General features: G+C 70.4%; 92 protein-coding genes and 2 pseudogenes (1 of these 94 running past the window's edge). 35 read left to right on the top strand and 59 right to left on the bottom strand.

The annotated features are described in order from the left end of the window. Both G401_RS0133305 and G401_RS0133300 read right to left on the bottom strand, forming a co-directional pair. Window positions 1-1,424, bottom strand: the 5' portion of a protein-coding gene (locus tag G401_RS0133305; protein ID WP_027345891.1) for a sugar transferase. The gene continues 67 nt to the left of window position 1, outside the view; 1,424 of the gene's 1,491 nt are visible here — the first part of the coding sequence; its start codon is at window positions 1,422-1,424; the stop codon falls past the left edge of the window. A 353-nt stretch (window positions 1,425-1,777) separates the two neighbouring features. After that, window positions 1,778-3,433 carry a carbohydrate binding domain-containing protein gene (locus G401_RS0133300; protein ID WP_027345890.1) on the bottom strand — a complete coding sequence of 552 codons (1,656 nt, stop codon included), beginning with the start codon at window positions 3,431-3,433 and terminating at the stop codon, window positions 1,778-1,780. A gap of 165 nt (window positions 3,434-3,598) precedes the next feature. On the opposite strand from G401_RS0133300, the gene G401_RS50180 reads away from it, so the two are divergent. The 3 genes from G401_RS50180 (at window position 3,599) to rocD (ending at window position 6,809) form a co-directional block, all read left to right on the top strand. After that, complete coding sequence (locus G401_RS50180) at window positions 3,599-4,645, top strand: AI-2E family transporter (RefSeq protein WP_051367502.1); 1,047 nt, start codon at window positions 3,599-3,601, stop codon at window positions 4,643-4,645. 113 nt (window positions 4,646-4,758) lie between these two features. Next, entirely contained in the window at window positions 4,759-5,571 is an 813-nt protein-coding gene (ddaH, locus tag G401_RS0133290) for a dimethylargininase (RefSeq protein ID WP_034593895.1), read from the top strand. Continuing rightward, the gene (gene rocD / locus G401_RS0133285) at window positions 5,568-6,809 is read left to right on the top strand and encodes an ornithine--oxo-acid transaminase (protein ID WP_027345888.1); all 1,242 of its coding nucleotides are present in this window, start codon (window positions 5,568-5,570) and stop codon (window positions 6,807-6,809) included. The genes ddaH and rocD overlap by 4 nt, the downstream gene beginning before the upstream one ends. 146 nt (window positions 6,810-6,955) lie before the next feature. On the opposite strand, the gene G401_RS0133280 is transcribed toward rocD, so the two are convergent. From G401_RS0133280 to G401_RS0133265, 4 genes are all read right to left on the bottom strand, one after another. Next, window positions 6,956-7,996: an FHA domain-containing protein gene (locus tag G401_RS0133280; RefSeq protein ID WP_027345887.1), complete on the bottom strand. Its 1,041-nt coding sequence runs from the start codon at window positions 7,994-7,996 to the stop codon at window positions 6,956-6,958. A gap of 43 nt (window positions 7,997-8,039) precedes the next feature. Continuing rightward, window positions 8,040-8,414, bottom strand: a complete 375-nt coding sequence (locus tag G401_RS0133275) for an SHOCT domain-containing protein (protein WP_034593893.1) — start codon at window positions 8,412-8,414, stop codon at window positions 8,040-8,042. Window positions 8,415-8,456: 42 nt separating this feature from the next. After that, the gene (locus tag G401_RS0133270) at window positions 8,457-11,846 is read right to left on the bottom strand and encodes an SCO7613 C-terminal domain-containing membrane protein (RefSeq protein WP_027345885.1); all 3,390 of its coding nucleotides are present in this window, start codon (window positions 11,844-11,846) and stop codon (window positions 8,457-8,459) included. Window positions 11,847-12,098: 252 nt separating this feature from the next. Next, window positions 12,099-12,557, bottom strand: coding sequence for a rhodanese-like domain-containing protein (locus G401_RS0133265; protein WP_027345884.1), 459 nt, complete (start codon window positions 12,555-12,557; stop codon window positions 12,099-12,101). 70 nt (window positions 12,558-12,627) lie between these two features. On the opposite strand from G401_RS0133265, the gene ftrA reads away from it, so the two are divergent. Then, window positions 12,628-13,587 (top strand): transcriptional regulator FtrA, encoded by a 960-nt coding sequence (gene ftrA, locus G401_RS0133260; RefSeq protein WP_027345883.1) that lies wholly within the window; start codon window positions 12,628-12,630, stop codon window positions 13,585-13,587. Window positions 13,588-13,623: 36 nt separating this feature from the next. On the opposite strand, the gene G401_RS0133255 is transcribed toward ftrA, so the two are convergent. The 3 genes from G401_RS0133255 to G401_RS0133245 are packed head-to-tail and all read right to left on the bottom strand — an operon-like array spanning window position 13,624 to window position 15,717. Next, a complete protein-coding gene (locus tag G401_RS0133255; RefSeq protein WP_027345882.1) occupies window positions 13,624-14,847 on the bottom strand; it encodes an RAD23 family protein in 1,224 nt (407 codons plus the stop codon). A gap of 7 nt (window positions 14,848-14,854) precedes the next feature. Further along, window positions 14,855-15,256 carry an SHOCT domain-containing protein gene (locus tag G401_RS0133250; protein ID WP_211240916.1) on the bottom strand — a complete coding sequence of 134 codons (402 nt, stop codon included), beginning with the start codon at window positions 15,254-15,256 and terminating at the stop codon, window positions 14,855-14,857. Between the two features lie 41 nt (window positions 15,257-15,297). Continuing rightward, entirely contained in the window at window positions 15,298-15,717 is a 420-nt protein-coding gene (locus G401_RS0133245) for a DUF6325 family protein (protein WP_027345880.1), read from the bottom strand. Window positions 15,718-15,832: 115 nt separating this feature from the next. Here G401_RS0133245 and G401_RS0133240 point away from each other — a divergent pair, with 115 nt between their 5' ends. Next, window positions 15,833-16,432 (top strand): HdeD family acid-resistance protein, encoded by a 600-nt coding sequence (locus G401_RS0133240; protein WP_027345879.1) that lies wholly within the window; start codon window positions 15,833-15,835, stop codon window positions 16,430-16,432. 8 nt (window positions 16,433-16,440) lie between these two features. Here G401_RS0133240 and G401_RS0133235 read toward each other — a convergent pair whose 3' ends face one another. Then, window positions 16,441-17,259 carry a patatin-like phospholipase family protein gene (locus G401_RS0133235; RefSeq protein ID WP_027345878.1) on the bottom strand — a complete coding sequence of 273 codons (819 nt, stop codon included), beginning with the start codon at window positions 17,257-17,259 and terminating at the stop codon, window positions 16,441-16,443. A 112-nt stretch (window positions 17,260-17,371) separates the two neighbouring features. On the opposite strand from G401_RS0133235, the gene G401_RS0133230 reads away from it, so the two are divergent. Together G401_RS0133230 and modA are read left to right on the top strand one after the other, a co-directional pair. Further along, the gene (locus tag G401_RS0133230; protein ID WP_027345877.1) at window positions 17,372-17,761 is read left to right on the top strand and encodes a TOBE domain-containing protein; all 390 of its coding nucleotides are present in this window, start codon (window positions 17,372-17,374) and stop codon (window positions 17,759-17,761) included. After that, window positions 17,758-18,498, top strand: a complete 741-nt coding sequence (gene modA / locus G401_RS0133225) for a molybdate ABC transporter substrate-binding protein (protein WP_051367498.1) — start codon at window positions 17,758-17,760, stop codon at window positions 18,496-18,498. Before G401_RS0133230 ends, modA begins: the two co-directional genes overlap by 4 nt. A gap of 1 nt (window position 18,499) precedes the next feature. Here modA and G401_RS50175 read toward each other — a convergent pair whose 3' ends face one another. The 8 genes from G401_RS50175 to G401_RS0133185 form a co-directional block, all read right to left on the bottom strand. Continuing rightward, window positions 18,500-19,648 (bottom strand): ABC transporter ATP-binding protein, encoded by a 1,149-nt coding sequence (locus G401_RS50175; RefSeq protein ID WP_051367497.1) that lies wholly within the window; start codon window positions 19,646-19,648, stop codon window positions 18,500-18,502. Window positions 19,649-19,859: 211 nt separating this feature from the next. Next, window positions 19,860-22,520, bottom strand: coding sequence for a chitinase C-terminal domain-containing protein (locus G401_RS50170; protein ID WP_034593892.1), 2,661 nt, complete (start codon window positions 22,518-22,520; stop codon window positions 19,860-19,862). Between the two features lie 303 nt (window positions 22,521-22,823). Continuing rightward, complete coding sequence (locus G401_RS50165) at window positions 22,824-24,236, bottom strand: S1C family serine protease (protein ID WP_051367496.1); 1,413 nt, start codon at window positions 24,234-24,236, stop codon at window positions 22,824-22,826. A 74-nt stretch (window positions 24,237-24,310) separates the two neighbouring features. Then, window positions 24,311-25,873: a sensor histidine kinase gene (locus G401_RS50160; RefSeq protein WP_051367495.1), complete on the bottom strand. Its 1,563-nt coding sequence runs from the start codon at window positions 25,871-25,873 to the stop codon at window positions 24,311-24,313. Between the two features lie 7 nt (window positions 25,874-25,880). After that, on the bottom strand, window positions 25,881-26,579 hold the full coding sequence (locus G401_RS0133200) for a response regulator transcription factor (protein ID WP_027345875.1): 699 nt from the start codon (window positions 26,577-26,579) through the stop codon (window positions 25,881-25,883). Between the two features lie 86 nt (window positions 26,580-26,665). After that, the gene (locus G401_RS0133195) at window positions 26,666-27,217 is read right to left on the bottom strand and encodes a PadR family transcriptional regulator (RefSeq protein ID WP_027345874.1); all 552 of its coding nucleotides are present in this window, start codon (window positions 27,215-27,217) and stop codon (window positions 26,666-26,668) included. After that, window positions 27,214-27,975 (bottom strand): lysophospholipid acyltransferase family protein, encoded by a 762-nt coding sequence (locus G401_RS50155; protein WP_064741910.1) that lies wholly within the window; start codon window positions 27,973-27,975, stop codon window positions 27,214-27,216. Before G401_RS50155 ends, G401_RS0133195 begins: the two co-directional genes overlap by 4 nt. Before the next feature lie 59 nt (window positions 27,976-28,034). Beyond that, window positions 28,035-28,781, bottom strand: coding sequence for a GNAT family N-acetyltransferase (locus G401_RS0133185; protein WP_027345873.1), 747 nt, complete (start codon window positions 28,779-28,781; stop codon window positions 28,035-28,037). Window positions 28,782-28,959: 178 nt separating this feature from the next. On the opposite strand from G401_RS0133185, the gene G401_RS0133180 reads away from it, so the two are divergent. The 4 genes from G401_RS0133180 to G401_RS0133165 all read left to right on the top strand — a co-directional run bounded on the left by G401_RS0133180 (window position 28,960) and on the right by G401_RS0133165 (window position 34,278). Then, window positions 28,960-29,538 (top strand): Uma2 family endonuclease, encoded by a 579-nt coding sequence (locus tag G401_RS0133180; RefSeq protein WP_027345872.1) that lies wholly within the window; start codon window positions 28,960-28,962, stop codon window positions 29,536-29,538. Between the two features lie 25 nt (window positions 29,539-29,563). Further along, window positions 29,564-30,208 carry a hypothetical protein gene (locus G401_RS0133175; protein WP_027345871.1) on the top strand — a complete coding sequence of 215 codons (645 nt, stop codon included), beginning with the start codon at window positions 29,564-29,566 and terminating at the stop codon, window positions 30,206-30,208. 143 nt (window positions 30,209-30,351) lie between these two features. Continuing rightward, the gene (locus G401_RS0133170) at window positions 30,352-34,023 is read left to right on the top strand and encodes a multifunctional oxoglutarate decarboxylase/oxoglutarate dehydrogenase thiamine pyrophosphate-binding subunit/dihydrolipoyllysine-residue succinyltransferase subunit (RefSeq protein WP_027345870.1); all 3,672 of its coding nucleotides are present in this window, start codon (window positions 30,352-30,354) and stop codon (window positions 34,021-34,023) included. A 69-nt stretch (window positions 34,024-34,092) separates the two neighbouring features. Continuing rightward, on the top strand, window positions 34,093-34,278 hold the full coding sequence (locus tag G401_RS0133165) for a DUF6104 family protein (RefSeq protein ID WP_027345869.1): 186 nt from the start codon (window positions 34,093-34,095) through the stop codon (window positions 34,276-34,278). A gap of 272 nt (window positions 34,279-34,550) precedes the next feature. Here the strand turns inward: G401_RS0133165 and G401_RS0133160 are convergent, their stop codons facing one another. Together G401_RS0133160 and G401_RS0133155 are read right to left on the bottom strand one after the other, a co-directional pair. Then, window positions 34,551-34,802 carry a WhiB family transcriptional regulator gene (locus G401_RS0133160; protein ID WP_027345868.1) on the bottom strand — a complete coding sequence of 84 codons (252 nt, stop codon included), beginning with the start codon at window positions 34,800-34,802 and terminating at the stop codon, window positions 34,551-34,553. Between the two features lie 395 nt (window positions 34,803-35,197). Beyond that, window positions 35,198-36,112 (bottom strand): diacylglycerol/lipid kinase family protein, encoded by a 915-nt coding sequence (locus G401_RS0133155; protein ID WP_027345867.1) that lies wholly within the window; start codon window positions 36,110-36,112, stop codon window positions 35,198-35,200. Window positions 36,113-36,302: 190 nt separating this feature from the next. Here G401_RS0133155 and G401_RS53675 point away from each other — a divergent pair, with 190 nt between their 5' ends. Then, window positions 36,303-36,692, top strand: coding sequence for a hypothetical protein (locus G401_RS53675; RefSeq protein ID WP_027345866.1), 390 nt, complete (start codon window positions 36,303-36,305; stop codon window positions 36,690-36,692). 8 nt (window positions 36,693-36,700) lie between these two features. Here G401_RS53675 and G401_RS0133145 read toward each other — a convergent pair whose 3' ends face one another. Both G401_RS0133145 and sodN read right to left on the bottom strand, forming a co-directional pair. Beyond that, on the bottom strand, window positions 36,701-37,111 hold the full coding sequence (locus G401_RS0133145; RefSeq protein ID WP_027345865.1) for an ATP-binding protein: 411 nt from the start codon (window positions 37,109-37,111) through the stop codon (window positions 36,701-36,703). An 80-nt stretch (window positions 37,112-37,191) separates the two neighbouring features. Then, on the bottom strand, window positions 37,192-37,602 hold the full coding sequence (sodN, locus tag G401_RS0133140) for a superoxide dismutase, Ni (protein ID WP_407636962.1): 411 nt from the start codon (window positions 37,600-37,602) through the stop codon (window positions 37,192-37,194). An 84-nt stretch (window positions 37,603-37,686) separates the two neighbouring features. On the opposite strand from sodN, the gene G401_RS0133135 reads away from it, so the two are divergent. The 3 genes from G401_RS0133135 to G401_RS0133125 all read left to right on the top strand — a co-directional run bounded on the left by G401_RS0133135 (window position 37,687) and on the right by G401_RS0133125 (window position 40,270). Further along, window positions 37,687-38,019, top strand: coding sequence for a S26 family signal peptidase (locus tag G401_RS0133135; protein ID WP_027345863.1), 333 nt, complete (start codon window positions 37,687-37,689; stop codon window positions 38,017-38,019). Between the two features lie 125 nt (window positions 38,020-38,144). After that, on the top strand, window positions 38,145-39,254 hold the full coding sequence (locus G401_RS0133130) for an NAD(P)-dependent malic enzyme (RefSeq protein WP_051367508.1): 1,110 nt from the start codon (window positions 38,145-38,147) through the stop codon (window positions 39,252-39,254). Window positions 39,255-39,316: 62 nt separating this feature from the next. Next, entirely contained in the window at window positions 39,317-40,270 is a 954-nt protein-coding gene (locus G401_RS0133125; protein WP_027345861.1) for a zinc-binding dehydrogenase, read from the top strand. A gap of 77 nt (window positions 40,271-40,347) precedes the next feature. Here the strand turns inward: G401_RS0133125 and G401_RS50145 are convergent, their stop codons facing one another. Genes G401_RS50145 through G401_RS0133105 form a run of 4 tightly spaced genes read right to left on the bottom strand, consistent with a single transcriptional unit; the run spans window position 40,348 to window position 43,679 of the window. Next, window positions 40,348-41,073: a sirohydrochlorin chelatase gene (locus G401_RS50145; protein ID WP_051367494.1), complete on the bottom strand. Its 726-nt coding sequence runs from the start codon at window positions 41,071-41,073 to the stop codon at window positions 40,348-40,350. Next, complete coding sequence (locus tag G401_RS50140) at window positions 41,070-41,774, bottom strand: phosphoadenylyl-sulfate reductase (protein ID WP_034593890.1); 705 nt, start codon at window positions 41,772-41,774, stop codon at window positions 41,070-41,072. The genes G401_RS50145 and G401_RS50140 overlap by 4 nt, the downstream gene beginning before the upstream one ends. Further along, window positions 41,771-41,959 carry a hypothetical protein gene (locus G401_RS58015; protein ID WP_034593889.1) on the bottom strand — a complete coding sequence of 63 codons (189 nt, stop codon included), beginning with the start codon at window positions 41,957-41,959 and terminating at the stop codon, window positions 41,771-41,773. The genes G401_RS50140 and G401_RS58015 overlap by 4 nt, the downstream gene beginning before the upstream one ends. Next, the gene (locus tag G401_RS0133105; protein WP_034593888.1) at window positions 41,946-43,679 is read right to left on the bottom strand and encodes a nitrite/sulfite reductase; all 1,734 of its coding nucleotides are present in this window, start codon (window positions 43,677-43,679) and stop codon (window positions 41,946-41,948) included. The genes G401_RS58015 and G401_RS0133105 overlap by 14 nt, the downstream gene beginning before the upstream one ends. Window positions 43,680-44,076: 397 nt before the next feature. Here G401_RS0133105 and G401_RS50135 point away from each other — a divergent pair, with 397 nt between their 5' ends. Further along, window positions 44,077-45,741 (top strand): hypothetical protein, encoded by a 1,665-nt coding sequence (locus G401_RS50135; RefSeq protein WP_051367493.1) that lies wholly within the window; start codon window positions 44,077-44,079, stop codon window positions 45,739-45,741. A gap of 182 nt (window positions 45,742-45,923) precedes the next feature. On the opposite strand, the gene G401_RS0133095 is transcribed toward G401_RS50135, so the two are convergent. Next, window positions 45,924-48,104 carry a hypothetical protein gene (locus G401_RS0133095; protein WP_157546671.1) on the bottom strand — a complete coding sequence of 727 codons (2,181 nt, stop codon included), beginning with the start codon at window positions 48,102-48,104 and terminating at the stop codon, window positions 45,924-45,926. 203 nt (window positions 48,105-48,307) lie between these two features. Here G401_RS0133095 and G401_RS0133090 point away from each other — a divergent pair, with 203 nt between their 5' ends. Next, complete coding sequence (locus G401_RS0133090) at window positions 48,308-49,861, top strand: glycosyltransferase family 39 protein (protein WP_027345857.1); 1,554 nt, start codon at window positions 48,308-48,310, stop codon at window positions 49,859-49,861. Window positions 49,862-49,867: 6 nt separating this feature from the next. On the opposite strand, the gene G401_RS0133085 is transcribed toward G401_RS0133090, so the two are convergent. The 3 genes from G401_RS0133085 to G401_RS50130 form a co-directional block, all read right to left on the bottom strand. Then, window positions 49,868-51,409, bottom strand: coding sequence for a sensor histidine kinase (locus G401_RS0133085; protein ID WP_027345856.1), 1,542 nt, complete (start codon window positions 51,407-51,409; stop codon window positions 49,868-49,870). 48 nt (window positions 51,410-51,457) lie between these two features. Further along, the gene (locus tag G401_RS0133080) at window positions 51,458-52,489 is read right to left on the bottom strand and encodes an SIS domain-containing protein (protein WP_027345855.1); all 1,032 of its coding nucleotides are present in this window, start codon (window positions 52,487-52,489) and stop codon (window positions 51,458-51,460) included. A gap of 219 nt (window positions 52,490-52,708) precedes the next feature. After that, entirely contained in the window at window positions 52,709-54,325 is a 1,617-nt protein-coding gene (locus tag G401_RS50130) for an MDR family MFS transporter (RefSeq protein WP_051367492.1), read from the bottom strand. 145 nt (window positions 54,326-54,470) lie between these two features. On the opposite strand from G401_RS50130, the gene G401_RS0133070 reads away from it, so the two are divergent. After that, the gene (locus G401_RS0133070) at window positions 54,471-55,031 is read left to right on the top strand and encodes a TetR/AcrR family transcriptional regulator (protein WP_027345854.1); all 561 of its coding nucleotides are present in this window, start codon (window positions 54,471-54,473) and stop codon (window positions 55,029-55,031) included. Window positions 55,032-55,038: 7 nt separating this feature from the next. On the opposite strand, the gene G401_RS0133065 is transcribed toward G401_RS0133070, so the two are convergent. Next, a complete protein-coding gene (locus G401_RS0133065; RefSeq protein WP_027345853.1) occupies window positions 55,039-55,254 on the bottom strand; it encodes a biotin/lipoyl-binding carrier protein in 216 nt (71 codons plus the stop codon). A 213-nt stretch (window positions 55,255-55,467) separates the two neighbouring features. On the opposite strand from G401_RS0133065, the gene G401_RS58720 reads away from it, so the two are divergent. Then, on the top strand, window positions 55,468-55,542 hold the full coding sequence (locus tag G401_RS58720) for a 50S ribosomal protein bL37 (protein ID WP_407636963.1): 75 nt from the start codon (window positions 55,468-55,470) through the stop codon (window positions 55,540-55,542). A gap of 192 nt (window positions 55,543-55,734) precedes the next feature. Here the strand turns inward: G401_RS58720 and rsrA are convergent, their stop codons facing one another. From rsrA to G401_RS0133045, 4 genes and pseudogenes are all read right to left on the bottom strand, one after another. After that, window positions 55,735-55,983, bottom strand: a complete 249-nt coding sequence (rsrA, locus tag G401_RS0133060; RefSeq protein WP_027345852.1) for a mycothiol system anti-sigma-R factor — start codon at window positions 55,981-55,983, stop codon at window positions 55,735-55,737. Beyond that, entirely contained in the window at window positions 55,980-56,771 is a 792-nt protein-coding gene (locus G401_RS0133055) for a sigma-70 family RNA polymerase sigma factor (protein ID WP_245601916.1), read from the bottom strand. The genes rsrA and G401_RS0133055 overlap by 4 nt, the downstream gene beginning before the upstream one ends. Window positions 56,772-57,214: 443 nt before the next feature. Then, window positions 57,215-57,547: pseudogene (locus G401_RS50125) on the bottom strand (WhiB family transcriptional regulator); the annotation flags it as partial. A 246-nt stretch (window positions 57,548-57,793) separates the two neighbouring features. Next, a complete protein-coding gene (locus tag G401_RS0133045; RefSeq protein ID WP_027345850.1) occupies window positions 57,794-58,456 on the bottom strand; it encodes an SOS response-associated peptidase in 663 nt (220 codons plus the stop codon). Window positions 58,457-58,586: 130 nt separating this feature from the next. On the opposite strand from G401_RS0133045, the gene aroA reads away from it, so the two are divergent. Together aroA and rsgA are read left to right on the top strand one after the other, a co-directional pair. Next, the gene (aroA, locus tag G401_RS0133040; protein WP_027345849.1) at window positions 58,587-59,873 is read left to right on the top strand and encodes a 3-phosphoshikimate 1-carboxyvinyltransferase; all 1,287 of its coding nucleotides are present in this window, start codon (window positions 58,587-58,589) and stop codon (window positions 59,871-59,873) included. Continuing rightward, window positions 59,843-60,937, top strand: a complete 1,095-nt coding sequence (rsgA, locus tag G401_RS0133035; RefSeq protein ID WP_027345848.1) for a ribosome small subunit-dependent GTPase A — start codon at window positions 59,843-59,845, stop codon at window positions 60,935-60,937. Before aroA ends, rsgA begins: the two co-directional genes overlap by 31 nt. Here the strand turns inward: rsgA and G401_RS0133030 are convergent. Further along, complete coding sequence (locus G401_RS0133030; RefSeq protein ID WP_027345847.1) at window positions 60,904-61,194, bottom strand: DUF2087 domain-containing protein; 291 nt, start codon at window positions 61,192-61,194, stop codon at window positions 60,904-60,906. The genes rsgA and G401_RS0133030 overlap by 34 nt on opposite strands. Before the next feature lie 88 nt (window positions 61,195-61,282). Here G401_RS0133030 and hisN point away from each other — a divergent pair, with 88 nt between their 5' ends. Both hisN and G401_RS50120 read left to right on the top strand, forming a co-directional pair. After that, entirely contained in the window at window positions 61,283-62,086 is an 804-nt protein-coding gene (gene hisN, locus G401_RS0133025) for a histidinol-phosphatase (RefSeq protein WP_027345846.1), read from the top strand. A gap of 118 nt (window positions 62,087-62,204) precedes the next feature. Then, window positions 62,205-63,002 (top strand): annotated as a pseudogene (locus G401_RS50120) (hypothetical protein); the annotation flags it as partial. 365 nt (window positions 63,003-63,367) lie between these two features. Here G401_RS50120 and G401_RS50115 read toward each other — a convergent pair. The 8 genes from G401_RS50115 to G401_RS0132980 form a co-directional block, all read right to left on the bottom strand. Next, window positions 63,368-64,951 (bottom strand): beta-galactosidase, encoded by a 1,584-nt coding sequence (locus G401_RS50115; protein ID WP_051367491.1) that lies wholly within the window; start codon window positions 64,949-64,951, stop codon window positions 63,368-63,370. Continuing rightward, window positions 64,929-65,903 carry an acetylxylan esterase gene (locus G401_RS0133010; protein WP_027345845.1) on the bottom strand — a complete coding sequence of 325 codons (975 nt, stop codon included), beginning with the start codon at window positions 65,901-65,903 and terminating at the stop codon, window positions 64,929-64,931. The genes G401_RS50115 and G401_RS0133010 overlap by 23 nt, the downstream gene beginning before the upstream one ends. Beyond that, entirely contained in the window at window positions 65,903-67,285 is a 1,383-nt protein-coding gene (gene xylB, locus G401_RS0133005; RefSeq protein WP_027345844.1) for a xylulokinase, read from the bottom strand. Before xylB ends, G401_RS0133010 begins: the two co-directional genes overlap by 1 nt. Beyond that, entirely contained in the window at window positions 67,282-68,457 is a 1,176-nt protein-coding gene (gene xylA, locus G401_RS0133000; protein ID WP_034593887.1) for a xylose isomerase, read from the bottom strand. The genes xylB and xylA overlap by 4 nt, the downstream gene beginning before the upstream one ends. Before the next feature lie 5 nt (window positions 68,458-68,462). After that, on the bottom strand, window positions 68,463-70,775 hold the full coding sequence (locus tag G401_RS0132995) for a TIM-barrel domain-containing protein (RefSeq protein WP_027345842.1): 2,313 nt from the start codon (window positions 70,773-70,775) through the stop codon (window positions 68,463-68,465). Window positions 70,776-70,839: 64 nt separating this feature from the next. Next, a complete protein-coding gene (locus G401_RS0132990) occupies window positions 70,840-71,787 on the bottom strand; it encodes a carbohydrate ABC transporter permease (protein ID WP_051367490.1) in 948 nt (315 codons plus the stop codon). Continuing rightward, window positions 71,784-72,746, bottom strand: coding sequence for an ABC transporter permease (locus G401_RS0132985; protein ID WP_027345840.1), 963 nt, complete (start codon window positions 72,744-72,746; stop codon window positions 71,784-71,786). The genes G401_RS0132990 and G401_RS0132985 overlap by 4 nt, the downstream gene beginning before the upstream one ends. Beyond that, complete coding sequence (locus G401_RS0132980; protein ID WP_027345839.1) at window positions 72,743-74,419, bottom strand: extracellular solute-binding protein; 1,677 nt, start codon at window positions 74,417-74,419, stop codon at window positions 72,743-72,745. The genes G401_RS0132985 and G401_RS0132980 overlap by 4 nt, the downstream gene beginning before the upstream one ends. Window positions 74,420-74,655: 236 nt before the next feature. Here G401_RS0132980 and G401_RS0132975 point away from each other — a divergent pair, with 236 nt between their 5' ends. The 6 genes from G401_RS0132975 (at window position 74,656) to G401_RS0132950 (ending at window position 85,054) form a co-directional block, all read left to right on the top strand. Next, window positions 74,656-75,864, top strand: a complete 1,209-nt coding sequence (locus G401_RS0132975) for an ROK family transcriptional regulator (protein WP_027345838.1) — start codon at window positions 74,656-74,658, stop codon at window positions 75,862-75,864. 250 nt (window positions 75,865-76,114) lie between these two features. Continuing rightward, window positions 76,115-78,883, top strand: coding sequence for a glycoside hydrolase family 3 protein (locus tag G401_RS0132970; RefSeq protein WP_034593903.1), 2,769 nt, complete (start codon window positions 76,115-76,117; stop codon window positions 78,881-78,883). After that, window positions 78,880-79,887 carry a LacI family DNA-binding transcriptional regulator gene (locus tag G401_RS0132965; RefSeq protein WP_245601915.1) on the top strand — a complete coding sequence of 336 codons (1,008 nt, stop codon included), beginning with the start codon at window positions 78,880-78,882 and terminating at the stop codon, window positions 79,885-79,887. The genes G401_RS0132970 and G401_RS0132965 overlap by 4 nt, the downstream gene beginning before the upstream one ends. A gap of 377 nt (window positions 79,888-80,264) precedes the next feature. Continuing rightward, the gene (locus G401_RS0132960) at window positions 80,265-83,201 is read left to right on the top strand and encodes a glycoside hydrolase family 48 protein (protein WP_034593886.1); all 2,937 of its coding nucleotides are present in this window, start codon (window positions 80,265-80,267) and stop codon (window positions 83,199-83,201) included. Window positions 83,202-83,279: 78 nt separating this feature from the next. Continuing rightward, window positions 83,280-84,167, top strand: coding sequence for a DUF559 domain-containing protein (locus G401_RS0132955; RefSeq protein ID WP_034593885.1), 888 nt, complete (start codon window positions 83,280-83,282; stop codon window positions 84,165-84,167). Window positions 84,168-84,262: 95 nt separating this feature from the next. Beyond that, entirely contained in the window at window positions 84,263-85,054 is a 792-nt protein-coding gene (locus tag G401_RS0132950) for a Cof-type HAD-IIB family hydrolase (protein WP_084557898.1), read from the top strand. Here the strand turns inward: G401_RS0132950 and G401_RS50110 are convergent. Then, the gene (locus G401_RS50110; protein ID WP_051367489.1) at window positions 85,005-86,018 is read right to left on the bottom strand and encodes a LacI family DNA-binding transcriptional regulator; all 1,014 of its coding nucleotides are present in this window, start codon (window positions 86,016-86,018) and stop codon (window positions 85,005-85,007) included. The genes G401_RS0132950 and G401_RS50110 overlap by 50 nt on opposite strands. 227 nt (window positions 86,019-86,245) lie before the next feature. Between G401_RS50110 and G401_RS0132940 the strand changes: the two genes are divergently transcribed. Next, complete coding sequence (locus tag G401_RS0132940; RefSeq protein WP_027345832.1) at window positions 86,246-87,190, top strand: ROK family protein; 945 nt, start codon at window positions 86,246-86,248, stop codon at window positions 87,188-87,190. Between the two features lie 80 nt (window positions 87,191-87,270). On the opposite strand, the gene G401_RS0132935 is transcribed toward G401_RS0132940, so the two are convergent. Both G401_RS0132935 and G401_RS0132930 read right to left on the bottom strand, forming a co-directional pair. Further along, complete coding sequence (locus tag G401_RS0132935) at window positions 87,271-90,417, bottom strand: GH92 family glycosyl hydrolase (protein ID WP_027345831.1); 3,147 nt, start codon at window positions 90,415-90,417, stop codon at window positions 87,271-87,273. 145 nt (window positions 90,418-90,562) lie between these two features. Continuing rightward, a complete protein-coding gene (locus G401_RS0132930; protein ID WP_027345830.1) occupies window positions 90,563-91,072 on the bottom strand; it encodes an O-acetyl-ADP-ribose deacetylase in 510 nt (169 codons plus the stop codon). Window positions 91,073-91,150: 78 nt separating this feature from the next. Between G401_RS0132930 and G401_RS0132925 the strand changes: the two genes are divergently transcribed. Then, window positions 91,151-92,434 (top strand): type II toxin-antitoxin system HipA family toxin, encoded by a 1,284-nt coding sequence (locus G401_RS0132925; protein ID WP_051367505.1) that lies wholly within the window; start codon window positions 91,151-91,153, stop codon window positions 92,432-92,434. An 18-nt stretch (window positions 92,435-92,452) separates the two neighbouring features. On the opposite strand, the gene G401_RS0132920 is transcribed toward G401_RS0132925, so the two are convergent. Continuing rightward, window positions 92,453-93,040, bottom strand: coding sequence for a TMEM165/GDT1 family protein (locus G401_RS0132920; RefSeq protein WP_027345828.1), 588 nt, complete (start codon window positions 93,038-93,040; stop codon window positions 92,453-92,455). A gap of 378 nt (window positions 93,041-93,418) precedes the next feature. Between G401_RS0132920 and G401_RS56350 the strand changes: the two genes are divergently transcribed. After that, window positions 93,419-93,589 (top strand): hypothetical protein, encoded by a 171-nt coding sequence (locus G401_RS56350; RefSeq protein ID WP_157546670.1) that lies wholly within the window; start codon window positions 93,419-93,421, stop codon window positions 93,587-93,589. Between the two features lie 56 nt (window positions 93,590-93,645). Further along, the gene (locus tag G401_RS0132910; RefSeq protein ID WP_027345827.1) at window positions 93,646-94,614 is read left to right on the top strand and encodes a helix-turn-helix transcriptional regulator; all 969 of its coding nucleotides are present in this window, start codon (window positions 93,646-93,648) and stop codon (window positions 94,612-94,614) included. Window positions 94,615-94,623: 9 nt separating this feature from the next. Here G401_RS0132910 and G401_RS0132905 read toward each other — a convergent pair whose 3' ends face one another. The 4 genes from G401_RS0132905 to G401_RS0132890 form a co-directional block, all read right to left on the bottom strand. Then, window positions 94,624-95,901 (bottom strand): DUF1501 domain-containing protein, encoded by a 1,278-nt coding sequence (locus tag G401_RS0132905; RefSeq protein ID WP_027345826.1) that lies wholly within the window; start codon window positions 95,899-95,901, stop codon window positions 94,624-94,626. A 13-nt stretch (window positions 95,902-95,914) separates the two neighbouring features. Beyond that, on the bottom strand, window positions 95,915-97,216 hold the full coding sequence (locus tag G401_RS0132900) for a DUF1800 domain-containing protein (RefSeq protein WP_027345825.1): 1,302 nt from the start codon (window positions 97,214-97,216) through the stop codon (window positions 95,915-95,917). Between the two features lie 92 nt (window positions 97,217-97,308). Then, window positions 97,309-98,526, bottom strand: a complete 1,218-nt coding sequence (locus tag G401_RS0132895; protein WP_027345824.1) for a DUF1501 domain-containing protein — start codon at window positions 98,524-98,526, stop codon at window positions 97,309-97,311. Between the two features lie 10 nt (window positions 98,527-98,536). Further along, window positions 98,537-99,838: a DUF1800 domain-containing protein gene (locus tag G401_RS0132890; protein ID WP_027345823.1), complete on the bottom strand. Its 1,302-nt coding sequence runs from the start codon at window positions 99,836-99,838 to the stop codon at window positions 98,537-98,539. Between the two features lie 79 nt (window positions 99,839-99,917). On the opposite strand from G401_RS0132890, the gene G401_RS0132885 reads away from it, so the two are divergent. Next, window positions 99,918-100,685: a pentapeptide repeat-containing protein gene (locus G401_RS0132885; RefSeq protein ID WP_051367488.1), complete on the top strand. Its 768-nt coding sequence runs from the start codon at window positions 99,918-99,920 to the stop codon at window positions 100,683-100,685. An 876-nt stretch (window positions 100,686-101,561) separates the two neighbouring features. Here G401_RS0132885 and G401_RS0132880 read toward each other — a convergent pair. Further along, window positions 101,562-103,364, bottom strand: coding sequence for a discoidin domain-containing protein (locus G401_RS0132880; protein ID WP_051367487.1), 1,803 nt, complete (start codon window positions 103,362-103,364; stop codon window positions 101,562-101,564). A 457-nt stretch (window positions 103,365-103,821) separates the two neighbouring features. Further along, entirely contained in the window at window positions 103,822-104,256 is a 435-nt protein-coding gene (locus G401_RS0132875) for a hypothetical protein (RefSeq protein ID WP_157546669.1), read from the bottom strand. 290 nt (window positions 104,257-104,546) lie between these two features. On the opposite strand from G401_RS0132875, the gene G401_RS50105 reads away from it, so the two are divergent. Further along, window positions 104,547-106,877 carry a M4 family metallopeptidase gene (locus G401_RS50105; RefSeq protein WP_211240915.1) on the top strand — a complete coding sequence of 777 codons (2,331 nt, stop codon included), beginning with the start codon at window positions 104,547-104,549 and terminating at the stop codon, window positions 106,875-106,877. Window positions 106,878-106,973: 96 nt separating this feature from the next. On the opposite strand, the gene G401_RS0132865 is transcribed toward G401_RS50105, so the two are convergent. From G401_RS0132865 to G401_RS50100, 5 genes are all read right to left on the bottom strand, one after another. Then, complete coding sequence (locus tag G401_RS0132865; protein ID WP_027345819.1) at window positions 106,974-108,203, bottom strand: transcriptional regulator; 1,230 nt, start codon at window positions 108,201-108,203, stop codon at window positions 106,974-106,976. A gap of 113 nt (window positions 108,204-108,316) precedes the next feature. Then, complete coding sequence (locus G401_RS0132860) at window positions 108,317-109,600, bottom strand: helix-turn-helix domain-containing protein (RefSeq protein ID WP_027345818.1); 1,284 nt, start codon at window positions 109,598-109,600, stop codon at window positions 108,317-108,319. Between the two features lie 9 nt (window positions 109,601-109,609). After that, entirely contained in the window at window positions 109,610-109,972 is a 363-nt protein-coding gene (locus tag G401_RS56345) for a DUF6300 family protein (protein WP_027345817.1), read from the bottom strand. Window positions 109,973-110,167: 195 nt separating this feature from the next. Beyond that, a complete protein-coding gene (locus G401_RS0132850; protein WP_027345816.1) occupies window positions 110,168-111,058 on the bottom strand; it encodes an alpha/beta hydrolase fold domain-containing protein in 891 nt (296 codons plus the stop codon). 8 nt (window positions 111,059-111,066) lie between these two features. Next, window positions 111,067-114,027: a hypothetical protein gene (locus G401_RS50100; RefSeq protein WP_245601914.1), complete on the bottom strand. Its 2,961-nt coding sequence runs from the start codon at window positions 114,025-114,027 to the stop codon at window positions 111,067-111,069. Window positions 114,028-115,343 lie beyond the last annotated feature (1,316 nt).

Here is a 115,343-nt window from a genome sequence, read left to right as displayed (position 1 = left end):
AGCGACCAGTTCTCGACGTAGTACAGGTCGAGCCGGATGCCGTCCTCCCAGGACAGGTCGGAGCGGCCGCTGACCTGCCAGAGTCCCGTGATGCCGGGGCGGACGAGCAGGCGGCGGGCGACGTCGCCGTCGTAACGGGCGACCTCGCTCGGCAGCGGGGGGCGGGGGCCGACGAGGGCCATCTCGCCGCGCAGGACGTTGATGAACTGCGGCAGTTCGTCCAGTGAGTACTTGCGCAGGATGCGGCCCATGCGGGTGACCCGGGGGTCCTTGCGCATCTTGAACAGCAGGCCGCTGCTCTCGTTCTGCGAGGCGAGCTGGGCGACCATCCGGTCGGCGCCGACCACCATGGTGCGGAACTTGAGTACGCCGAACTCGTGCCCGTGCTGGCCGACCCGCTTCTGCTTGAAGAACACCGGTCCCCGGCTGTCGAGCTTGATGAGCAGCGCGATGAGCAGGAACAGCGGCAGCGTGAAGGTGACGGCGAAGAAGGCGACGATGCGTTCGAGCACGTTCTTGACGATCTTGGCGCCGCCCTTGAAGTCGGGCTGCTCGACGTGGATCAGCGGCAGGCCGGCGACCGGGCGGGTGTGGATGCGCGGGCCCGCCACGTCGGTGAGGGCGGGGGCGACGACGAGGTCGATGCCGCTGCCTTCCAGCTGCCAGCCGAGGCGGCGCAGGCGGGACGCGGTCAGCTCGGCGGCGCCGGTGACGGCGATGGTGTCGGCCCACACGCTGGTGGCCGACTCGACGATGGTGCGGAAGGAGCCGACCACGGGCACGTCGCCGAGCTGCTGCGGCGGCAGGCCGACCGAGCGCGGCACCACGAGGGCCTCGGGGATGCAGGCGCCGACCACGCGGTAGCCCGCGTAGGGCTCGCGCTTGAGCTGGCGGACGAGCTCGAGGACGTGGGCGGCGTCGCCCACCACGAGCAGCCGGTGCGACCAGCCCCGGCCCTGGATGCGGGCGCGGTGCAGGGTCTTGCGGGCGATCCACCGGGCGATGACGAGGCCGGCCGTGCCGCACACGAAGGTGATGGCGAGGAAGCCGCGCGAGACGCCGACGTTGACGATGTAGCCGAGGATGGCGACCGCACCGGCCAGGCGCAGACTCGCGCCGGCCACCCGGCGGTACTCGTCGGTGCCGTAGCCGAGCACGCGCTCGTCGTAGCCGCGGGAGACGCGCAGGATCACCAGCCACACGGCGGCCAGCCCGACCGCGATGTACGCGTACGGGATCGTGACCCCGGGCGGGCTCGCCCACGAGAAGCGGGCCAGGTAGCCGACGAAGATCGAGAGGCAGATGACGAAAGCGTCACACCCCACGATCAATCGCACGTAGTTGCGCCGGCGCTTGGCCATCCGACGGCCGACGCTGTCCGACGCCGACGACAGATCCGGATGAGCAGTAACAGCCGTGGTCATCCCGCCCCCTCGACGGACCCTTCAGCCTGTGAGGGAACCATCCTCGCGTCCTCCCGGCCCTATCCCGATCCCAGAGACAAGAAACTGTCAGTTGCCGACGGACGCCCGATAACACGCTGACCGATTGGCTTGCCCGCAAACACGATCAGCCATCCGCCCTGCGAGCGAAGGTGCCCACAGCCCCCGCACGCCGACGGCCGGCGCGCTCGTCGCCTGAACGCGTACCGGCCGTCGTGCTCGCGTCACGTTTCTTTCACGTGTTCACGGGGGGACGGGTACGGAAGCGAGATCAAGCGTCGGCATTGTATGCCGAAGATCGCTCGCTTACCGAACCCGTCACCCGGTCGGATCACTCAGCCGTGGAAGCCCGCGGTGATCGAGGTGAACTGGAATTCGCTCTGCGTACCGCTGGCGCGGTCGCGGTTGACCGACCAGAAGGCCAACCGGGCGATGTGGTTGTTGTTCGCCCAGTCCCGGATCTGTGTCCAGATGGCCGGGGTGGTGTTCTCCGACTGGTCGGACAGCCCGTTCATGCCGGAGATGCCGACGTGGGCGTACGCGGTCGCGTCGGACCAGCCGAACGCCGTCTTGAGCGCGTTCTTCAGGCCGTTCGCGGCGTTGACCGTGTTGCCGTACATGTCCGCGCCGCCGCCGAAGTCGAACGGCATGATCGTGTACACGTCCACGTTGGCGCCCAGCGCGGCCGACTGGTTGATGAGACGCGTACCCCAGTAGGTCGGGCCGGTGGTCGACGTGCCGAAGGTCAGGATCGTCTTGATGCCCGGGTTGTTCGCCTTGACGATCTTGAGAGCGCCCAGGACGCGGTCCTGCACGGCCTCCGACTCGAACTCGTCGGTGTTCTCGATGTCGATGTCGATGTACTTCAGGCTGTACGCGTTGATCACCTGCTGGTACGCCGCCGCCAGTGCGCTCGCGCTGGAGCAGTTCGGGCCGAGCTTGTTGCCGCTCCACCCGCCGAAGGAGATCTCGACGTCGCCGCCCGCCGAGCGGATCGAGTTGATGGTGCTCTGGTCGACGCCGCCGGTGAGCGGGCGGGTGCTGTCCCACATCGGGGTGCAGCCGCCGCCGGAGAGCATGAAGGCCATCGTGAACTGCTTGATGCCGGTCGCGCTCATCACCGACGTGGCCGACGGCGGGCTGCCCCAGCCCTCGTAGAGGTAGGGAGCCGCCATCGCGGTGCCGGTGGTGCAGCCCGTCGTGCTGCCCGTGGCCGAGCCGGACTTGGCCGACTCACCGCTGCCGTTGTACGCCGCGACGGTGTACGTGTGGCTCGTGCAGGCGCCGAGCCCGGAGATCGTCGCCGAGGTGCCGGTGACGGTCGCCCGCACGGTGGTGCCCTCGTAGACGCGGTAACCGGTCACGGTCCCGGTCGACGCGTTCCACGCGACCGAGATGGCGGAGCCGGTGCTGCCGGTCACGTGGAAGTTGCCCGGGGTGCCCGGGGTGCCGGCCGGCGGGGGCGAGCTGGACGCGCTCGGGGACGGCGTCGTCCCGCCGGGGCCGTCGAGGGAGAAGTCGTCGGCGTTGTACGTGCCCTGGCCGTACCAGCCGTGGACGTAGACCTGCAGGGACGTCTGCCCGGCCGCCGTCGTGTAGCTCACGGACAGCTGCGTGTACGCGCTCGCGGCGGACGGGTTCCAGGTCGAGCCGCCGCCGGTGACGCCGATGTAGACGTAACCGCCGCCGCCGCGTACCCAGCCGCTGAACGTGTACGCCGTATTGGGCTGAACGGCGACCGTCTGCGTGCACTGGGCGTAGTCGGAGGCGGACGCGGCGCCCTGCAACGCCTTGCTCCCGCTGTGGACCGGGCTGCTGACGACGGAGCCGAGCGAGCACGACCACGGGCTCAGGGCTCCGGACTCCAGTCCGGGGTTGGACAGGATGTTGGCGGCGTTGGCGGTGCCGGAGGCGAGGAACATGGCCGCGCCTGCGACAGCGAAGGCCCCGGCCGCCGCCAGGATCCGTCGGTACATGGTGCGTCGGTGCATGGAGACTCTCCTTGGGGGAAGGGATCGTCTGCTTCATGGGAGTCGGCCCGCAGAGGGCGGGCAGATATCGAAGATGTGACGCGCGCAGATGAACCATATAGGAATAGGTCTTAACAGTAAAGATGCCTAACAGAATCTGGCTGTGATCACGTTCGTTAGATCGGCATGCAGCAGCCGCCCGCCGGGATCGCGACCGACCGCCCCTTCCGATTCGGCCTCTGGGTGGGCATCGCCCTGCTGCTCGTGGCGGTCTCGGCGGCCCTGATCGAGTCCGCGGCGACGGTGCTGACGGTGGTCGCCACGGCCGCGTTCTTCGCCATCGGGCTCAACCCCGTCGTCAAATGGCTCATGCGCCGCGGCGTCCGCCGGGGCCTCGCGGTCACCCTGCTCTTCTTCGCCCTGGCACTGATCGCGTGCGGCTTCCTGGCCCTGCTGATCCCGCTCATCGTCCGGCAGCTCGCCGCGCTCATCGACGCCGTGCCCGGCTGGGTGCAGTCGTTCCTCGCCGACCCCCGGGTCCAGGACCTGACCGACGACCGGAACATCGTCCAGCAGGCCGAGAAACTCGTGACCCCGGGGAACATCAGCCTCGTGCTGGGCGGCCTGCTCGGCGGCGCGGCGAGCGCGGCGGCCGGCGTCTTCAACGTGGTCACGGCGTTCCTGCTGATGTTCTTCTTCCTGGGCGCGTTCGACCGGCTGCGCGACGGGGCGTACCGGCTGGTGCCCGCCTCGCGCCGGGAACGGGTGACCGACCTGGGCGACCAGATCCTGGACAAGGTCGGCGGCTACCTCGTCGGCTCGCTCGGCATCGCCACCATCGCCGGCACGACCTGCCTGATCTACCTGCTGGTCGTGCACGTCCCCTACGCGTTGCTGCTCGCCGTCGTCGTCGCGTTCTTCGACCTCATCCCGCAGGTCGGTGCGACCCTCGCGGCCGTCATCGTCTCGCTGGTCGCCCTCGGCACGCGCGGGCTGGCCATCGCCATCGCGACCGCGATCTTCTTCATCGTCTACCAGCAGATCGAGAACTGGCTGATCTATCCCCGTGTGATGCGGCAGGCCGTTCAGATCTCGAACCTCGCCGCGATCGTGTCGGTGCTGATCGGCTTCGCGATGTTCGGCGTCCTCGGCGTCTTCATCGCCGTCCCTGGATACGCCGCCCTTCAGCTGATCATCCGCCAGGTGCTGCACCCGCGCCAGGACTCGATATGAGGGAAGCTCGCTTAACGGATCGCCGCCGTAGGCCGCGATCACGCAACGAATGTGCGCCGAAAGCAAGCTTCGCGCCTGGTTGTCGCAGGTCAGCAACGCATAGCGTGGGGATCATGCCGAAGCGCCGCTACCTCATGTGCCGACCCACGCACTTTGCCGTGACCTACCGGATCAACCCCTGGATGGATCCCACGGCGCCGTACGACACCGCCCTCGCCGTCGCTCAATGGACCGAGCTCAAGCGGGTGTACGCGGAGCTGGGCCACACGATCGAGGAGATCGACCCGATCCCGGGACTGCCCGACATGGTGTTCGCCGCCAACGGCGCGACCGTGATCGACGGCAAGGCGCTGGCCGTCCAGTTCCGCGACGCCGAGCGCGCCGACGAAGGCCCCGCGTACGCGGACTGGCTGCGCCACACCGGTTTCGACGTCACCGAGGCGAAGGCGGTCAACGAGGGCGAGGGCGACATCCTGCTCGCCGGCGACGTGATCCTGGCCGGCACCGGCTTCCGGACCTCGCACGCGTCCCACGCCGAGGTGCAGGAGCTGTTCGGCCGCCCGGTGATCACGCTGCAGCTGGTCGACCCGCGCTTCTACCACCTCGACACCGCCCTGGCGGTGCTGGCTCATGGGGACGATGGGAAGCCTGTGAATGTCGCGTACCTGCCGGAGGCGTTCTCGCCGGGAAGCCAGGCCGTCCTGCGCCGGCTGTTCCCCGACGCGGTGATCGCGACCGTCGAGGACGCCGAGGTGCTCGGCCTCAACGCGGTCGGCGACGGCGAGACCGTCGTGCTGCCCGTGCAGGCGGTGGCCCTCGCCGAGGCGCTGCGGGAAGCTGGATACAAGACCGTCGGCGTCGACGTCAGCGAGCTGCGGCTCGCGGGCGGCGGCCCGAAGTGCTGCACGTTGGAGTTGCGCTCATGACCGAAGACCTCCTCCGCCCGGCCGGTGAACCGGCCGCGGACGCGAAGACCCCGGCCGCCGTCGCCGCCGCGGAACGCTGGACCGCCCACAACTACCACCCGCTGCCGGTGGTGATCGCCGACGCGCAGGGCGCGTGGGTGACCGACGTCGACGGCAACCGGTACCTGGACTGCCTGGCCGGTTACTCCGCGCTCAACTTCGGCCACCGGCACCCGGCCCTGATCGGCGCCGCCCACGCCCAGCTCGACCGGGTCACGCTGACCAGCCGCGCGTTCATCCACGACCAGTTCGCGGACTTCTGCCGGTCGCTGACCGAGCTCACCGGCAAGGACCTCATCCTGCCGATGAACACGGGCGCCGAGGCGGTCGAGACGGCGATCAAGGTCAGCCGCAAGTGGGGCTACCTCGCCAAGGGCGTACGCCCGGGGCACGCCAAGATCATTGCGATGGCCGGGAACTTCCACGGGCGTACGACGACGATCGTGTCGTTCTCCGACGACCCGGACGCGCGCGACGACTTCGGTCCCTACACGCCCGGCTTCCAGCTCGTGCCCTACGGCGACCTGGCCGCGCTCGAAGCGGCGATCGACGAGGACACCGTCGCTGTGCTGTTCGAGCCGATCCAGGGCGAGGCGGGCGTACTCGTTCCGCCGGACGGATTCCTGCGCGGCGTACGCGAGATCTGCACCCGCCACAACGTGCTCATGCTGGCCGACGAGATCCAGAGCGGGCTCGGGCGTACCGGCGAGACGTTCGCCTGCGACCACGAGCGCGTCGTGCCGGACATGTACATCATGGGCAAGGCGCTCGGCGGCGGGATCGTGCCGGTCAGCGCGGTCGCCGCGAACCGGGACGTGCTCGGCGTCCTCAAGCCGGGCGAGCACGGCTCGACCTTCGGCGGCAACCCGCTCGCCTGCGCGGTCGGCAGCGCGGTCGTCGACCTGCTGAAGACCGGCGAGTTCCAGGAGCGCAGCCGGGAACTGGGCGAGCAGTTGCACACCGGGCTCGCGAAGCTGATCGGCAACGGCGTCACCGGCGTACGCGGCCGCGGGCTGTGGGCCGGCGTGGACATCGACCCGGCGCTGATGACCGGCCGCCAGGCGTCGGAACGGCTGATGGCGCACGGGGTCCTGGCCAAGGACACGCACGGCTCGACGATCCGGCTCGCGCCGCCGCTGACCATCACGGCCGACGAGGTGGACTGGGCACTCGACCAGTTCCACGCCGTCATCGCCTGAGCCCCTACCCCACCGGCCACGGCCGAAAAGACCCCGACGATCTTGCGCGAATGTCCCAAATTTTGGGCGAAATGCCCGAATAGCCCGGACATTCGCGCAAGATCGTCGAAAAGGGGAGTGGCGCGAAAAGGGGAGTGGCGCGGGGGTCAGGAGTTCGGGGGGCGGAAGCTGACGGTGGGGGCGTCGACCAGGACCGACTGCGGCGCCACGCCCGCCGGTCCGAACGTGCCCGGCCGGCCGACCTCCACGCCCGGGTAGAGCTCCAGGTACTCCCCCGGTCCCAGGACCCGCGGCTGCTGCGGCGCGATCTTGTCGCCGCCCGGGTGCACCCAGGCGCCGTTCATGCTGACGTCCTTCATGCTCAGCCCGGCCCGGTCGAGCGAGACCGTCAGGTGGGTCCGGCTGATCGCCTTGACCGCGCCCTCGTCGAGCCACGGCCCGAGCACGATGGCCCGGGCGTCGCTGCCCTCCCACTGGCCGTCTGGCGCGCGGCCGACCAGGACCGGGGCCGCCGAGGTGACCAGGAAGCGCTGCTTGATGATGCCGCCGACGCGGACGGCGAGGACGTCCGAGATGGGGGCGGGCCCGGTATCGGCCAGCGGCGCGCCGTGCCGGGGGCACAGCGGGTTGCCGCGCAGGGCCGGCAGCGGCTGGCCGACCGCGACCCGCATGTCCGCGAAGAGCGCGCACTCGGGATCGGGGCAGCGCCAGCGGACCGACATGAGGCGCCGGCCGAGGTCCGACGGGCCGCCCGGAACCGGGCCGCGCACGGTGATGGCCGCTCCGCCGGGAGCGGGCGCCGTCGACCAGCCCGGCAGGAACCGGGAGATGATCGGCAGGCCGGCCACCTCGGACACCTCGCGTACGCGCATCTGGGCGCCCTGCACGACCTCCACGTGCCCGTCGTCGGCCCACCGCCGCACGACCATGCGTTCACTGGAGGGCACGTCGAGATCGGAGAGCATCTGCTTGTCGACGATGCAGTAGACGCTGACGTTCTCCTCGCCGAGGTGGCGGGCGATGGCATCGATGACCAGCCCGAGGCGGACGACCGTGGCGGGCCGGCCGCCGTCGAGGTCCACGTAGCGCACGATCTCGGCGAGGTCGAGCACGCCCCGCGCGAGCGACGGCTCGGTGGTGAGCCGGCGCTCGATGGCGTCCAGCACGTGGCTTACCTCAAACCGCATGGTGCGACCCTACTGGCCCGTCCCGTACGCGGCCAGTGGCACCCTAAACGGCTCCCGGCTGTTCGGCGAGGACCCGGGCCTTCTCGGTCGCGAACTCGTCGTCGGTGAGTTTCCCGCGGTCGTGCAGATCGGACAAAACGGCCAACTGCTGGGCGTGGTCGGCCGGCGAGTACTTCTGCACGAAGTCCCGGCTCGCCTGATCGATCGCCTGCCGCTCGGCCGGGGTCGCGCCCGGCCGGCGGAAGATGAGGTAGATCAGGGTCCCGAAGAACGGCGCCAGGATCACGACGATCACCCAGAGCGCCTTGAGCCAGCCGCTCATGTCGTCCCGCCGGAAGATGTCGACCAGGGCGAATCCCCAGATCATCAACAGCGGGATGAAGATGATGAGCAGCCAGAACACATCCCAGAAGTCCATGAATACAATCTTGGACCGCGTTCCGGCGGGTAGGTGCCGGTTTCACCGATAACGACCGATCCGTGCGCGCAGCGTACGCAGATCGCGCAGGCGCCGCTCGTAGGTGATCGCGATGGCCAGCAGGATCGCCCCGCCGGCGCCCAGCGGCAGCCAGACCGGCCGGCCGAGGTTCGCCCACGCGACCACCAACTCGTGCAGCGCGAGCAGGATCAGCGCTCCCCCGCCGAGGACGACGGGCGCCTGGCGGCGGCGTACCGAGCCGGCGATCACGAGCGCGAGGCCGGCCAGGGCCACGCCGAGGCGCCGCAGCGGCTCCCCCTCCCCCACGACCGCGAGCGTCAGGGTCGGCAGCAGCCCCGCGAGCAGTCCGGGCGCGTAACCGGCCCAGCTGGAGAGGGTCTCGTCGCGCCGCATCGCCCACCAGCCCAGACCCAGCCCCGCCAGCGCCACCGGCAGTGAATAGGCCTCGACCGTCACGATGTGCCGTTCCGCCAGCAGCGACCACCACGCCGCCAGCTCCAGTCCCACGGCCACCGCGGCCCGTGGCAGCCGCCACCGGGGCAGGGCAAGCGCCGTGAGTCCCACCGCCACGCCCCACACCAGCAGGACCTGGCTCACCACACCCATCGGGTACGCCCAGACGAGCGCTCCGGCAGCGGCGGCGTGGCCGAGGGGTTCCAGGCTGACCGCCTCGACCCACAGCAGCCGCCGCGGGCCGAGGACGCCGACGGCCAACAGGACCAGCGCCGTCGCGACCAGGGTCAGCAGCCGCTCGTGTCCGGTCCACCGTGCGGCCGCCGCGGCCGCCTGCCCGGTGGCGAGCCAGCCGAGGCCCGCGAGCGGCCAGGCGGCCCAGCGCGTACCGGAGTGGCCGGCGGCCACGGCGAGCACCACGAACGCGGCGGTCAGCAGGCCCAGCCCGGCGACCGTCCACCAAGGAGTGATCATCAGGCGGGGCAGTCCGGCCGCCGCCAGCAGTACGCCGTACCCCGCCGCCACCAGGTGCAACGGCTGCGGGCGTGCCCGGAGCAGGGCGGCCACCATGATCGTCAGGCCCGCCACGGCCAGCTCCCCGGCCACGACCTGCCCGGCGACTTCGGCGGCCGCCAGCGCGAACGTGACCGGCAGCGGCGCGAGCGCGACGGCGAAGCCGAGCGCGGTACGCCGATCACCCCGGTACGCGTACACGTGGATGGTGATCGCGAGGGTGAGGACCGCGAAGGCCGCGGCGTCGGCGAACGTGGCCGGGCCGCCGAAGAACGCGGTGACCGGCGGGCGGGCGAGGACCAGGGCGACCGCGAGCGCGCACCAGGTGGCGAGGCGGCGCTCGCGTTGCCGGTCGACCGCGAGCGCGAGCAGCCCGCCGGCGACGTAGAAGGACTTCACCCACGGGTCCGCGGGCAGGACGAGGACGCCGGCGAAGACCATGACGAGGGCGGTGGCCCAGGCGGTGACGGCACCGCGGCGCAGGAACATCGCGAGGGCCGGCAGCAGCGCGGCGGTCAGGGCGGCGGTGTGCAGGACGGCGGAGGGGCCGGCGCCCAGGGCTTTCGCGGTGGCGGCAGCGGTGAGGACGAGCAGCGGCGCGGTCACCGCGACGGCGACAGCGGCTTGCGGCTCGGTACGGGTGAGGGCTGCGACGATGACGGCGAGGGCGACGAGCGCGGCGAACGACCAAGCCGAGACGGCGGGCGAGATCATCGCGGTGAGCATGGCGTGCGCGAACAGCGCGGTGCCGACGACAGCGGCGGCGAGAAGCTCCGGCGCAGGGGCCGCGATCGTCAGGGCGGGGGCTGTGGCCCTCGGGGCGGGAGCCGCAACCGCCGCGGCGGGCGCTGTGATCGTCGGATCGGGGGCCGTGATCGTCGGGGCCGGGGCAGGCGGCGCGAGGGCCGCGGCTGGATCAGACCCCGTGAGAGTCGCGGGGATGGTCAGCCGGCCCCGAGTCCACAGCACCAGGTACCCGAGGACGATCGCGAGTCCCGCGACGTCCGCGGCGGGCGGCAGCGCGGCCGATCCCGGCGCCAGCGCGGCGGCAGTCGGCGCGAGCAGGCCGACCCCCAGGATCCCGACGCCGATCGCGACCGCGGGGGCGCGCCGGGCGGACAGCGCGACGGCGGCGGCCGTCGCGAGGATGACGGTGACGAACAGGTCCGCGTGCGCGGGTCCGCCGGCCGGCGTACCCGACCACCAGGGGGTGGCGGCCGTGGCGGTGGTGAGGCCGCGGACGATCGCGCCGGCCGCGGCGGTCAGTCCGATCACGACGGTCCAGGCGATCGCGCCGGCACTGGCCGGCAGGCGGTTCAGCAGAGCGAACCCCAGCGCGAGGACGCACACCAGAGCGGCCGTCCACACCAGGGTGTGGCCGGGAGCGAGGATGTCCGCCAGGCGCGCGCCGCAGCCGACGAACACCGCGGTGAACCAGGCGACACCGATCTGCGCCCGGTGCGCGACAAGGCTTCCGGCCACCGCCAGCGCGCCGGCCACCAGCAGCACGGCCGCGGCCCGGCCGGCCGGCGCGACGGTGTCGGCCTGCACCAGCCGGACGACGGCGTACACGTGTGCCACGAAGAGGAAGAAGCCGAACCCGATCCAGCCGAGCACGACGAGGACGCGATCGCGTACCGCCGCGGCGAGGGCCAGGTTCAGCGCGGCCACCCCGGCGAACACGAGGCCGCCGTGATCGTTCACCGCGCCGGAGAGCAGCATCGGCAGCACCGGCTGCACCGCCGCCCACCCGAAGTACGCCGGCGCGCGCAGTCCCGTCGCGCGGGCGTACAGGCCGGCGAGGGCCGCGGCGATCCCGAAGACGGCACCCGCGTACGCCCAGGCGCCCATCCGTTCCGCCACGCCCAACAGGTCGACGTGCCAGGCCGCGTACCCGTCGAGAAGCACCAGGACGAGCCCCAGGGCGGCGAACGTCTCCGCGGTGCCCCGCAGGCCGCGGCGCTGGGCGAGGACGGGCGCGGCGAGCGCGAGACCGGTGACGACCGCGAGGATCGTGGCCCGGCCGGGCATGCCGAAGGTGCCCCAGGCGAAGACGGTGAAGACGGCGGCCGAGACCGCGACGAGCAGCCCGCCCAGCACGAAGAGGATGTTCTTGACGGTCTGCGTACGCGCCTCGGGACGTGCGGGCGGCGGACCGGCGACGACCAGGCGGGGCATCGGCACGACCGGGGGGACGGGGGCCGGATGCGCCGACTCCCACACCCGCAGGGCGAGATCCCGGCGGCGGTCCCGGGTCGTCCGCAGCTCCGCCGCCTTCCCCTCGTACGCCTCCCGCGCGGCGTCGACCTCGTGGGCGAGCCGGGCGATGGCGGTGTCGAGCACGATGACCTCGGCGGCGAGCGGATCGGGGGCCCGGCCGCACGCGGGGCAGCCGGTCTCCAGATTGGCCTCGGCGAGGCAGACGGGGCACGGATAGGTGGCCATGCAAGCATGGTCGGCCCGGGGCGGCCTGGCGCGCCTGAGCGCAATCGCTCAAATACCCGGGTACGAACGACTCAACGTGCCCCCGCGCTGGACCCCCTCACCCCCTCACCCTCACCCCCTCACCTCCGCCCCAAGATCCCGTTTGGATCAGGTTTTCCCACGTAATCATGGGCCATGATTCGGGTGATTTCCCTGATCCAAACGGGATCTTGAGGCCGGGGCTCGGCGCGGGGCGGGGCGGGAGGCGGCGGGTCAGCAGGCGCAGGCGACGCCGCTCGCGGGTGCGGTCAGCGGGTCCACCTCGTGCGTGGTCAGACCCAGGACACCCACCGTCGGGAAGCCCTCCCGGACCCAGTACTCGTAGCCGCCGATCATCTCCTTGACGGCGTACCCGAGGCGGGCGAACGCGAGCGCGGCGCGGGTCGAGCCGTTGCAGCCCGGCCCCCAGCAGTAGGTCACGACGACGCTGTCGCGCGGGATCTCGGCGGGTGCCCGGTCGGCGATCTCGCCGGTGGGCAGGTGGATCGCGCCCGGCAGGTGCCCCTGCTCCCAGCCGTCGATCGAGCGGGTGTCCACCACGACCACACCCGGGACACCGGCGTCCAGGTCGGCGTGGACGTCCGACACGTCCGTCTCGAAGGCGAGCTTGCCGGCGAAGTGGGCAGCGGCGGCGGCGGGGCTGGCGGGCGGCGTGGAAAGCACTGCTGACATGCCCTCAGCCTGCCGCGCGCGCGGCCGGGCCGACAGTGGCGGGAAAGCCGCCGTTCGCTAAGATCCCGCCATGCGCCGGCACCGCGTCGCCGTCCTCGCCTTCGAGGGCATGACCCCCTTCGAGCTCAGCTGCGTGGTCGAGGTCTTCGGCCTGCCCCGCCCCGAGATCGACCGCCCGTGGTACGAGCTGTCCGTCTGCGGCCTGGCCGCGGGCCCCTTCCGCGTCGTGGGCGGGTTCAGCATGATCGCCGATCATGGTCTCGACACGCTGGCGGCCGCCGACACCGTGATCATTCCGGGCACCCCCGGCGGTGTACGCGCGAGCGTGCCGGACGAGCTGGTCACCGCCCTGCGATCGGCGTACGCGCGGGGGGCCCGGATCGTGTCCATCTGCTCGGGCGCGTTCGTGCTGGCCGCCGCCGGGCTGCTGGACGGCGGGCGGGCCACCACCCACTGGCGGTACGCGCGCGCCCTCGCCGAACGCCATCCCGCGGTCGAGGTGACCCCGGACGTCCTCTACGTGGACGAAGGCCGGGTGCTGACGAGCGCCGGGAGCGCGGCCGGCCTGGATCTCCTGCTGCACCTGGTACGCCTCGACCACGGTGCCGCGGTCGCCAACACCGTCGCCCGGCGGCTGGTGCTCCCGCCCCACCGCGACGGCGGCCAGGCCCAGTTCATCGAGGTCAACGTTCGCGACGTGGCCGACGACGACGGCGTGGCCCGGGCGATGGCGTGGGCGCTGGACAACCTGGCCGAGCCGATGACGGTCGCCCGGCTCGCCGAGCGGGCCCGCATGTCGCAGCGCAGCTTCCTGCGGCACTTCGCCCGGCAGACCGGCACGACGCCGATCCGGTGGCTCATCGACCGGCGCGTCCAGGCCAGCCTGCCGCTGCTGGAGGGCGGTGACGCGCCGGTGGAGCAGGTCGCCGCGGCGGTCGGGTTCGACAGCCCGGTCACCTTCCGGCACCATTTCGGGCGGTCGATGCGCACGTCGCCGTCGGCGTACCGGCGGGCGTTCGCGGCCCGCTAGGCGATCGGGCCGCGGGCCCTGGGCATTCGCGGCCTGCTAGGTGATCAGGCCGCGGACCCAGCGGGCGCCGCGTCCCGGCCCGAACAGGTAGGCGATGACCGCCCCGAGCAGGGACACGATCACGACCGCCCAGGCGAGCTGGATCATCGGGCGCAGCACCGTGTTCCACACGTCGAGCGCCACGTCCACGTTGAGTCCCTTGGCTTCGGCGCGGTTCGCGTACACCTGCCGGAGGGCCGCGTACGCGATCAGGAACAGCAGCATGCCCCCGGCGGTCGCGAGCAGCGCGACGACCGCGCCGCGACGGTGGTCGGGTGCGCACCACACGGCCAGTGCGAGCAGGACGAGCGCGAGCACCGGCAGAACCCAGGCGAGTTTCTGCAACAGGTCGACGGCGCGCTGGACCTTCGGCAGGTTGTCGATGTGCGCGACCGTGTAGGGGATCGAGACGTCCGGGATCCGGCTGAGGAACGTCCAGCCCTTGGCGACCAGGGCGTCGCGGACGGCGCCGACGATGGCACCGAGGTCGATGACGACATCACCCTCCTGAGTGGACGTATACTTTCCGTTCTCGCCGGTGAGCAGCTTCGTGATCTGCGTATGCGCGGACCGGTTGGCCTGTTCCCAGACGGTGGCGAACTGCGGCGAGGACACGACGTTGCCGACGATCCGCGTGACCTGCTGGTCCACCCAGTTCGTCAGGGCCGGCGCGGCCAGCCCGGCGACCGTCTGCGCGCCCGGCACGTCGAGCCCGCCGACGAGCTGCTCGGTCAGGCCGGGGATGTCGGCCTTCGCCATGATCGCGTCGCTCACCCGGGTCGTGACGGCGTGCTGGATGTCCGGGTTCTTGGCGAGCGGCGTCACCGTGGCCACGTAGCGGTCGGTGTTGAGCAACTCGGCCCGGGCGTACCGGGCGACGACCGAGGCCATCATCAGCAGTGCGGCGATGACGATCAGGACGACGGCGCCGGTCCAGCGCAGACCGCGCGCCTTCTTCCTGGGCGCGGGCGGCGCGGGTTCGACGGCGGTCATGCCCTGACCGGGCTCGCGCGACACGGGTTCGGTGACCGCAGCGGCTTGATCATGCTCGGGCGGCTCGGCGGTCGCGGCTTGATCGGGCTCGGCGGTCGCGGCTTGATGGGGCTCGGGCGGCTCGGCGGTGTCGCCGGCCGCCGCCCCGCCGTCGGATCGGGAAAGATCCGCGGTGCCGCCGGTCTGCGCTTCGCGGTCGGGTTCGTCCGGTGCGGACGGCTCGGTCATCGCGGCCTCAGCCCGGCAGGCCGAGCAGCTTCGCCTTGGCCGCGGCGAACTCCGCGTCGCTGAGCACGCCCTGCTGCTTCAGCTGGGCCAGCTGGTTGAGCTGGGCCATCATGTCCGGCGCGACTGCACCGGGCGCGGCCGTCGGCACGGCGGGCGCCGGCGCGACCGGCTGCTGCGCGGCCAGCTGCGCCTGCATCTGGTCGATCTGCGCCTGCTGCGCGGCGTTGTCGGCGGCCGCCTGCTGCGCGGCCTGCTGGGCGGCTTCCTCCTGCGCGGCCTGCTGTTGCCTGCGTCCCGAGCGATTGCTGATGGCATTCGCCGTGACCGTCGCGGTTCCGGCGACGACAGCCGTACGCGCCATCGTTCCGATGAGGCCCGGCCGGCCGCGGACGACCACCGGACGGCGCATGAACACCATGATCGGAAGCTCCTTCCAGAAGCGGGTACGCGTCAGCGGGTCGCGAGGACCGCGTCGACGACCGGGCCGGGGATGCGCTCGACGAGGACGACCTCGCCGCCGGCCCGGCTGAGCGCCTCGCGCATACCGCGCAGCCAGGCGTGTTCGAAGATCAGGATCGCGGCCGTGTGCCCGGGCTCCAGGTCGGCCGCCACGTCGTCGACGTCCTCGTCGCCGATCATGCCGTCGATCGACTGCACGAGCTGGTTGAGGTGGTTGCTGCTCATGCTCTCGGGCAGCTGGCCCAGCTCGAAGGTGAGGATGTCGTCGTCGTGGGTCCTCCGTACGAACAGCGCGTCGACGAGGTTGATGATCCCGCCGTCGACCAGCCGCTTCATCTCCGGTGCGAGCTGATCCGTGGGCACCTCGCCGGGGAAGTCGATCACTACGAACTCGACGGCACCGTGCTTCATCGTTTCGCCCTCCTCGGCGTGACCGTTCCCAGGCGCCCCGCGGGCTCCCTGGGGTAATTCAGGGTAATCACGCCATCTGTAGGATTAGGAGGCTTTTGAGAGATACGTTCGCATCATGAGTGAACGACAGCTCGCCCGGTCGGTGCTGAGCACCTGGAAGACCATGGCCCTGGTCGGCGGCATCGTCGCCCTGATCATCGGCCTGGTCCTGGTCTTCTGGCCCGGCAAGACGCTGCTCGTCCTGGGCGCGCTGGTCGGCATCTGGCTGGTCGTGCTCGGCATCATCCGGATCGCGGACGCCGTCATCGGCCGCCAGGCGACCGGGACGAGCCGCGGCTTCAGCGCCCTCGCCGGGGCGATCTACCTCATCGCGGGCATCATCGTGCTGGCCAACCTGCACGCCTCGCTCAAGTTCGTGGCGGTCGTCCTCGGCCTCTTCTGGATCTTCGGCGGCCTGTCCGAGATCATCGCCGGCTTCACCCGCGTACGCGGGGCGGGCGGCAAGGCCCTCGCGGTACTCATGGGTCTCGTGGACATCGCGCTGGGCATCGTGATCCTGGTGTGGCCCGGTCCGACCCTGATCGTGCTCGTCTGGATCGCCGCCCTCTGGCTGATCGTCATCGGGCTGCTGCAGCTGTGGTTCGCGTACCAGGCGGGCAAGGCGGCCAAGGAGGCGGACAACCCGGCCTACCACGTGGTTGACGAACAGTTCTGATGTCGAGCTCAGATGGCGGCGAGGTAGTCCCGGCTGGCCGCGTACGCGGCGCTGACCCGGCGGCGCAGCCCCGCCACATCCCGGTACGCCCACGGGTTGTCGTCCCGGTCGACGCCTTCGCCGGTCGGCAGCACGTGCACGGCGACTCCGTCCGGCACGGCGGCCAGGTCGCGGGCGAGCCGGTCCCGGCGGCCGATCTCCATGGCGGTCTGGGCGACCTCCCAGGGCCGCTGCGGCGGGCTGAGCGGCTTGTCGAGCCGGCCGACGTGCAGCACGTAGATCTCGGCGGCGCCCAACTCGACCGCCCGGGCGATCGGGAGCGAGTTGATGATCGCCCCGTCGACGTGATGCTCTCCGTCGATGTCGACCGGGGGCAGCAGGCCGGGTACCGCCGCGGCCGCCATGACCGCCGGAACCAGTTCCCCGCTGTCGAACCACGCCTCGCCGGCCCGCTCGATGCTGGCCGTGCACAGATGCAGAGGTACGCGTAGATCGGCGAACTTCTCCGGCAGCGCCCGTTCGAGCAGCCGGCGCAGGGGCAGCGGCGAATGCAGGTGCGTACGCGTCGCGAACCGGCGCAACTGCCGCGGGATGGATTCGCCGTAGACCTCGCCCATCTCGGGGGCGGCCCAGAGGCGTACCAGGTCGTCGGTGACGCGGGACTGCGGATCGGCGGCCACCATCGCGCCGTTGATCGCGCCGATCGAGGTGGCCACGAGGACGTCCGGCCGGATGTGCGCCCGGAAGAGCGCCCGGATCATGCCGACTTCGACCGCGCCCAGCACTCCACCGCCGCCCAGTACGAATGCCACATCGCCCATGCTGATCACCGTACACGGACGTGACCAGCACTTTTACCCGGTGATCCGGGCGTTGTACGCCGGCCGGAAGCACGTGCGGGCCGGGATTCGGCAGCCGCACGAGATAGAGTGCCCGGCGATGACCGTCTTTCGCATCGGTGAGGCCGCCGACCTGCTCGGCGTGAGCCCCGACACGGTACGCCGCTGGGTGGACGGCGGCCGCCTGCCCGCGGACCGGGCCGACCACGGCCACCGCGTGATCGAGGGGCGCGCGCTGGCCGCGTTCGCGCGTACGCTCGCCGCCGACCCTGATGAACGGTCCAGCCGCTCCTCGGCCCGCAACCGGCTGCGCGGCATCGTGACCTCGATCGCCAAGGACGGAGTGATGGCACAGGTGGACATCCAGGCCGGCCCGTTCCGGATCGTCTCGCTGATGAGCCGGGAGGCCGTCGACGAGCTCAACCTCGAGGTCGGCTCGCTGGCCGTCGCCGTCGTGAAGTCCACGACCGTCGTGGTGGAGCGCCCGTGAAGCGCCGGGTGGTGGCGACGCTGCTCGCCGTCGCGGCCGTGGCGCTCGGTGCCTGCGGCGCGCCCGGTCCCGAGCGCGACAACGACGGCAAGATCAACGTCTACGCCGCGCCGTCGCTCGACGGCGTCATCCACCGGCTGGCCGGCCGGTTCGAGAAGACCCACCCCGGCACGCACGTCGTCGTCACGACGGCGATGCCCGAGGATCTCACCGAGCAGATCAACGCCGGCGCGCCCGCGGACGTCCTCGCGGCCACCTCCCCCGCCACGATGTCCGCGGTCCAGGGCCTCCAACCGCGCCTGTTCGGGCACAACAAGCTCGTCATCGCGGTCACCCCGGACAATCCCCTCAAAATCAATGATCTTGCTGACCTGCGTACGCGGAAAGTGGCGCTCTGCTCGGTTCCCAGCCCCTGCGGGACGGCCGCCGCCGACCTGCTCACGAAGGCCGGCGTGACCCTGGCCCACCCGATGATGCAGGCGAGCACCACGGCGGCGATCCAGCTGCTGGCCGTCGGGGACGTCGACGCCGCCATCGTCTACAAGACGGACGCGATCGCCGCGATCGGGCAGACCGACTCCGTCGAGTTCCCGGAGGCGGCCGCGACCTCGAACGACGTCCTGGTCAGCACCGTTCCGAAGGCGCCCAATCCGGCCGGGGCGAAGTCGTTCCTGGAGTTCCTGTCCTCGGCGGAGTCGCAGGCGATCTTCACCGACGCCGGATTCTCGGCACCCTGAGCTAGGACCGCGGCGCGTTCTCGGGGCGCAGCCGGCACCCGGCCCGGTCGAACAGGAAGACCCGGTCCAGGTCGACCTCGACGGCGAACGCCGCCCCGACGGACGGCCGCTGCCCCGCCGGTACGCGTACCACCAGCTCGCCGAACGGCTCCTCGTAGTCCTCGCGGGAGATCCGCTGGCGCGGGATGGCCCGGGTGGCGTCCGTGGTCGAGAACGCGGCTGGCACCCCGACGAGGTCGGTCGAGACGTGCACGAGCAGTTCGGAGCCGAGGTCCTCGACGAAGGCGACGCGACCGCGCAGCACCGGCCCCGGCGCGTCGACCGGCACGGCCCGCAACGCGTCCGTACGCAGCGCGACCGTCACCCGGTCGGTGTGCTGGGCGGGCAGCGTGGCGATCCCGCCGAGCGCCTGGGAGCCGAGGTCCAGCACGGCCCCGGACCGTCCGAAGTAGACCGCGCCCTGCACGAGGGTCGTCCGCGCGGCGCCCACGAAGCCCGCCACGAACACGTCGTCCGGATCGGTACGCACCTGCGCGGGCGTGCCGATCTGGCGTACGACGCCGCTTTCCATGACGACGATGCGGTCGGCCAGCGTGAGCGCCTCGACCTGGTCGTGGGTCACGTAGAGGGTGGTGACCCGCAGCCGCTTGGCGAGCCGGGCGATCTCGGCGCGCAGCGCCTGCCGCAGGTGGGCGTCCACTTGCGACAGTGGCTCGTCGAGCAGGAAGGCGCGCGGGTGGCGGACGATCGCGCGGGCGACCGCGACGCGCTGCGCCTGGCCGCCGGAGAGCTGATGCGGCCGGCGGTCGAGCAGGTCGGCGACGCCGAGGTAGCCCGCCACCTGCTCCACCCGCTTGAGGTCCTCGGTGAGGCTGCCGCTGCCGGTGTGCCCGACGCGCAGCGGCATCGCGATGTTCTCCCGGGCGGTGAGGTGCGGGTAGAGCGCGAAGTCCTGGAACACCATGGCGATGCCGCGCTCCCGCGCGGTCAGCTCGTCCGCGTCGTCGCCGTTGATGAGCACGTGGCCGGAGGTGGGCTCCTCCAGCCCGGCGATCATGCGCAGGATGGTCGACTTGCCGCACCCCGAGGGGCCGAGCAGCACGACGAACTCACCGGACGCGACCGACATCGACACCGCATCCACCACCACGCGGCGTCCATAGGCCTTGGTCAACGCCCGGGTCTCTATCACATCCCACACTCGCGGCTCGGAGATCGGTCCTGACCAACATCGTGAACCTCATGGGGCTCCGGCGGCAAGTGCGGATGAAGTACGGCGAAAGTTCCATCACCGATCAGCACCGGTGAAGTGGGGCGCCCGCCCGGCCCTGGTTGGGCGGACACCCCACGTCTTCACCCGATCAGCTGATCAGTTGCCACAGCGCCGGGACGTTCGGCGGTTCCCAGCCCACCAGGGAGGTGTGCGGCTGGAGGCACTTGTACGTGTGCCCGCCATAGGTGACGAGGTCACCCGCCGCGTACGCGTGCCCCGCCACCCAGGCCGGGTAGGACCCGGTCGTGGACGGCGACGGCGATGCGGACCTGGAGGGGCTGACCGACGGGGAAGCCGACGGCGACACCGACGGGGACGGCGAGGCCGACCGCGACGGGGACGCCGAGGGGGAGGCCGACGGGGACGCGGAGGTCGTCGGGCCGCACGGCCCGTTGTCCGTCCACGGCTTGCCGTCGCCGGTGTTCAGGTCGGGCTGGTTGCCCTGCGTCCACCACTTGGCGGTGTACTGGTGGCCGTTGTAGGACACCACCGCACCGCCGTTGTACGCCGTCGCCGCCACCCAGGCCGCCGCCGTGCAGCCCGGCACGGAGACCGAGGGCGACGGGGACGGCGAGGTGGACGCGGAGGTGGACACCGACACCGAGGGCGACACGGTCACGGTGGCACTGGGGGAAGCCACCGTCCCGCCGCGCGGGTTGTCGACGCTGAGCGCGTACGTGGTGGTGCCGACGGTCAGCTTGTAGTTGGACGGGGACGCGATCGGCAGGACGTAGTTGAGCACGACCTCCGCCGAGGCGCCGGGCGCGATCGACAGGTAGCTCGGGATCGTGACCGTGGCGTGGTGGAAGTCGCCCTTCAGGCCGCCGATGTTGCTGCCGGTGTGCCCGGCCGTGACGCTCATCGTCCAGCCGCTCTGCTGCGTCATGTTGCTCGGCGCCGAGGTGCCGTAGTCGAACTCCAGCTTCGAGCCGCCGGTGATCGTCACCGCCGAGTTGTTGGTGAGGGTCAGGTGCGGGTTGATCGGGTAGTTCGCGTCGCCGAGCGCGAAGCCGGTCAGCGTCACCCCGACGTTCAGCACCGTGCTGGGCATCGTGCTGTTCGCCCGGCTCGCCCCGTACGCGGGCGCGACCTTGAACTTGTCGTACGCGAGATTCGTGAGCGTGTTGCCCATGACGTACTCGCCCTTGGCGGAGTCGAACTGGTAGTCGCCGGCGAGCTCCCAGATCATGATGCCGCCGATGCCTTTGTTCACGATGTAGTCGGCCTTGGTCCCGATCGACTGCTCGTCCTCGGTGGACAGGAACACCTTCTTGGTGCTGTTCCAGAGCCACGGCGCCACGAGGGCGGACGAGTAGTTGCGGGTGTAGGTCCCGGTCAGCGTGTCGTCCGGGTCGGTCGCCGGCGTCAGCCCGTACGCGGCCAGGTAGTCCGGAGTGATCCCGTTCTCCAGGTTCTTCGCGTGCCACATCGGGTTCGAGCCGGCCGGCTCCTCCTTGCCGCTGGTGTCCGTGTCGTGCCACAGATTGTCGATGCCGACCGCGCCGTCGCCGCAGGGGCTCTGCGTACCGGCGGGACAGTTGGCGGTCTTGGCCGCCTTGCCCCACAGGCCGTTGGTGCCGCCGGTGACGTTGCGGAAGCCGCGCGTGTAGTACGGCACGCCGATGTTGATCCGGCCGGACTGCACCGCGCCCCGGAAGTAGTGGTACGCCCAGTCCGTGTTGAGGTACCCGATGTTCTGGTACGCGCCGTACACCCCCGCTGCCGCGAGTTCGGCGTCGTCGCCGTTGTCGTAGAGCGACGCGTTCGGGCCGACGTACTGGTTCCAGGCGCCGTGCAGGTCGTACGACATGATGTTGATGTAGTCCAGGTACTGCGTGGCCTGGAACGCCTCCTCGCCGCGCAGCAGCCAGCCCGAGGCCGGGGCCGCGACGGTGAGCATGTAGTACTTGCCGTCCGCCGCCGCCGCGGTGTCCAGCTTCTCCCGCAGCGTCTTCATCAGCGTGTTGTACGACTTGTTCAGGCCGGCCCGGCGGGCGTTGGCCTGGGTGAAGTCCAGCGGGTTGCCGGCGTCGTTGTTGGACGTCGGGTACTCGTAGTCGATGTCCACGCCGTTGAACCCGTACTGGCGCAGGAACGTGACGACCGAATCGGCGAAGGCGTTGATACCGGCCGTGTTGACCGACCCGTCGGCGTTGGTCGTCATGCGGTAGAAGCCGCCGGAGTCGATCCGGTTGCCGCTGTCGTCGAAGAACCCGCCCGTCTCGGCCCAGCCGCCGACGCTGATCAGCGTCTTGACGTTCGGGTTGGCCTTCTTGTACTTGTTCAGCAGGTTGAAGTGGCCCGTGTACGAGTACGACGGGTCCATCTCGGCACCGGCCACGCCCGGCCAGGTCATGTTGACGGCGGCGTTGTTGGCGGCGGTCGGCGTACCGACGGAGATCTTGTTCGAGCCGTCGACGTGGGCGAAGGCGTAGTTGATGTGGGTGACCTTGGTCCACGGGATCTGGTTGACCAGGTACGCCGGCGCGCCGTCCTTGCCCGTCCGCCAGCCGGTGAAGTAGCCGATGATCCGGCGGGAGTGGTCGGCGCCCATCATCTCGCGCCCGTTGGCGTCGTACGCCGCGCAGTAAGGAACCGCCACCCCGGCCGTGGTCGCGAGACCGTCGGGGCGGCAGACGGAGTTGTCGGTGGCCGAGTGCGCGGTGCCGGAGACCGCGAGCGCGAGGCCCGTCGCGGTCAGCCCGGTCACCAGCGCGGTGACAAGCGGGAGTAGGGGTTTGCGTCGCATGGACACGCTCCTGCTGGGGTTAATTATTAGCAAACTTTGCTAATAGTTAACAGCCTGTGGCCTCCGTCACGCAAGAGGTGCTCATCGAAGTCTCGGACCCCTGCTCGGCGCGTACGCCGTCCATCCAACCTGGACGGTGGGCGACAAGAAGGAGGGCGGCGGATGACGGAGAGCCAACCCCCTCGGCCCCTCCGCCACCCGCCGCCCACATGGGGAGGAGGTGTGAAGCTTTTGTGCGACTTGCTGCGGCTTGCGCCAACTTGCTGCGGCTTGCGCCAAGCCCCCTCGTGGAGGGCTTCGGTATTAGGACGCCGAACCCAGCTCCACGGTTGCCGTGCTCGCCTGTCCGTTCCGCTTGTACTCGACGGTCACCTTGTCGCCGGCGTTGTGCGACTGCACCGCGCTGACGAGGTCGTCGGCGCCGTTGATCGTCGCGTCGCCGAACTTGGTGATGACGTCGCCCTGCTGGAGGCCGGCCTTCTCGGCGGCTCCCCCGGCCACGATCTTCGCGAGCGTGGCGCCGCCGGAGCTGTTGTCGGCCGCCTGCACGCCCAGGTACGGGTGCTGGACCTTCTCGCCCTTGATGAGCTGCTGGGCGACGGAGGCCACCCGGTCGCTCGGGATCGCGAAGCCGATGCCGATGTTGCCCTCGCTGCCGCCGTTCGTGGCGATCGAGGAGTTGATGCCGATGACCTCGCTGTTGGTGTTGACCAGCGCGCCGCCGGAGTTGCCCGGGTTGATCGGGGCGTCGGTCTGCAGCAGGCCGGACATCGAGGAGTTGCTCTCGACCTGGATGGTGCGGTCCTCGGCGCTGATGATGCCGGCGGTGACCGAGCCCTGCAGGCCCAGCGGGCTGCCGATGGCCAGGACGGTGTCGCCGATGCGGACGTCCGCGCTCTTGCCGAACTTCGCCGCGGTGAGGCCGGTCTTGTCGGTCTTGATGACGGCGAGGTCGTACTTCGCGTCGGTGCCGACGATCGTGGCCGACGACTTCGAGCCGTCGGAGAAGACCACCGTCACCGTGTTGCCCTGGGCGGTCGCCACCACGTGGTTGTTGGTGACGATGTAGCCGTCCGCGCTGTAGACGACGCCGGAGCCCTCGCCCTGCTCGGTGGTGATCGACACGACGCTCGGGCTCACCTTGTCGGCGATGTTCGCGAGCGAGGAGCGGTCGACCGCCGGGGCGGCGTTCACGGTCTTCGTGATCGTCTGGGTCGGGTTCTTGTCCACGATCGCGGCGCCCACGACGCCACCCGCCACGGCGGAGCAGAGCGCGATGATGCCGGCCGCGGCGACGCCGGCCACGATCCGCATCAAGGAACGCCGACGCTCCGGGTTCCGCTGAGCGTACGGCGAGTTCGGCGGCAGGTCCGAGCCCGGCGGAGTCCACATCGGAGCCCCGGTGGCCGGTGCCTGCGGCATGGTCGTCGTCGCGCCGGCCGCCCCGCTCGTCGGATACGTCGGGTAGCTCGGGTAGCCGCCGGACGGCGGGCCCGCGGGAGCCGCGTACGCGGGCTGCGGCACGGCCGCTCCGGACGGAGTCGCGGCACCGGGAGCGTACGCGGCCGGTCCTGCCGTCGGCGCGGTCGCCGGTGTGGTGCCCGGCGGGGTGCCCGGGCGACGCCACGCCTCTTCCGCAGAGGGCGCGGCGTACGGGTTTTCGATCTTCGGCCGGTCCTCGGCCGATTCGTTGTTGCTGCTCTGCGGCTCGCTCATGTCAATGACTCTTCCGGATATTTCTTGCGCGTGACTTGGGCCTGGCTGAAGTTCAGCTGTGAATCGCAAACTCACTATTGCGCGTCTTGCGGGGTTTCGGCGTACTCGTCGGTCTCGTCGTGTTCGTCGGCTTCCTCGGCGGTCCCGTCCAGCGGCAGGCGTACGCGGAAGGTCGCGCCCACGCCCGGCTCGGACTCGACCTCCACGGTGCCGTTGTGCGCAGCGACCAGGGCGGCCACGATGGCGAGCCCGAGACCGGTGCTGACCGTCCCGTCGGAGCGTCGCGTACGCGCAGGATCGGCCCGGTAGAACCGCTCGAACACCCGGTCCTGCTGTTCGGGGCTGAGCCCCGGACCCCGGTCGAGCACCTCGATCACGGCGTCGGCGCCGTCCTCGCGTACGTCCTTGGCCAACCGCACGGTGACCGGCGTACCCGCGGGAGTGTGGGTCAAAGCATTGCTGACGAGATTGCCGATGACCTGACGCAGTCTCGCGTCGTCCCCGCTGACCACCAGCGAGCCCGCCCCGGGCGCGGTCACCAGGGAGATGTCCCGGTCGGCGGCCACCACCCGGGCCGCCTCGACGGCCTCGCTCGCCAGGACGCGCAGTTCCACCGGGGCCAGTTTCAGCGGCCGCTCCCGGTCGAGCCGGGCCAGCAGCAGCAGGTCCTCGACGAGCAGGCCCATCCGCGAGGCCTCGCTCTCGATCCGGCGTACGACGTCGGCGGTCTGCTCGGGTGTCGTCACCGCGCCCTGCCGGTACAGCTCCGCGAAGCCCCGGATGGTCGTCAGCGGCGTACGCAGTTCGTGCGACGCGTCCGCGATGAAGCGCCGCATCCGCTCCTCGGAGCTGCGGGCGGCCGCCTCGGACGCGGCCTGGGCGGTGAACGCCGACTCGATCTGGGCGAGCATGGTGTTCAGCGAGCGGGCCAGCGAACCGACTTCCGTCACCGGCCGCGGATTCTCCGGTTCCGGATCCGGTACGCGCTGCGAGAGGTCGCCGTCCGCGATGGAACTGGCCGTCCGCTCGATCGCGGAGAGCGGCCGCATGCTGCGCCGGATGAGCTCGGCGCCGATGGCGGCGGCGAACAGCAGCACGGAGATGCCGCCGAACAGGTTGATCGTGATGAGCTTCTGGACCGCCTCGTCGACGCCGCTCTGCGAGGTGGCGACGAGGGCCGTCAGCCCCTGCGGCAGCTTGACCGCGACGACCCGCCAGCGCGAACGGTCCCCGTTGGAGTCCACGGTGAACGGTTCGCCGAGGTTCTTGGTCGCCTCCGCCGGGCTCGGCAGGTTCGGCAGCTGCGCCTCGGTCAGGTGGAAGTCGCTCGACATCTTCTGCCAGCTGTTGCCCGTGTCCGGGTCCTCCACGACGCAGAGGTAGCTGTACGGGAGGTTCAGCCCGCTCTGGGTCTGCCCGTGCTTCGCCGCGTAGTCCGCCTGCGCGTACACGCTGGCGCTCTGCTCGGCGAGGGCGGCGTCCGTGTCCGCCAGCAGGATCTTGCGCAGGAACGCCACGCTCGCCACGCCGGTCAGGCTCATCGCCGCGACGAGCAGGACGAGCACCGTCGCCATGAGCTTGACGCGCAGCGGTTTGTTCCGGATGGGGTGGCGCAGGCTGGAGGGGAGGCTCTTCATCGCGCTTTCACGCCGCCGGCCTACGCAGCACGTAGCCGACGCCCCGCAACGTCTGGATCAGCCGCGGCTGCACAGTGTCGATCTTGCGCCGCAGGTAGGAGATGTAGGACTCGACGATGTTGTCGTCGCCCCGGAAGTCGTAGTTCCAGACGTGGTCGAGGATCTGCGCCTTCGACAGCACCCGGTTCGGGTTGAGCATCAGGTAGCGCAGCAGCTTGAACTCGGTCGGCGAGAGCTGCACGAGGCTGCCGGCGCGGTAGACCTCGTGGGTCTCCTCGTCGAGGGTCAGGTCGGCGAAGGCCAGCTTCGGCGACGCCTGCTCGCCCGCCGTCCGGCGCAGCACCGCCCGGATACGCGCGGTGAGCTCCTCCAGGCTGAACGGCTTCGTGACGTAGTCGTCCCCGCCCAGCGTCAGGCCGCGTACCTTGTCCTCGGTCGCATCGCGGGCGGTCAGGAACACCACCGGCGTACGCACGCCCTCGGCCCGCATCTGCCGGATGACCTCGAAGCCGTCGAGGTCGGGCAGCATGACGTCCAGCACGACCAGGTCCGGCCGGGCCTCCTTGAACTTCGCCACGCCGGCACTGCCGCTCGTCGCGGTCCGCACCTCGAACCCGGCGAACCGCAGGCTCGCGCTGAGCAGTTCGACGATGTTGGGGTCGTCCTCGACGACGAGGAGCTTGGCTTCGACCTGGGCGGAGTTCATGACCTCATCTAACCCACGCCGGCTGCGGGGCGCCTGCGCTTTGGCTGAAAGAATTCTGAAGGTTCTCCCAGCCTACCCCGCATCGATCAACGCAGCAGGTCACGAACGGTGCGCAGGGTCGCGTCCAGGGTCGCCGCGACCGCTTTCACCTGTCCGGCGGACACATCCGCACGCACCATCGCGGTACGCGCCTGCGCCGCGAACTCGTCCAGCCGGCCGAGCATCTCCCGCACCTCGGCCCGGGCCGGACGGCCGGCGGCCGGGGCGCCCGAGCCTACCCGCCCGGCCGGCTCCCCCGGGTGGCCCGCGGTTCGGTCAAGATCGGCTCGGTCGAGATCGGCGAGCGAAGCGGCGATGTCCCGGTCGACCGCGGCCAGCTCGTCGGCGCGGGCGGCCACCTCGGCGCGCCCGGCGCCGGTCAGCGCGTACGCCGTCCGGTTGCCCTCGACGACCCGGCTGACCAGCCCCTCCGCCTCCAGCTTCGCCAGCCGCGGGTAGACCGAACCGGCGCTCGGCGCGTACAGCCCCTGGAAGCGGTCCTGCAGGCGGCGCATCAGCTCGTAGCCGTGCTTCGGCCCCTCCTCCAGCAGTTTCAGCAGGTAGAGACGCAGCCGGCCGTGACTGAAGATCGAGGTCACGCCGCCAACGGTACCGGAATACGCGATATATCGCGAGTAGGGATCACGGATACCCGCCCGCGATGCGTACGCGCGGTGCCGAACGCCGCGCCGGCGGCCCGGGCCAGCGCCCGCCGATCCGCCCCGACCTCGGGGAACAGCCGGCCCGCCACCGTCACCGTCAGTTCGACACCACGGGAGCGGGCGATCCTGGCGATCGAGCTGACCAGCGTGTCCACGCCGACGAAGGCCGCGACCGAACTCGGCTCCCCGGCCGTCGTGAACGCCAGCGTCACCGGGGTCACCGCGACCCCCGCGTCCAGCGCGGCCTGGAAGAACGCCGGGCGTACCGGCGTCGGGCAGAAACCGCAGCTCGTCGTCGCCTCCGGGAACACCGCGACCGTGTCACCGGCCCGCAGCGCCGCCGTCGCCTGTGCGACCGAGCCCGGCAGCGCCCTCGGCGCCGACCGGTCGATGAAGATCGCCCGCCGCCTGCGGGCCAGCGACCCGATCAGCGGCCAACGGCCGACCTCCGTCTTCGCGACCAGCCGGACCCTGCCGTCCAACGCCATCAGGACCACGATGTCGGCCCACGAGATGTGGTTCGCGACGAGCAGGCCGGGCCGCAGCTTTCCGCGTACCCGGAGCTTGACGCCGAGAACCGCCAGCAGCGCGCGGGACACGGCCTGGACCAGCGCGGCGCGCTTGGGAATGATCACGAACAGCAGCAGTACGCCGAACGCGCCCGCCAGCCGGGCGGCGAACCGCACGGCGCCCACCCGCGGAGTCTCCACGGGCAGGCACCGGGGGTCGCACCCGGAGTCCGGATGCCACAGGTTCACGCCGCACCACCGGTCTGCCCGTCGCCGAAGAAGTGCGCGAGGTAGCGGGGGTGGATCCGGTCGAGGTTGAGCAGGACGTAGAAGTCCGCGCAGTCGAAGTCGGGGTCGAAGGCGGGCTCGCCGCAGACCCACGCGCCCAGCCGCAGGTAACCCTTGAGCAGGGACGGGACATTGGGCCGGCCGGTCGGCGGCTCGTCGGGGAACACGACGGGGTTGTGCGGCCTGACCCGCAGCTCCGGCGGGGAGAGGTGCTTCTGCGTCAGCGCCCGCACCCCGGCCGCGTCGGCGATCGGGACGGACGCGCAGCCGCCGAGCCACTTGTACTCGTGGGCGGTGAGGTACTTGGCGATGCCGGCCCACATCAGGTTGATGACGGCACCGGTCCGGTGGTCCGGGTGTACGCACGAGCGCCCCGCCTCGACCAGCCGGTCGCGCAGGACCATGAGGCTGCCCATGTCGAACTCGGTCTCGCTGTAGCGGCGGCCGAGCCACACGGCCCGCTGCGGCGGCAGCAGCCGGTAGGTGCCGACCACCTCGCCCGAGCGGTCGTGGCGGACGACAAGGTGGTCGCAGTAGGCGTCGAACTCATCGACATCCATCCCTGCGACGGGGGTGTGCAGCGTGGCACCGACTTCCTCGGCGAAGACGCGGTGGCGCAGTCGCTGAGCAGCCTCGACCGTAGCCGCGTCACTGGCGATGAGCGCCGAGTAGCCCGTCGGCGCAGCGGTCAGCAGAATCGTCATGCGCATTGTGTAAGTTCGCTGGACAGCGTCGGCGTGTCGAGGTGACTCCGCATGCATGACCATCACATGAACGCTGGGCGCGCACCCGATCACGCACCGACACTCACCCCGCTGAGCAGGCACGCCGGCGCATTCTTCGGCAGAACCGCGCGGACCGGAAGCCGCGTAGACTCCCCCCATGACCGAGCAGGTGGAACTCGCGGGCCGGGTGTCGGCGGGCCGGCTGACCGCCGCCGACATGCACGGCATCCTGCTCGATGTTCCGTTCGAGATCAGTGACGGGAAGCTGGAGATCATGACGCCCCCCAGCATCTGGCACCAGGCGACCGCGCGCCGGATCGAGAACCTGCTGGAAAAGCGCTACCCCGCCGCGGTCTCCGACGTCACCACCGCGATCGGCGACCATGGCCGCCGGCCCGACGTCGTGGCCCTGCACCTGCCCTTGGAGCAGATCATCCGTGAGCGGATCAGCGCGGCCACCCCGGACATGATCGAGGTCGTGGTCGAGGTGATCTCCCATGACCGCGCGGACAAGGCCAACGACGCCGTCTCCGTCCGCCGCGACCGCGAGATCAAATTCCACGAGTACGCGGCCGCGGGAATCCCGGAGTACTGGATCGTGGACGAGGTCGCCGACGATGCGATGGACGCCTCCGTCGAGGTCTACCACCTGCGCGGCGGAACCTACGTCCCGGCTGTCGTCGTGCGCCTGTCGGACGTGCTGAGCGGGGTCGTGGAGATTCCCGGCCGTCCTTGACCGCATCGTGTGACAGGCTTCGGGGATGTTGGTCGCCGGCCGTTACAACGGTCCTCCCACCTCCGGCAACGGCGGGTACACCGCCGGCCTGCTCGCCACGACCGTCGGGCCGGGTACGCGTACCGTGACGTTGCGGCAGCCGCCGCCGCTGGATGTCGAGATGACGGTCGACGGGCTGGGCGTGCTGCGGTGGGGCGAGGAGATCGTCGCCGTGGCCGAGGACGCCGTGATCCGGCCGGAGGCGCCGGCGTGGGGCGACCCGAGCACCGCCGAGGCGTACGCGGGCTTCACCGATCATCCGTTCCCGACCTGTTATGTCTGCGGGCCGCGGCGGCCGGACGGCCTGCGGATCTTCCCGGGGCGGCTGGCGGACGGGCGTACCGCGGCGGAGTGGCGAGTTCCCGACAGCGTCGACGATGTCACGATCTGGGCCGCGCTCGACTGCCCCGGCGGCTGGGCCGTCATCGGTGCCGGCCGGCCCTATGTTCTCGGCCGGATCACCGTCGCGGTGGACGCCCTGCCCGAGCCCGGTGAAGACTGCGTCATCGTCGGCGAATGCACCGGTACGCAGGGCCGCAAGGGCTTCGTCCGCAGCGCCCTGTACGCGGCCGACCGGCGTGTGCTGGCCGCCTCGGAAGCGGTCTGGATCAGCGTTCAGACAAGCGTGTAGACAGTGTGTGGACGGTGTGTGGACAGTGTCGTGTGAACCACGACACCCGTTGACCTCGACGTGAACGCTCCCTAGGGCAGCGCGTAGCCTTGTAGCCGACTTTCTGACTGACCTGACTTCGCGTGGAAGAGGCGAGAGCGACCGTGTCGACGCAGCACACCTCGCAGGAAAACCCGCTGGCTGATTTCGGCCCCAATGAGTGGATCGTCGAGGAGATGTACCAGCGGTACCTCACCGATCCGGCGAGCGTCGATCCGGCGTGGCACGACTTCTTCGCGGACTACAAGCCGGCCCCCAAGGCGACCGCGGCCCCGGTCGCGAAGCCGGCCGCCGAGAAGCCCGCCGCGGCAGCGAAGGCCCAGCCCGCCGCCGCCCCGGTAGCGCCGAAGGCGTCCGCCCCCGCTACGCAGCCGAAGGCTGCGCCCGCGGCCCCGAAGGCGCCGGCCGGCGTATCCGTGGAAAAGCTCGAAGACCGGGTTCTGCCGCTTCGCGGCGTCGCGAGCAAGATCGTGCAGAACATGGACGCCTCGCTGTCGGTGCCGACGGCGACGAGCGTGCGCGCGGTGCCCGCGAAGCTGCTGGCCGACAACCGGATCGTCATCAACAACCACCTCGCGCGCGGTCGCGGCGGGAAGGTCTCCTTCACCCACCTCATCGGGTACGCGCTGATCAAGGCGCTCGCGGTGCACCCGGAGATGAACAACTCGTTCCGGGAGACGGACGGCAAGCCGACCATGGTCGAGCCGGCCCGGGTGAACCTCGGCATCGCGATCGACCTGCAGAAGCCGGACGGCTCGCGGACCCTGGTCGTGCCGAGCATCAAGGGCTGCGAGCGGATGGACTTCCGCCAGTTCTGGCAGGCCTACGAGGACGTGGTACGCCGGGCCCGGCGCAACGAGCTGACCATGGAGGACTACGCGGGGACGACGATCTCGCTGACCAACCCGGGCGGCATCGGCACGGTGCACTCGCAGCCGCGGCTGATGACCGGGCAGGGCACGATCATCGGCGTCGGCGCGATGGAGTACCCGGCGCCGTTCTCGGGCATGAGCGACTCGCAGCTCGCGGACATGGCCGTCAGCAAGATCATTACGCTGACGAGCACCTACGACCACCGGATCATCCAGGGCGCGCAGTCCGGCGAGTTCCTCAAGGTCGTGCACGAGCTGCTGCTGGGCGACGCCTTCTACGACGAGATCTTCACCTCGCTGCGCATCCCGTACGAGCCGGTCCGCTGGGTCCGCGACATCGCGCACACCAGCGAGGGCCAGATCGACAAGGAGGCCCGGGTCATCGAGCTGATCCGGGAGTACCGGGTGCGCGGCCACCTGATGGCCGACACCAACCCGCTCGGCTTCGAGATGCGCAAGCACCCCGACCTCGACATCCGCCAGCACGGCCTGACCCTGTGGGACCTCGACCGGACCTTCCCGGTCGGCGGGTTCGCCGGCAAGGACGTCATGAAGCTGCGCGACATCCTCGGCGTGCTGCGCGACTCCTACTGCCGGCGTACGGGCGTGGAGTACATGCACATGTTCTCGCCGGAGGAGCGCAACTGGATCGCCTCCCGCGTCGAGCGCAAGTACACCAAGCCGACCAGCGAGGAGCAGGGCCACATCCTCGGCCGGCTCAACGCCGCCGAGGCCTTCGAGACCTTCCTCGCCACGAAGTACGTCGGCCAGAAGCGGTTCTCGCTGGAGGGCGGCGAGTCGCTGATCCCGCTGCTCGACGAGATCCTGCAGAACGCCGCCGAGTCCACCATGGACGAGGTCGTCATCGGCATGGCCCACCGCGGCCGGCTCAACGTGCTCGCCAACATCGTCGGCAAGCCGTACGAGAAGATCTTCAACGAGTTCGAGGGGTTCATCGACCCGAAGACCACCCAGGGCTCCGGCGACGTCAAGTACCACCTGGGCATGACGGGCAAGTTCAACACCCCCGACGGTACGCACGGCGTGACGGTCTCGGTGACGGCGAACCCGTCGCACCTGGAGACGGTCGACCCGGTGCTGGAGGGCATCGTGCGGGCCAAGCAGGACCGCCTCGACCTCGGCCACGAGGGCTTCACGGTGCTGCCGGTCCTGGTGCACGGCGACGCCGCGTTCGCGGGCCAGGGCGTGGTCGCCGAGACGCTGAACCTGTCGCAGCTGCGCGGGTACCGCACCGGCGGCACGGTCCACGTGGTCGTCAACAACCAGGTCGGTTTCACCACCGCGCCGGAGTACAGCCGCTCGTCGCTCTACTCGACCGACGTCGCCCGCATGATCCAGGCTCCGATCTTCCACGTGAACGGCGACGACCCCGAGGCCGTGGTCCGGGTCGCGCGGCTCGCGTTCGAGTACCGGCAGGAGTTCAACAAGGACGTCGTCATCGACCTCGTCTGCTACCGCCGCCGGGGCCACAACGAGGGCGACGACCCCTCGATGACCAACCCGCTGATGTACCAGATCATCGACGGCAAGCGGTCGGTCCGCAAGCTGTACACCGAGGAGCTCATCGGCCGCGGCGACATCACGGTCGACGAGGCCGAGCTGGCCCTGCGGGACTTCCAGAACCAGCTGGAGACGGTGTTCAAGGCGACCCGCGACTCGCAGACGACCAGCTCGGCCCGCCCCGTCCGGGTACGCGAGCCCGAGCCCGAGCCGATCGTCGCGACCGCGATCACGGCCGACCTGGTCGCCCGGATCGGGGAGGCGCACACGCAGCTGCCCGAGGGGCTGACCCCGCACAAGCGCGTACAGCAGCTGCTCGACCGGCGGGCCAAGATGGCCGTCGAGGGCGACATCGACTGGGCGTTCGGCGAGATCCTGGCGTTCGGTTCGCTGGTCAGCCAGGGCACGACCGTACGCCTCGCCGGCCAGGACTCGCGCCGGGGCACGTTCGTGCAGCGGCACGCGGCCGTCGTCGACTCGCACGGCGGCGAGGACTACGTCCCGGTCGCGTCGATGGCCGTCGAGGGCGCCAAGTTCCACGTCTACGACTCGCTCCTCTCCGAGTACGCGGCCATGGGCTTCGAGTACGGCTACTCGGTCGAGACCCCGGACGCGCTCGTGCTGTGGGAGGCGCAGTTCGGCGACTTCGCCAACGGCGCGCAGTCCGTGGTGGACGAGTTCATCTCCTCGGGTGAGGCCAAGTGGGGCCAGCGCTCGTCGGTGACGCTCCTGCTGCCGCACGGCCACGAGGGCCAGGGCCCCGACCACACGTCGGGCCGCCCCGAGCGGTGGCTGCAGATGTGCGCCGAGGAGAACCTGCGCATCGCGATCCCGTCGACCCCGGCGAGCCACTTCCACCTGCTGCGCCGCCAGGCCCTGTCGCCGAAGCGCAAGCCGCTGGTGGTCTTCACGCCGAAGTCGCTGCTGCGGCACAAGCTGTGCATCTCGCAGGTCTCGGACTTCACGACCGGCACGTTCCAGCCGGTGCTCGGCGAGACGGCGGCACTGGACCCGAAGTCGGTCAAGCGGATCCTGTTCTGCTCCGGCAAGGTCTACTACGACCTCGTCCAGGCCCGGGCCGAGCGGGGCATCACCGACACCGCGATCATCCGGCTGGAGCAGCTCTACCCGCTGCCCGTCGACGAGGTCCGGGCACAGCTGGCCGCGTACCCGAACGTCGAGGACTTCGCCTGGGTCCAGGAGGAGCCGGCGAACCAGGGCGGCTGGTCGTTCGTGGCGCTGAACCTGCTGGAGCACCTGGAAGGCGTACGCCTGCGGCGGATCTCCCGGCCGGCCGCGGCCGCCCCGGCGGTGGGCTCGACCAAGCTGCACGACGTGGAACAGGCCGCGCTGCTGGAAGCCGCGCTGCCGAAGCTGTCCTGACGAAAGTTTCTCGTACCCTGCCCCGGTTCCCTTGTGGAGCCGGGGCAGCGGTCTCAAGTGGAGGGTGCGATGTACTTCACCGACCGCGGCATCGAAGAATTGGCCGAACGGCGGGGCGCCGAGCAATTCAGCGTCGAGTGGCTGGCCGAACGGCTACGCGATTTCGTCGATGAGAACCCCGAATTCGAGACGGCGGTCGAGCGGCTCGCGACCTACCTGGCCCGCTACGACGCGGACGACGACGAAGTGGCCTAAGAGTCGATTGCCGCGTCTCGCCCGCAGGGCGAACGGCCAGTTCGAAACCCGTCCCACGGCAGCCCACCCCCGCACTCGGCCGCGACGTCCGGCAGTGCAAGATCAACACTTACGAAGTAAGTGTTGATCTCTGTGCTGACGGACGTTGCATAAGGGCCGATGTGCCCTCGTCTCGCCCGCAGGGCGAACGGGCAGTACAGCAAAACGCCCCGAAGCTTCGGCGCTTCGGGGCGTTGATGCTTTTGTTTTCGGCGTGCTGGCTCTGGGTGGAGTCAGAGGGTGGCGCGAATCCGCAGGCCACCGCGGCGCTTGACGGCGCGCCGCTCCTCCTCGCTCATCCCGCCCCAGACCCCGGCGTCCTGACCGGTCTCCAGCGCCCACTGAAGGCACTGGTCGGTCACGGTACACCGCCGGCACACCGCTTTCGCCTGTTCGACTTGGAGCACCGCCGGGCCAGACGTCCCGATCGGGAAGAACAGCTCAGGGTCCTCATCGCGGCAGATCGCACGGTGGCGCCAGTCCATGGCGGCAACACTCCTGTTCGGAAAAGTGGGTTGGTTTTCCCTGTATTGCGTCGCGCGGGTCCGGCAGGTGAGATGTGCCCGATGGTTACGGTCAGTCACCGAATCCGACAGCGCGTGAGTGCGCAACACGTGCTCACTCGTACGCTTGTGAATGCTTTCACAAACTTCCACGATGTCAAGAGGGGTGAGCGGAAAAAAACCGGTCGGGTGAGCAAGCTCACGACCTGTTTGTCCGGATCACCAGGAGTAACCCTGACCCCCGACAACGAAAGCCGTTAGTGAATGTAGTACGCTCCGCGGCCCTTTACTAGTATTTCGGACCTGTGTCATATGTGCGCATCAGCACTTTCGAACACCAGGCCAGGCGTCCCTGAACAGGCACTTCAAAGCATCGATCAGCACACTACTCGTAACGCGTGAGGCACCGCAGCGAAACGCACTTTCTCCCTTTCGCCCAGGTAGTCCCCGTCTACTTGAAACGCCTGGGGCGTGGGAGAAGTGACGGTGAACTCGGCGAGGTCGTGATGACGGAGTACCTGACGGCCGTCCGGCTCGCCGTCCGCGGACAGCAATTGGGCGATCGTCCGCATCGTCGACGGCAGGGCGAGACCGCGCAAAGCCATCACGTCCAGACCCAGATCGAACGAGGCGTCCGGATTGGGATGCACCGGCTTTCCGCCGATGAACGTCCACGGCGCGGTGTTCTGCACGATCACCGAGGAGATGCCCAGATCCGGCTCGGCGCCGGGGCGCTCCAGGGCCAGCTTCGCGGGATGCCGCTCGAGGACGTACTCCCCCAGCGTCGAACGCAGGTACAGCGCGGGCGTCGACCGGCGGCCGCGCTTACGGGCCTGCTCCACCCGGCGTACGACGGCCGCGTCCAGACCCAGCCCGGCGCAGAAGGTGAAGTAGCGATCATCGGCCAGACCCAGTCCGATCGTCCGGCTACGGCCGTCTCGGAGCGCCTGCAGCAGTACGCCCGTCGCCTCCGACCACTCGCGGGGGAGGCCGAGCGCGCGTACGAAGACGTTGGTGGAGCCGCCCGGGACGACCGCGAGCGCCGAGCGCTTCTCGACCGGCACCCGCATCAGGCCGTTGACGACCTCGTTCACGGTGCCGTCGCCGCCCAGGGCCACGACCAGCTCGACACCCGAGGTCGCCGCCTCATGCGCCAGATACCCGGCGTGCCCCCGCCGCCGGGTGTACCCCATGTCCAGCTCCACCTCACTGCGCAGCGCGCCGGCGATGACGTCCCGGCTGCGCGCGGAGGTGGTGGTCGCCTTCGGGTTGACGATGAGGAGGGCCCGCATGGGGCGCAATCTACCCTGGCTGACTGCACTCCTGGCGGCTCGGGCAAGCCCTCCCCGGCTGACCGCACTCCCACCGGCTCGGGGAACCCCTCCCCGGCTGACCGCACTCCTGGCGGCTCGGGCAAGCCCTCCCCGGCTGACCGCACTCCTGGCGGCTCGGGCAAGCCCTCCCCGGCTTACTCTTGTCAGCATGAGTGCACCGGCGGAGACCCCCACCACCCTGCGGACGGCCGTCTGGCTGCTGGCGTTCCAGGCCGTCGCGGTCACCGGGATCACGATCTACCTTCTCGTACGCGACTTCGGCGCGGAGGGGTTCGAGGCCCGGCTGGCCTGGGCGGTGACGGCGTTCGCGGTGCTCGGCGCGGCCCTGCTCGGGCTGCTGGCCCGCAGTGTGGCGCGGCGGCGACGGTGGGCGCGGGACGTGGCGGTGGCGCTGGAGCTGACGATCCTCGCCCCGGCCTACTTCATGGTGGGCGACCAGGCGATCCTGCTGGCCGTCGTCGTGGGCGGCACGGCCTTGGCGATCATCGCGCTGCTGGTGATGCCGGCCACCAACCGGGCGATCGGCGTCCGCGCCTGAGTCAGGGCCTAGTTCTTGCCCCGGAGGCTGACCATCCGGATCGTGGCGAGACCGCCGGCGATCTCACCGGTCGCCTCGGCGGTCTGGGAGGCGAGGACGTGCCAGGCCCAGCTCGTCTGGCTCGGCAGCACGGCGCCGTCCTTGACCGGGGCGCTGATCGCGATCCGCAGCTGCTCGACGCTGATCTCGAACCGGCAGCTCAACGACGCGTCGGCGGGCGTCAGCACGAGCAACATCGCGCACGCCTCGTCGACCGCGGAGCGCAGATCCTCGATGCGATCGGTCGTGTACTGCAACCGTGCCGCGAGGCCCGCGGTCGCGGTGCGCAGCACGTTCAGGTAGCCGCCGTCGGCAGGTACCACGAGAGAGACGATGTCGTCCTCGACGCTCGCCTCATCCGGTCGCTCGCTCGTTCCCAAGGAGCCTCCCCCCGGGGAGCGACTCTATCGGAAGGTGGGTGGCCGGGGGTACTCCACACGACCACCCACCTCACAACCGGTCAGGCCTGCTTGGTCTCCCAGAAGATCTTCGCGATCTCGTCGATCTTCTGCAGCAGCTGGTCCGCCACGGCGGGGTCGGCCGAGCCCTTGGCACCGGAGGCGCCGGCCAGCTTGGTCGCCTCGTTGAAGAGCTGGTGCAACTGCGGGTACTTCTCGAAATGAGGGGCCTTGAAGTAGTCGGTCCACAGCACCCAGAGGTGGTGCTTGACCAGCTCGGACCGCTGCTCCTTGATGAGCAGGGCGCGGGTGCGGAACTCGGGGTCCGTGTTGGCCTGGTACTTCTCGGCGACGGCCTTGATGGACTCGGCCTCGATCCGGGCCTGCGCCGGGTCGTAGACACCACACGGCAGGTCGCAGTGGGCACTCACGACGGTCCTCGGCGTAAACAAGCGCATCAGGATCTCCTCCATGCTTGACCAGCTGTCATGCATTTTGAACAGCTGCGATGATGCACTTTCGACCCTACTACCGGTGCCGGGGCGCGCGAACAGGCGGTGGCGAAGTTGCTCGGACTCTGGGCGGTGCTCGTACGCGGGCCTTCCATGGCTCCCACACTGCGATCCGGTGACGCCCTGCTGGCCCGCCGCGGGGCACGCGTACGCCCGGGGGACGTGGTGATCGCGGACTTCCCGCACCGGCCCGACATCGGTCTCGTCGTCAAGCGGGCCGTCCGTGCGGAATCCGGCGGCTGGTGGATCGAAGGCGACAACGAGTTCGTCACCGACGACTCCCGCAGCTTCGGCGTCGCCCGGGTGCATGCCCGCGTCCTCGGCCGGTACTGGCCGCGGCCACGCCTGCTGGCAGGCCGGTCACCTGCGGCTGTGTAGACTTTCCAGTCTCGGGCGATCCCCGGACACAGCCCCATAAAAGCTCATGAGCGGCAGTGCGGCCGCAATCTTGGGAGTGCAACGTGGAAGACGACGCGGTCTTCGCCCGTCACCGGTCCGGCAAGATGTCCATCAGCCCTACCGTTCCCCTCGCCACGCGCGAGGATCTCTCACTCGCGTACACGCCGGGAGTGGCCCGGGTGTGCGAGGCCATCGCCGCCGATCCCAGCCTTACCCGCGACTACACCTGGGTCGGGCACACGGTCGCGGTGGTGACCGACGGCTCGGCGGTGCTGGGCCTGGGCAACATCGGCCCCCGCGCGGCGATGCCCGTGATGGAGGGCAAGGCGATCCTGTTCAAGCAGTTCGGCGGGGTGGACGCGGTCCCGGTCTGCCTCGACACGCAGGACGTGGAAGAGATCATCTCCGTCGTGAAGGCGCTCGCGCCCTCGTTCGGCGGCATCAACCTGGAAGACATCTCGGCACCCCGATGCTTCGAGATCGAGCGCCGGCTGGACGAGGCGCTGCCGATCCCGGTCTTCCACGACGACCAGCACGGCACCGCGATCGTGGTGCTGGCGGCGTTGCGCAACGCGGCCCGCCTGCTCGGCCGGAACCTCGGCGACCTGCGCGTGGTCGTCTCGGGCGCCGGTGCGGCGGGCATCGCCGTGACGCGCATGCTGATCGCCGGCGGGGTCGACCCCGCGCTGGTGATCGTGTGCGACTCGAAGGGCACCCTCTACGCCGAGCGCCCCGACCTGGCGCCCGGCTCGGAGAAAGCCCGGCTGGCCGCCGTGACCAACCAGTCGCGCGTCGCCAATGGGATCGAGGCCGCCCTCGCCGGGGCGGACGTGCTCGTCGGCGTCTCCGGCGGCCAGATCGCCGAGGCCGCCATCGCCGGCATGGCACCGGGCGGGATCGTGTTCGCCCTGGCCAACCCGACGCCGGAGGTGCACCCGACGGTGGCCGAGCGGTACGCCGCGGTGGTCGCCACCGGCCGTAGCGACTTCCCCAACCAGATCAACAACGTGCTCGCGTTCCCGGGGATCTTCCGGGGCGCGCTCGACGCCGGCGCGCCGCGCATCACCGAGGCGATGAAGCTCGCCGCCGCGGATGCCATCGCCGGCCGGGTCGCCGACGACCTCCGGCCCGACCAGATCGTCCCGAGCGCGCTCGACGCCGGGGTCGCCCCGGCCGTCGCCGCCGCCGTTATGGCCGCCGCACGACACGGCTGAACCGTTTCGGTAGGAATGATCACACCCTAAGGGTGGGGCGGCACGCGTACCGAGTCGGTAGGTTGCCTGGTATGCGTGCCGTCTTCGCCCAATCCATCGACCCTGACGATCCGCTCACCGGTCTTGTGCTGGGCGAACGCCCCGAGCCGCAGGCGCCGGCGGGCTGGGAGACGGTACGGGTGTCCGCCTCCAGCCTCAACCACCACGACATCTGGTCGCTGCGCGGGGTGGGCCTGCCGGCCAACCGGCTGCCGATGATCCTCGGCTGCGACGCGGTCGCCCAGCGCGCCGACGGCACCCGCGTCCTCGTCCACGCGGTCATCCCCGACGAGGGCGACCCGCGCGGGTTCAGCCTCCTGTCGGAGAAGCACCCCGGCACCTTCGCCGAGTACGTGGCCGTACCGAGCGCCAACCTGGTCGCCCTGCCGGCCTCGCTGTCCACGATGGACGCGGTCACGCTGCCGACCGCGTGGCTCACCGCGTACCGGATGCTGACGACGAAGGGCCGGATCGCCGAGGGCAACTCCGTGCTCGTGCAGGGCGCCGGCGGCGGTGTCGCGACGGCGGCCGTCATCCTGGCCCACGCCATGGGCAAGCGGGTCTACGCGACCAGCCGGGATCCCATCAAGCGCGAGCGCATCCAGGGCCTGGGAGCTTCTTCGTTCGAGCCGGGCGCCCGCCTGCCGGAGCGCGTCGACGTCGTCATCGAGACCGTCGGCGCGGCCACCTTCGACCACTCGCTGAAGTGCGCCGCCCCGGGCGCTCGCATCGTGGTCTCCGGCGGGACCTCGGGTCAGGTCGCGGAAGTGTTGCTACCGCGGGTCTTCATGATGGAGCTGTCCATCCTCGGGTCCAGCATGGGGACGGTCGAGGAGCTCAAGGCGCTGGTCAAGCTGGTCGCGGAGAAGAACGTCCGGCCGGTGGTGGACGAGGTCTTCGACTTCGCGGACGCGCGTCGCGCCTTCGAAAAGCTCCACAGTGGAGAGGTCTTCGGCAAGCTCATCCTCAAACACTGAGCCCCCCGACGCCTCGACATCTCGACATCTCGACGCCCCGACATCTCGACAATCTTGCGCGAATGCCTCAAATTTCGTCAGGAATGCCTGGAATGCCGGTACATTCGCGCAAGATCGTCGCTATCGGGGGTGGTGGCGGTGTCGTAGCGCTTGAGGATCAGCCTCGCCAGGTCCCAGGAGGCGCCCAGCGGTTCGGCGGCGGCGATGGCGCCTGCCTCCAGGGCGCTGCTCATCACCGTGTCGTAGAGCTGCCCGCAGGCGAGGAAGTAGGCGGCGACCGCGATCCGTCGGGCGCCAAGGCTTTTCAGCTGTCCGACCGCCTCCGCGCCGGTAGGGGTGGCGCCTGCCGCGTAGGCGACCCGCACCGGAACCCCGGCCTGCGCGCCGAGCGCGGCCGCGGTCTCCTCGACGACCACGCGGGCTTCGGCCATGCGGGTACCCGCCGCGGCGACGACCAGGCCGTCGTACTCGCCGACGGCGGCGTGGAGACGCTTGGCCAGGCCTGCCAGCAGATCCGGTGACGGCTCGCCCAGCGGTTCGGTGAGGGTGACGTCGAAGCCGGCCACCTGGGCGGGGAGGTCGATACGGCCGTGGTACGCCTTCGTGAGCAGCAGTGGCACCACCACGGCCGGCTCGCCCAGCGCACGCAGGACCGTGGCGGGACCGGGTTCGGCCAGCTCCAGGAAGGACACCCGGACGTCGAGCCCGGGCCGGGCGGCGGCGACCACCCTGGCCAGGGCCCTCGTCGTGGCGGCCGCGCGGGGGTCCCGGGACCCGTGCGCGACCAGGAGCAGCGGCGTCATGAAACCGTGTGCAGCCCGCACTCGGTCTTGTCGAACATCGCCCAGCGGCCCGAACGCGCGTCCTCCCCCGCTCCGGTACGCCGGGTGCACGGCCAGCAGCCGACCGAGCCGTAGCCGTTGTTCAGCAGCTGGTTGACAGGCACGTCGTACTTCTCGATGTACGCGTCCACCTCGGACTGGGTCCACGCCGCGATCGGGTTGACCTTGACCTTGTTGCGGGCGTACTCGAAGTGCACGACGGGCGTACGCGCACGGGTCGGGGACTCGTCGCGACGCAGGCCGGCCGCCCAGGCGTCGTACTCGCCGAGCACCTTCTCCAGCGGCTGCACCTTGCGCAGCGAGCAGCAGAGGTCGGGGTCGCGCGCGTACAGCCGGGGACCGTATTCGGCGTCCTGCTCGGCCAGGCTGATCTCGGGCCGGACGGAGCGGATGGTGACCGGGATCGTCCGCGCCACGGTGTCGCGTACGCGGAGGGTCTCGGCGAAGTGCAGGCCGGTGTCCAGGAAGACGACGTCCACGCCGGGGGCGACCCGGGACGCGAGGTGGGCCACGACGGCGTCGGCCATCGAGCTCGTCACGCAGAACCGCGCGCCGAACGTCTCCACGGCCCAGCCGATGATCTCCTCGGCCGGCTTGCCTTCGAGGGCCTTGCCGGCGCGTACGGACAGCTCTACCAGTTCGTCAACGGTTCGGGTGGTCACTGCGTGCCTCCGAGGGGTCCGGCGCTGCTTTCGGTGTGGGGGTTCAGCAACCCCAGGAACTTGAGCGAGAAGACGCGGGTGCAGGAGCGGCATTCCCACGTGCCGTGCTGGTCGGAATGGGGACGCAGATCCTCATCCCCGCAGTAGGGGCAGTAGCTCGGGAAGGCGCGGTCACCGGAGGACATCTTCATCAGCCCTCTGGACCCACTCGGCGAACGACTCGTCGGCGTCCTTGCGGCCGTCGGCGTACGCCCGGGTCAACCGCTCCACATAGGAGGGAAGCTCGGCGGCGGTGGTCTTGAGCCCGCGCAGCTTGCGGCCGAAGCCGGGCTGCTGGCCCCGGGCCATGGTCAGCCCGCCGCCGAGATGCACCTGGAAACCTTCGACCTGGTTGCCCTCGGCGTCGGTCACCAGCTGGCCCTTGAGGCCGATGTCGCCCACCTGCGTACGCGCGCACGCGTTGGGGCAGCCGTTGATGTTCACGCTCAGCGGCAGGTCCAGCCCGGTCGACTCGACGTGCGAGATGACCTGCGCGGCCAGCCCTTTCGTCTCGACGATGGCCAGCTTGCAGTACTCGATGCCGGTGCAGGCCAGCGTCGAGCGGCGGATCTGGGACGGGTTGGCCTTCAGCCCGATCCGGTCCAGTTCGGACACCAGCCCGTCCACCCGGCCGCCCTCGACGTCCAGGACGAGCAGCTTCTGGTGGGCCGTCAGGCGTACGCGAGCGGAACCGTGGGCCTCGACCACGTCGGCGAGGGCGTCGAGCGTGGTGCCGGAGACGCGGCCGACGACGGGCGCGGCGCCGACGTAGAACTTCCCGTCGTTCTGCGGGTGTACGCCCATGTGGTCGATCGGCTGGGCGGGCAGTTCGGGAGCGGGACCGTCGATCAGCTTGCGGCCGAGGTACTCGTCCTCCAGCACCTGGCGGAACTTGGCCGCGCCCCAGTCGGCGACCAGGAACTTCAGCCGGGCCCGCGAGCGCAGCCGGCGGTAGCCGTAGTCGCGGAAGACCTCGACGACGCCCTTCCAGACCTCGGGGATCTCGGCGAGCGGGATCCACGCGCCGAGGCGCTGGGCCAGCATCGGATTGGTCGACAGGCCCCCGCCGACCCACAGGTCGAAGCCGGGGCCGTGCTCGGGGTGCACGACCCCGAGCAGCGAGATGTCGTTGGCCTCGTACGGGACGTCGGCCAGCCAGGAGACGACCGACTTGAACTTGCGCGGCAGGTTGGACAGGCTCTTGTCGCCGATGAACCGCTCGACGATCTCCTCGATGACGGGCGTGGCGTCGAGGACCTCGTCGGCGCTGACCCCGGCGACCGGGCTGCCCATCACGACGCGCGGGCAGTCGCCGCACGCCTCGGTGGTCGACAGGCCGACGCCTTCAAGCCGGCGCCAGATCTCCGGCATGTCCTCGATGCGGATCCAGTGGTACTGGATGTTCTGCCGGTCGGTGATGTCGGCCGTGTCCCGGGCGAACTCGCGGGAGATGCCGGCCACGACCCGCAGCTGCGCCAGCGACAACTGGCCGCCGTCGATGCGTACGCGCAGCATGAAGTACTTGTCGTCCAGCTCCTCCGGCTCCAGGATGGCCGTGCGGCCGCCCTCGATGCCGGGCTTGCGCTGCGTGTACAGCCCCCACCAGCGGAACCGGCCGCGCAGGTCGGCGGGGTCGATGCTGTCGAAGCCGCGCAGCGCGTAGATGCTCTCGATGCGCTGCCGGACGTTGAGCGGGTTGTCGTCCTTCTTGGAGCGCTCGTTCGGGTTGAGCGGCTCGCGGTGGCCCATCCCCCACTGGCCCTCACCGCGCTTGCGGACGACACGGGCCGGGCGGGCCGGGGCCGCATCGCCGTCCGCGCGCGCCGCGGGGGCCGGGGAAGCGAGGGTGTTCTCGGTGACCGCCATGGCTGGCGTCCTCCTGATGCAAGGTTTGCGCGCTTCACGCCGGCGTCGCGTCCTCGCGATCAAGCATCATTGCTCCCGGCGCTCACGCGCCCGGGTGGGGAAAACTCCGAAACGGAGCCCAGCGGGCGACGCTCAGCCGAGTCGACACATCGCGCTGCGGACACGTCCGTAATCGACGTGTCGGCGCGCGGTCAGCGGCACGCTACCCAGGAACAGCTCGACGCCCTGTCGGGCGAAGCTGCGTCGCCGAGCGCCGCCCTCACGGGCGGTGTCGAGCGGGGCGGCCGGTATCATGCTGTTCACAATGCCATGTCAGTAGGTCCCGGGCCAATATGTCGTGGTGTCCATCTCAGTACGCGGAACTCCGCAGTCAAGATCAGTAGGCGGAAGAATCAGCATGCCTCCCCTCCGGCGCTGGATCGGTGACGCCGCGGCCGTGGTCGCGTACGTCGCCGGCGCGGTTCTCGTCTTCGGACGCCTCCTCGTCGACCCGTCGGGACGCGTTCTCGGCAACGCCGACGACCAGATCCTCTTCGAGTGGATGTTCGCGCACAGCGCCCGCGTCGGAACGAATCCGTTCCTGAGCTCGCTGCTGGGCGTACCGACGGTGGCGAACCTGGCCGGCAACACGTCGGCGGTCGCCATCGGGCTCCCGCTCGCCTGGCTGACCAAGCTCGCCGGGCCGGGCGCCACCTTCGCCGCCTTCGCCGTGCTCGCCCTCGCCGGCACCGCGATCGGCTGGTACGTGCTGCTGCGCACCAAGGCGGGCCTCGGCCGCGTCCCGGCGTTCGTGGGCGGCCTGTTCTGCGGGTTCGCGCCCGGCCTGGTCTCCCAGGCCGACGGACATCCGCACATCGCCGCGCAGTTCCTCGTGCCCGTGATGATCTGGCTCGTCCTCTGGCCCGAAGGCCCCGTCTGGCGCAGCATCCTGCTCGGCGCCGTGGTGGGCGTGCAGATCCTCATCGGCGAAGAGGTCCTCTTCCTGCTCGCGCTGGCCCTCGCCGCGTACATCGCCGTCTATGCGATCCAGCGGCCGCGCGAGGTCCGCGCCCGCGTCCTGCCCACGCTCAAACGTGTGGGCCTGGCCGTCCCGGTCGCCCTCGTCGTCGCCGGCTACCCGCTCTACCTGCAATATTTCAGCGAGTACGCGTACAGCGGCATTCCGAACGGCATCTACTCGGCCGACCTGGCGTCGTACTTCGCGTACTCGACGGGATCGCTGGCCGGCGGCAAGCTGATGTACGCGCCGAACGCGAGCGAGCAGACGGCGTTCTTCGGCGTACCCCTGGTGATCGTGCTGGTGGTCGCGGCGGTGGCGCTGTGGCGGCGCGTCTGGGTACGCACCGCGGCGATCATGGGGCTGCTCTTCGCGCTGGCCTCCCTGGGTGAGCACATCAAGTACAGGGGCAGGACGACCGGCATTCCGGGGCCGTGGCGCATCGTCGGCGAGCTGCCGATCTTCCGGGACGTGATCCCGGCGCGGCTGGCCCTGATCGTCGTGCCGGTGGCGGGCATCCTGCTCGCGGTGAGCTGGGCCGCGGCGGCCGAGCGGGCGAAGGCGGGCCACCGCTTCGCCTGGTACGCCTGGCCCGTGGTGGTCTCGCTGGCCCTGCTGCCGGCGCTGCCCGGCATCGCGAAGGTGACCTCGACCGGCCGGGTGCCGGAGTTCATCGCGAGCGGCGAGTGGCGCGACTGCGCGCCGGAGGGCACGACCCTCGTCGGGTACGCGCCGGTGACGACCTGGAAGCTGCACATGGTCCAGATGCGCTGGCAGGTCGCCGCCGACCTCGGGTACGCCTCCCCCAACGGCTACTACATCGCCCGCGACGAGACCGGCGAGGGGCGCTGGGGCCAGCCGAACCGGCCGCTCGACCTGGCCGTGATGGACGGCAGGCCGATCACCCGCGAGCAGGCCGCGGCGGATCTCGCGTACTGGCAGGCGAAGTGCGTGGTGGTCGACCAGACGGGGAAGAACGCGGAGGTGCTCCGCGACCGGGCGACGGCCGCGCTCGGCGCCCAGCCCCAGCAGGCCGGCGGCGTCTGGTACTGGAAACTCCCCTAACCCTGCCGACCCCACCCCGCCCTCCCGTTCCCGCTCCCCGCCTTGCGACGATCTTGCGCGAATGTCCGGGCTATTCGGACATAAGCCGCGAATTTCGGGGCATTCGCGCAAGATCGTCGGGGCCGGCGGCCGGCCGGCGGGGGCGGCGGGGGTCAGCCGGGGAGCGGCGGGTCAGCGGTGGGTCAGCGGAGTTCGTAGACCTTGATGCGGGAGTTGGTGTAGCGCAGGTCGGCGTACTTGCCGAGGTCGACCGAGTACGCCGTCCCGCCCTGGTCGTCGACGACGATCCAGCGCACCCCGTAGTCGTGGCGCAGGGCGGCCAGCTTCTCCGGTGTCGGCGCCGCGATCGCGTCGTCGTTGCGCGTCAGCAGGGCCTGGTCCCAGAACGGGATCCGGTTGTCCCCGCCGATCCGCGGGGCGAACGTCCACCCCTCGACGAGCACCCGCCGCTCCGCGTACGCCGAGAGCCAGAACGAACGCGGATCGCACTTGCCGTTCGGGAGCGTGCCGACGCAGTGGACGTTGGTCGCGAGCACGTCGTCCGGGCCGCTGTGGTCGCGGACGTAGCGGGCGGCCAGCACCCGTGACCGGGGCAGGTCGATGTTGTAGTAGGCGCCGCCGTTGGGCGTGCGTTCCGATTTGGCCATGTCCATGACGAGGCCGGGCGCCCCGGCGACCAGGACCGCGGTGAGCAGCACGACGCCGCCGCGCCCGCGAAGGGCCGGGACCCGCCGGCGCAGCAGCAGCCAGGCGGCCGCCACCACGACGCCGACGGCCAGGAGGGCGCCGGCCCACTCCAGGATCGGCAGCACGGGCCGGTAACGCGGCAGGTGCGGGACGAACGGCTTCGCGTACGCGAGCTGGATCAGCACCGTGGCCAGGGCGAACACGGCCGCGCCGAGGCCGAGCAGCAGCCTGCCCCGCCGGCCGAGCTTGGCCCGGTCGAGCACCTGCACGAAGCCCCAGCCCGACAGGATCACGCCGAAGGTGAAGCCGGACCGGGCGAAGTACTGCTCGCCGCCGCTGAGCTGGTGGATCGTCAGGTAGAACAGGACGCCGGCCAGGCCGCCGCCGAGCAGGACCCACTGGATCGGCTCCAGGCGCAGCTTCTGCCGCCACAGCAGCGGGATGATGCCGGCCTGGCGCAGTTCCATGTTGAGCAGGAACGCGCCGAAGACGCCGACCGAGATGAGCGCCTGGGTGAGCGGGCCGCGCGGGTGGTTGGCCAGCGGCAGCCAGTAGGGCTCCAACTGGCCGAAGAGCGCGAACCCGGTCTTGTACGTCTGGAACTGGTACAGCACCGCGGTGGCGAAGAACTGCCCCGCCAGCGCGACGGCGCCGAGGATCACGATCCGCCACGGGATCCGCCGGTACGCGATCAGCAGCGCCAGTCCGGCGATCCCGAGTGCGCCCAGCACCACCGGCAGCGAGCTGGCCTTCGCCCCGCTCGATCCGGCGACGAGCAGCCCCGCCAGCACGTACGCGCGTACGCCGGGCTTGTCCTCCAGCAGGACGAGGCCGATCGCGCCGATCAGGGCGATCAGCAGCACCCAGCTGTAGATCATCGACATGCCGTGCCAGATGACGAAGGTCGCCTGGGTACCGAAGGGCATCGTGACCGGGTCGGTGAAGTTAAACTCGCCGATCGTGAAGAAGAGGATCGCCGCGACGGCCCCGACGGCCGGGCGCTTGCTGACCCGCCAGCCGACCGTGGCGGTCAGCACGATCGCGAGCGCGCACAGCGCCGGGATCGCGTACCGCAGCGAGACCGAGGTCAGGTCGACGCCGCCGACCATGCTCGACATGGCCATGTGCGCGTAGGCGAACCAGTGGTAGTACAGCGGCTCCCCGGCGACCTGCGGCAGATGCAGCGGCAGGTGGTTCTTGGCCTCCCCTGCCAGCGACAACTGGTACGCGAGGTCGAGGTACTGCCGCGTGCCCTCGGAGGTCGGGATCGCCGGGTTGCGCTGCAGGAAGACCGAGGACAGGTAGAGCGACCAGAACGAGACCACCCCGGCGACCGTCCACGACCAGGCCAGCGGAGCCCGTTGCGGGTACTCGCGGACCCACCAGTGCCGGCGCAGGGCGGGCAGGGCGGCGTACACGAGCATCACGAGGAACGGCCACAGGCGTACCCAGCCGCGCAGGTCGAGCACGCTGAACACGGCCCAGGCCGCGAGTTCGAGCACGAGGCCGACGGCCGCGCCCATCGCGAGGTCCTCGACGAGGGTCAGCGGGGTCCGGCGCAGCGACCGGTAGACGAGGGTTCCCGGGATCATCACGCCGATCAGGGCGTACGACGCATATCTGCCGATTTCCCACCAGGGCGCACCGGCAACGGCCAGAATGGCAACGAGTGTCACACAGGCACCGGCGGCGGGAAGCCACCGGAGAAGCCGGGCTTCACGGGTACGCTTCGTCGCCACCGGGGCGTCCGCCGCCGGTCGTGCGGTCGTCTGGCTCATACTTCTCCGACCCCTGCCAGCGGATGTCAATTTCGGTGTAGCAGTCTAGGCACCATGGCGAGGCTTGGGCCGCCCCACCACCCTGTCCAGGAGATGATCACGTGACCGCACAGGCCGCGACCACCGACACCCTGACGGACGCGCGTACGCGCTCCGTCGCGCTCGCCCGGCGGCTGGCCGTCCGGCTCGCCCCGTCGGCGGTGCCCGGGCTGGTCATGCTCCTGCTCGCCCGATACCACCTGGGCAAGCCGACGCTCGGCTGGGACGAACTCGCCACGCTGTCCGCCTGCCGTCGCACGGTCGGCCAGATGTGGGAACTGGCCAAGCACATGGACGGTGTCATCGCACCCTACTACCTGTTCATGCACTTCTGGACAGACGTCTTCGGCACGTCCGAGATCGCGATGCGGCTGCCTTCCGCGCTCGCCGTCGCCGGCGCCGTGGCCCTCGCGGGCGAACTCGGCCGCCGCCTTTTCGGCGGTGTGACCGGCTTCACTGCCGCGATGATGCTCACACTCGTCCCGTCGCTGACCTACTACGCCCAGGAGGCGCGCGGCTACGGCCTCGCCCTCTTCTTCGCCACCCTCGCGACGCTGCTGTGCTACCGCGCGGCCGAACGGCGTACCTGGCCCGCCTGGGCGTTCTACGCGCTCGCCATGGCCGGCGCCGTCTTCGCGCACATGTTCACGATCGTCATCCTGCTGGGCCACGCGGTGATCGTCTGGCTGCGGGTCCCCGGCCGCGAACGCCTGCGCTGGGCCGCCGTCCTCGCCCTCCCGCTGCTCGCCGCGGCGCCGCTGGTCTATCTCGGCATCCACCAGCAGGGTACGCAGCTGTCCTGGATGCCGAAGCCGGAGTGGCGGGACCTGTCGACGGCGCCCGCTACGATCTTCGGTTCCAACATCAACGGGATCGGCAGCGCGGCCTCGTCGCGGATCGTGGCGATCGCGTTCGTCTTCATCGGCCTGGCCCTCGCGGTCCGGGCGAAGCGCGGCGTCGTGGCCGAACTGGCCACCCTCGCGGTCGCGCCGCCGCTCATCCTGATCGCCGTCTCGATCCTGCGCTCCCCCATGTGGATGCCCCGGTACGCGTTGTCGGCCGTGGTCCCGTTGACGCTGCTGGCCGCCGCCTCGCTGATCGGGCCCGACCGACCCCTGCGCCGCACGGTGTGGGTACGCGCCGCGCTGGTGCTCGCGATCCTGCTGCCGATGCAGTTCACGGTGAACCCGGCCGTCCGGCTGACCGACATCCACGTCGGCGGCGACTACCGGGCGATGGCCCGGGAACTCGAACTGCAGCACGCCTCCGCGCAGGACGGCATCCTCTACGGCGCGAACACGGTCTGGGGCCTGCGCGGCGCGGTCGACTACTACGTCCCGCAGGCGTACCGGCCGACGGACGTGCTGATCAAGAAGACAGGGGTGCAGCGCGGGCAGCTGTCGGCCAACGAGAACTGGCCCCCGGAGAACTACATCGGTACGCAGCAGCAGATGTGGTTCGTGTGCATCCTGGTGACCACGCCGACCGCCACCGACCCGCTGCACCTGCAGAAGGTGGACAACCGCATCATCGCGCTGCTGAAGCAGTACAAGGTGGCCAAGATCTGGCGGTCGAAGAACCTGTTCCTGCTCCGCTTCGAGAAGCTGCCCGGCTGACCCCGGTCACCGCTTCGCCAGCGGTACCTCCAGCAACGCCTCCGCGCCGCCCTCGGCCCGGTTGCGCATCTCGATGCTGCCGCGCAGCTCGCCGGTGGTCAGCGTACGGATGATCTGCAGGCCGAGCCGCTTGGCGGAACTGGGGTTGAAGCCGTCCGGCAGCCCCCGGCCGTTGTCGGCCACGGTCACCTGCAGCTGCTTGCGGAACCGGTGGGCCGACACGACCACCTCGGGATCCTCGGAGTCCTCGGTGAACGCGTGCTCCACCGCGTTGAGCAGCAACTCGTTCAGCACCATCACCAGCGGCGTCGCGATCTCCGCCGGCAGGACGCCGAAACTGCCCTCCCGGCGTACGCGTACCGAGATGCCGCTGCCGGAGAAGCCGCCGGCCACCTCGGCGGCCGCCGTCGCGACCCGGTCGACGATGCCGTCGAACTCGACCGCCTCGTCGGCCGACATGGCGAGCGTCTCGTGGACGAGGGCGATGGAGGCGACCCGGCGTACGGACTCCTCCAGGGCGGCCTTCGCCTCGGGCGCGTCGACCCGGCGGGCCTGCAGCCGCAACAGGGCCGCCACGGTCTGCAGGTTGTTCTTCACCCGGTGGTGGATCTCCCGGATCGTCGCGTCCTTCGTGATCAGGGCGCGGTCACGCCGGCGTACCTCGGTGACGTCGCGGGCCAGGATCAGCGCCCCGATCGGTACGCCGGCCGGGATCAGCGGCAGCGCTCGCGTGAGGACGGTGGCCCCGCGTACCTCGATCTCCTTGCGGGCCGGGGAATCCCCGCGCAGCGCCGCCAGGACGCGCGCGCTGGCCTCGGAGCCCTCCAACGGGTCGTCGGCGATCCGGCCGAGCAGGGCGGCCAGATCCTCGCCCACGAGATGCGAGGCGTGCCCGAGACGGCGGAACGCGGACTGCGCGTTCGGGGACGCGTAGGTGACCTTGCCGGACGCGTCCAGCCGGATCAGGCCGTCGCCGACGCGCGGGGCGCTGGTCGTCTCGCCCGGGTGCCGGGGCGGCGGGAAGGTGCCGTCGGCCACCATCTGCGCGAGGTCGTCCGCGCTGGTCAGGTAGTTCAGTTCGAGCTGGCTCGGCGTACGCGCGGTCGACAGGTTCGTGTCCCGGCCGGCGACCGCGATGACCTCGCTGGTCTCGCCGTCCGCCCGGCGGTGGCGGACCGGGACGGCCTCGTGCCGCGCCGGGGTGTCGCCGTACCAGACGGGGTCGCCCTCACGCCAGATCCGGCCCTGCTGACGGGCGATGGCGAGATGCGCGACCTCGGGCCCGCCGACGATGCGGCCCACCTGATCGTCCTGGTACGCCGTCGGCGCGGTGGTCGGGCGTACCTGGGCGACGCAGATGAACGCGGGCGCGCCCCCGTGATCACCGGTACGCGATCCGGACGCATCGGCCACCGGCACCCACAGCAGCAGGTCGGCGAAGGACAGATCGGAGATCAACTGCCAGTCGCCGGCCAACCGCGTCAGGTGGTCGATGTCGTCCGGGCCGAGGTTCGTATGTTCCTCGACGAGATCGCGAAGTGTGGACACGGGACCAACAGTAGCCAGCGCCGGGTGTGCTCAGCGCCGGCCGGTCGATCAGAGGGTCTCGGTCACCTTCTTGAGCCCCCGGGGCGCGTCCGGGTTCTCGCCCCGGCCGAGCGCGATGGCCAGGGCCAGTCGCTGCAACGGGAGGATGTCGAGCAGGGCGGCGTACCGCTCGTCGACCGCGGGCACGGCCAGCCGGGCGGACGCCTCGGCGACCTGGCCCGACCCGATCGTCACCACGTCGGCCCGGCGCTCGCCGAGCCGGTGCAGGACGTCGGCCATCGCGGTGCTGCCCGGACCGGTGCCGAGGACGGCCAGCACGGGGACGTCCGGATCGGCCATCGCGAGCGGGCCGTGCAGGAGATCCGCTCCGGAGAAGGCCAGCGCGGCGAGGTACGACGTCTCCATGAGCTTCAGAGCGGCCTCCCGAGCCGTCGGGTACGCGTACCCCCGGCCTGTGGTGACGACGCGCCCGGCGAAGCGGTAGCGGTCGGCGAGCTGGGCCGGCGTCTCGTCTTCGAGCGTGCGGGCCGCGAGGGCCGGCAGCTCGGCGAGGGCGGCGCGCTCCTCGGCGGGGACCGTGCCGCCGCCCTTGACCGCCTCGACCAGCAGGAGCAGGGCGAGCAGCTCGGCGGTGTAGGTCTTGGTGGCCGCGACGGCACGCTCGTGCCCGGCGGCGACGTCCACGGTGAGCTCGGCCGTCTGGTTGAGCAGCGAGCCGGCGTTGTTGGTGACGGCGAGGGTCAGCGCGCCCTGCTCGCGGGCGATCTTGAGTACCTCGGTCAGGTCGGGCGAGCCGCCGGACTGCGAGACGCCCACGACGAGGGCCTCGGAGAAGTCGGGCCGCGCGCCGTAGACGGTGATCGCGCTCGGCGAGGCGAGCCCGGCGGGGATGCCCAGCCGGATCTCGGTCAGGTACGCCGCGTACAGCGCGGCGTGGTCCGACGTGCCGCGCGCGGTGAAGACCACGTGCTTCGGCCGGCGCTCGGCGATGGCCCGCGCCACCTGCTCGATCGCGGCCACGCTCGGCGCCTCCAGCAGCTTGCCGTAGACCTCGGGCTGCTCGGCGATGTCGGTCGCCATTCCGGCGCCGCGCTCAGTCATGCTCGATCTCCGCTCATCTCGTGCTCAAACCGCGCTCAGTCTTGCACGCAGAATCACGAGGAGGCAACCAATGTGAGCAGAACCGCGCACCACTCTCGCCGGCGCATGGAACGGAAAGACCGTCAAGAAGAAACGACGCCCCCGGGGGAGGAAATCCCCGGGGGCGTCGAGATCAATGCCGCGTCCTGCGGCCAGCCGTCACTCGACCGCGAGCAGCGCCGGCGCCGGCTCGCCCTCGGCGTTCGCCGTGGGCTGGTTCGACGTGCGCAGCGGGACCTCCTTGACGAAGATCGCCAGAACCGGCACGAGCACCGCGAACGCGAACGCCCACCAGAACAGGCCCGACGTCGCGTACGCGATGGCGTGCTTGATCGCCGTGACGAACGCCTGGATCTGATCGGCCGGCAGCAGCTTGGAGACCTGCGCCATGCCCTCGCTGCCGAGGTTGCCGCCGACCTTGTCGATCATCGTGGCCGCCTGCGGGCCGAGGTCGTTCGTGACGCTCTCCTTGAGGCGGCTGTTGAACACCGCGCCGAAGATCGAGACACCGAACGAACCGCCGATCGACCGCACGAAGGTCGCCGTCGAGCTGGCCACGCCCAGATCCTTCATCTGTACGCTGTTCTGCGCGATCAGCAGCGTGGTCTGCATCAGGAAGCCCATGCCGAGGCCGAGCACGACCATGTAGATCGTGGACTCGAACTTGCTGGTGTGGTCGGTCAGGCGGGTCAGCAGCAGCATGGCGATCGCCATGATCGTGCCGCCGATGATCGGGTAGATCCGGTACTTGCCCGTGTCCGTGATGATCTTTCCGATGACGAACGAGGTCACCATGACGCCGAGCATCATCGGCAGCAGGAGCAGGCCGGAGTTGGTCGCCGACGCGCCCTGGACGGTCTGCTGGTAGAGCGGCAGGAAGGCGATCGCACCGAAGAGCGCGAAGCCGACCAGGAAGCCGATCCCGCTGACCACCGCGAAGTTGCGGTTCTTGAAGATGTGCAGCGGCAGCACCGGCTCCGGTACGCGCAGCTCGATGATCACGAACGCGGCCAGCGTCACCAGGGCGAGGGCGCCGAGGCCGAGGACCTGCCAGCTGCCCCAGGCGTACTCCTTGCCGCCCCAGGTGGTGATGAGGACCATCGAGGTGATGCTGATCCCGAGCACGACCGCGCCCAGCCAGTCGATCTTGTGCTCGGTCGTCTTCTTCGGCAGGTGCAGGAAGGCCACCAGCATCACGAAGCCGACCGCGCCGATCGGCAGGTTCATGTAGAAGATCCAGCGCCACGAGGCGTGGTCGGTGATCAGACCGCCGACGAGCGGGCCCGCGATCATCGCGATCGCCATGATGCCGCCCATGAGGCCCTGGTACTTGCCGCGCTCGCGGGGCGGGACGAGGTCGCCGATGAGGGCGAACGCACCGACCATCAGACCGCCCGCGCCCAGGCCCTGGAACGCGCGGAACGCGATGAGCTGCGTCATCGGGCTGACGGCGTCGTTCAGCCAGTGGAACTCACCGGCGGCACCGGAGAGCATCGACCCGATCATGAACAGGATGATCGAGGTCAGGAAGACCTTCTTGCGGCCGTAGAGGTCGCCGAGCTTCCCCCAGATCGGCGTCGAGACCGAGGTCCCCAGCACGTACGCGGTGACGACCCAGGACAGCTGGGACAGTCCACCCAGCTCGCCCACGATCTTGGGCATGGCCGTGCCGACGACCATGTTGTCGAGCATCGCCAGCATCATCGCCAGCAGGATGCCCGGCAGCACCACGCGAAGATTCGGCTTCGGTAGTGCGGCTTCGGGAGTGGTGGACACGAGCCCCCCTCGTGATGGCCGATGGACTTACTTGCCGACCGGCTAGCAAACTGACTAGCCGTACGGTAAGTTGATAACCGACGGCGCGTCAAGTGCAATCGAGTAAGCCCCCCTCACAACCGGGGAACATGAGGAGAAGTAGTCGATGGGCGAGCAGATCGAGGGGCGCGACACGCGTACGCGCATCCAGTCCGTCGCGCTGGAACTCTTCACCGAGCAGGGCTACGACCAGACGTCGCTCCGGGAGATCGCCGAGCGCCTCGGGGTGACGAAGGCCGCGCTCTACTACCACTTCAAGAGCAAAGAGGAGATCGTCGACAGCCTCACGGCCGACCAGATCGCCCGCGTCGAGAAGATGGCAGCGTGGGCCGCGGAGCAGCCCCGGACCCTGGAGGCCCGCAAGGAGTTCCTCCGCCGGTACGCCGAAAGTCTCATGCAGAGCCAGCACCACAAGGTGATGCGCTTCTTCGAGCGGAACCAGGCGTCCATGAAGGACCGTCCGTCGGGACGCAACTTCAAGGAACGCATGTCGAGCATCATCGACCTGCTCGTCGACCCGGGCGATCCGCCGGCGAAGCGGCTCCGGGCGGCCATGGCGTTCTTCACGCTGCACGCCTGCTGGTTCATCCTCGACGGCGACGGTCTCACCGACGAGGAGCGCATGAAGACCGCGCTCGACATGGCGTACGAGCTGATCGAGGGGTAGACCGGCGCTAGCCGATGACGGCGATCAGGTCGCCTTCCTGGACCACGTCGCCCTCGCCCACGGCCAGCCGGGTCACCTTGCCGTCGGCCTCGGTGAGGACCGGGATCTCCATTTTCATGGACTCGAGGATCACGAGGGTGTCGCCGTCGGAGACGTCGTCCCCTTCGTTCACCACGACCTTCCACACGTTGGCCACCATCTCGGCCCGGATCTCCTCGGCCATCGCCGTCCTCCCGAAAGCGTCGTTGCTCGCCTCATCCAACCACGCAGGCGTACCCGGACGCAGCCCAACCCGACACCCTTGCCGGATGGTAAATTGAGATGCTCAAAACGGACAGCCAACCGCCGGGGAACCTCGGCGCGGATCTAGAGCTGGGGAGCCTCGGCGCGAACTCAGAGTCGGGTAGCCTCGGCGCCAAGCGGAGAGGAGCCGGGCATGGCGAAGAAGTCACGCAAGAAGAAGGCGCGGAAGAAGAGTTCCGCGAACCACGGCAAGCGCCCCAACGCCTAGCTTCTGGGCCCGCCCTTCGGGCGGTGCCGGGCACTCGGCCCCATAATGCAACGTCCGTCAGCACAGAGATCCTCAAACTTCGTTTGCGGATCTTGCACTGCCGGACGTCGCGGGCCGAGTGCGGGGCCCAACTGTGGGTGCCTACAGGTACAAAGAAGCGCCGCTCCCGCTTGGGGCGGCGCTTCTTGTCGGTCAGGCTCGCTCTTCGACTGAGATCTCGGAGAGCTTGGCGCGCAGGCGCGCCTTGAGCTCGTCGGGGGCCTTCTCGGCGCCGCAGCAGCGGGCGACCAGCGCCTTGACCTCCTGCTCGATGCCGAACTCGCGCAGGCACGGCGAGCACTCGTCGAGATGGCTCTTGATCAGCTGGCGTCGCTCGTCGGAACACTCCAGGTCGAGGTAGAGGTATACCTCGTCCAGGACGTCCTCGCACTCGTCGCTCATGCCGTCACCTCATGGTCGGACGAACGCTCCGCGGCGGCGATGATGCCGCGCTCGGCCGCGTAATGCTCCAGCATCCCCCGCAGGTTGCGCCGGCCGCGGTGCAGCCGGGACATCACGGTGCCGAGCGGCGTACCCATGATGTCGGCGATCTCCTTGTAGGAGAAGCCCTCCACGTCGGCGAGGTAGACCGCGAGGCGGAACTCCTCCGGCAGCGCCTGCAGGGCTTCCTTCACGTCGCTGTCGGGCAGGCGCTCGAGCGCCTCGGTCTCGGCCGACTTCAGGCCCGACGAGGTGTGCGACTCGGCCTCGGCGAGCTGCCAGTCCGTGATCTCCTCGGTGGGCGCCTGCACGGGCTGGCGCTGCTTGCGCCGGTACGAGTTGATGAAGGTGTTCGTGAGGATGCGGTACAGCCAGGCCTTGAGGTTGGTGCCCTCTTCGAACTGGTGGAAGGCCGCGAACGCCTTCAGGTAGGTCTCCTGGACCAGGTCCTCGGCGTCCGCCGGGTTCCGCGTCATGCGCAGGGCAGCCGGGTAGAGCTGGTCGATGAAGGGCATGGCATCCCGCTCGAACCGCGCGCGCCGGTCGTCCGTCGTCTCCTGCGTCACCCTCTCGCCCTTCCGCGGCCGCTGAACCACGGCCCGCCCCGCTGAGGATACGCGGGTACCCAGCAGCGGCGCCGCAAGAACGTCGGCGGGCAGGGCGGTCGAGTCGCCCAGGGTGGCCCCCGAGCGCCACTCCTCCGGCTCGATCCGGACCTTCAGCATCCGGTCGGACGGTGTTCTCGTCACGGTACGCACGCCATCAACCCCTTCAAGGTCTACGGCCTGCTCAACGTCCCGGGCGGTCGGGGAATTCCTGGTCGGTGAATTTCCGATCCGCCCGGTACGCGTCACGTGGATCACACCCTGGCTGACTGAACTCCTGGCGGCTCGGGCAAGCCCTCCCCGGCTGACCGCACTCCTGGCGGCTCGGGCAAGCCCTCCCCGGCTGACTGAACTCCCGCCGGCTCGGGCAAGCCCTCCCCGGCTCACCCGACGAGGGCCTCCAGCGGAGTCGTCCGCTGCAGTGGGATGAACACCGGCGGACTTTCCTGCTCATGCTGTACGCCAGCTGGCCCGCGCTCGTGCTGCACGCCCGTCGCGCCCCGCCGTCCCCGTCGGCCGCCCGCGACCCGGGCCGGCTTCTCGGGTCCCAGCGTGCGGGCCGGCGTCGTCGACGGCTGTTCCGCGTACGGGTTCTCTTCGGGCTGTTCGGGCGTACGCCAGGCGACGACCATCGCACGGCGCTCCCTGGCGGTCGTGCCGCCCCACACGCCGTGGCAGTCGCCGGCGTCCAGCGCCCAGGCCAGGCAGGCACCCCGCACGTCGCAGGTGCCGCAGAGGGCGATGGCCGCGTCGGGCGGATCCGTCGGCGCCGGGAAGAACGTCTCCGGGTCGACGGACTGGCACACGCCACGCGTACGCCAGGCGGTGTCGTTCTGCCGCTCGGTGGCGGCTCTCAGCAGTCTCGGATCGCGACGAGCCGCCGCGACTTCGTGCGGGCGTGGAACACGCGCCCGGGTCATCCACCCACCTCCCCCGTGGGTCGCCTTCCCGCCGCGCGATCGATGCGCGGCGCGTACCCGGTGGTGGGGCCTGACGGCCTTGCACCGGCGCTGTGTTCTACCGCACAAACGCGCCCCCGGACAAGGGTTCGTCAGGAGGTCGGCAACTTTCCTCAGCGACAAATCACCATCAATGACTCCGAAATCGGCACAGAATCGACCGTTCCGACGACTACCCCGTGTCACGATATGAAGATCGACTACGATTCAAAAGAGTAGACCATCATCGATCGGTGCGATCAGATCCGGGCCGTCGTTACGGACATCTCCCACGGCCGGACCGACTGCCCGAATCTCTACTGTGGAGAGATATTCCGGCGACGCAGGGGTGAGCAGGCCGTCACTCGCAGTAGCCGTCAGCCACTCCGCCCACCGGTCGCGGGGCAGCAGCAGCGGCATGCGGTCGTGCACCTCGGCGAGCGGTCCCGCCGACGCCGTCGTCAGCACGCTGAAGCTCAGCCGATCCGCGCCCGTCGACCAGATCCCGGCGAAGACGAGATCCGGCGCCGTCATGAAATACGCCTGCTTGCCGGCCGGTCGGCGGGCCCACTCGTACCAGCCGTCGGCCGGGACGAGGCAGCGACGGCGTTCGAACGACCGCGCGTACGCCCTGGTGGTCATGACGGTCTCGGCCCGGGCGTTGATCATGCGCGCGCCGACCCGGTGGTCCTTCGCCCAGAACGGGATCAGGCCCCAGCGGGCGACGGTGAGCACGCGCGCGCCGGTCTCCTCGGCGACCCGGACGATCGGGACGGGGTCGGTGGGGGCCACGTTGTAGTCGGGGCGCACGGACCCGGACGTCTCGTCGTAGGCCTCGAAGATGCTGCTCAGGTCCGCCGAGGAGCGGGTGGTGGCGTATCGGCCGCACATACCGGGGACGCTACCCGCCCGGTCCGACGAAATCCGGCCGTCCACCTCGGACACGAAAGGGTGCGCCACCGGTACGCCACCCTTCGCTCACTCCCTATCCGCGGGTCCGCCCGCCCGTCAGAATGGGCGGGTGACGAAGCGCGCGACACCTTGGGCCGCACCCACAGCCGCCGGACCCGTCGATGCGGTCGTGCCCCTGCCCGGCTCGAAGTCGATGACCGCGCGCGCCCTCGTCCTGGCCGCCCTGTCGGTGGACACCTCGACGCTGGAGCATCCGCTGCGGGCGCGCGACACCGAGCTGATGGCGGCCGGGCTGCGCGCGCTCGGGGTCACCGTCTCGACGCTGGCCGACGAGCGCTGGGTGGTCCGGCCCCGGCCGCTGGCCGGCCCCGCGCACGTGGACGTGGGCCGGGCCGGGACCGTCATGCGCTTCCTGCCCCCGCTGGCCGGCCTGGCGAGCGGCGCGGTCACGTTCGACGGGGAGCCGGCCGCCCGCCGCCGGCCGCTCGCCCCGCTCGTCGGCGCCCTGCGCGCGCTCGGCGTACGCATCGAGGCGAGCACGGCCGACGGCCTGCCGATGACGATCCACGGCCAGGGCGGCGTACGCGGTGGCGAGGTGGTCCTCGACGCGTCCGAGTCGACCCAGTTCGTCTCCGGCCTGCTGCTGGCCGCGCCCGACTTCGACCACGGCCTGACGCTGCGCCACGACGGCCCGGCGATCCCGAGCGCGCCGCAGCTGCGCATGACGGTGCTGATGCTGCGCGCGGCCGGGGCGGCCGTGGACGACTCGGTCAAGAACGTCTGGCGGGTCGAGCCCGGGCGGCTGCTCGGCCGGGCGTGGCCGATCGAGCCCGATCTGTCCACGGCGGCGCCGTTCCTGGCCGCCGCGCTCGTGACCGGCGGCACGGTGACCGTGCCGGGCTGGCCCCGGACCAGTACGCAGGCCGGCGACCGGCTGCGCGAGATCCTGACCCGGATGGGCGGCACCTGTACGCTGACCGAGGCCGGTCTCGTGGTCCGCGGCGGCGGGGTCGTGCACGGCGTCGACGTCGACCTGCACGACGCCAGCGAACTCGGCCCGGTCGTCGTCGCCCTCGCCGCGCTGGCCGACGCGCCCTCGAAGGTGCACGGCGTGTCCCATCTGCGTACGCACGAGACGGACCGGATCGCCGCGCTGGCCCGGGAACTCGTCGCGCTCGGGGCCGACGTCGAGGAGCGCCACGACGGGCTGGAGATCCGGCCGCGGCCGCTGACCGGCACCGCGTTCGAAACTTACGACGATCACCGGATGGCCCACGCCGGGGCGCTGCTCGGCCTGGCCGTCCCCGGTATCGTCTTGAGCGATGTGGCGTGTACAGCCAAGACCCTCCCCGAGTTCCCGGCACTATGGAGTGCCATGACAGGAACGAGCTCTTGACGACCAAGCGACGTGAGTACGACGAGGACGACGTGCGCGTACGCCCCACGAGGGGTTCACGCCCCCGGACGCGTACGCGACCCAAGCACGACGACGCCATCGACGCACTGGTGATAGCCGTGGACCGCGGCCGGTACACCTGTGTCCGGGGCGAGAGCGACGAGCTCGTGACCGCCATGCGCGCCCGGGAGATGGGCCGCAAATCCGTCGTCGTCGGCGACCGGGCGGCCCTCGTCGGCGACACCACCGGCGCGCCCGGTTCGCTGGCCCGGATCGTGCGGATCGCCGAGCGTACGAGCGTGCTGCGGCGGACGGCCGACGACGACGACACGACCCCCGAGGGCCGGCTGGAACGGGTCGTCGTGGCCAACGCCGACCAGCTCGTCATCGTCAGCGCGCTGGCCGACCCGCCGCCGCGTACCGGCTTCATCGACCGGTGCCTGGTGGCCGCGTACGACGCCGAGATCGAGCCGCTGCTGCTGCTGACCAAGTCCGACCTGGCGAGCCCGCACGAAATCCTGGACTACTACGCCGCGCTCGACGTGCCCCACCTGCTGACCGGCCCCGAGGGCGACCTCACCGCACTGCGCAAGGCGCTGGCCGGCCAGGTGTCGGTGCTCGTCGGGCACTCCGGCGTCGGCAAGTCGACCCTGGTCAACCGGCTCATCCCGGGCACCGACCGGGCGGTCGGGGCGGTCAGCGCGATCGGCAAGGGCCGGCACACCTCCACGAGCGCCGTGGCCCTCCGGCTGCCGCCGGTCGGCAAGGGTCGCAAGGATCCCGGCTGGATCATCGACACCCCCGGCGTACGCAGTTTCGGGCTGGCCCACGTGACCGCGGACAACCTCCTGCACGGCTTCCTCGACCTGGTCGAGGGAACGGTCGACTGCCCGCCCAACTGCGAGCACCTGGGCGGCGAGTGCGCGCTGGACGCCTGGGTCGCGGCCGGGCACGCCGACGAGCGCCGGCTGGCGTCCTTCCGCCGCCTCCTCGGCTCCCGCAACAGCACCGAGGAGGACGTCCAGGACCGTCAGACCTCGACGTATCCGCCGGACCGCCAGTAGGTCGCCGTGGCGTTCTCCCGCTCCAGGAGGCCGTTCTCGACGAGATAGCGGCGCAGGGCGACGTAGTCCCGCTCGTAGAACGCCCGCAGCACGGCGTTGACCTCGACCTCGGCGTACCGCACGCCGGGTTCGAAGGCGGCCGCGATGTGCTCCAGCACGTAGCGGCGCTTGGTCGCGCGGGTGGGCATGCTCGTCAGGGAGCCGTCCGGGGCGAGAAACGCCTTGAGTACGGCCTCCCGTTGCCGGTCGGTGTCCATCACCCCGCCGACGCTACCGAGCGGCCCACATCGTGTCGCGCGGATATCCGCTCCCGTATTGCTCCATGAGATCCGATAGGTTCTGCGCATGGCGCGCTACGCGGACGATCTGGCACTGGCCCATGTTCTGGCGGATACGGCCGATTCGCTGGCCATGTCGCGATTCCGGGCGCTGGACCTGCACGTCAGCAGCAAGCCGGATCTCACCCCGGTCAGCGACGCCGACACCGCCGTGGAGAAGGCGCTCCGATCGACCCTCGCGCGTACGCGGCCCCGCGACGGAGTCCTCGGCGAGGAGTACGGGTCCACCGGGGCCACCGGTTCGCGCCAGTGGGTCATCGACCCCATCGACGGCACGAAGAACTTCATCCGCGGCGTACCCGTGTGGGGCACGCTGATCTCGCTGATGGAGGGCGACGAGCCGGTGGTCGGCCTGGTCTCGGCGCCGGCTCTGGGGCGGCGCTGGTGGGCCGCCCGGGGCCTCGGCGCGTTCGCCGGCCGGCACCAGGCCGCGGCGCAGCCGATCCGGGTGTCCGAGGTCGCCCGGCTGGCCGACGCCAGCTTCTGCTACTCGTCGCTGAACTCGTGGGAACAGACCGGACGACTGGCCTCAATGCTGGAGATCATGCGTAAATGCTGGCGTAGCCGGGCATACGGTGATTTCTACGGTTACATGCTTCTGGCGGAGGGCGCCCTCGACGTGATGGTCGAGCCCGAGCTGTCGCTGTGGGACATCGCCGCCCTCATCCCGATCGTGACGGAGGCCGGTGGAACCTTCACGGACCTGTCCGGGCGGGCGACGCCGGGCGGCGGGAGCGCCATCGCCACCAACGGCAAGCTGCACTCCGACATCCTCGCGCGGCTCACCCCAGGTGGCCTTCGCGCACTGTGAGCAGGGTCTCTCTGTGGGTGACGAGCCGTCGCGCGTCCTGACACGCAGAGGGGCGGAGCGACCCCTAGGGGTTTAAACTCGCGCCGTGGTGTCCTCAGGTTGGTGGTTCCTCGCGGCGATGATCATCGCGTACGGCGTGGGAAACCTGCTGCAGTCCGTGGCTGCCTCGCGTACCAAGATGCACAACACGCTCGACCCCGGCCTGCTGATGCGGCTGCTCGGGCACCGGATCTACCTCGGCGGCCTCGGCTGCCAGATGCTGGGCTTCTTCCTCGCCCTGCTGGCCCGGCGGGACCTGCCGCTCTTCCTCGTACAGGCGAGCGTCGCGGCCGGGCTCGGCGTCACCGCGGTCCTCGGCGTCATCCTGCTGAAATGGAACCTGCCGAGGAGCGAGATCGTCCTGCTCGCCTCGCTGGTGGTCGGCATCGGCGCCCTCGTGCTGTCCGCCGAGCCCGCGCCCTCACGGCCGCTGTCCACCCTCGGCATCATCTGCCTGCTGGGCTCGCTCGTGATCATCGCCGGCGCCGGCTTCTTCGCCGTGCGCATCCAGGGCACCCCCGGCAGCGTCGTCCTCGGCGCCCTGTCCGGCCTCGGCTTCGCCTGCGCCGCGGTGGCCGCACGCCCGCTCGCGTCGGCCCACTCGATCTTCGAGTTCGTCACCAGCCCGCTGCTCTACCTGGTGATCATCCACTCGCTCAGCGCCCAGCTCCTGCTGGGCCTCGCAATGCAGCGCGGCTCCACCAACGCCGCCGTCGCCGCGATGGACGCCGCCGGTGCCGTCCCGGCCGCCGCGGTCGGCCTCCTGCTCCTCGGCGACAAGGTCCGGCCCGGCCTGTGGTGGCTCGCCGCGATCGGCTTCCTGGTGACCCTCGGCTCGGTGATCGCCCTCACCCGGTACGCCGAATCGCAGGAACGCGACGAGGACGCCGACCTGCCCGAACCAGAGCCGACCCACGCCTCGGTCGTGTCCCACCGCACCGGCAACGCGATCCGGCCGGCGCTGAACGGGCGTACGCCGCTGATGGACCTGCCCACGGCGGAGCACCCGGTGCTCATGGAGCAGACGGCGATGCACCCGCGCGTCCTGGACACGACGGAGATCCCGCGCCTGGACGCGACGACGGAACTCCCCCACCTCCGCATCCGCCTGGACCCCTCCCGCCCCTGACCATCCCGCCAAGATCCCGTTTGGATCAGGGAAATCACCCGAATCATGGCCCAAGATTCGGGTGAAAAACCTGATCCAAACGGGATCTTGAGTGCGGAGGGAGGGCGGAGCGGTCAGGGGAGCCAGATGTGGGCGGAGTCGGCGACGTAGTAGACGTTGCCGTTGCGCGTCACCAGCGGCAGCCCTTCGGCAGTCCGCTCCACGACCGTCGCCGTCGTCGGTTCCAGGACGTCGAACCATGAGGTGTCGGAGAACCGGCGGTCGGCCACGCGCGCTCCGATGACCGCTTCCACCGCGTCGGTCACGCGATAGGACGCGTCGACCAGGCCGCCGTTGAGGACCACGGTCTCCCCCAGCGCCGTCACGTCCCGGTGGATCAGCTGCGCCGGAGCCACCACCAGCGAGTACGCGCCGCCGGCCGAGGGCGGGATCACGTCGACGGCTCCCCGGGCGGCCAGCTTCCGGTGCCAGTCCAGCAGGACGGTCTCGTACTCCAGCCGCAGCGGCAGATGCTCGGCCTGCCAGCCCCACATGCTCTCGGCGTCGTAGACGAGCGCGGTCCGGGCGTCGACGGTCACGGGCGTCCGGTCGCGCAGGGACGCCCCGAGTTCCGTGACGGCCGCCGGCAGGACGCCGGAGTGCGGCACGAGCGCCGGATGCCACTGCTCGGCCCCGCCCCGGGACGCCCGCCACTGGAAGTACAGCGCCCCGATCGAGCCCCGGGACAGGTACGCCTCCGCGACCTCCGCGAGCCGTGGACCCGGCGCGTGTTCCATGAGCAGCCAGCGGCCGTTCGGATGATCGGCCGCGCGGGCCCAGCCGCGGGCGAGGTCGGCGGCGAACGCCCGTTCCGCGAGAGCGTCCTCGAAGGCGCGGGCGGCCGGATAGCTGTCGATCGCGACGAGGTCGACTTCGCGGGCCCAGCGCGCGTGGTCGACCGGTACCCAGCCGCCGAGGACGAAGTTCGTCGTGACCGGCCGGTCGGTGTGCGTACGCAGGATGTCGCGCTGCATCGTGTAGTTCGCCAGGAGCGCGTCGGACATGAACCGCCGGTAGTCGAGGTCCTGGGCGGGATTGCGGCGGTACTGGGTCGCGCGGGGCGGCAGGACCTCGGCGAACGAGGCGTACCGCTGGGACCAGAAGTCGGTCGTCCACGCGGCGTTGAGGCCGTCGAGTGAACCGTGGCGGCGGGACAGCCAGGACCGGAACGCCTCGGCGCAATGGTCGCAGAAGCACCAGGTGCCGTATTCGTTGTGCACGTGCCACAGGCGTACGGCGGGGTGGTGGCCGTACCGGCGGGCCAGTTCCGTCGCGATCCGCCGGGAGGCCTCGGCGAAGGCCGGTGAGCTGACGCAGAAGGTGTCGCGGGATCCGTGCGTCAGGCGTACGCCGTCCCGCCCGACCGGCAGCCCGTCCGGGTGGCGCCAGGTGAACCAGGGTGGGGGCGAGGCCGTCGGGGTGGCCAGGCACACCCCGATGCCGGCCGCGCCGAGCCGGTCGAGCAGGCGGTCGAGCCAGCCGAAGTCGAACTCGCCGGGGGCCGGTTCGAGCCGGGACCAGGCGAAGACCCCGACCGTGACGACGGAGACGTGTGCCTTCTTCATCAGGGCGAGGTCGTCCGCCCAGCTCTCCTCCGGCCACTGCTCGGGGTTGAAGTCGCCCCCGAACCAGAGATCACCCCCGAGGTACGCGCTCACGCAGCCATCCCAGTTGTTCGTCGAGGTGGTCGAAGCTGCCGCCCTCGTGCCCGTTGAACCGGTAGACCTTGATGTCCTTGTCCTCGTGCGCCCACGCGTTGTACGCCGCGAAGACGGTCGACGGCGGGCAGATCTCGTCCATCAGGGCGGTCGAGAACAGGCCGGGGGCGGTGGCCCGGCGGGCGAACGACACACCGTCGAAGTAGGACAGTGTGCGGTACGCGGCCGCCTCGTCGAACCGGTGGACGGTCAGGTACCGGGAGATCTCCGAGTACGGGTCCTTGTCGGTCATCCCGACGGCCCGCTCGAAGTTGCACAGGAACGGCACGTCGGGCATGGCCGCCGTCAGGTCGCCGACGAGGCCGGAGACGGCGATCGAGATGCCGCCGCCCTGGCTGCCGCCCGTCACCGAGACCCGCGCCGCGTCCACCCACGGCGACGTACGCGCGGCGTCGACCGCGCGTACGGCGTCGGTGTAGACGCGGCGGTAGAAGTAGGTCGCCGGGTCGAGGATGCCCTTGGTCATGAAGCCGGCCTGCTGCGGCGTCGAGCCCTCGGGATCGGCCGTGGCCCCGAGCGACCAGCCGCTGCCCTGGCCCCGCGTGTCCATCATGAAGTGCGCGTACCCGGCATTGGCCCACAACAGGTTCTGGTGCGGTACGCCCCGCCCGCCGTTGTAGCCCTGGTACTGCACGACGGCCGGCAGCGGGCCGTCCGCGTTCGCCGGTACCGTCAGCCAGGCCTTGACCGGCTGGCCGGCGTACCCGCTGAAGGTCACGTCGAAGGTGCGGACGAGGGTCAGCCGGTTGTCGATCTCCTCGAACACGGGGTCGCCGCCTGCCGACCGGGATTCGTCCAGTGTGGACTTCCAGAAGGCGTCGAAGTCACCGGGCTCGGTGACGGTGGGCGCGTAACTCCGCAGTTCGGCGAGGGGCAGGTCGAAGAATGCCACTAGATGCGCTCCAGGGTGTGATCGCGGGCCTGGGCGTAACGAGCCCGCAGGGCAAGATCAGCTGGGGCGTCGAACGTTACCACTTCGCCAGCCGACCACGCCGGGAAGTCGCCGGTCAGTGCCCATGCCGCCTGCCGTGCGGCCCCGTCGGCCACGTACTCGCCGGCCGGTGGAACGGCGACCGGCCGGCCGAACACGATCGGCGCGATCTCGCGTACCGCCGGATTGCGGGCGCCACCCCCGATGAGCAGGACGCGCTCCACGGCGAGGCCCTGCGCGACGAGCGCGTCGAGGCCGTCCGCGAGCCCGCACAGCAGGCCCTCCACCGCGGCGCGCGCGAGGTGCGCGGCGGTCGAGGTGGCGAGGGTGAAACCGTGCAGCGAGCCGGTGGCGTCGGGCTTGTTCGGGGTGCGCTCGCCCTCCAGGTACGGCACCAGCACGAGGCCGTCGCTGCCGCTCGGCGCGCTGAGCGCGAGCCGCGCGAGCTCCGCGTGGTCCACGCCGAGCAGCGCCGCGGTCGCGTCGAGCACGCGCGCGGCGTTGAGCGTGCAGACCAGCGGCAGGAAGTGGCCGGTGGCGTCGGCGAACCCGGCGACGATGCCGCTCGGGTCGGCAGCGGCCACAGTGGACACTCCGAAGACCGTGCCCGACGTGCCGATCGACACGACCACGTCGCCCGGTCGCGCACCCAGCCCCAGCGCGGCGCCCGCGTTGTCACCGGCCCCCGCCGCGAGCAGCAGCCCGTCGCGCTCCACCCCGCCGCGCGGCGCGAGCACGGTCGGCACCAGCGGCCGCGCGCCCATCGCCCGCTCCAGAAGATCCATCTTGTACGCGTCGTCGCGCGGACTCCAATATCCGGTGCCCGAGGCGTCGCTGCGATCGGTGGTGATCTGGTCGAGCGCGGTGGAACCGGACAGCCGCCAGGTGAGCCAGTCGTGCGGGAGGCAGACCGCGCTCGTGCGGCGGGCGTTGTCCGGCTCGTGCTCGGCCAGCCAGCGCAGCTTGGTGACGGTGAACGAGGCGACCGGGACGCTGCCGATCTGCTCGGCCCAGGTACCGGCGCCGAGCTCGGACACGAGGTCCGCGGCGGCGGCCGCGGACCTGGTGTCGTTCCAGAGCAGGGCCGGGCGGACCACCCGGCCGTCGTCGTCGAGGCAGACCATGCCGTGCTGCTGCCCGGCCACGCCGAGGGCCGCCACGCCGTCGAGGCCGCCGGCCTGGCGGACGGCCTCGTTCAGCGCGGTCTCCCAGGCGGCCGGGTCGACCTCGGTGCCGTCCGGGTGGGCCGCGCGGCCCTCCCGGACGAGCGCGCCGGTCTCCGCGTCACGGATGACGACCTTGACCGATTGCGTGGACGAGTCCACGCCCGCGACGAGCTTCACTTCCGGGCACCCAGCAGGTGCTCGATCGCCAGCTGCGTCAGCTGCACGAAGTTGGCGCCCTCGGCCCCGGCCGCGTCCACGTCGAAGTCCTCGAACGCGGTCTTGTCGGCCAGCAGGTCCGCGACGGTCTCCCCGGCGCCCAGCGTGGTCTCGCTCAGCTCGGCCACCCGGGCGTTGGCCAGCGCCGCCTGCACCTCGGGATCGGCCCGGTACGCCTCGGCCCGCTCGCGCAGCAGCGTGTACATCCGCATGTTGGCGGCGGCCGACGCCCAGACCCCGGCCACATCCTCGGTACGCGCCGGCTTGTAGTCGAAGTGCCGCGGCCCCTCGTACGCGCGCCCGCCCTCGGGACCGCCGAACTCCAGCAGGTCGACGAGGAAGAACGCGTTGAGCAGGTCGCCGTGGCCGAACACCAGGTCCTGGTCGTACTTGATGCCGCGCTGGCCGTTCAGGTCGATGTGGAACAGCTTGCCGTGCCACAGCGCCTGCGCGATGCCGTGCATGAAGTTCAGCCCGGCCATCTGCTCGTGGCCGACCTCCGGGTTCAGGCCGACCCGCTCGGAGTGCTCCAGCTCGTTGATGAAGCCGAGGGCGTGGCCGATCGTCGGCAGCAGGATGTCGCCGCGGGGCTCGTTCGGCTTCGGCTCGATGGCGAACCGGATGTCGTAGCCCTTCTCGATCACGTAGGAGGTCAGCAGGTCCAGACCCTCCTTGTAGCGGTCGAGCGCGGCCCGCACGTCCTTGGCCGAGTCCGACTCCGCGCCCTCGCGGCCGCCCCAGAGCACGTAGGTCTTCGCGCCCAGGGACGCCGCGAGGTCGATGTTGCGCAGGACCTTGCGCAGCGCGTACCGGCGTACGTCGCGCCGGTTGGAGGTGAACCCGCCGTCCTTGAACACCGGGTGCGTGAACAGGTTCGTCGTCGCCATCGGGACGATGAGGCCCGTCTCGCCGAGCGCCGCACGGAAGCGCTCGATGTGCCGCTCCCGCTCGGCGTCGTCCGAGCCGAACGGGATCAGGTCGTCGTCGTGGAACGTGACGCCGGTGGCGCCCAGCTCCGCGAGCCGGTGCACGGTCTCGACCGGGTCGAGCGCCGGGCGGGTCGCGTCACCGAACGGGTCACGCGCCGGCCAGCCCACGGTCCAGAGGCCGAAGGTGAACGGGATCTTCTCCATGTGAATCACTCCTGGATGTTGCCGTTGAGGACGACCGTCCCCGGGTCGGCGTATCCGGTGGCCTTGGCCAGCCAGACACGGTCCACCCGAGCCGGCCCGCTCGTCGTCACCGTGAAGGTGTCGCCGTCGCGTACCGCTCGGACGACGGTCACGCCGTCGTCGTCACGAATCTCGGTCTCCCCGCTCTGGCCGCCCACGCTGATCAGCGTGATGGCACCCCAGGGCCCGTCCGGCACCGACGGCGCCGGCTCGGTCGTCGCCAGCAGGGCGCCGAGGCGGGCGTACAGCGGCACGCGCGCGAGCGCCGGCCGCGTATGCACAATGGACGGACCGGGCAGCACGTGGCCGCTCCACCAGTCCACCCACTGCCCCTCGGGGAGGTAGAGGTCACGTTCCTGGTCCGCGGAGATCATCGGCGCGACCAGCAGGTCCGGCCCCAGCCGGTACGCGTGCTCGGCCCGCCACGCGAACGGGTCGTCCGGCGAGTCGACCATGAGCGCCCGCATGACGGGCTCCCCGGTCTCGCCGGACCGCAGCGCCGCGGTGTAGATGTACGGCAGCAGCCGGTAGCGCAGCTCCAGCGCCTCGATCACGGCCGCCTCGACGGCCGGGAACTTCCACGGCTCCCGGCTCGTGGTGCCGTGGAACCGCAGCAGCGGCGAGAGCGCCCCGAACTGGGCCCAGCGCAGGAAGAGGTCGTCGGTCGGCGTACCGCAGAAGCCGCCGGTGTCGTGCGACCAGAACGGCACACCCGACAGGCCGTGCGCGAGGCCGCCGTTCATCGAGCTGGCCAGCGCCTCGTAGGTGCACATCGTGTCGCCGCCCCACTGGGCCGCGTGCCGCTGACCGCCCAGGTAGGACGATCGGCCCCACACCATCGAGTGCCCGTGGACCTCCCGGGTCACCGCGCTGACGGCGTCGTTGAACAGCAACGCGTACACGTTGTGCAGTTCGGTGCCGGTCATGCCGTTGAAGGCCACGGCGTCGGCCGGTACGCCCTCCGCGAAGTCCGTCTTGAAGACCTGTACGCCCTGCCGCGCGATCGGCCGCAGCAGATCCTGGAACCAGGCGGTGGCGTCCGGGTTGGTGAAGTCGACGATGCCGCCCTGCGGGAACGACCCGTGCCAGGAGTCCACCACGTACGCCTCGCCGGCCGGGTTCTTCAGCAGGAAGCCGCGGTCGGCCGCCTCGGTGAACCGGTCGGAGTTGACCGACAGGTAGGAGTTCATCCACACGCAGACCCGGAAGCCCATCCCCGCCAGCTCGGCCAGCATGCCGTCCGGGTCGGGGAAGGTCTCGTCGTTCCAGCGCAGTTCCGACCACTTCCCGTCGGGCTGCCAGTACGTGTCGAGGTGCAGGACGTCGCACGGGATCCCGTGGTCGCGGATGGTCCGGGCGCGTTCGAGCACCGCCTGCTGGGTGTCGACGAAGAAGCCGGACGAGATCCACGAACCGAAGGCCCACTTCGGCGGGGTCACGGGCTTGCCGGTCAGCCGGTCGAACCGGCCCAGCACGTCGCCGGGGGTCGGCCCCGCCAGCACGTAGTAGTCGAGAAGATCATCGGGGACGACGACCTGGGTGACGCTCTGCGTACTGGCGCCGAAGTCGAACTCGATCGGCAGGCCGGAGTCCACCACGACGCCGTAGCCGCGGCTCGACTGGTAGAAGGGCACGTTCTTGTACGCGCGGTCGCTCTCGCTGCCGAACGCGTCGAAGTTCCACATCACCGGCCGCTGGCCGCGCAGGTCGAGCGGGGTGAACCGCTCGCCGGTGCCGACCAGCACCTCGTCGGCCGGCAGCGTGAAGGTCTCGTGGTACGCGACGACGGCCCCGTCGACCACGGAGACCCCGAACGGCGCGGTACGCATGCGCCCGGAGATGTCCACGACACCCGGCGCGGTACGCACGAGCAGCCGGCCGGAGGCGGTCTCCGTGAAGCGGATGCTCCACGGTTCCAGGCTGATCTCGGCGGTCATCGCACCGGCCACGACGCGAACGATACCGTTATCGACTTGCACGTCGGCGCGATAGCCCGGATCGGGATGCGTCAGGGCGATCGCGCGGGCACTGCGCGTACGCGCCGCGGGGTCGGTGCTCAGGCGGACGCGGATCACGCCCTCCCCCGCGGCGGTGACCTGGGCGGTGAGGACGTCGCCGCCGGCCGCGTGGGCCTTGAGGCTGACGCCGGACGGCTCCGTCGCCATCAGTTCGGCATGGGTGATGGGTTGCGGCCCTGGCTCGCCGTGGGCACGGCGAGGCAGCTCCGGCGGGTCGGCACTGAAGTACTCGTGCGCGACCAGTGGAGGGCGGTAGGGCATGACTTAGTTTCTCCGTTGCCTAAACAAATTGTCAAGGATGAGGTTCAGGGCCGTGAGCTGGGACTCAGCCCTTGATCGCGCCGGTGATGACGCCCTTGGTGAAGTGCCGCTGCACGAACGGGTACGCCAGCATCGGCGGAATGATCGCGACCACGACGACCGCCATCTTCACCGCGAGGGTCGGCGGCATCACCGAGAAGGACCCGGACATGCCGACCTGGGGCGAGAGCCCGGCCAGGATGTACCCCTGCAGCAGGCGCTGAATGGGCTGGAGGTTGTTGTCGTCGATGTAGAGCACCGCGTCGAAGTAGATGTTCCAGTAGCCGACCGCGTAGAACAGGCCGACGACCGCGATCACCGCCTTCGACAGCGGCAGCATGATCCGGGTCAGGATGCGGAACTCCCCCGCCCCGTCGATGCGGGCGCTGTCGAGCAGTTCGGCCGGGACGTTCATGAAGAACGCCCGGATGACGATCAGGTTGAAGGCGTTCACGGCGCTCGGCACCATGAGCGCCCACAGGCTGTTCTTCCAGTGCACGAGCTGCGTCACGACGAGGTACTTCGTGACCAGACCCGGATAAATGAGATAAGTGAGCAGGAACAGGAACAGCAGCGGCCGGTGGAACAGCGAACCCGGTCGCGACAGCCCGTACGCCGCCAGGACGGTGGTGGTGAGGCTGATGGCGGTGCCGCCGAAGGCGACGATGAGGCTGACCCAGACCGCCCGGGCCACCTGGCCGCCCGAGAAGATCGTCACGTACGCGCCGGGGTCGAAGCCGCGCGGGATCACCACCAGGCCGCCGGCCTGGTCGATGGTCTTGCGCGAGGAGAGGCTGGTGACCACGACGCACCACATGGGGAACGCCACCGCGAGGACGAGGAAGGTCAGCAGGATGCCCTTGCCGACCTTGCCGGCGGGGGTGGGCTCCTCCTCCCACGCCGGCCGCTTGATGCTGGATGTCTTGGCGCGCGCGGGCTTCGTGGCCACGGCGTCCAACGCTTCGGCAGTCATGACTTCGCGAATATCCCTTGCTCGCCGAGCCGGTGCGCCACCTTGTTGGCGATGAGGATGAGCACGAAGCCGACGATGCCCTTGAAGAGACCGGCGGCCGCGCCCAGCCCGTAATCGGTGACGGCGATGGCGTGATAGAAGACGTACGTGTCGAGGACCTCGGCAGCCTGGAAGCCGACGGCGTCGCGCTGCAGGATGAACTGCTCGAAGCCGACGCTCAGCGCGTCGCCCAGGCGCAGGATCAGCAGCAGGACGATCACCGGCCGCAGCCCCGGCAGCGTGATGTGCCACAGCCGCCGCCACCGGCCGGCCCCGTCCGCGGCCGAGGCCTCGTACAGCGACTGGTCGATGGCGGCCAGCGCCGCGAGGAACACGATCGTGCCCCAGCCCATGTCCTTCCAGAGGCCCTCGGCGGTGACGAGGAGGAAGAACGTGTGCGGGTTGGTCATGACGTCCGGCGGCGTCAGGCCGTGCGACTGCATGGTCTGCGCGAACAGCCCGGCGCCGCCGAACATCTGGACGAAGAAGGTGACCACCAGCACCCAGCTGAAGAAGTGCGGAAGGTAGATCACGCTCTGGATGAACGTCCGCAGCTTCGGGCGCAGGATCCCGTTGAGCAGGATGGCCAGGAAGATCGGGACCGGGAAGAAGAACACGAGCTGGAACCCGGTCAGGAACAGGGTGTTGCGCAGCGAGGCCCAGAACAGCGGGTCCGAGAACAGCTCCGCGAAGTTCGTGAAACCGATCCACGGGCTCTGCACGAACGAGTCCACGGCGTTGTCGCCCAGGTAGGACTGGTAGTCCTGGAAGGCGATGACATTGCCGAGGGTCGGCAGGTAGTGGAACAGGATGAGCAGCAGCGCGGCCGGCGCCGTCATCACGAGCAGGGGCCAGTCGCGGCGCAGGCGCGCCGCGAAGCCCGGCCGCCCGCGCGGGGCGGGCGGCCGCGGCCTGCTCATCGGCCGTTGTCCGACAGAGCCTTGGCGAAGAAGGTGCGAGCTTCCTCGCCACCGTCCTTCTTCCACTCGGTCACGATGGCGTCCAGGTCGGCCACCGGTCGCCGGCCCCGCAGGACGTCACGGAACTTGTCCTCGTAGACCTCCTTGTTCTTGGCGTACGTGGCGGGCTCTTCGAGCTTCAGGCCGACCCAGGGGTCCGTCTCCAGCTGCTTCGCGCCGACGTTCGCCCAGTTGATCAGGTCGTTGACGTAGTTCGGCGTGGCCGGGTCGCCGACGACCGCCGGGTTGCGTCCGACGATGAAGCCGTACTGGAAGGCGATCTCCTTCTGGGCCAGCGCGTTGCCGACCGGCGCGCCGTCCGCGCCCCGGGTGAAGTGCACACCCTCCTTGCCGTACTGGCGCAGCTCCCACTCCTTGGTGCCGAACGGCGCGGCCAGCCAGTTGAGGACGCGCAGCAGCTCCTCGATCCGGTCCTTGCCCAGGCCCTTCTTGATGAAGGTGTGGAAGATCGGGGCGAGGCTGTTCCACTGGAGCGGGTCGCCGCCCGAGGCCGAGAAGTTGGCCACCGGCTGCATGTTGAACGCCGGCGTGACCTTGGACTGGTCCTTCTGCATGCCCTGCCAGGCACCCGGGCCGTCCTGCATGAAGATGATCTTTCCGCCGGAGAACAGCGACTTCGCGTCGGCCGTCTTCGCCGCGGCCACCACGTCCGGGTGGATCAGCTTCTCGGCGAACAGCTGGGTCATGAACTCCAGCGCGGCCTTGTACTCGGCGGTCTCGTACTTGAACTCCAGGCCGCCGTCGGACTTCTTGCGCCAGCCGCCCTGCGAGCCGGGGACCTTGAAGTACATCTGCACCATGCTGAAGATCTCGTTCGCGGCGTAGACCCCCTTGGCCGGGTCATTCACCTTCTTCAACACGTCGTGAAGCGCTTCGATAGAGGTCGGAGCGGCGAGACCGGCGGCGTCGAGCAGGTCCTTGCGGTAGAAGAGGGCCAGCGGGTACGGCGTCTGGTCGGTCGGCCACGGCACCGAGGCCAGCTTGCCCTTCCAGATCGCGTACTTCCACTGGTCGCTGGCCAGGCCGGCGAGGAACGGGTACTTGGACGCGTTGGCGCCCTGCAGGTAGGGGGTCAGGTCCTCGAACAGCGCGTTCACCTGGTCGGCGAAGTTCGGGATCTTCGGGTACTCCCAGCTGGGAACGCACAGCAGGTCCGGAACGTCCCGGGCGCCGAGCATCGCGCTGAGCTTCTGGCCGTAGATCGTTCCGTCCTGGACGGAGAAGTCCAGCGGTACGCCGAGCGCCGCGTTGACGGCGTCGTAGTACTGGTTGCTGCCCAGGCCGGGCGGCGTCGGACCCCAGAACGGGACCATGGCCGTGGCCTTCGTGCCGCTCTTGCCGGGGACCTCGCTGACGGCCTGCACGAGGTTCGACGGGTACTTGTTGAACCCGTCGGCGATCGGCGGTACGCCGGGCACGTCGGCCTTGACCAGCTCGACCTTCTTGTAGGTCGGCAGCAGGGCGTCGTCGCCGGTCTCGACCGAGCCCTGGTTGCTCTTCTTCTCGCTGCAGCCGGCCAGGATGCCGGCGCCGGCGGTCGCGACGACGCCGACCTTCACCAAGTTGAGGAAGCCCCGGCGGTCCGTGGAGACTGTGCTGAGGGGGTTGTGCACTGCTCTCTCTCCCTGTCGTGTGCGGTGGAAAGCTGTGGAGAAGCGTGTTCGTGGGGTACAGTTAGTTGGTCTTGCGACTAAACAAATTAGCGGACCGTGACCACAACCACAAGCGTCGGGGAAGCACCGGAGCCCGGTGCGGGCGGGCGACGTGACACGTACGAGGAGTTGATGATGACGCGTTACGCCGATGTACGGCATGATGCGCGTGTGAGGTGGAGCCCGCGGTGATCACGATGCAGACGGGGCCGCAACCGGCCGATTTCGCCGACGTGCGCGCCACGAACCTCGCTGTCGTCCTGCGCCACCTGCGCATCAACGCCCCCTGCTCGCGGGCGGACATCGCCGCGGCGACCGGCCTCAACAAGGCCACGGTGTCGAGCCTCGTGGCCGACCTCATCGAGCGCCGGCTGGTCAAGGAGACGGGCATGACCGAGCGGCGGATCGGCCGCCCGGCGACCATGCTCGTGCTCGACGGCTCGCCCTACGCGGCCATCGGCCTCGAGGTCAACGCGGACTACATGACGGCCGTGGCGGTCGACCTCGCCGGCGACCGGCTGCTGTCGTGGCGGCGGGCGTTCGCCGGGTCGTCGTCGAACCCGGGCCAGGCGGCGGCTTCGATCGCGGCGCTGGCCAAGCGGGCGGTCGCCAAGGTCGAGAAGGACGGCCGGCGCACGCTCGGGCTGACGGTCGGCGTACCGGGGCTGGTCGACGGGGACGGGATCGTCCGGATCGCCCCGAACCTGCGCTGGCGCGACGTCGACCTGCGGTCCGCGATGCGCAAGGCGCTCAACGAGCCGCCCTACCCGATCGAGGTCGAGAACGACGCCAATCTCGCCGTCCTCGCCGAACAGCGCTACGGCGGCTTCGCCGACGCGGCCAATCTCGTCTATCTCACCGGCGAAGTCGGCATCGGCGCGGGCGTCATCTGCAACGGCCATCTGCTGCGCGGCTCCCGCGGGTACGCCGGCGAATTCGGCCACATTCTCGTCGACCCGACGGGACCGGTGTGCGGATGCGGCCGGCGCGGTTGCCTGGAGGCGCTGGCCGGCATCGGGGCGGTCGTCTCCCGCGCTCTTCCGGACGCCTCCGCGTCCTCCCCGACCGAGTTGGAACCCGAGGTCGAAGAGGTCGTACGCCGAGCCAAGGCGGGTGATCCGAAGGTGCTCGACGTGCTCGCCGAGACCGGCCGGCACCTCGGTTACGGCATAGCGACGGTCGCCAATCTCATCAATCCCGAAGTGGTGGTCCTGGGCGGCTATTTCGTGCCTTTGTCACCCTGGTTGATCCCGGCCGCCGAATTGGAACTCGCGTCGCGTTCGATCGCCCCCGAATCAGGCGGTACGCGGATCGTCGCGTCTCATTTGGACCTCGGTGCGGCGGCGACCGGCGGGGCCGCCCGCGTACTCGACACGATCGATTCGGGCCGGTTGCCGACCCGTTGATCCACTACCGGCCGCCGGCCCCGCAAAGGGTCGGCGGCCTGGGAAGACGACCGGAACCCTTGACGCATGGGAGCGCTTCCGGTAGACCTTCCAGACAAGTTCCCGAAACACCACCGACATCTTTCCTTCGGCGTACCGTCGAAGCGCTTCGACCGCGTCCCCCGCAGCCGTGCAGCTCTGTCCCGAGCGCCGCTGTGCGTACTGTTGAAGCGCTTCGACTGTGCGTCGCCCACGACGGACGGTGACCCTGATGGATGAGAGCCCGAGCCCGCGCAGCCAGGTAGAGGGCCTGGTCGCACAGCTGAGCGTCGAGGAGAAGCTCGCGCTGCTGCACCAGCACCAGCCCGCGATCGAACGGCTCGGGCTGGCCCGCTTCACGACCGGCACGGAAGCCTTGCACGGCCTCGCGTGGCTGGGTGAGGCGACCGTGTTCCCGCAGGCCGTGGGTCTCGGCGCGACATGGGACCCGGCCCTCGTACGCCAGGTCGGCGACGCCGTCGGCGACGAGGTACGCGGCCTGCACCACAAGGACCCGGCGCGGTGCGGCCTGAACGTGTGGGCGCCGGTGGTGAACCCGTTGCGGGATCCGCGCTGGGGCCGCAACGAGGAGGGCTACGCCGAGGATCCGCTGCTGACCGGCGTGCTCGGCGACGCGTACGCGTGGGGCCTGCGCGGTGACCACCCCCGCTACCTGAAGACGGCGCCGACCCTGAAGCACTTCCTCGGCTACAACAACGAGACCGACCGGTGCACCACGTCCAGCGATCTCACGCCGCGCGTCCTGCACGAGTACGAGCTGCCCGCGTACCGGCCGGCGATCGCGTCGGGGTCGGCGGTCGCGGTGATGGCGTCCTACAACCTGGTCAACGGCCTGCCCGCGCACGTCACCCCGCTCATCAACGAGCAGCTGCGGACCTGGACGGCCGACGAGATCTTCGTCGTCTCGGACGCGTACGCGCCGAGCAACCTGGCCGATCCCGCGCAGCAGGCGTTCTACCCCGATCACGCGACGAGCCACGCGGCCGCCCTGCGGGCCGGGATCGACAGCTTCACCGACGCCGACAACCGGTCCCACGTGACGATCGACCGCTTGCGGGAGGCGTTGCAGCGCGGCCTGATCACCGAGTCCGATCTGGACACCGCCGTCACCCGGGCGCTGCTGCTGCGGGCCCGGCTGGGCGAGTTCGCCGACCCGGCCGCCAACCCGTACGCGCAGATCAGCGCCGACGTCATCAACTCGCCGGAGCATCAGCGGCTGGCCCTGGCCGCGGCCCGGGCGTCGATCGTGCTGCTGAAGTCGGAGTGCAAGCTGCTCCCGCTGGCCACCACGAGGACGCTGGCCGTGATCGGACCCCTGGCCGGGCGGACCTTCACCGACTGGTACAGCGGCACACTGCCGGGGAGCGCTTGCGCGAGCCGCCAGGAGTTCGGTCAGCCCGGTTCCGTGACGATCAAGGACGGCCTGGCGTCCACTTTCGACACCGTCCGGTACGCCGAGGGCGTCGACCGCGTCGCGTTCCAGCGGGACGGCCGCTACCTGACCGTCGACGAGAACGGCGCGCGGCTGACCGACGAGGTCGGCGCGTTCGACGTGTTCGACTGGGGCCACGGCGTGGTCACCCTGCGTTCGACCGCGACCGGGCGGTTCCTGCGGGTGGGCGAGGACGGCACGCTCGACGCGCTCTCGGCCGGCCCGTCCGAGTGGGTCGTCCGCGAGATGTTCACGCTGGAGCCGCTGGCCGACGGCGGTGTGCACCTGCGCCACCACGCCTCCCCCGGCAACCCGGAGCTCGGCGGCGTGCAGGCGGACCTGAGCGTCGGCACGGCGGCGGTCGCCTTCGAGGTCGAACTGCTGGTGGACGGGGCCGCCCAGGCCGCGACCCTGGCCCTGCAGTCCGATGCGGCCGTCGTCGTGCTCGGCAACCACCCGCTGGTCAACGGGCGTGAGACCGAGGACCGCCGGGACCTGGCCCTGCCCGAGAGCCAAGATCACCTGCTCCGCGAGGTCTACGCGGCCAACTCCTCGACCGCGCTGGTCCTGGTCTCCAGCTACCCGTACGCGGTCACCTGGGCCGAGATCCACCTGCCGGCCGTGCTCTGGACGTCGCACGGCGGGCAGGAGATGGGCACCGCCGTCGCCGAGGTGCTGAGCGGGCGTACCGATCCGGGCGGGCGGCTGCCGCAGACCTGGTACCGCAGCGCCGGCGAGCTGCCCGACATCCTCGACTACGACATCATCGCCAACGACGCGACGTACCAGTACTACCGCGGCACGCCCCTCTACCCGTTCGGGCACGGACTGTCCTATGCGGACTTCGCGTACGAGAACCTGCGGTTGTCGGCCGACAGCGCCGGCGCGGGCGAGACCGTCGAGGTCACGCTGACGGTGACCAACCTGAGCGCGCGTACGGGCTCCGACGTGGTCCAGCTCTACACGCACCAGCAGCGCTCGCGGGTCAAGCAGCCGCTGCGCAAGCTCCGCGACTTCCGCAAGATCACCCTCGGCCCCGGCGCCTCCGCCGAGGTCACCCTCACCCTGCGGGCCGACGACCTCGCCTTCTGGGACGTCACCACCGACCGCCCGGTCGTCGAGGCCGCCCGGCACAAGATCATGGTGGGCCGGTCCAGCGCCGACGTGCGCCTCACGGCCACACTGGGCGTACGCGGGACGGTCATCGGCACCCGCCGCGCGGTCGACCGGCCGATCGCCACCGCCGGCAACGACGAGTACTGCGGCGTCACCCTCGCCGGCGACGGGGTCCGGGCCGCCGAGGACGGCGCCTGGCTGTGCTTCCAGGGCGTCGACCTCTCCGGTGTACGCACGACCAGGCTCGACGGTCACGGCGGCCGCGTCACGCTGCGGGTGGACGACCCGTTCGCCGGCACCGTCCTGGCGCAGGGCGTACCGGGGCAGTCGCTGGTGTCGGCCACAGTGGACGGCGTGCACGATCTCTACGTGATCTTCTCATCGGCCGGCACCGAGGTCTCGTCCCTGCGGTTCGGCGGGACCGCCGCATGACCCGCGACCGCATGGTGACGATCACCGACGTCGCCCAGCACGCGGGCGTGGCGGCGAGCACGGTCTCCTACGTCCTGAGCGGCAAGCGGACGATCTCGGCCACGACCCGGGCCCGGGTCCTCGCCTCGATCCGGGCGCTGGGCTTCCACCCGCACGCGGGCGCCCGGTCGCTGGCGAGCAACAAGGCGAACGTCATCGCGCTCGCCCTCCCGCTGCGCCAGGGGATGCACCTGCCGGTCCTCATGCAGTTCGCGACCGCCGTCCTGACCGCGGCCCGGGCCGTCGACCACGACGTGCTGCTGCTGACCGCCGACGAGGGCGCGGCCGGCGTACGCCGCATCGCCGGCAGCGCCATGGTCGACGGGTTGATCCTCATGGACGTCGAGACGCACGATCCTCGCGTACCGACGCTGCGGGAGCTGGCCCGGCCGAGTGTCCTCATCGGACTACCAGCCGAGTCCGACGGGCTGACCTGTGTCGACCTCGACTTCGCGGCGGCCGGGGCGGCCTGCGTCGAGCACCTCGTCCAGCTCGGCCACACCGAGCTCGCGCTCCTCGGCGCCCCGCAGGTCGTCTACGACCGCGACACCGGTTTCGCGAGGCGTACGCGCGACGGCGTCATCGCGGCCGCGCACGCCGCCGGCGTGACCGCCACGGCGCGCCCCTGCGACTCGACCTACGCGGCCGCCCTGGCGGCGGTCCGCGCCCTCCCGCACGCGACCGGTCTGATCGTGCACAACGAGGCGGTGGTGGACCACGTGCTGACCGCCCTGCGCACCATGGGCAGGCGCGTCCCGGAGGACGTCTCGGTAGTGGCCATCTGCCCGGACGAAGTGGCCGAACGGGCGACCCCGGAATTGACATCGGTGCCGATCCCGGCCGGCGAGGTCGGCGGGCGCGCGGTCGAGCTGCTCATGAGCAAACTCGCGGGCGAGCCGGTTCCGCCGGTGACCCTGCTGCCGCCGTCGCTCCGTCTGCGCTCGTCAACCGCATCGATTCATTGACGCTGGGCATCTTCCCTGCTCGCCGCGTGCCAACCTTCGATTCCACTGTGGACCTGCGGAAACAAGGGCTTCACAAGGAGGCTGCGAAGGAGTTAAATCTCTATCCAGCGGAGTGCTCCGCCCAAGACTGGGAGCGCTCCCAGAAAATGATCACCCGTGTCTTGCTGCAGAAATGCGGCGGGGCGGATGCGCCCACATCCGCCCCGGTGTCCCCCGCACGACGCTAGCCGCACGGCTCCACGGACAGGAGACATCGTAATGCCGAAAGGCCACTCCCGGCGACGTCGGTGCTGGACGTCTCACATGTCGGCTGCCGTCGACCTGTCCGCGTCCGCCCCTTAAAAGGGGATTTACACCGAACACCGAGGAGAAAACGCATGAGCCGCAGTCTCGTGCGTCGGATCGGTACGCGCAGTCGACGACTGATCGCTATCGGTTCGGCGCTCGTCCTTGCGCTCGCCGGCATCGTAGCCGGGGCAGCCCCGGCGCACGCCGCCGTCGCCTGCCAGGTCGATTACACGACGAGCGACTGGACATCCACCCCCACCTCCGGCGGCTTCACCGCCAACCTGACGATCCACAACCTGGGCGACCCGATCACTGCCTGGACCCTGACCTTCACGTTCCCGAACGGGCAGTCCGGGATTCAGGGCTGGTCGGCGAACTGGTCGCAGTCGGGCGCGGTGGTCACCGCCACCAACCTGTCCTGGAACGGCGCGCTCGCGACGAACGCGACGACCGGCATCGGCTTCAACGCCAACTGGACCGGCTCCAACGGCAAGCCCACCGATTTCAAGATCAATGGTCAGGCCTGCACGGGTGCCAACGCGGCGCCCACGGTGAGCATCACCAGCCCGGCCAGCAACACGCACTTCACGGCCCCGGCGGCCTTCACGATCGCGGCCACCGCGGCGGACACGGCGCCGGGTAGCGTCGCGAACGTCGAGTTCTACCGGGACGGCTCGCTCCTCGGCTCGGACAGCTCGTCGCCGTACTCGTGGGCGGTCTCCGCCCTACCGGTCGGCACGTACACGTTCCAGGCCAAGGCGTACGACAACCAGGGCGCCACAGCCACGGCACAGATCACGGTGATCGTCGACGCGTCCACCGCGCCGTCGATCGTGACGAGTGCGGCGGCGGTGAGCGTACCGGAGGGTGGATCAGCCACCGTCGGCGTGAAACTTTCCGCGGCGCCCACCGCGAACGTCTCCGTCACGGTCGCCCGCAGCGCCGGTGACACGGACATCACGGTCACTCCGGCCACGCTGACGTTCACGACGGCGAACTGGTCGACGGCGCAGAACATCACCATCGCCGCCGCCGAGGACGCCGACAACACCAACGGCACCGCGACCGTCACCCTCAGCGCCACCGGCTACACGTCGGCCTCGATCAGCGCGACCGAGTCCGACAACGACCAGCCGGTCTACGTGGCCCGGTTCCTGGAGCAGTACAACAAGATCAAGAACTCGGCCAACGGCTACTTCTCGCCCGAGGGTGTGCCCTACCACTCGATCGAGACGCTGATCGTCGAGGCGCCGGACTACGGCCACGAGACCACGTCCGAGGCGTTCAGCTTCTGGCTGTGGCTGGAGGCCCAGTACGGCCGGGCGTCGGGCAACTGGGCGCCGTTCAACCAGGCGTGGGCGACGATGGAGAAGTACATCATCCCGGCCCACACCGACCAGCCCACGTCGGGCGCCTCGGGCACGCCGCAGTACGCGGCCGAGCACGACTACCCCGACCAGTACCCGTCACCGCTGGAGCCGTCCGTCCCGGTCGGCACCGACCCGCTGAAGTCGGAACTCACCAGCACCTACGGCACCTCCGACATCTACGGCATGCACTGGCTGCTGGACGTCGACAACAAGTACGGCTACGGCCACTGCGGCGACAAGACGACGCGGGTCGCGTACATCAACACGTTCCAGCGTGGTGCCCAGGAGTCCGTGTGGGAGACCGTCCCGCAGCCCGCCTGCGACACCTTCACCGCCGGCGGCCAGTACGGCTACCTCGACCTGTTCATCAAGGACACCGGTACGCCCGCCAAGCAGTGGAAGTACACCGACGCCCCGGACGCCGACGCGCGTGCGGTCGAGGCGGCGTACTGGGCACTGCAGTGGTCGACCGCCCAGAACAAGCAGGCCGACGTCGCGGCGACCGTGGCCAAGGCCGCCAAGATGGGTGACTACCTGCGCTACGCGCTGTTCGACAAGTACTTCAAGAAGATCGGGAACTGCGTCGGCGCCTCGGCCTGTGCCGCGGGAACCGGCCGGGACTCCGAGCACTACCTGCTCTCCTGGTACTACGCCTGGGGCGGCGGCATGTCCGACCAGTGGTCGTGGCGTATCGGCTCCAGCTTCAACCACTTCGGTTACCAGAACCCGCTCGCGGCGTACGCGCTGTCGAACGTCACGGACCTGAAGCCGAAGTCGGCGAGCGCCAACGCGGACTGGACCACGAGCCTCCAGCGTCAGCTGGAGTTCTACCAGTGGCTCCAGTCCTCGGAAGGCGCGATCGCCGGCGGTGCGACCAACAGCTGGGGCGGCAACTACGGCACTCCCCCGACCGGTACGCCGACCTTCTACGGCATGTTCTACGACCAGCAGCCCGTCTACCACGACCCGCCGTCGAACCAGTGGTTCGGCATGCAGGCCTGGTCGCTCGAGCGGCTGGCGGAGTACTACTACGTGACCGGCAACGCGACCGCCAAGTCCATCCTGGACAAGTGGACCACGTGGGCCATGGCCCACACGACCTACACGGCGACCACGTTCTCGATCCCGTCGGACCTGTCCTGGTCCGGCGCCCCGAACACCTGGAACGCGTCGTCCCCGCAGGCGAACACCAACCTGCACGTGACGATCACCGCCAACGGTTCGGACGCCGGCATCGCGGCCTCGTACGCCCGCCTGCTGACGTACTACGCCGCCAAGTCGGGCTCGACGACGGCGAAGGCCACCGCCAAGGGCCTGATCGACGCCCTGTACGCCAACAGCGACAGCAAGGGCGTCGGCATCCCGGAGACCCGCTCGGACTACAGCCGGTTCGACGACGTCTACAACGCCACCGACCACCAGGGCCTCTACATCCCGTCCACCTGGACGGGCACGATGCCCAACGGTGACAAGATCAAGTCTGGCGACTCGTTCCTGGACATCCGCTCCTGGTACAAGCAGGACCCGTCGTGGTCGTCCGTGCAGTCCTACCTCAACGGCGGGTCGGCACCTTCGTTCACGTACCACCGGTTCTGGGCCCAGAGCGACATCGCCATGGCGTACGCCGACTTCGGCTACCTGTTCCCCAACGGCTGACCCCTCTCAACACCGGGGCGCGGCAACCTCTGTCCACAGGGGTTGCCGCGCCCCACCTCTTTTCGCCAGTGTTGGTGGGTGGCCCGCCCATCCGTGGAACCCCGCGGCCTGCTGAACGGACCGTTCCGCGGCCCGGATGCCATCGCCGCCGGCCTGCTCACCCCACGTCAACTTCACGGATCGACCTGGGTACGGCTGCTACGCGGCGTATACGTGCATTCGTCCGTCACCGTTGATCATCGGACGCTGTGCGAGGCGGCGGCCCTCCTTCTGCCGCCCGGAGCCGCGATCGCCGAAACGAGCGCCGCGCTGCTCTGGGGTGCAGCCATCAACAATCCGGACAAGGTCACGGTCTACCTTCCGCCGGGCGTGAAGCTCGGTGCCAGCGCGGGGCTGGTCGTCAGACGCATCAGACTCGCCGACGATGAGACGACCTCCGTTCTCGGACCGGTCGTCACGACGCCGCTGCGAACGGCCTTCGACATCGCGCACAGGTGTCTGCTCGTCGATGCGGTCGTCGCTCTAGATGCGATGCTGCACAAGCGGGTGATCTACCTTGACGCCCTCCTCGACCATCTGAACCGGCGAGCGGGGGAGTTCGGCGTGGCCGCGGCACGCAAGGCCATCGCCCTGGCCGATCCACTCGCGGAATCGGCCATGGAGACACGGCTGCGACTGGTCCTTCTCGCCGGCGGCCTCCCCCGGCCGGTCGCCCAGCTCAAGGTCTTCGACGGCCAGCGGTTCGTCGCACGGCTGGACTTCGCCTATCCCGATGCGATGCTCGCCATCGAGTACGACGGCGACCATCATCGCGACCGGATCACCTTCCGATTCGACCTCGAGCGACAGAACGAACTACGCGTATTGGGATGGACGGTGCTCCGTTTCACCGCGGATGACGTTCTGCGCTTCCCGGGTCGCACCGTGGCTCAGGTCCGCGTGATGCTCGCGAGCAGAGGATCTTGACGGATGTCCGGAAAGGAACATCATCTCCAGCGGATGAGGTCACTTTCTGGACATCCGTCAAGATCCAGCCCGGGGACGCGTGGTGAGATGGGGCCGTGATTGCTCCGCGCGTGGTCGCCACCGATCTGGACGGGACCCTCCTCCGCAACGACTCCACCCTTTCCGAGCGCACCCGGCAGGCGCTGCGGAAGACCAGAGCCAAGGGCATCAAGGTGGTCGCGGCCACCGCTCGGCCCGCCCGCGTGGTCAAGGAGCTCTTCGACGAGCAGGACATCGACATCGCGATCTGCGGGAACGGTGCGTCCCTCTACGACCCCGAAGACCAGAAGATCACCCTCACCCACGCGATGGCTCCCGACTTCGTGGCGAGCGTCATCGAAGAGATCTCCCGGAACATTCCAGGCTCCGGGTACGCGGTGGAGACGGGGCACCGGGTGCTTTTCGAGCCGGGATACACCTACCGCCCGACGCTGGACTTCGACCGTATCGCCGTCCAGGAGGTCAGCGACCTCCTCACCGAGCCGGCCGTGAAACTCATGGTGCTGCTGCCGGACGAGGATCCCGACCGGGCCTGGGCGGTCCTGAAGCCCGTTCTGGGACAGGTGATCACGTGTACGTGGTCGAACGAGCGGGCGCCGCTGGAGATCGCGCTGCCGTCCGTCACGAAGGCCCTGGCGCTCGCCGAACTCTGCGCGACGTGGGGGGTCACCGCACAGGAGGTGATGGCCTTCGGGGACGCGCCGAACGACATTCCGATGCTGGAATGGGCGGGGATGGCGTACGCGGTGGCGAATGCGCAGGCTGCGGTGAAGGCGGCCGCCCGGCACGTGACCGCCGCTAACGAGGATGACGGCGTGGCGCGGGTGCTGGAGGGGCTGCCGGGCTGAGGCCGCGTTCGACGAGATGCGTCGCGAGCACCTCCGTACGCGGCCACGACTGGTCGCCGGCGATCCGGGTGAACAGCAGCTCGGCGGCGATCCGGGCCATTTCCCGGGTGTCGTACGCGATCACGGTGAACGGGCGCGGCATCAGGTAGGACAGCTCGAAGTCGTCGAAGCCGAGCAGGTCGGCGTCGCTGCCCCGGCTCCACAGGCCGTGCAGCGCGCCCACCGTGATGCGGTTGTTGAGGCACACGAAGGCGGTCGGCGGGTCGGGGAGCTCGAGCAGTCGCCCGGCGACGGATGCCGCGGTCGACGGGTCGCGCACGCCTTCGCGTACAAGATCGTGGTCGTAGTGCGCGCCGGCCGCGGAGAGTGCCTCCTGCGCTCCCGCGAGGCGCTCGCGCATGGTGTAGACGCCGACCGAGTCGAGCAGGACGGCGATGCGGCGGTGGCCGAGGGCGAGCAGGTGCTCGACGCCGGAGCGGGCGCCGCCGCGGTTGTCGAGCAGGACGGTGTCGGCGACGAGGCCGCCGCCGGGGCGGTCGAGGAAGACCACGGGGACGCCGCGCTCGACCTCGGGCCGCAGGTACGCGTGGTCGTAGCCGGCGGGGACGACGACGAGCCCGTCGACGCGGCGCGCGCACAGGTCGCGCAGCAGGACCTCCTCGCGGGCCGGGTCCTCCTCGGAGCTGGCCGTGATGAGCAGGGTGTCGTGGGCGCGGCTGACCTCGGCCAGGGTGTCGGCGATCGTCGCGTAGAACGGGTTGGCGATCTCCTCGATGAGCAGGCCGATCGTGGCGGTCTGCTGGCCCGAGCGCAGGGCGCTGGCCAGGTGGTTGCGCCGGAAGCCCAGTTCGGCGATGGCCGCGCGGACCCGGTCGGCCATCTCGGGCTGCACCTGCGGCGACCCGTTGACGACCCGCGAGACGGTCTTGAGGCTGACTCCCGCGCGGCGCGCGACATCCACCATCGTGGGACGCGGCCGGTGGGTGTTCACGGTGCGAGATTACCCGTGCCGCGACGGCGCGCGGGATGAGGTTGACGCGGCGCGGCCCGTCGCGGAGGGTAGGTCCATCCGGGTCATCGCCGACCACGGCCAGGCGCGTACGCCCGAGGTGTCGTTTTGATCAGGCACAACCGGAAAGTAAGGGTGCGATGTTACCCATGCGTGATGAGCACGTGACAACGTTGTCCGCCATGGAGTCCGATTCTCTCGCCCTGGCCGTGGACGTGGGCGGTACCAAGATGGCCGCCTGCCTCGTCCAGTCCGACGGCCGCCTCATCGGGTCGCAGACGATCCCGACCGCCGACGGCTCCGCCGAGGACGTCTGGCAGCCCCTCGCGACCCTCGTCCGCGAGATCGCGGCCCGGGCCGACCGACCGCTGCTGGGGGTCGGCGTCGGCACCGCGGGCCCGCTCGACCTCGCCGGCGGCACCGTCAGCCCGGTCAACATCGCCGGCTGGCGCGAGTTCCCGCTGGCCCGACGGCTCGCCGAGGTGCTGCCGGGCGTACCGGTGCGGATGGCCGGCGACGGCATCTGCGCCGCCGTCGGCGAGCACTGGCGGGGCGCCGCCCGCGAGGTCGACGACGTCATCGTGCTCGTCGTCTCCACCGGCGTCGGCGGCGGGATCATCCAACGTGGACGGCTGGTGACCGGGCGTACCGGCAACGCGGGGCACATCGGCCACACCGTCGTGGACCTCGGCGGCGATCCCTGCCCGTGTGGCGGCCGGGGCTGTGTCGAGGCGCTCGCCTCCGGCCCCAGCATGGTCTCCTACGCCGTACGCAACGGCTGGGTCGGCAGCTCCGCCGTCGAGCTCGCGGACGCGGCCCGGGCCGGGGACAAGGTCGCCAACCAGGCGTTCGAGCGCGCCGGCCACGCCGTGGCGGCCGGGATCATCTCGGCGTCGGCGCTGTGCGACCTGACCGCGGCGGTCATCGGCGGCGGCGTCTCCCACGCGGCCGACCTGCTCTTCCCGCCGCTGAAGCGGGCCCTGGAGGAGCACGGCAAGCTCGGCTTCCTGCGCGACATCGAGATCAGCACGGCCGCTCTGGGCAGTTCCGCGGGGCTGGTCGGCGCCGGTGCCCTCGTCTTCGAGCCCGAGCGGTACCCGTCGGCCGCCCGGCTGGTCCACGTCTAGGAAACCGGTCCGGTTCAGGCAGAAAGAGGCGGGCCGCTTGTGGCGGCCCGCCCCCTTTTCCCGCAGCCCCGAGAGGGCTGTCAGTACACCTCGACCTCATAGATCCGCGCCGCGGCGTCCGTCGTCTGCGTCGGAGTGACGACGTTCAGGCGTACGTAGCGCGCGCTGCGCGGCGTGATCGGGTGCGTCGTCGTGCCGGCGGTGTTGCCGGTGACGGTCACGACGGTCGTCCAGGTGGTCCCGTCGGTCGACGTCTGGATGTTGAAGTCCTTGGTGTTCCAGGACGCCGACTCACCGCCCGCCTCGGCGTGGCGGATCGTGAAGGACGAGACCGTCTGCGCCGACCCGAGGTCGACCTGCCACCACTTGCTCGTCCCGGCCGAGCACCACTTGTCCGAGTTGCCACCGGTCCACGAACCGTTGTTCGCCTTGGCCGCGGCCTCGTTCGCGTTGCACGAGGAGTCGGCCGTGGCCGTCTTGTTCAGGGCCAGGTTGACCGCGCCGGTCGCCGGGGCGTACACCTCGAACTCGTCGATGCGCGCCGCCCCGTTGCCGTCGTTGGCCGGCGTGGTGATGTCCAGCTTCACGTAGCGGGCGCTGACGCCGCTGATCGTGGACAGCACGCGGCTGGCCTTGTTGCCGCTCACCGAGGCCCGCTGGGTCCAGGTGGCGGCGTCGGTGCTCGTGGAGATCGTGTAGGCGCCGGTGTTCCAGCCGGTCTGCTCGCCGCCGAGGCCGGCGTTCTTCACCACGAACGCGCCGACGTTCTGCGCCGAGCCGAGATCCACCTGCAGCGTCTTCGTGCCGCTCACCGTCGAGCACCACTTGCTGTTGACGCCGAGCTGCCCGTCGACCGCCTTCGCCGCGCTCTCCGTGGCGTTGCAGCTGGTCGAGCCGGTCACCGTCTTGTTCAGGGCGAGGTTCGTGCCCAGGTCCGGCGCCGCGGCGGGCGGGCTCCACCCGTCGTTGAAGCTCGGCGGCACGTCACCCGCGCCGGTGCCCCAGCTGCTCGCCGAAGCCCCCATCGTGTACGCGAGGGTGCCGCCCGCGGCGATGTCCGGGTACCGCAGGTAGTTGTGGCTCGACGAGGTCCCGTTGAGCGAGAAGCTCTGCACGTACTGGTTGCCCTGTCCGGCGTTGGTCGCGTTGATCTGGATGTTGCCGCCGGGCCGGGTGATGAGGATCGACGGGAACAGCGGGCCGTGCAGGGCCAGCGTGTCCGCGCCCGGGGTGGCCGGATACATGCCGAGCGACGCCCAGACGAACCAGGCCGAGGTCGCGCCCAGGTCGTCGTTGCCGGGCAGGCCGCCGGCACCGGTCGTGAACGACTCGTTCATCACCCGGCGTACGGCGGCCGAGGTGCCGGCCGGGTAGCGGGCGAAGTTGTACGCCCACGGCACCCCGTGCTCGGGCTCGTTGCCGATGTAGAAGTACGGCTGGGTCAGACCACCGTTGAGCTGGGTGAAGTGGTGGTCGAGGCGCTGCCGCGCGGTCACCGGGCCGCCCATCAGGTTGATCAGGCTGCCGAAGTTGTAGGGCACCATCCAGGTGTACTGGGAGGCGTTGCCCTCGGTGTAGTTGCTGCTGCTCGCCGGGTCGAGCGGCGTCACCCAGGTGTTGTCCGGGTTGCGCTTCTGGATGTAGTTCGTCTCCGGGTTGAAGACGTTGGCCCACCACTGCGCCCGCTGGATGTAGGTGTTGTAGAGGCTCGTGTTGCCCTGCCGCTGGGCGAACTGCGCCACCGCGAAGTCGGAGGCCGAGTACTCCAGCGAGTCGGACGAGTCCTCGTCAATGAAGTGCTGGCTGGTGTACTCCGACTGCCGCCCGCGGATCGAGCCGCCCTGCGTGGTGCCGCCGTTCGAGCTGGAGTTCATCAGGTTGAGCGCGGCGGTCGTGTCGAAGTTCGTGACCCCGAAGGCGTTCAGGCTCGACACGATGATCGGCCCGGGGTCGCCGTTCATCACGAAGACCTCGCTGGTGTTGTGCGACCACTTGGGCAGTAGACCGCCCTGCTGGCCGTCGAGCACCATCGAGTTCGCGATGTCCGCCGCCTCGGTCGGCGCGATGAGCGCCACCAGCGCGGCCCACGACCGGTAGATGTCCCAGCCCGAGTAGTTCTGGTAGACCGGCCGGGACGAGCTGTGCACCGCGTTGTCGAACCCGAGGTACTGGCCGTTGGTGTCGCTGGCCAGATTCGGGTTGATCAGCACGTGGTACAGCGCGGTGTAGAACTTCTGCAGATCGGCCGCACTGCCCCCGGTCGCCTGTACGCGGTTCAGAATGGTGTTCCAGTCCGTGTCCGCGTTGGCCTTGACCGTGTCGAAGGCGAAGCTCGGCTGCTCGGCCGCCAGGTTGGCCTGGGCGTTGGCCGTGCTCACGAAGGAGACGCCCATCCGCAGGTTCACCGTCGCGTTCGACGTCGTGTCGAAGGTGACGTAGCCGCCGGAGTTCGTCCCGCTCGTGCTCGTCGACCCGGCCGACACCGTCCCGCCGAGCCACGTGCCGACGCTGGTCGGCGTACGGTCGAAGACGCCGTAGTAGTAGATGTTGTAGGTCTTCGACGTGCCGCAGAACCCGCCGCCCGTGAACGAGCCGCTGATCGTGCTGCCGCTGATCGACACCGAGCCGTTGCGGCTGCCGGTCGCGTCCTTGCTCGTGTTGAGCAGGATCCGGGCGCTGGTCGTCGACGGGTAGGTCACCCGCATCGCCGCCGTACGCTTCGTCGCCGACAGCTCGACCTGCGTGTTCCCGTAGGTGGACAGGACCGACTTGTAGTACCCGGCCTGGCTCACCTCGCTCCCCTTGACCTGGGTCGCCTGGTAACTGGTCCAGCTCGTGCCGGGCGATGCCGAGATCGCCCCCGTGATCGGCAGGATGCCGAGGTCCTCGTTGTTCGAGCAGCCCGCACCGTTGAAGTGCGTCAGGGCGTACTCCTGGATCTGGGTGTCGGCGAACCGGTAGCCCGACGGGGACGCGGTCGGGGTGTCCGGGCTGAACTGCACCATGCCGAACGGCGCGACGGGCCCGGGAACGGTGCTGCCGCCCGCGCCGCCGCCGACCGGGTTCGGCGAGTTGCTGTCGTCGGTGCCGATGAAGGGGTTCACGTACTGGGTCAGGTTGAGGGTCGCCGCCTGCGCGGCCGTCCCGGGGTAGGAGACCGTCAGGGCGCCGGCCAGGAGCAGGCCGGTGAGCGCGCGCCCGATCAGTGGGAGGGGTGCTCGGGGCATGGATCCACTCCTTTCGGACAACGCCGCGGGGCATATCGCGGACAACGTTGTCATCGGAATGGACATAGAAAAGTACCTACACAGAAATATGTCAACGGTCTACGAAGGCCGGGATTTGCCCCCCGGCGCTGAACAGCGGAAACCCTTACCCTCGAACGCTGTTCGCGGTCGCGTACGCGGCGGGGCCGAACAGGACGAGGCGAGCCTCGACAAGATGGGCGGGCTCGGCGGCGTCGAGGACGGCCAGCGCCTGGCGTACCGCGTCGTCGACCGGCCAGCGGTAGATCCCCGCCGAGATCAGCGGGTACGCGATCGTCGCCGCGCCCAGCTCGTCGGCCAGCCGCAGAGCATTGGCGTAGCAGTCGCGCAGCAGCCCGGACCGGTCCTCGGTGGCACTCCACACAGGACCGACGGTGTGCACGACCCAGCGGGCGGGCAACCTGCCGGCGGTGGTCGAGACCGCCTGGCCGACCGCCAGACCGCGGCCGTACTTCGAGGCGCGCAGGGCCCGGCACTCGGCGAGGATCTCGGGACCGCCCTTGCGGTGGATGGCACCGTCGACGCCCCCGCCGCCGAGGAGGGAGGAGTTGGCGGCGTTGACGATCACGTCGACGTCCTGGGCGGTGATGTCGCCCTCGACCAGCTCTACCCGCATCCCCTCAATCTAGTCCACCAGCTGGTCCACCAGCGATTTCGCGGGCCCCGGGCGAACTCGTCGCGTAGCATGGCGCCGATGGCCGCATCAGACGACACCCTCCAGGTCATCCTGGGCGGCGTACGCATCGGCGAGCTGGCCCGGGTCAGTGGACGGCTGACGTTCGCGTACGACGACGCGTACAGGACGGCGGCCGGGGCGACCCCGCTCTCGCTGTCCATGCCGCTCAGCCGGCCGGAGCACGGCGACGAGATCGTCGAGGCCTTCCTCTGGGGACTCCTGCCCGACAACGAGCGTGTCCTGGAGAAGTGGGCCCGCGGCTACCAGGTTTCCGCCCGCAGCGCCTTCGGGATCCTGCGGCACGTCGGCGCCGACTGCGCCGGGGCGGCCCAGTTCGTGCCCGCCGAGGCCGTGAACGGGATCCTCCTCGGCCGAGGCGAGATCGACTGGATCGACGAGGAGGAGATCGGCCGCCGCATCAAGGTGCTGCGCGGCGATCCCACGGCCTGGCACATGTCGCGCACCGGCCAGTTCAGCCTGGCGGGCGCCCAGGCGAAGACCGCCCTGCTCCTCGAGAACGACCGCTGGGGCGATCCGAGCGGCGCCGTCCCGACGACCCACATCATCAAGCCCGCCATCACGGGCTTCGACGACCACGATCTCAACGAGCACGTCTGCCTGCTCGCCGCCGGCCGGCTCGGCCTCCTGACCGCCACGTCACGCGTACGCGAGTTCGCCGGGGAGCGGGCGATCGTCGTCGAACGCTATGACCGGCGTACCGGCCCGGACGGCCGGCTGGAACGGGTGCACCAGGAAGACCTGTGCCAGGCGCTGGGCGTGCCGCCGACGGCGAAGTACCAGAACGAGGGCGGCCCGTCCGCGGAGGACGTGATCCGGCTGCTGCGGACCGCACGCGACGCCGACGAGTCGATCGACAGGTTCGTGGACGCGTTGGCGTACAACTGGTTGGTCGCCGGGACCGACGGCCACGCGAAGAACTACTCGCTGCTGCTGACCGGCGGCGAGGTACGCCTCGCCCCGCTCTACGACCTCGCGAGCGCCCTTCCGTACGACGACATGTACCTGCCGCGGCTGCGGATGGCGATGCGGGTCGGCGGCGAGTACGCGATCACGAAGCTGAGCCGCCGCCACTGGGTACGCTTCGCCGCCGCCAACGGCTTGGATCCCGAGGCGGTCCTCGCCCGGGTGGCACACCTCGCGGCTGGCATGGGGGAAGCGTTCGCGGCGGTCGCCGCCGATCCCGAGATCGCGTCGCTCGGCAGCGCGATGCCGGGACGGCTGGCGGAGAGGGTCGCGAGTCACGCCCTCTCCTGCCAGACCGCGTTGCGTCAGACCGCCTGACGGGCCGACGAGGGCGCGTCAGGCGAGTTGGCTGACGGCTTCGGCGATCAGCCAGACGCCGAAGATCCCGAAGAGCGCCGCCGCGCCGTACTTGATCGCTTTCTCGGGCAGCCGCTTGCCGAGGATCCGGCCGACCACGATCGCGAGCGCGTCCGCCGCCACCATGCCGACCGTGGAACCGAGCCAGGTGCCGAACCAGCCGTACTGCGTGGCCAGCGTGATCGTGGCGAGCATCGTCTTGTCGCCGAGTTCGGCCAGGAAGAACGCGCCGCCGACGGCCCACATGGCCGAGCGCGTACTCCGGTTGACCTTGTCCTTCTCCTCGTCGGTGAGGCGGTCGCCGCGCAGCGTCCAGGCGCCGAAGGCGAGGAACGCGATGCCGGCGACGAGGCTGATCCAGCCGGTGGGCAGGGCCGCGCCGAGGCCGACGCCGACCCCGACGGAGACCAGGTGCACGACCGCGGTGGCGATGGTGATGCCGGCGAGGACCGTCCAAGCCTTGTAGCGCGTGGCGAACGTCAGCGCCATGAGCTGGGATTTGTCGCCGAGTTCGGCGACGAAGATCACACCGAAGCTGACGGCGAGGGCCGCCAGGAATGCTGTCATCGAGGGTCTCCCGGTTGTCCGTACCGGGCGAGACGTACGCGACGACCTCGGCCCGGCAATGGCTGCCTGAGCCGAAGGTCTCGCTCACCCCACGCGACACCGTGAGGTCGGGCGGCCGGGTGTCCGAGGACACCAGTATGTCGACCGCCGCATTGGGAGCTACTCCCCTTCGCGCCCATGAGGCTACCGAAGTGGCAGGTCAGAGTGGACGCGATCTCCGCCACAGCCCGTGTCCGGAACCGGCCGATGTCCGTCAACGCCGCGGCAGCCTCACGTCCGATCCCGGTAGATGTCCGGAACCGGAAGGTCCGAACGGCCCCGCCAGGGCTTAGCGTGAGCGCACCCCCGGGGTTCACCACCACTGTGAGGAGTCTCGACATGTCCATTCCTGGAGGGCTGGGCTGGCGGCAGACCGTCGCCGCGCCGGCCACCGGAGTCGCCGCGGCCGGCGCGCCGATCGCGCGGCCGTCCGCGGCGGCGAGCCCGCGACCCGCCGACCCGACACGCGCCTCGAACGGAACCTTCCACCGGTGGAGCCGCACCTTCTGACCGGGGTCGCGGGCTCGCTCTTCCGGCAGCGGGCCCGCGATCACTACCCTGCCGACATGTCCACCCTCCTGGATCCGGTCGGGCTGAGCCCGATCCACAGCGAGGTCTACCTCGACCTGCTCACCCACCCGCGCAGTTCGGCCACCGACATCGCGGGGCGGCTGAACACCGCGCCGGGACGCGTACGCAAGGCGCTGCAGAAGCTGCTCGACGTCGGGCTGGCCAGCCGCCTCGTGGGTACGCGTACCAACTTCGTCGCGGCGCCGCCCGAGGTGGCCGTGGACGCGCTCGTCGCCCGGCAGACCCAGGAACTCGAACGGCTGCGGGAATCGGCGCACGAGTTGGCCCTGCGCGTACGCGACCTGCTGCCGCCGGCCGAGCCCAGCGAGCTGATCCAGCTGGTCGAGGGGGCCGAAGCGGTCTCCCATCACCTCGCGAGGTTGCAGCATCACGCCCGCGACGAGGTGCTCATCATCGACAGCCCGCCCTACCTCTACGGCAAGCCGGTCGTGAACGAGGAGGAGTTCCAGGCGCTCGCCCGCGGCGTACGCTATCGCGGCCTCTACGACGCCCCGGCCCTCCAGGAAGCCGGGCACCTCGAACAGATGATGGCCTGCGTGGCAGCCGGCGAACAGGCGAGATCACTGCCCCGCGTACGCATGAAAATGATCATTGCGGACCGGAGCCAGGCGCTGCTGCCGCTGAGCTTCTCGGCCGCGGAGACGCGGACCCGGATCCTGGTGCATGCGTCGCCGCTGCTGGACGCGCTGGTCCTGTGCTTCGAATCCCTCTGGGCCCAGGGTACGCCGCTCGGCGCGGCCGAGGCCGCCGCCCAGGAAGTGTCCGAACAGGACCTGAAGGTGCTCTCGATGCTGGCCGGCGGCTACAAGGACCGGGCCATCGCGCGGGCGCTCGGGGTGACCGAGCGGACGGTGGGCCGCCGCATCCAGGACTTGATGGCGCAGCTCAACGCCACGACCCGGTTCCAGGCGGGCCTGGCCGCCGCCCGCCGCGGCTGGCTATAGCCTTCTCGCTCAGACGAACAGGCCCTGGAGGCTGGTCTTCCAGCCGCTGAGGACGGCGCCGGGGTCCGTGTGCAGCACCTCCGCCAGGACCGACGCGTAGATGTCCCGGAAGTCGATGTGGTACTTGAGATCCCCGTCGTCGAGGTCGCGCAGGCTCGGCTGCTCGCCGAGAAGCCGGCCGCCCGCCACCGGCGCGCCGCCGATGAGCACGTCGGACGCGGTGCCGTGGTCGGTGCCGCCGGAGTCGTTGCCCTGGACGCGCCGCCCGAACTCCGAGTACACGACGATCACGGTGTTGCGCCCGCGCGCGGTGGTGTTCATCCGGGTGAGGAAGCTCGACACCGCGCTGTCGACGAGTTTGAGGACGACCTCCTGGGCGCCCTTCTCGCCGGCGTGGAAGTCGAAACCGCCCAGCGACACGGAGTAGACCCGGGTCGCGACGCCCGCCTCGATGCACTGCGCGACGACGTCGAGCTGGCTGCGCAGCGGCGAGCGGGCACCGCCGGTGCTCGTGGCGCCGGACCGGTTGTCACGGGCGCTCTTCTTGGCCGCTTTGATCAGCTTGTCGACGCTGAGCAGGTCGTTGAAGCAGCCCGCCGCGCGGGCCTGCAGCGCCGGCTCGCCCGCCTGCGCCTTCGCCAGGGCCGTCAGGTCGGTACGCATGATGCTGCCCGGTACGGAGATCCCGCCGATCGGCACGGCGGCACCGGCCGACTTGAGCCCGGCGAGCACCGGCGGGAGCACGGGTTCGAGGGAGATCGCGAGCCGGGGGTCGCCGCCCGCCTCGTCGAGCCACCGGCCGAGCCAGCCGCTGGTCGCGGGCTTGGCGGGGTCGGCGGTCTGCCAGATGTCCATCGACCGGAAGTGGCTGAGGTCCGGCTTCGGGTAGCCGACGCCGCGCACGATCGCGAGCTGCTTGGCGTCGTAGAGGGCTTTCAGGCCGGTCAGGGCCGGGTTCAGCCCGGTCGTGCCGTCCAGGCGCAGCACCTGTTCGGCCGTGTACGCGAGTCCGCCCCGCAGGTCCTGGTATTTGCCGTCGGCGTACGGGATGACGGTGGCCAGGCCGTCGTTGCCGCCGTAGAGCGTCACGAGGACCAGGTTGCGGGCGGCCCCGACCGGAGCCGCCGTGGCGGACAGGCCGATCGAGTCGTCGCCGTGACCGCCGTGACCGCCGCCGGCCGTGGCCATGATGTCGTCCCAGGTGTACGCGCCCGCGCCGGCGGTCAGCGCGGCCGCTCCGACGACGCCGCTGGCCGCCAGGAACTTGCGCCGGGTCACGATGTCCATCGAGGTCTCCGTCTCAGGTGATCGTGTACTCGGGGCTGCACAGGGCGAGGGTGACCAGGCGCTGCTGCTTGCCGGCCGCCGCGCTGAGCGCCTTGTAGGTGCGGTCGCTCCAGGCGTCGATCGCGAGCACGTGGGCGAGCGCCTCCAGCTTGCTCGGCGTACTGCCTTTGAGCAGGGCGGCCGTCTTCGTGGGCAGCTTCGCCGCCAGCGAGGACGCCGCGTACATGCGTACCTGCAGGAGGGAGGTGGTCAGCCAGGCGGCCCCGCTCGGCCAGCCGCCCACGCTCGGCGGGCGCAGCGGCTCCTGGCCCATGTCGTCGAGCAGGTCGAGGACGTCGTCCGGCATCATCGTGCCGAGCTGGCGTACGGCGCCGACGATCCATTCGATCGGCTGCTTCACGAGCTGCCCCTGGCTGGCCATGAACTTCTCGTCGGTGAACATCGCCCGGAGCATGGCGTCGGTCTCCATCGTCAGCGCGTACGCGTCGACCATCGCCTTGCGCGTACTGTCCGGGATCTGCTCGGTGGAACCGAAGCGGCGCCACAGCCGCGCCGCGAGGAACGGGGCGTGCTGCTGGCGCGTGCACAGCAGGTCGACGAGGAGGTTGGCGTCGAAGTCGGCGCTGACGCTGAGCAGCCGCTTGGTGCCCTTGAAGAACCGGTTGGGCACGAACTTCGAGGTGGCCCGGGTGCGGTCGATCGTCCAGCCGGTGAGCGCCTTGGCGGCGGCCTTCACGTCCGGCTCCTGGTACGCGCCGATGCCCAGCGTGAACAGCTCCATCAGCTCGCGGCCGAGGTTCTCGTTGGGTGCGCGGCGGGAGTTGAGCTGGCCGTCGAGCCAGAAGATCAGGGCGGGGTCGCGGACCATCTGCTTGGCGAACGCCGGGAAGTAGCCGCGGCCGAAGCCGCGGAAGGTCTCCAGCTGGTGGCGCATGAGAGTGGCCGAGTCGACCTTCTCCGCGCTGGTCGCCCAGTGCCCGTGCCAGAAGAAGACCATCTTCTCGGTCAGCTGGTTGCGGGCCATCGCCATCCGGCGCAGCCAGGCCTTGGCCAACGCGTCGAGCTGCGTCTGCTTGGTCTGCTGGTCCTGGGCCTGCTGCTCGGGGGTGCGCTGCGCGTTCTCGGGCAGCAGGAAGGGGTCGCCGGTGGCGGTCGGCAGCGGCGAGGCGATCGCGCCGAGGTCGAGGCCGGTCGGCGTGATGAGGTCCGTCACGAGTTGCCGGAGATCGCCGGCGGCCGCCGCGTCCACCTCGGCGGCCGTCGGCCCGAATCCGGCCCGGCGCAGCACATGCGCGACCTGGGAGCGGTCAGCCATGCCGCAGACCGTACCGTGTCGATGCGCGGTAGTCAGCCCTCGCTGCTCAACCGGCATCAGCGATCAGGTTCCGCCCGTCACCGTACGCAGCGCTAAGCGAACAGTCCGTCCATTCGTCCGGTCCACCCCGGCAGGACGGCGCCCGGATCGGTGTTCAGCACATCGGCCAGCACCGCGGCGTACACGTCCCGGAAGTCGGTGTGGTACTTGAGGTCCCCATCGTCCAGATCAGACAGGCTGGGCTGGTCCCCGACGAGGCGGCCGCCGCGTACGGGGGTGCCGGCGAGGAAGATGTTCGACGCCGTTCCGTGATCGGTGCCGTCGGAGGCGTTCGCGCGTACGCGCCGGCCGAACTCCGAGTAGATCATCACGACCACGTCGTCGCCCGCCTTCTTGAGGAAATCGGCGACCGCGGTGTCCACCAGCTTGAGCACGACCTCCTGCGACGCCTTCTCGCCCGCGTGGAAGTCGAAGCCGCCCTGCGACACCGAGAACACCCGGGTGGCCACCTTCGCCCCGATGCACTGCGCGACCATCGCCAGCTGCGCCTTGAGGCTCGCCGCCGAGCCGCCCGTCGCCGTGGCCGGCTCGTCGCCCTGATCGTCGTCGTCCGCCTCGCGTACCTCGGTGATCATATTGTCCACACTGGTCAGATCGGCGAAGCAGGCCGCCGCGCGGGCCTGGAACGGCGACTCGCCCGGCGCGGGCTTCGCGAACCCGCTCAGCACCGCGGGCGTGATCGCCTTCGGCACGGCCACGCCGGTCAGCGGCACCGCCGCGCCCGCGCTCCGCTCCCCCGCCAGCAGCGGCGGCAGCACCGGCTCCAGCGAGATGCCCAGCCGCGGGTCCCCACCCGCCGTGTCGAGCCACCGCCCCAGCCACCCGGTGTTGCGCGGCCGCACCGGATCCGCCGTCTGCCAGATGTCCATCGACCGGAAATGGCTGCGGTCCGGCTTCGGGTACCCCACCCCGCGCAGCACGGCGAGCTTCTTGCCGTCGTACAAGGCTTTCAGCCCCTTGAGCGCCGGGTTCAGGCCCGTCGCCCCGTCCAGCCTCAAGACTTGATCCCCGGTGTACGCGAGACTCCCCCGCGCGTCGTGGTAGGCGCCGTCGCCGAACGGGATCACGTTGGCGAGCCCGTCGTTGCCGCCGTAGAGCGTCACGAGCACGAGGGTGCGCTGCCCGGCCTGGGCCTGCCCGGCCGTGGCGAAGATGTCCTTCCACGCGTACGCGGCCGCGCCGCCGGCGATCGCGGTGGCGCCGACGATTCCGCTCGCCAGCAGGAATCTGCGTCGGGTCACGGTGTCCATGGGATCCTCCTCAGCTGACCGTGTATTCGGGGCTGACCAGGGCGGCCGTGATCAGGGCAGCGGGCTTCGCGGCCACCTCCGCCAGCGTGGCCCGGGTGCGGTCGGTCCAGCCGTCGACCGCCAGCAGGTGGGCCAGCGCGTCGAGCTTCGTGGTGCCGCCGCCGCGCAACGCGGTCAGCGTCGGGTCCGGGACGGCTGCGGCGATGGCGGCGGCCAGCTTCATGCGTACCTGGAGGGAGGAAGTGGTCAGCCACGCGGTCCCGGCCGGCCAGCCACCGACACTGGGCGGGCGCAGGGGCACCTGTCCCATTCCCCGCAGGCCGTTGAGCAGACCCTTCGGCGGTGCCGTCACGCCGAGCTGGCGTATCGCGCCGACCGCCCATTCGACCGGCTGCTTCACGAGGTGTCCCCGGGTCTCGACGAACCGGGCGTCGGTGAACAGCGCGGTCAGCATGGCGTTCACGTCGTGGCCCGGGCCGTAGGCGCCGGTCATCGCCGTCCGCGTGGAGTCCGGGAGAGGATCGGTGGACGCGAACCGGAACCAGAGCCGCCCCGCCAGGAACGCGGCGTGCTCGGGCCGGCCGGCGATCAGGTTCACCAGGCCGTCGGCGTCGAGATCGGCGGTCGTGCCGAGAACCGTCTTGTCCCCGGTCGCGTGCCGCTTCGGGGCGAACACCGCCCGGCCGGTCGTCCGGTCGATCGTCCAGCCGGTGAGCGCCTTCGCGGCGGACTTCACGTCGGACTCCGCGTACGCACCGATGCCGAGGGTGAACAGCTCCATCAGCTCGCGGGCGAGGTTCTCGTTGGGGGCCTTCGCGGTGTTGCGCTGGCCGTCCAGCCAGACGATCAGGGCGGGGTCCCGGACCATGGCCCGCGCGAAGGCCGTGAAGTCGCCTCGTCCCAGGGCACGGAACGTCTCCAGCTGCCCCCGCATCAGCGTCGCCGACTTGACCTTCTGCGCACTCGTCGCCCAGTGCCCGTGCCAGAAGAAGACCATCTTCTCGGCGAACTGCCCGCGGGCGGTGGCCATCCGGCGTACCCAGGCGTCGGCGAGGCCGGTCAGCTGCTGCTGGGCCGCCTGGCGCGCCCGGGCCTTGGCCTCCCGGTCCTTCCCGGCGGCCTGATCGGGGTGCAGGTACGGGTCGTCGGCGAAGGTGGGCAGCGGCGTCGCGCCGGGATCGGGGCCGCCCTGGCTGATCAGCCCGGCGACCAGCTGCCGCGGATCGGTCGCGGCGGCCGCGTCGACCTCGGCGGACGTCGGGCCGAACCCCATCCGCCGCAACAGCAGTGCGGCCTGCGCTCGGTCTGCCATGCCCGCACCATACCCAGCCGTATGTTCGGGGAACGTCAGGCCACGGATCGACGACGGTCAGGCCGGTAGCATGGGAGAAATGACCGAGTTGCGCGCCGACTGTACGCGCTGCGCCGCACTCTGCTGCGTGGTGCCCGCCTTCCTGGCCTCGGCCGACTTCGCGATCACGAAGAAGGCCGGGCAGCCCTGCCCCAACCTGCGTACGGACTTCCGCTGCGGGATCCACTCCGACCTGCGCGACCGCGGCTTCACCGGTTGCACGGTCTTCGACTGCTTCGGCGCCGGCCAGCGGGTCACCCAGGAACTCTTCGGCGGGAAGGACTGGCGGTCGGCTCCGGAGCTGCGCCAGCGCATGTTCGGCGTGTACGAGGTCGTGCTCCACCTGCACGAGCTGCTGTACTACCTGCGCGCGGCCCGCGCCTTCGACGACGACCCCGACCTCGATGCCACGTCGGCCGCGATCGACACCGCCGCCGCCGATCCATCCGATGTGGACATTCACGCGTGGCGGGAGCGCGTCGGCCCCCTGCTCGAAGCCGCCAGCGCGCGCCGCCGGGACGGCCTGGGCGGGGTGAGCCGCCGCGGTGCCGACCTCATGGGCCGCGACCTGCGGACCATGCGCCTGCGTGGCGCCACGCTGCGCGGCGCCTACTGCATCGGCGCCAATCTCAGCGGGGTGGACCTCTTCCGGACCGACCTGCTCGGCACCGACCTCCGCGGCGCCCTGCTGCACGGCGCCGACCTCCGGGAAACCCTGTTCCTCACGCAGTCCCAGGTGGACGCCGCCCGAGGAGACGCCACGACCCGCCTTCCCGAAGGGTTCCGCCGCCCGCGGCATTGGGCCTGATCGCCGAGCGGAAATTCAAGATCTTTCTAGTTCTTTGTCCCGGGTTCGTCGATCTCACTTCCGCTCCTCCCGCGGGAGACCGTTCCGCCCCTATCGCTGCGCTCCGGGGACTCCACTGCCAGGTGAGTGGGGCGACGCATCATCCACCGTCGCCCGGTCACCGTTTACCCCCAACCCCCACCCGGACTTTGTCCCGACTATCCGACTTGCACCCGAGATGGTCGACGATCGGAGCCACCGTCCGACCCTGGCCGGTTCTGGCTTTGTCGCGACTGTCCGATATGGGCGCCGGGGCGGCGGTCGGCGGGGTGATCGTTTACGGCTGTGGTGTGGAAACGGCCGCTCGGCGCATGATCGTTTACGGTTCTGGAGCGCGCTGACCGGGTTCTGCTGCACCTGACGCGTAATTGATCATGCAGATCGGGCCGGATTTACACCCCAGCCGTAAGCGATCAAGAAGACAGCGCCCCGGGTCCACCTATCGGAAGATCGTTCCCGCATCACGGGCAACGGCCGACCGCGGGACGGCGTGGACGTGATCCACAGCGGCTGAGATGTAAAAACGCACCCTGTCCCCTCGATCCCCAGCGGTCGGGATGTCGGCCCAGCCGATCCACCCGGCCGCCATATCGGACAGTCGGGACAAAGGCCGGGTGGGGGTTGGGGGTGAACGGTGACCGGGCGACGGTGGATGATGCGTCGCCCCACTCACCTGGCAGTGGAGTCCCCGGAGCGCAGCGATAGGGGCGGAACGGTCTCCCGCGGGAGGAGCGGAAGTGAGATCGACGAACCCGGGACAAAACGATCTTAAAAGATCCTGAACTTGCTGAAGAAAAGCGTCCGGCCCCCGGGAATCGGGGGCCGGACTTCAGGAGGTCACCAGCCGACGGCGACTTCCAGCCACTGCGGGTTGCCGTGCGAGATGAAGGACGACTGGCCCGCGTAGTCGTCGTACGGGAACCCGTACGCGAGCTTGTTGATCGCGTGGTCGTGCCAGAACTTCGCGTAGTAGTTCGCCGGGGCCGCCTGGTAGTAGAGGCTCGGCGTGGACCAGTCCGACTGCGGCAGCTGCCGGACGTGGCGGTTGAGGGCGGCGCAGTTGCCCGGGTCGGCCGCCAGGACGCCGGCACAACCGAACACGTCCGACGTCGGGGCGTTGATCCCGTACTGCTGCGCGTACGCCGTGAAGTAGTTCTGGTTGACGCCGCCGGAGCGGAAGGTGGGGTCGCTGCCGGGGGCGATGATCCGGTACGGGGACTGGCTCTGGGCCAGGACCTTGAACTCCTGCGGGACCTCGGCGATGAACTTGTTGAAGGTCGCCGTGCGGCTCTCGGCGAAGGTCGCCTGGTCCTCGCCGACCTGAACGTCGTAGCCGTCGTGGGCGTGCAGGCGCATGGCGATCTTCAGACCGAAGGCGTCGACCCGGGTGGTGTTGCCGTTGAAGACCGAGGCGCCGACGGTGAACTCGATGAAGTCGTAGTACTGGCTGGTGGGCGAGCCGAGGTAGAAGTACATGCGACCGGCGGAGTTCACCGGCATGTCGAAGTACGGCTGGTCGGCGATGGAGTGCGCGACCCCGTTGTAGCTCCAGTAGACCTGGCTGTCGGGGTACTGGCCGTTGGTGCGGTTGAGGATCTTCACCATGACGACGTTCTGGGCGGCGGGGATGGAGTTGGTGTCGCCCCAGAAGTCGCTCGGGTTCGGCGAGCCGGTGGTGCTGGGGCTCGCGGCCGGGCTCGACGGCGGCGGGGTCGACGAGGTGCCCGAGTAGACCTCGAACTCCCACAGCGAGTAGCCGTACGCCGTCGCGCGGGCCGTGCCGTTCATGCGGACGTAGCGGCCGCTGCCGTTGACCGTCAGGCTCTGTACGCCGCCGGTGCCCGCCGTGGTCGAGTAGATGTTCGTCCACGTGGTGCCGTTGGCCGAGGTCTGCACCGAGAACGCCGACGCGTACGCGGGCTCCCAGTTCAGCACGACCTTGCAGATCGACGTCGTGGCGCCGAGGTCCACCTGGATCCACTGCGGATCGGCGAAGGCGCTGGACCAGCGGGTACCGGTGTTGCCGTCGAACGCCGCGCTCGCCGGGAACGTGGCGTTCTCGGTGGTGGATGCGGTGGCCGTCTTGTTCAGCGCCACGTTGGTCGTGCCGCAGCCGGTGCTCGTGCCGGTCGTGCCGTAGACCTGGAACTCGAACAGCGAGTAGCCGTACGCCGTCGCCCGGGCCGTGCCGTTCATGCGGACGTAGCGGCCGCTGCCGGTCACGTTCAGCGTCTGCACGCCGCCCGTCGAGGTGGTGGTGGAGTAGATGTTCGTCCACGTGGTCCCGTTGTCGGAGACCTGGATCTGGAAGGACTTCGCGTACGCGGCCTCCCAGTTCAGGATCACCTGGTTGATCGTCGACGAGGCGCCGAGGTCGACCTGGATCCACTGTGGATCGCTGAACGCGCTCGACCAGCGCGTACCGGTGTTGCCGTCGACGGCCGCGCTCGCCGGGAACGTGGCGTTCTCGGTCGAGGAGGCGGTGGCCGGCTTGCCCTGCGACAGGAGGACGGGTGCGGCGCTGGCGCGCGCCGTCAGCGCGACCACGCTGCCGAGGAGCAGGACGATCGCGGCGCTCACGGCCGCCAGGACGAAGGCGGGTCCGCGGCGGGCCGCCGCGGTGCGGAGGGCTAACTGCATGACAGCTCCCTGCTGGGGTACGGGTGCGGGGGTAGGGCGCGACGCCGGGCGGACGTCGCGCCCTTGGGGGCGGGTCAGTGCGGGACGGTCTGTCAGAGAGCGCTCTCGCAGAGAGATTCCTCACAGCGGAGCGTCCTGTCAAGACGAGCGCGACACCACGATTCGGTAACGGAAGATCACGAATTCGAAACCCTGCGTACCTCTATGTGTCCTGGCCAGGGTATTTGTTGCCGGAGACAGCATATGGGTGGCGGACACCCGCGCGAAATTTCCCGGACCCGCACCGGCAATCTGGCACAGTCCGCAGAGAGCGCTCTCTGCCCAGCCCTCGAACACGCCAAGATCCCGTTTGGATCAGGTTTTCCACCCGAATCTTGGTCCATGATTCGGGTGATTTCCCTGATCCAAACGGGATCTTGGCTGTGCTGAGCGCGCGGGGCGGCGCGCCGGGTGCGGGTCAGCGCTCGGCGTACTCGTCGTCGCGCGCCTCGTCCACGCGGACCGTGCGGCGCTCGACCGCGGCCTGCTCGGCCGCCGTCCGGGCGTCGCGGGCCCCGGCCGCCTCGGCCTCCGCCTGCCGGGTGCGGTCCGCCGCGGCCAGTTCGGCCTCGCGGGCCGACAGGTCACGCTCACGCTCGCGCATCGTGCGGCGGGTCTGCGCGGAGCGGGCCATGCGACGGCGCGTACCGCCCATGATCATGTAGAGCGACAGCAGCACGAGCGCGCCGGCCGCCGCCCCGAACAGGAAGACCTCGCCGTTCGTCAGGTTCAGGTGCCGCCCGAAGAGGTCCACCGAGCCGACCGAACCCTCGATGAGGCCCTGATTCGCCCAGGCCGCCGCGGACACGAGACCGATCGTGCCCAGCAGCAGCAGTACGCCTACGAATGCCATGTTCTCCACCTCCATTGAGGATGGTCGCGTTGCGCCAGAGGGGGTTTTCCTCGCAGGAGTGCTTGCCCAGCCCGCCCGGCCTTCAAACCCCGGTCGCGGAGCACGTGAGACGAGGAGGGACGTCCCGCCCCACGTGCCATTTCCACAGCCGCGGTCGTCGATCTCTTGACCGCAGTCATTTAGGTAACTATACAGTTTACTGCGGTTAACACTCAAGAAACCGCCGATCCTCCTCCGCACCTTTCCCAGCAGGAACCCCCACAAGGGAAACCCCCCAGTAGGAGATCAACGTGAGACGGAAAGTCCTCACCGTCGGGCTGGTGACCGCCGTCGTGGCCGGCGCGCTCGCCTTCGCCGCCGGTACCAGCCAGGCGGGCCGCCCGCCGGCCACCGTGGACAGCGCGGCCGCCAAGGTCACGACCGATCCGGCGGCCGCCGCCGACCGGGCCGCGGCCGGCGGGTTCGACGCGCTCGCCAAGGGCCCGCAGGAGACGTTCATCCGCCGCTCCGCCGTCAACGGCGCCGGCGGCCTGCACTTCTACGCGTACGAGCGGACGTATCGCGGGCTGCCCGTGGTCGGCGGGGACGCGGTCGTCGCCACCGACGCGGCCGGCAACGTCCGCGCGACCTCGGCCGCGCACCGGGGCGGGATCACGGTCGGCTCGATCACGCCGTCGGTGACCGCCGCGGCGGCGACGGCGACCGCTCGCGCCCAGCTCGGCAAGGTGCGGTCGACCGCGAAGCCCACCCTCGTCGTGCTGGCCGACTCCGGCCGTCTGGCCTGGGAGGTGCTCGCCACCGGTACGCGGGCCGGCCTGCCGTCCAAGCTGCACGTCTACGTCGACGCCCACACCGGCAAGATGACCGCGACCAAGGACGACGTACGCTTCGACGCCGCCCGCGGCTACTACAACGGCAACATCACGATCGACACGACGGGCGGCCGGCTGCAGGACCCGACCCGGTCCGGCCTGTCCTGCGGCAACTACACGTCGCACACCGTCTACTCCAACGGCGGCACCGGTACGGGTACAGACCTGCAGACCGGGTGCGTGGACGCGTACTACGCCGTCGAGCAGGAGATCGACATGCTGCGTACCTGGCTGGGCCGCACCGGCCTGTCCGGCAGCGGCCAGAACTTCCCGCTCTACGTCGGGCTGAACGACGTCAACGCGTACTGGGACGGCTCGTCGGGCACGTTCGGACACAGCTCGGACAGCCAGCGGCAGGCGACCAACATCGACGTCGTCGGCCACGAGATGGGCCACGCGATCTTCCAGTACACGTCGGGCGGCACCGGCTCGGGCAACGAGAACGGCGGCATCAACGAGTCGACCGGCGACATCTTCGGCGCGCTGACCGAGCACTACGCCAACAACCCGAACGACCCGCCGGACTACACCGTCGGCGAAGAGGTCAACCTGACCGGCAGCGGCCCGATCCGGTACATGTACAACCCGTCGCTCGTCGGCGACCCGAACTGCTACTCGTCGTCCATCCCGAACACCGAGGTCCACTCGGCGGCCGGCCCGAACAACCACTGGTTCTACCTGGTGGCGGTCGGCTCGGCCGGTGGCGGCGGCGACCCGTCCAGCCCGACCTGCAACAACTCGTCGGTGACCGGCGTCGGCATCCAGCACGCCGGCCAGATCTACATGAACGCCCTCAACCTCAAGACGTCGAGCTGGCGGTACGTGAACGTGCGTACCGCGACCCTCTCGGCGGCGGTCAGCCTCTTCGGGGCCTCGTCGCAGGAGTGCAAGTCGGTCAAGGCGGCCTGGGACGCGGTGAGCGTACCGGCGCAGTCGGGTGAGGCGCAGTGCACGACCGGCCCGTCGAACGACTTCTCGCTCGCGGTCAGCCCGACCTCGGGCAGCGTCGCCCGCGGCGGCTCCACCACGGCGACCGTCTCGACGGCCACCACCTCCGGCAGCGCGCAGACGGTCAACCTGACCGCCTCGGGCCTGCCGACCGGCGTCACCGCGAGCTTCAGCCCCGCTTCCGTCACCTCGGGCGGGTCGAGCACGCTGACCCTGACCGCCTCCTCGACCGCGACCACCGGGGCGAAGGCGATCACCGTCACCGGTACCGGCTCGTCCGGCACCCACACGGCCACGTACACGGTGACCGTGACCTCCACCAGCGGTAACGACTTCTCGGTGAGCCTCTCGCCGGCGAGCGCGACCGTGAGCGCGGGCTCGTCGACGTCGTCCTCCGTGGCGACCGCGACGACCTCGGGCAGCGCCCAGACGGTGAACCTCACCGTGAGCGGCGCCCCCACGGGCGTGACCGCGTCCGTGAGCCCGTCGTCGGTCACCTCCGGTGGGTCGGCGACGCTGAACGTCTCGGTGGCGAGCACGGCCGCGGCGGGTACCTACTCGCTCACCGTGACGGGCGCCGGGACCGCAGCGACCCACACGGCCACCTTCACGCTGACCATCCAGGGGGGTGGCGGCGGTGGTTGCGGCAGCACACCGGCGTGGTCCGCCACGACGCCGTATGCGCCCGGCGACAAGGTGTCCTACAACGGTCACCTGTGGACGTCCACGTGGTGGTCCACCGGCGCCGCTCCGGGTGCCCCCGAGTCCTGGGCGGTCTGGAGCGACTCCGGAGCCTGCTGACCCCAGGGCCCTCCATGTGGGTGCATGAAGGAGGGCACAACAGCAGGTTCGTGTGGGAAGAAGGGGCGGGCCTCCGGCGACCGGGGGCCCGCCCCCTTATGTCACACCGTCTACAAGAGACACCGTCGAGCGCAGGAGTTCCAGCGCCTCGTCCGCACGGCCCTCGCTCACCAGCAGGTCGGCCAGGTCCCCCGCCACCTGCGCGAGCGCGTACCGGGGGCCGGAACGGCGGTGGCCGTCGACCGCCGCCGCCAGGTGCCGCCGGGCCGTCTCCGGATCGCCCGCACGCAGGTGGGCGAGGCCGCGTACCCGCTCGGCGCGAGCCAGCCGGACGGGGTCGCCGGCCAAACCGTCCAACAACGACAGTGCGGCCTCGGTACGGCCCTGCGCGTACCGGACCTCGGCCAGATCCACCGCCAGATCACCGGCGGCCGCGGGCAGCAGCGCCCGGGCCCGCTCCAGCGCCGCGGCGGCCCCGTCCAGATCGCCGTCGCGCCGCCGGCCGCGGGCCAGCGCCCGGTGACACCAGCCGAGCTCCACCCCCAGACCCATGTGGCTGTACGCGAGGCGGGCGCTCTCCAGCGCGTACGCGGCCTCGGTGAGATGACCGGCGGAATGCAGCGACCGGGCCACGGCCAGGTGCAGCGCGGCGGCCTCGACGGGACCGCAGAGCGCGAGGGCGGCGGCGGCCGAACCGGCGGCGGCCTCGTCGTCACCGAGCTCGCTCTGGCACACGCTCAACTGCGCGTGTACGCCGACCAGCACCCCCGGTGCCGGATAGCCGGTACGCACGAGCTCGTCGCGGACGGCGACCAGGACGGAGGCGGCATACCGGGCATCGCCGCGGTGGCGCAGCGCGGCGGCCCGGCCGACCACGGCCTCGGCGCGATGATGCGGGGGCGACGCGGCGAGCAGGCGTTCGGCGGCCTCGAAGAGGGCGAGCGCGTCGTCGGGCCGGGCGGGCAGGGCGAGGTGGCCGAGGGCGATCCGGGCGCGGGCGGCGCGCGGGTGCTCACCCGCCGCCAACCGCCCGAGAGCCGGTGCGTCCCCGACGGCGAGCGCCTCGACCAGCTCGAAGTCCAGCAGCAGATCGTCGCCGGGCGCCTCGCCGGTCCGCAGCTCGCCGACCGCGACCCCGAGCCGTTCGGCGAAGTACGCCATGGCCTCGCCGGAAGGTTCCCGGCGGCCCGCCTCGACCGAGGAGACGTACGCAGCGGTGTAGCCGGGTTCGGCGAGGGCGCGCTGCGTCAGTCCACTCTGGACTCGAAGCCGCCGGATCCGCTCCCCGAACGTCTCCCCGTCCGCGCCGCCGCCGCCCGGCGTCATGATCCCGTTTGGATCAGGGTTTTCACCCGAATCTTGGGCCATGATTCGGGTGTTTTCCCTGATCCAAACGGGATCATGGGGGGCCGGATCATGGGGGGCGGGAGCGGGGGTGGTCATCGGAGGCGCTCCGCGGCGTGCAGGGCGCGGCGGTAGACCGCGACCGCCTCGTCCCGGCGCCCCTGCCGGTGCAGCAGGTCCCCGAGCAGCCCGCACGTGTTCACCTCGTCGGCCGTGAGCCCGGCCCCGGCGTACCCGTCGGCGGCCGCGACGAGCAGGCGCTCCGCTTCGGCGTCGTCACCCCGCCCGGCGGCGACCACGCCCAGCAGCCGGTCCGCCTGGGCGACTCCCTCGCGGTGGCGCGTACGCCGCATCGTGGTGACGGCCTCCCGCGCGAGAGCGGCCGCCTCGTCCGGCTCGCCCAGCCGCCGCAGCGCCTCCGCCAGCTCGATCGTCGCGCCCGCGTGGTCCTGCACGGCCCCCACCCGGTCCAGGATCGCCCGAGCGGTCCGGAACTCCCCCGCCGCTTCGGCCAACCGGCCGGCCCGCCGCTGCACGTACCCGCGGGCCCAGTGGCACAGGCCGCGCTCGCGTTCCAGGTCCAGCTCGCGGTAGTGGCGGTCGGCCTCGGCCAGCATCCGCTCCATGTCGTCCAGTTCGGACTCGCCGTGCCGCAGCTGCGCGGCGATCGAGTAGAAGTTGCCCACCCACTCGGGGTTGCGTACCTGGGTGAGCAGGCCGGCCACCTCGTGCTCCAGCCGGCGCCCGAGATCGAACCACTCCAGCTCGGCGCAGAAGTAGACCAGCCAGCTGACCACGCGTACCTCGGCGTCGGGGTCGGCCGCCGGCGCCGCCCGCATCGCCCGCAGCTCCGCCTCCAGCATCGCCACCGCGCGGGGCGCGTCACCGAGCACGAAGCGGGCGTACGCCAGCCGGCCGATCACGGCACCGCGGAGATCCGGGCTCAGCTCGTCCTCGGCGATCGCGGCGTACGCGGCTTCGGCGCCGTGCAGGTCGCCGCGGTGCAGCAGCACGTCGGCCAGCTGGTACGCGGCCCAGCCGGCCACGTCGGCCAGGCCGAACCGGAGCGCCTCGTCGCGTACCCGTTCGTTCTCGGCGGCGGCCTCGTCGACCCGGCCGTGCGACAGCCACCGGCGCGCTTCCCGCAGCCGGTCGCGGAGTTCGTCGGCCAGCCCCGGCGGCCGCCCGGCGCGCAGATCCTCGACGTCGACGCCGAGGCGCTCGGCGAGCTTGCGGAGACTGGTGTCGCCCGGCACGCGTACACCCGATTCGACGGCGGCGAGAAAGGCGCGAGTGAAGATCGGGGTGGCGAGTTCGCGCTGGGTCAGCCCACGGGCGAGCCGCAGCCGGCGGATGCGCGCGCCCAGGGTCTCGGTCACGCACCCATGTTAAGCGGCGGGTACGGCCGCACCGTCATGCTCGTCGACCTCTGCCGGACCCCCCTGACGGGCGGCCCACCACGCCTCGGCCGCCTCGGCGAGGCTCGGCCGGGCGACGGCCTGGTCGTCGAGCGAGCCCAGCCAGCGGCCGAGCAGCTCGGAGACGTGGCCGCGGTCCTGGGCGGCGACGGTCGGGCTGGCGGCGAAGTAGTCGATGAGCCGCTTCGCGTCCGGATTGCCGGCATCGCACCGCGGGCACAGCGCGACCGTGCGCCGCGGCGTCGCCGTCCCGATCCGGGCGGTCAGGCACAGACCCGTCCCGCAGCGCTGACACGTACGCCCGCCGGCCACGCTGACCTGTACCGCCGTCATCCCCCGCACCTCCTCCGCAGGAAGCACCTTAGCGGTTCGGCCGGTCACGCCGGTTTCCGGCGCGCCCTCTCCCCATCCGCCCGCCCCACCCCCGGGTTCTCCCCCGACGATCTTGCGCGAATGCCTCGAAATCCGCGGCGTATGTCCGAATAGCCCGGACATTCGTGCAAGATCGCCGAAAGGGGGGCGGGGTGGTCAGAGCGGGGTGGGGGTGGTGTGGGTGGTGACGAAGTGGGCGATCACCTCGAACGCCAGGCGAGCCTCCGGCACCGGCAGCAACGGGTACACGTGGATCAGATCGGCGGCCGTGACCAGCGTGTTCTTCACCCCGTCGGCCTCGGCCCGGGCGGCGAGCGCCGTGGCCTGCCCGTGGAGGAGGTCGCGCGTACCGCAGAGGACGAGGAGTTCCGCGAGGCCGGTCAGATCGCCGAGCAGGGGGCTGCACTCCGGGCGCTCCGGTTCGCCGGCCGACCAGAGTTCGCCGGCGTACCGCAGGCCGGCGAGGGCCAGCCAGGGATCACGATCGGCCACGTCGGCGGACGGCGGCTCGGCGAAGGTCAGGTCGGCCCAGGGCGAGATCGCGACGACCGCCGCCGGGCGTCCGATCGCGGCCATCCGCCGGGCCACGGCGACCGCGTACCCGCCGCCGGCCGAGTCTCCGAGCAGCAGCGGAGTGCCGGGCTGGGCGGCGACGAGGTTCACCATCCGGTCGAAGGAGTCGCGCCAGGTCGCCTCGGGCGCCAGCGGATAGCGCGGTACGAGTACCGGCACCCCCGTACGCTCGACCAGCCGCGCCACGAACCGCCAGTGCTGGGGTTGCAGCTCGAACACGTACGCGCCGCCGTGCAGGTAGAGGCCGGCGGAGCCGCTCGTGCCCCGGGCGGCCGAGACGCGGTACACCGGGAAGCCGGCGACCTGCTCGGGCGTGATCACCACCGTCGAGCGCAGCCGGGCCGGGGGTTCGCCGCTCTCGCGGGGGCGCCGCCGGTTGATCGCGGTGAGCAGGGCGTCGCGGTCGGCGTACGCCTTCTTCCGGCCGGAGAGTCTGACGACTTCGGCGACGGCGGCATGGCGCAGGCTCGGCACAGAACTGATCATGACATCGCCGGCACCGGCCCGGGCTCGTTCGCCCGGCCGAACAAGGTCAACGCGAGGCCGACGAGTGCGGCGGCACCGCCGACAGCCAGGGCGACAACCGGCAGGTACGAAGGAATCCCGAGATAGACGGTGATCCCGAGGATCCGCGACAGCCCCCACGGCAGCAGTGCCATCTGGTCGTTCCAGATCGTCAGCGCGCGCTCCAGCCCGAGCGCCGTGACCAGCGCGGCCGGGACCGCCAGCGCGCCGCCGCCCGCCGCCAGCACCACGCCCGCCGACCGCCGCCGCAGCGCCCCCTGCGCCCGAAGCACCCGGTAGACGGCCACGAAAAGAGCGGCGAACAGGGCGAACGACACCGTGATGTAGAGCGACCGGCGGCCGGGCTCGGCCCAGAACGCGTACCAGTAGCCGCCGGGACCGTGGCCGACGAGCGCCACCAGCAGCACGATCGTGCGGGCGAGGGCGATCGCGCCGATGGTCGCGTACAGCGGGAAGGGGTCGCGCCGGCCGAGGAGCAGCCGTGCGAAGAGGACGAACAGCGCCCATCCCCCCAGCGTGATGATCACATGTGCCGGTGCGGCGAACCAGGTGAGGATGCCACGGCTCGCGACCAGGGCGAACGCGGGCAGCGCGAGAACCGTGAAGCGGTCGAGCCGGCCGAGCCGGGGCGCGCGCGAGGGCCGCAGCAGCGCGCGGCGGACCCGCGGGCGCAGGGCGAGCACGATCAGGATCAAGCCCAGCAGGACGCGAGCCAGCCACGCCATCGCCGGGTCGCGGTCCGCGCGGACCATGCCCAGGTCCGCGGCCGTGAAGTTGTAGGCCGGCAGGTCGACGTCGCCGCCGTAGGCCCGCACGTGCGCGTCCCTCGCCACGCGATAGCGCGCCTCCGCGTCGTGCCAGGCCCGCAGCGCCGCCGCCGAGCCCGTGTCCAGCCACTGCTCATGCCGCAGAACCATCGTCCGGTACGCGCTGAGCGTGTCGAGCAGGTTCACCTCGTACGCGAGCGTGCCGGCGAACCGCTCGCGCAGCCCGGGATCACGCCAGGTGGCCGGGTCGGTGGCGGCGACGGCGGCCTGCATGCGGCGGGCGAGCGCGACCGCGTTCTCGCCCTCGGCGATCGCCTCGTCGACGTGGTCCTTCGCGATGGCGTGGATGCTGTCGAGCGCCGCCGAGTCGCCGGTCACGATGTCCCACTCGAAGATCCACATCATCGGCGGCGGTTCGAGGCCGAGCGCCTTCACCGAGTCGGCCGCGTACGGGCCGAGGTACAGGCCCTGGGTGACAGCGTCCCTCGACAGCGCCATGGCCTGCCCGATCGCGGCCACCGTCTTCGGGTCGGCGGAGAACGTCCGGCGCGCCCAGTCGGCCGTGATCTGCCCCGGGTCCGTCTCCGGATCCCAGGCCAGCCGGCCGGTCGCGTACGTGTTGAGGTCGTAGAGGGGCCAGAAGCCGGCCTTGAGGTAGAGCGACATGGGACCGGCGTGGAGCGGGCCGCCGTCCTGGGTCCAGTTCCAGACCCCCTCGACGTGCGGGTTGGCCGCCAGAAAGTGTTGCAGCGCAAGCTGTTCCAGCGAACCCAGGTCGTTCGGCAGGGCACCGAAGCCCTCGAACTCCCGCCGCGCCTGGAACTCGACGATCCGGCGCTGGTCGCCGACGTCCAGCGTCGGGTTGAGCGGCAGGTGGCTGTAGAAGTCGCCGGCGGAGTACTTGGTCGACACGACGAGGTGCGGATCGTGCAGGCCGCCGAGCACCGCCCCGTAGGAGTCCGGGTTGGTGTGCAGGTCGCCGACCGCCCCCACGCCGACCGTCCAGGTCCGGAAGATCACGTCCTTGCCGCGCTCGCCGGCCGTCTGCAGAAACGCGGTGAGCATCGCGCGTACGGCGGCCGGGGTGGTGACCGCGATCTTGGACGAGTAGTCCCAGCCGGCCTGCTTGTAGACGTCCCCGCCCTCGCCGATCCGGATCATGAGGCCGTCCGCGAACGGCATGCTGTCGAACAGTTCGGCCAGCCCCGCCTGGTAGACCGTCCACAGCGCGGGGTCCTCGGCACTCCTACCGCCCAGGAACTTCTCCAGCGGCGGGGACACGGCCAGCATGTCGGTCAGGAAGAACACCTTCAAGCCCATCGTGTGCGCGTACGCGAACACGGGCCCGAACGCTTCCACCATCGCCCGCGCCCGCGCGACGTGCGGATCGCCGGCCGGGTAGACGCCGGGCACCTGGGCGAACGTCACGTACTCCAGGAAGCCGGGCACCACGATCCCGTTGTAGCCCTCGGCCACGGAGTGGTCGACGAACTGCCGGAACTCGCCGGCGATCCGGTCGACGGCCGCCTGGTCGACCCACGGCGCACCCGGCAGCAGCGCCCGGCCGACGACGTCGGTGTTCAGCGAATAGTCCGTCCCCGCCCGGTACGCGGCCTCGTCCGGCTCCCGGCCCACGGAACCGGCGTCGGTCAGCCGCAGACCCAGCCGGGGCTCGACGACCTCCCCGACCGGCAGCGCCCGAGCGGAACCGACGCGGTCCGCGTACGCGTACAGCCCGGCGGCGGCCCCCGCGACATCGGCGGCCTCGACGGCGTCCCCGGTGATCCGGTACGCCTCAGCCTTGTGCCCGCTCAGCGCCCCGATGTCCACACTCAGCGTGCGACCGTCCTTCGCCCCCGCGTGGACGATCTCGGGCCGGGACCGCCCACGACCCGCGAGGGCGTCAGCGACCGCCGCGGCCGCCTTGGCCAGCCGCGGCTCGTCCGGCACCACGATGCGGGCGATGTCCGGGGCGGGCACGTCGGCCCGCTCGGGCGCCGCGACCGGATGCTCCTCGGCCGCGGCGACCGGCGTGAAACTCAACCCCAGTGCCCCATTGATCCCGTACGCGACCCCGGCTCCCAATGCGAGCACGACGAGACCGGCGATGAGCAGCGAGAACGCGCGACGACGCGGCGAAGCCAGGGACACGCCGTGCATCGTATGCACGGCAAACACGAAGAACAATCATGTTCAGGACCAGATTCGGCAACGATCCGCCGCCGACCGCAACTGATCGACGGTGAATGATGCGTTACCCCTTCACCGATCCCACCTCCGCTGTCCGCTTCGCCCGAGGCCTGATCTGCCAGCGTCGGGGAGGACGCATTGTTCCCCGTCGGTCGGCCAAGAATCACGATCATTTTGTCCCGGGTTCGTCGATCTCACTTCCGCTCCTCGCGCGGGAGACCGTTGCGCCCCTATCGCTGCGCTCCGGGGACTCCACTGCCAGCTTTCTGGGGCGACGCATCCTTCACCGCGGCCCGGTCACCGTTTACCCCCAACCCCCACCCCGACTTTGTCGCGACTGTCCGATATGGCGGCCGGGTGGATCGGCTGGGCGGTGATCGTTCGCGGCTGGGGTGTAGTTTCCAGGCCCATCCCCTCGATCCAATGCGGCCGAGATGTAGATAGAGGCTGTTTTCCTCCATCCCGACCGCTGTGGATCTTGGGAGGGTGGCCGGTTTTGACATCTCAGCCGCTGTGGATCACGTCCACGCCGTCCCGCCTACGTCCGTTGCCCGTGATGCGGGAACGATCTTCCGTCAGATGGACACGGCGGGCTGATTCCTTGATCCTTTACGGCTGGGGTGTAAATCCGGCCCGATCTGCATGATCGATTACGCGTCAGGTGTAGCAGAACCCGGTCAGCGCGCTCCGGAACCGTAAGCGATCATGCATCGGGTGGCCGTTTCCACACCACAGCCGTAAACGATCACCCTGCCGACCGCCGCCCCAGCACCCATATCGGACAGTCGCGACAAAGCCAGAACCGGCCAGAACCCGCCAGGGTCGGATGGAGGCCCCGATCTCCACCCTGGTCGACGATCTTGCGCGAATGCCCCGAATTTCGTCCGATGCACCCGAAATGCCCGGACATTCACGCAAGATCGTCGAACATCTGGGGTGCAAGTCGGATAGTCGGGACAAAGTCCGGGTGGGGGTTGGGGGTAAACGGTGACCGGGCGACGGTGGATGATGCGTCGCCCCACTCACCTGGCAGTGGAGTCCCCGGAGCGGAGCGATAGGGGCGCAACGGTCTCCCGCGGGAGGAGCGGAGGTGAGATCGACGAACCCGGGACACATGATCTTGATTCTGTGAAGGAAGCTCCTAACGAATGACCCGGCAGATGAGGGAGTTGGACGCGCCGTGCAGGGCCGCCATGACCACGTCCGTCGTGAGGTACTTGCAGGCCAGGTACGCGTCCCCGGTCCCCTGGTACACGAGCGACCCGCCCGTGCCGGAG

The sequence above is a fragment of the Hamadaea tsunoensis DSM 44101 genome, assembly GCF_000428945.1.
Taxonomy (GTDB): Bacteria; Actinomycetota; Actinomycetes; order Mycobacteriales; family Micromonosporaceae; genus Hamadaea; species Hamadaea tsunoensis.
Note: the sequence above shows the minus strand (reverse complement) of the source record. Positions and strands in the feature narration are given on the sequence as shown.

Bases quoted from the DNA above. Each gene is read 5' to 3' on its own strand.
- rsrA (WP_027345852.1), bottom strand. From the start codon at position 55,983: ATGAGCGACGAGTGCGAGGACGTCCTGGACGAGGTATACCTCTACCTC.
- G401_RS0132975 (WP_027345838.1), top strand. From the start codon at position 74,656: ATGCAGACGGGGCCGCAACCGGCCGATTTCGCCGACGTGCGCGCCACG.
- G401_RS0132970 (WP_034593903.1), top strand. From the start codon at position 76,115: ATGGATGAGAGCCCGAGCCCGCGCAGCCAGGTAGAGGGCCTGGTCGCA.
- G401_RS0133185 (WP_027345873.1), bottom strand. From the start codon at position 28,781: ATGACGATTCTGCTGACCGCTGCGCCGACGGGCTACTCGGCGCTCATC.
- G401_RS0133180 (WP_027345872.1), top strand. From the start codon at position 28,960: ATGACCGAGCAGGTGGAACTCGCGGGCCGGGTGTCGGCGGGCCGGCTG.
- G401_RS0133175 (WP_027345871.1), top strand. From the start codon at position 29,564: ATGTTGGTCGCCGGCCGTTACAACGGTCCTCCCACCTCCGGCAACGGC.
- G401_RS0132910 (WP_027345827.1), top strand. From the start codon at position 93,646: ATGTCCACCCTCCTGGATCCGGTCGGGCTGAGCCCGATCCACAGCGAG.
- G401_RS0133080 (WP_027345855.1), bottom strand. From the start codon at position 52,489: ATGGCGACCGACATCGCCGAGCAGCCCGAGGTCTACGGCAAGCTGCTG.
- G401_RS0132930 (WP_027345830.1), bottom strand. From the start codon at position 91,072: ATGCGGGTAGAGCTGGTCGAGGGCGACATCACCGCCCAGGACGTCGAC.
- G401_RS0132895 (WP_027345824.1), bottom strand. From the start codon at position 98,526: ATGGACACCGTGACCCGACGCAGATTCCTGCTGGCGAGCGGAATCGTC.
- G401_RS0133165 (WP_027345869.1), top strand. From the start codon at position 34,093: ATGTACTTCACCGACCGCGGCATCGAAGAATTGGCCGAACGGCGGGGC.
- G401_RS50110 (WP_051367489.1), bottom strand. From the start codon at position 86,018: ATGGTGGATGTCGCGCGCCGCGCGGGAGTCAGCCTCAAGACCGTCTCG.
- G401_RS50145 (WP_051367494.1), bottom strand. From the start codon at position 41,073: ATGACGCCGCTGCTCCTGGTCGCGCACGGGTCCCGGGACCCCCGCGCG.
- rocD (WP_027345888.1), top strand. From the start codon at position 5,568: ATGACCGAAGACCTCCTCCGCCCGGCCGGTGAACCGGCCGCGGACGCG.
- G401_RS0133030 (WP_027345847.1), bottom strand. From the start codon at position 61,194: ATGGACACCGACCGGCAACGGGAGGCCGTACTCAAGGCGTTTCTCGCC.
- G401_RS0133155 (WP_027345867.1), bottom strand. From the start codon at position 36,112: ATGCGGGCCCTCCTCATCGTCAACCCGAAGGCGACCACCACCTCCGCG.
- G401_RS0133070 (WP_027345854.1), top strand. From the start codon at position 54,471: ATGGGCGAGCAGATCGAGGGGCGCGACACGCGTACGCGCATCCAGTCC.
- G401_RS0133160 (WP_027345868.1), bottom strand. From the start codon at position 34,802: ATGGACTGGCGCCACCGTGCGATCTGCCGCGATGAGGACCCTGAGCTG.
- rsgA (WP_027345848.1), top strand. From the start codon at position 59,843: ATGGAGTGCCATGACAGGAACGAGCTCTTGACGACCAAGCGACGTGAG.
- G401_RS56345 (WP_027345817.1), bottom strand. From the start codon at position 109,972: ATGACGGCGGTACAGGTCAGCGTGGCCGGCGGGCGTACGTGTCAGCGC.
- G401_RS0133240 (WP_027345879.1), top strand. From the start codon at position 15,833: ATGAGTGAACGACAGCTCGCCCGGTCGGTGCTGAGCACCTGGAAGACC.
- G401_RS0132920 (WP_027345828.1), bottom strand. From the start codon at position 93,040: ATGACAGCATTCCTGGCGGCCCTCGCCGTCAGCTTCGGTGTGATCTTC.
- G401_RS0133200 (WP_027345875.1), bottom strand. From the start codon at position 26,579: ATGAACTCCGCCCAGGTCGAAGCCAAGCTCCTCGTCGTCGAGGACGAC.
- G401_RS0132875 (WP_157546669.1), bottom strand. From the start codon at position 104,256: ATGGCATTCGTAGGCGTACTGCTGCTGCTGGGCACGATCGGTCTCGTG.
- G401_RS53675 (WP_027345866.1), top strand. From the start codon at position 36,303: ATGAGTGCACCGGCGGAGACCCCCACCACCCTGCGGACGGCCGTCTGG.
- G401_RS0133130 (WP_051367508.1), top strand. From the start codon at position 38,145: ATGTCCATCAGCCCTACCGTTCCCCTCGCCACGCGCGAGGATCTCTCA.
- G401_RS0133250 (WP_211240916.1), bottom strand. From the start codon at position 15,256: ATGCGCCGTCCGGTGGTCGTCCGCGGCCGGCCGGGCCTCATCGGAACG.
- G401_RS0132960 (WP_034593886.1), top strand. From the start codon at position 80,265: ATGAGCCGCAGTCTCGTGCGTCGGATCGGTACGCGCAGTCGACGACTG.
- G401_RS56350 (WP_157546670.1), top strand. From the start codon at position 93,419: ATGTCCATTCCTGGAGGGCTGGGCTGGCGGCAGACCGTCGCCGCGCCG.
- G401_RS0133280 (WP_027345887.1), bottom strand. From the start codon at position 7,996: ATGCGGTTTGAGGTAAGCCACGTGCTGGACGCCATCGAGCGCCGGCTC.
- G401_RS50180 (WP_051367502.1), top strand. From the start codon at position 3,599: ATGCAGCAGCCGCCCGCCGGGATCGCGACCGACCGCCCCTTCCGATTC.
- G401_RS0133270 (WP_027345885.1), bottom strand. From the start codon at position 11,846: ATGGCCACCTATCCGTGCCCCGTCTGCCTCGCCGAGGCCAATCTGGAG.
- G401_RS0132995 (WP_027345842.1), bottom strand. From the start codon at position 70,775: ATGCCCTACCGCCCTCCACTGGTCGCGCACGAGTACTTCAGTGCCGAC.
- hisN (WP_027345846.1), top strand. From the start codon at position 61,283: ATGGCGCGCTACGCGGACGATCTGGCACTGGCCCATGTTCTGGCGGAT.
- G401_RS0132990 (WP_051367490.1), bottom strand. From the start codon at position 71,787: ATGACTGCCGAAGCGTTGGACGCCGTGGCCACGAAGCCCGCGCGCGCC.
- ftrA (WP_027345883.1), top strand. From the start codon at position 12,628: ATGCGCCGGCACCGCGTCGCCGTCCTCGCCTTCGAGGGCATGACCCCC.
- G401_RS0133230 (WP_027345877.1), top strand. From the start codon at position 17,372: ATGACCGTCTTTCGCATCGGTGAGGCCGCCGACCTGCTCGGCGTGAGC.
- G401_RS0133300 (WP_027345890.1), bottom strand. From the start codon at position 3,433: ATGCACCGACGCACCATGTACCGACGGATCCTGGCGGCGGCCGGGGCC.
- G401_RS0132965 (WP_245601915.1), top strand. From the start codon at position 78,880: ATGACCCGCGACCGCATGGTGACGATCACCGACGTCGCCCAGCACGCG.
- G401_RS50165 (WP_051367496.1), bottom strand. From the start codon at position 24,236: ATGAGCGAGCCGCAGAGCAGCAACAACGAATCGGCCGAGGACCGGCCG.
- G401_RS50170 (WP_034593892.1), bottom strand. From the start codon at position 22,520: ATGCGACGCAAACCCCTACTCCCGCTTGTCACCGCGCTGGTGACCGGG.
- ddaH (WP_034593895.1), top strand. From the start codon at position 4,759: ATGCCGAAGCGCCGCTACCTCATGTGCCGACCCACGCACTTTGCCGTG.
- G401_RS0132890 (WP_027345823.1), bottom strand. From the start codon at position 99,838: ATGGCAGACCGAGCGCAGGCCGCACTGCTGTTGCGGCGGATGGGGTTC.
- G401_RS0133245 (WP_027345880.1), bottom strand. From the start codon at position 15,717: ATGAAGCACGGTGCCGTCGAGTTCGTAGTGATCGACTTCCCCGGCGAG.
- sodN (WP_407636962.1), bottom strand. From the start codon at position 37,602: ATGGAGGAGATCCTGATGCGCTTGTTTACGCCGAGGACCGTCGTGAGT.
- G401_RS50160 (WP_051367495.1), bottom strand. From the start codon at position 25,873: ATGAAGAGCCTCCCCTCCAGCCTGCGCCACCCCATCCGGAACAAACCG.
- xylA (WP_034593887.1), bottom strand. From the start codon at position 68,457: ATGGAGAAGATCCCGTTCACCTTCGGCCTCTGGACCGTGGGCTGGCCG.
- G401_RS0132880 (WP_051367487.1), bottom strand. From the start codon at position 103,364: ATGCAGTTAGCCCTCCGCACCGCGGCGGCCCGCCGCGGACCCGCCTTC.
- G401_RS0133265 (WP_027345884.1), bottom strand. From the start codon at position 12,557: ATGTCAGCAGTGCTTTCCACGCCGCCCGCCAGCCCCGCCGCCGCCGCT.
- G401_RS0132865 (WP_027345819.1), bottom strand. From the start codon at position 108,203: ATGACGCCGGGCGGCGGCGGCGCGGACGGGGAGACGTTCGGGGAGCGG.
- G401_RS0133045 (WP_027345850.1), bottom strand. From the start codon at position 58,456: ATGTGCGGCCGATACGCCACCACCCGCTCCTCGGCGGACCTGAGCAGC.
- G401_RS0132925 (WP_051367505.1), top strand. From the start codon at position 91,151: ATGGCCGCATCAGACGACACCCTCCAGGTCATCCTGGGCGGCGTACGC.
- G401_RS50135 (WP_051367493.1), top strand. From the start codon at position 44,077: ATGCCTCCCCTCCGGCGCTGGATCGGTGACGCCGCGGCCGTGGTCGCG.
- G401_RS0132900 (WP_027345825.1), bottom strand. From the start codon at position 97,216: ATGGCTGACCGCTCCCAGGTCGCGCATGTGCTGCGCCGGGCCGGATTC.
- G401_RS0132905 (WP_027345826.1), bottom strand. From the start codon at position 95,901: ATGGACATCGTGACCCGGCGCAAGTTCCTGGCGGCCAGCGGCGTCGTC.
- G401_RS0133275 (WP_034593893.1), bottom strand. From the start codon at position 8,414: ATGGACTTCTGGGATGTGTTCTGGCTGCTCATCATCTTCATCCCGCTG.
- G401_RS0132985 (WP_027345840.1), bottom strand. From the start codon at position 72,746: ATGAGCAGGCCGCGGCCGCCCGCCCCGCGCGGGCGGCCGGGCTTCGCG.
- G401_RS0132940 (WP_027345832.1), top strand. From the start codon at position 86,246: ATGGAGTCCGATTCTCTCGCCCTGGCCGTGGACGTGGGCGGTACCAAG.
- G401_RS0132885 (WP_051367488.1), top strand. From the start codon at position 99,918: ATGACCGAGTTGCGCGCCGACTGTACGCGCTGCGCCGCACTCTGCTGC.
- G401_RS58015 (WP_034593889.1), bottom strand. From the start codon at position 41,959: ATGTCCTCCGGTGACCGCGCCTTCCCGAGCTACTGCCCCTACTGCGGG.
- G401_RS0132935 (WP_027345831.1), bottom strand. From the start codon at position 90,417: ATGCCCCGAGCACCCCTCCCACTGATCGGGCGCGCGCTCACCGGCCTG.
- G401_RS0133105 (WP_034593888.1), bottom strand. From the start codon at position 43,679: ATGGCGGTCACCGAGAACACCCTCGCTTCCCCGGCCCCCGCGGCGCGC.
- G401_RS0133065 (WP_027345853.1), bottom strand. From the start codon at position 55,254: ATGGCCGAGGAGATCCGGGCCGAGATGGTGGCCAACGTGTGGAAGGTC.
- G401_RS0133255 (WP_027345882.1), bottom strand. From the start codon at position 14,847: ATGACCGAGCCGTCCGCACCGGACGAACCCGACCGCGAAGCGCAGACC.